Below are 81,133 nucleotides of genomic sequence, written 5' to 3' on the forward strand. Positions count from 1 at the left end.
GCACCAAGTCAAAAAATCCCGGCAAAAAACCCTCCCAGCACCACGGGGGTGGCACCAGAAAAGCCATTCACCAATACAAAAATCGGTGTCAACAAACATGGCACACTATTGAGTTCTCAAACAACAGGCTGCTTACGGTTCCGAGCGATTGAATCCTGAAAGAATTCGTATTCTTTCACTTTTCTTCCGTAGCGATATTCCTAATTTATTCTCCCTTTTCCTCGGTGTCAAATCGGTGTTTACTCGATCTGGCCCGGGAACCGGGATCCTCCCGCTCGTCGTCGCCGGGCGCTTCAAAGCGTCCGGATTCTGTCCGAGTGGAAGGGGTTTGGCCGCCTCGCGATCTTCAGCGTTTCCGCTGTCCTCGTCCCGGCGACTCAGAAAACAATACACGGGACGGAGCGGCCCCACAAATCGACGATGACGCCCGGGCGTGTCGCGCCCGCGATCCCCACCACGACGCTGATCCAGGGGTAACGGCCGGCGCCATAGGGCCGCATCCGGCGCTGCTCCAACGGTCCACGTGAGGCCCCCACGAAGAAGGGCCCGGTCCAGGTGGCTCACACCTGGACCGGGCCCTTGGCCTCGGATCGCGTCCCGACTCAGCCGGCGACCTCGACCATGGCCAGGTTCTTCTTGCCACGACGCAGCAGAAGGTAGCGGCCATGGAGCAGCTCGTCCGCAGTGATCACGGCCTCGGTGTCGTCGATCTTGCGGTTGTTGACGTACGCCCCGCCCTCGCCGACGGTGCGGCGGGCAGCGGACTTGGACTCGGAGAGCCCCGACGCCAAGAGCAGGTCGACGATGCCGAGCCCGCCGGCAGCGACCTCGGCGCTCGGGAGTTCGGACGTGGCAGCCCGCAGGGTCGCCTCGTCGAGTTCGGAGAGCACGCCCTGGCCGAACAGGGCAGCGGATGCGGCGATGACCTTCTCCGTCGCCTCGACACCGTGGACGAGGGAGGTGACGTTGTAGGCCAGCTCCTTCTGGGCCTTGCGGGCGGACGGCCGCTCGGCGACCTCGGCGGCGAGCGCCTCGATCTCCGCCCGGTCCAGGAAGGTGAAGACCTTCAAGCGGTCGACCACGTCGGCGTCGGCCGTGTTGAGCCAGAACTGGTAGAACGCGTAGGGACTGCACATCTCCGGGTCGAGCCAGATGGCGTTGCCCTCGCTCTTGCCGAACTTCGAGCCGTCGGAGTTGGTGATCAGCGGAGTGCCGTAGGCGTGCACCGACGTGGCCTCGACCTTCCGGATCAGGTCCGTGCCGCTGGTCAGGTTTCCCCACTGGTCCGAGCCGCCGGTCTGCAAGACGCAGCCGTAGTCGCGGTGCAGCTGCAGGTAGTCGTAGCCCTGCAGGACCTGGTAGCTGAACTCGGTGTAGCTGATGCCCTCGTCCGAGTTCAGGCGGGCGGCGACCGTCTCCTTCTTGATCATCGTGCCGACGCGGAAGAACTTCCCGATGTCGCGCAGGAAGTCGATGGCGGACAGCCGCGCGGTCCAGTCGAGGTTGTTGACCATCCGCGCCGCGTTGTCCCCCTCGAAGGAGAGGAAGGCCGAGACCTGGTCCTGGAGCTTGGCGACCCACTCGGCGACCGTCTCCTTGGTGTTCAGGACGCGCTCGGCGGTCTGCCGGGGGTCACCGATCAGTCCGGTCGATCCGCCGACCAGCCCGAGCGGCCGGTGCCCGGCCAGCTGCAGCCGGCGCATGTTCAGCAACTGGACCAGGTTCCCGAGGTGCAGCGACGGCGCCGTCGGGTCGAAGCCGCAGTAATAGGTGATGGGATCCCCCGCGAGCAGTTCCTCCAGCGCGGCCTCGTCAGTGGACACGTGGACCAGGCCACGCCACTTCAGCTCCTGCCAGATGTTGGGGAAGGTGGGATCGTTCTTCTGCCCCGCGAGGGCGGGGTTCTGCTCGCTCAATGACACGCCCTTAAACCTAGCAGCAGGGAGGGCCCGGCCGTCAGTCCGCGACGATGCCGTCGGGGACGCGCCCCTCGGCGAGGATCCGCAGCCGCTGCGTGGCGCGGGTCATCGCGACGTAGAGGTCGCCGAACCCTCCGTCGGCCTCGGCGATCAGCTCGTCCGGTTCCAGCAGCAGGACGACGTCGAACTCGAGCCCCTTCGCCTCCTGCGCCGTCGTGACGACGATGTCCTGTTCGAGCCCCCCGGAGCCCGTGCCCACGCGGCGGCCGTAGAGTTCGACGGCGGTCGCACGGGCCCCGCGCAAGCGGGACGCCGGCGCGATGACGGCCGTGAGCCCGCCCTCGGCGAAGCCGACCTCCTCGGGCAGCGCCGCCGCGAGCGCGGCGCGCAGGCCGTCTGCGGGGACCCGGTCGACGACCGGCGCCCAGCGCCCTTCGCGCACCGCCTTGGGCGTCGAGACGACGAGGCCGGCCGCCTGGGCCATCCGTGCCGCGGCCTCGGCGATCTGCGTGGGCGTCCGGTAGTTCACGGTCAGCTCCTCGAGCGTGAACCGCTCCCCCACGAACGGCGCCATGGCCTGCGCCCAGCTCGTGGCGCTCGCGGCGGAGGACGCCTGGGCGATGTCGCCCACGACGGTGAACGACTTGAGCGGGCAACGGCGCATCAGCAGGCGCCACTGCATCGGCGAGAGCTCCTGCGCCTCGTCGACCACGACGTGTCCGTAGGCCCAGTTGCGGTCCTGGGAGGCGCGCTCCGCCGCGGTCAGCACGGTCTCGCCCTCCTGGTTCATCGCGGCGAGGTCCTCGGCGTCGAGGATGCCGTCCACGCCGATCTCGCGCAGGGCTGAGTCGACGTTCTCGAGGGCCTGGGTCGCGTTCGCCACGTCGCGCTGGTGCTCGGCCTCGCGCTGGGCGGCGTCGCGCCCGGCCGAGGCGTCCAGCTCACCGAGCAGCTCGGCGGCCTCGTCGAGCAGGGGCACGTCGGCCTCGGTCCACGGCGCGCCGGGGTCCCGGCGCAGCGCGGCGCGCTCGGTCGCCGAGAGCTCCGGTGCGACGGCGGCGAGCAGCTCCGGCTTGGCGTACAGCTCGGCGATGAGCTTCTCGGGCGTCATGGGGAGCCAGCACAGGTTCAGGGCGATGCGCACGTCGCGGGAGGAGCGGACGTCCTCGGTCAGGTACGCGCGGTCGACGGAGTTGCCCGTCCCCGAGGACTCCTCGAGCTTGTCCCTCAGCTGCTCGGCGAGCTCTCGGACCAGGATCTTCACGAACGTCGTGCGAGCCTCGTTGTGGGGCTTGTGCGTGGCCCGCGCCTTGTCCCGGGCCCGCCGGACCTGCCGCGGCGTGAGGACGAGCGGCGTCCCTTCGACGACGACCCGGCGGTCGCCGTCGGGCAGCCGCTGCCGGTTGGCCACGGCGCGCGCGACGACGTCGGCCATCCCGATCCGCCCCTTGATCCGCGCGGCCTCGCGGCCCGGCTCGGGCACGGCCCGGATGCCGGGCATGAGCCGCCCCAGGCTCGCCATGACGACGCCGGTCTCGCCCAGGGAGGGCAGCACGCGCTCGATGTAGCGCATGAAGGACGACGACGGACCCACGAGGAGCACGCCCGCGGACTTGAGCCGCTCCCGGTGCTGGTACAGCAGGAACGCGGCGCGGTGCAGCGCGACGGCGGTCTTGCCCGTTCCCGGCCCGCCCTGGACCACGAGGACCCCGGCCAGCTCCGAGCGGATGATGCGGTCCTGTTCCGCCTGGATGGTGGAGACGATGTCGGCCATCCGGCCCGTGCGCTTGGAGCGCAGGGCGGCCAGCAGGGCCCCCTCCCCCTGGTGCTCGGCGTGCTCGCTCAGCAGTTCCGGGTCGAGGACGTCGTCCTCGAGGGCGACGACGTTGCGTCCCTTGAGGATCAGGTGGCGCCGGCGGCGCACTCCATGGCGCTCGAACGCCGTCGCCTGGTAGAAGGCGCCGGCCTCGGGCGCGCGCCAGTCGATCATGAGCCGTGACTGCTCGCGGTCGGTCAGGCCGATCCTGCCGATATAGCGCGTCGTGGCCGAGGCGCCGGCGTCGTCGCCGTTGCCATGGCCGGAGGCCCCGTTGGCGCCCTCGAGGTCGAGCCGGCCGAAGACCAGCCGGTCCTCGACGGCGTTGAGCTGGGCGAGGCGGTCCTCGTACATCGTCGCGAAGGCGTCCCGTTCGGACACGTTCTGCAGTGATCCGACCGCCCCGCCGCGGCGGACGCGGGCCAGTTGGCGCGTCTTCTCCTCGCGCAGCTCGTCGAGGCGCTCGTAGAGCCCGGCGACATAGCTGCGCTCGAGTTCCAGCTCCGTCACGGGGGACGGTGACTCTGGCATGGATGCTCCTCCAGCGGTTCGGCGGACAGACAAGTCTACTCCGTGTTCTCAGGCCTGCTGCAGCGCGTGGATGCGGCGGCCGGCCAGGGCCCGCCGCCCGCCGAGCGCGGGCAGCTCGAGGACGACCCCGACGCCCGCGACGGTTCCCCCGGCGCGTTCGACGAGCCGGCAGGCGGAGCCGACGGTTCCGCCCGTGGCCAGGACGTCGTCGAGGACCAGGACGCGGCTGCCGGGGGCCAGGTCGCCGCGGTGGATCTCGAGCGTCGCGCTGCCGTACTCGAGCGTGTAGTCGTCGGAGTAGACGGCCCGCGGGAGCCTGCCCTTCTTGCGGATGGTGATCATGCCGGTCCCCTGCGCATAGGCGGCCGCGGCGGCCAGGATGAAGCCGCGGGCCTCGAGCCCAGCCACGACGTCGTACGAGCCGGCGAAGGGGGCGACGACCTCGTCGACGACCCGGCGCAGGCCGTGGGGGTCTGCGAACACGGGGGTCAGGTCCTTGAAGGAGACCCCGGGAACGGGGTGGTCCGGGACGACGGCGCTCAGGCGGTCCAGGAGCGATTCGATGGGCTCTGGGCTCGGATTCACCCCACTACTCTATCGGCCCCGTGGCCCGTCCCCCGACCGTCCCGGCGGCGCCCCGGGAGGCCTTCGCCGCCCGGTAGCGGGAGACCGTGGGCTCGCCGTCGAGCCAGAAGCGCCACGGGTACGCGTCGGTGCCCCCGGCGCCGGAGACCCCGACCCTCGGTCCCGTGCGCAAACGGTCCGGAGGGGCGTCGGCGACGCCGGAGAGGAGTAACCGGCGTCCGGACTCGGCAGGACCGGGCCGCAGGCTCCGCCGCCCTGCTTCCCGCCCCGGGTCGGCTGCGGGTTCGGGCCGCGCGAGGTCCACGGGCGCGCCGTCCCAGGCCAGGTCGAGCCCCAGGGCCTGCGCGAGCTTCGCGGGCCCGTTCGCGAGTCCCGGGCCCTCCGCAACACCGCCACGGCGCCGTCGGGCGGCTCGGATCCCGTCCAGCACCTCGCCGCCGCGCAGGAGCACGGCCGAGGCGGCGCCGTCGTCCCCGCAGACCAGGTTCGCGCAGAAGTGCATCCCGTAGCTGAGGTAGACGTACAGCGTGCCCGGCGGGCCGAAGAGGGACCGGTTCCGCTCCGTGCGCCCGCGGTAGCCGTGGGATCCGGGATCAGCGGCGCCCTCCTAGGCCTCCACTTCCGTGATCCGCAGGCGCACGGCCCGGGCGCCCCGGCCCGTCTGGAGCTCCGCCCCGAGCAGGAGCGGAGCCAGGACGACGGCGGGGCGCGCCAGCAGTTGCGCGGCGGTTCCGGGAAGCGTGGCTCAGCCCGCGTAGTCCCGGGCGGCCGCCAGCTGGACGCGCAGGGCCCCGAGCTGGCGGGCCACCGCTTCCGGCGCCGTGCCGCCCTGGGCGTTGCGCGAGGCGAGGGAACCGGCCGTGCTCAGGACGCTGCGGACCTCGGGGGTCAGCGCGGGCGAGATGCCAGCGAAGTCCTCGTCGCCCAGGTCCCACAGCTCGACGCCGCGGGACTCCGCGAGCTTCACGGCCGCCCCCGAGAGCTCGTGCGCGTCGCGGAACGGCACGCCCTGGCGGACGAGCCACTCGGCGATGTCCGTGGCCAGGGCGAAGCCGAGCGGTGCGAGCTCCGCCATCCGATCCGTGTTGAACTTCAGCGTCGCGACCATCCCCGCGACCGCGGGCAGCAGCAGCTCGAGGGTGTCGACGGCGTCGAACACCGGTTCCTTGTCCTCCTGCAGGTCGCGGTTGTAGGCGAGCGGGAGCCCCTTGAGCGTGGCCAGGAGCCCGGTCAGGTCGCCGATGAGGCGCCCCGCCTTGCCGCGGGCGAGCTCGGCGACATCGGGGTTCTTCTTCTGCGGCATGATCGAGGAGCCCGTCGAATAGGCGTCATCGAGGGTGACGAAGGAGAACTCCTTCGTGGCCCAGAGGATGACCTCCTCGGAGATCCGGGAGAGGTCGACGCCGATCATCGCCGCGACCCATGCGAACTCGGCGAACACGTCCCGGCTCGCGGTGCCGTCGATCGAGTTCCAGACGGCCGAGTCGAATCCGAGCTCGGCGGCGACGGCCTCCGGATCCAGCCCGAGCGACGAGCCGGCGAGGGCGCCGGACCCGTAGGGGGAGACGGCGGCGCGCCGGTCCCAGTCGGCGAGCCGCTGCACGTCGCGCAGCAGCGCCCAGGCGTGGGCCAGCAGGTGGTGGGAGAGGAGCACGGGCTGGGCGTGCTGCAGGTGCGTGCGGCCCGGCATCGCGGCCTCCGGGTGGGCCTGGGCCTGGGCGACGAGCGCGTCGACGACGGACAGCACGCCGCGGGCGATGAGCCGGGCGTTCTCGCGCAGGAACATCCGGCCCAGGGTCGCGATCTGGTCGTTGCGGGAGCGCCCCGCGCGCAACTTGCCTCCCAGCTCCGGTCCGGCGCGTTCGATCAACCCGCGCTCGAGGGATCCGTGCACGTCCTCATCCGAGGGCGCGGCCGTGTAGGCGCCGGAGACGACGTCCTCCTCGAGCCGCCCGAGCGCCGCGAGCATGTCCCGCAGCTCCGCCTCGTCGAGGAGGCCCGCCGTGTGCAGGACGCGGGCGTGGGCCCTGGAGCCGGCGATGTCGTAGCGGGCCAGCCGCCAGTCGAAGTGCGTCGACTTGCTCAGGGCCGCGAGCGCGTCGGCGGGACCGCCTGCGAAGCGGCCGCCCCAGAGCGAGCCCTCGTTGGTTGCGGAGTCCTTGGCGCTCATCGGGCGACCTCCAGGTTCAGGCGCTCGTCGCGCTCGGTGGCGACCTTGGACGTCAGGCCGAAGATGTCGATGAAGCCGCGGGCGCTCGACTGGTCGAACGCGTCCCCCGTGTCATAGGTGGCCAGGTCGAAGCGGTAGAGCCCCGCGTCGCCGCGGCGCCCCGTGACCGTGGCGCGCCCGGCGTGCAGCTCCATGCGGATGTCGCCGGAGACGTGGCGCTGGGTGTCGTCGATGAAGGCGTCGAGCGAGCGCTTCAGCGGGGAGAACCACTGGCCGTCGTAGACCAGCTCGCTCCAGCGCTGCGAGACCGTGGCCTTGAACCGGGCCTGCTCCCGCTCCACCGTGACGTTCTCGAGGTGCTTGTGCGCCTCCATGAGCGCCATGGCCCCGGGCGCCTCGTAGATCTCGCGGGACTTGATGCCGACGAGCCGGTCCTCGACGACGTCGATGCGGCCGACGCCCTGCGCGCCGGCGCGGCGGTTGAGCTGCTCGATGGCCTGGAGCGGGGTGACGGGGACGCCGTCGAGGGAGACGGGGATGCCCTCCCGGAAGCTGATCAGCACCTCGTCGGGGGCGGGCGGGAACTCCGGGGAGTCGGTGTAGGCGTAGATGTCCTTGGTGGGCGCGTTCCAGAGGTCCTCGAGGTATCCGGTCTCGATGGCCCGGCCCCAGACGTTCTGGTCGATCGAGTACGGGTTCTTCTTGGTGGTCTCGATCGGCAGGCCCTTGGCCTCCGCGTAGGCGATGGCCTTGTCGCGCGTCAGGGCCAGGTCCCGCACGGGCGCGATGCACTTCAGCTCCGGGCCCAGGGTCTGGATGCCGACCTCGAAGCGGACCTGGTCGTTGCCCTTGCCCGTGCAGCCGTGGGCGACGGTGCCCGCGCCGAAGCGCCGTGCCGCCGCCACGAGGTGCCTGGCGATGACGGGGCGGGAGATCGCCGAGATCAGCGGGTAGTGGTTCTGGTACAGCGCCCCGGCCTTGAGCGTGGGCATGCAGTACTCGTCCGCGAACTCGTCGCGCGCGTCCACGACGTGGGCCTCGACGGCGCCGCAGCCGAGCGCCCGCTCGCGGATCGTCTCGAGCGATTCCCCGCCCTGGCCCACGTCGACGGCGACGGCGACGACCTCTGCGCCGGTGGCGTCGGCGATCCAGCCGATCGCGACGGAGGTGTCCAGGCCGCCCGAGTAGGCGAGGACGATGCGTTCGGTCACGGTGTGCTCCTTGGGTGCCGGATACGCCGGCGCGGCGGAATCGGGGAGTGAATGTTATTCACAAGTCTACATACTTATGCATGACGTGCAAGGCGGCCGCCCTACTGCGGGTCCGCGAGCTCCAGGAAGCGCGCGGCGACCTCCTCGCCTCCGGCGGGGTCCCGGGTCACGAGCACGACGGTGTCGTCGCCGGCGATCGTCCCGAGCACGTCGGGCAGGACGGAATGGTCGATCGCCAGGGCCAGGAAGTTCGCCGCTCCGGGCGGCGTGCGCAGGACGACGAGGTTGCCCGAGGCCTCCGCGGTGACGAGCAGCTCGGCGCAGAGCTTGGCCAGCCGCGCATCCAGCACCTCCTGGCTCAGCCCGGTCCTCGGCGTCGGGTCCCCTCCCTCCGCCCGCACGGCGTAGACGAGCCCCCCGTCGACGCCGCGGACCCGGATGGCCCCCAGCTCGACGAGGTCCCGGGACAGCGTCGCCTGGGTCACCTGGACGCCCTCGCCGGCCAGCAGCACGGCGAGCTCCGCCTGCGAGCGCACGGACTCCGTGCCCAGGATCGCCTTGATCCGGGCCTGGCGCGCCGTCTTCGTCGAGGGCTGCGACGCCTGGGTGCTCATCGGACCCGGCCCGCGCCGTCGGCCAGCCCGGAGCGTTCCATGAGCCAGGCCATGAGGGCCTTCTGGGCGTGGAGCCGGTTCTCCGCCTCGTCGAAGACGACGGACTGCGGCCCGTCGATGACCTCGGCGGAGACCTCGTAGCCCCGGTAGGCCGGCAGGCAGTGCAGGAACACGGCGTCGGGCGCCGCCAGGGCCATGGCCGCCGCGTCGACCGCGTAGTCGCGGAACAGGAGCTGGCGCTGCGCCTTCTCCTCTTCCTGCCCCATGGACACCCAGGTGTCGGTGACCACGACGTCCGCGCCGGCGAGCGCGGCCCCGGCGTCGGCCGTGACGAGGACCGAGCCGCCCGTGGCGGCGGCGCGCTCCTCGGCGGCGGCCACCACGGCCGGATCCGGCTGGTAGCCCTCGGGCCCGGCAACGCGCACGTGCATGCCGGCGGTCGCACAGGCGAGCAGGTAGGAGTTCGCCATGTTGTTCGCCGCGTCGCCGAGGTACGCCAGGACGAGCCCCTCGGTGCGCCCCTTGTGCTCGCGGATCGTCAGCAGGTCGGCCAGCAGCTGGCAGGGGTGGTAGTCGTCGGAGAGCGCGTTGACCACGGGAACGCGGGAGTTCGCGGCCATCTCCTCCAGCCCGGACTGCGCGTAGGTCCGCCAGACGATCGTGGAGACCATGCGCTCGAGGACCCGCGCGGAGTCGGCGACCGATTCCTTGTGGCCCAGCTGGGACTCCCCCGGGTTGACGATGAGCGCCGTGCCGCCCAGCTCGGCGATGCCCGCGGCGAAGGAGACGCGCGTGCGGGTCGAGGTCTTGTCGAAGAAGACCGCGACGGTCTGCGGGCCCGCGTAGGGGCGCCAGCCGTAGCGGTCGGCCTTCATCGCGGCGGCCAGGTCGAGGACCTCGGCCTGCTCGGCCGGGCTCAGGTCGGTGTCGGCGAGGAAGTGGCGGACGGTCGGGGTGCTCATGCGTTCTCCTCCTGGAGTGCGGCGGCGTGGATGGCGGGGAGCGCGTCGGCGAAGCGGCCGAGCTGCTCCTCGGTCACGACAAGGGGCGGGGCCAGGCGCAGGGTCCGCTCGCCGGGCGCGTTGACGATGAATCCGGCCTCGAGGGCGTGGCGGACGACGGCGGGAGCGGAGCCCGAGGCCAGGTCGAAGCCGATCAGCAGGCCGTGGGCTCGCACGGACTCGACGCAGTCGAGCGCGCCGAGCATCCGGGCCGTGGCCCGTCCCGTCCGCTCCACGTGCTCGAGGATCCCCTGCGACTCGATGACGTGCAGGGTCGCGAGGGCGGCGGCGGTGGCGGCGGGGTTCCCGCCGAACGTCGTCCCGTGCTGGCCCGGCCCGAGCAGCGAGGAGGCGTGCTCGCCGAAGGTGATCAGGGCGCCGATCGGGAACCCGCCGCCGAGGCCCTTGGCCAGGCTCATCGCGTCCGGGAGCACGCCCTCGGAGGCGAACCAGCGTCCCGTGCGGCCGATCCCCGTCTGGACCTCGTCGAAGACCAGGAGCGCGCCGGCCTCGCGCGTGATGGCGCGCGCCTGCTCAAGGTAACCGGGCGGGAAGCCGTGGACGCCGGCCTCGCCCTGCACGGGCTCGATGAACACGGCGGCCACCGTCTCGTCGACGGCGGCGCGCAGCGCCTCGACGTCGCCGGCCGGAACCCATTCCACGCCGCCGGGCAACGGCTCGAAGGGCTCGCGGTAGGCCTTTTTCCAAGTCAGGGCGAGGGCACCGAGGCTGCGCCCGTGGAAGGCGTTCTCGAGCGCGATGATCCGGGTCCGGCTCCCTCCCGCTCCCCCGCCGTTGCGCCGGGCCAGCTTGAAGGCGGCCTCGTTGGCCTCGGTCCCGGAGTTCGCGAAGAACACGCGCGAGCCCGCCGGCGCCTGGGCGAGTTCGAGGAGCTTCTCGGCGAGCGCGATCTGGGGCGGGCTCGTGAAGAAGTTGGAGACGTGGCCGAGCGTGGCGAGCTGGCTCGAGACGACGCTCGTCAGCAACGGGTGCGCGTGCCCGAGCGCGTTGACGGCGATGCCCCCGAGCAGGTCGAGGTACTCCTTGCCGTCGGCGTCCCAGACGGTACAGCCCGAGCCGCGGACGAGCACGCGCTGCGGCGTGCCGAAGACCCCCAGCAGCGAGCCCTCGTAGCGCCCCAGGAGCTCCGCGTTGCGCAGCCCCTCGAGGGTGCCCGCCAGCCCGTCGGCCGCACCCGCGGTCCCTGCCCGGGCCGGTCCCCCGGCCTCCCCCGGGGCACCCACGGCGCCCTGCGCGCCGGCGTCCCGCCCCGGCGTCGTTCCCTCCGTGCCCGCGCTCATGCCGCGCCTCCCGGAACCACCTGGGTGCCGACGCCGGCGGAGGTGAAGACCTCCAGGAGCATCGAGTGCGGCTGGCGCCCGTCGACGATGTGGGCGCGCTCGACACCCGCGTCGACCGCGGCGAGGCACGCCGCCATCTTGGGGATCATCCCGGACTCGAGGGAGCCGAGCATGGCGCGCAGCTCGTCGGCCGTGAGCGAGGAGATGAGCGAGGACTTGTCCGGCCAGTCGGCGTAGAGCCCCTCGACGTCGGTGAGGATGACGAGCTTGGAGGCGCCCAGCGCGGCCGCGAGGGCGGCGGCCGCGGTGTCGGCGTTGACGTTCAGGACGACGCCGGTCGGCTCGCCTCCGGGGCCGACCTCCGGGGCGACCGTGGAGATCACGGGGATCCGCCCGGCGCCGATGAGGTCCAGGATGGCCCGCGGCTCGACGCCGGTGACCTCGCCGACGAGCCCGAGGTCGACTTCCTCGCCGTCGACCACGGTCCCGGTGCGCTCGGCGCGCAGCAGCCCCGCGTCCTCGCCGGAGAGGCCGACGGCGTAGGGGCCGTGCGAGTTCACGAGGCCGACGAGCTCGCGCCCCACCTGGCCCGTGAGCACCATGCGGACGATGTCCATGGCCTCGGGGGTCGTCACGCGCAGCCCGCCCCGGAACTCCGACTCGATCCCCAGCCGGGCGAGCATCCCGTTGATCTGCGGCCCGCCGCCGTGCACGACGACGGGGTGGATCCCGGCGTGGTGGAGGAAGACGATGTCCTCGGCGAACGCGCGGCGCAGCTCCTCGTTCACCATGGCGTTGCCGCCGTACTTGACCACCATCGTGGTGCCGGCGAAGCGCTGGATCCAGGGCAGGGCCTCGATGAGGGCCTCCGCCTTGCGTTGGGCGTCGGCCCGGGTCGTTTCCGCAGTGTCCATCAGGGCGTCCTAGCTGCTGTAGGCGGAGTTCTCGTGCACGTAGTCGTGCGTGAGGTCGTTGGTCCAGAGGCTCGCCTCGGCGTCCCCGGCGGCGAGGTCGATCTCGACCAGGACCGCGCGGTCCTCGAGGGAGACGAGCGAGCGGTCCTCGCCGATCCCGCCGTTCCGGCAGATCTGCACGCCGTTGATGGCGACGTTGAGCCGGTCCGCCTCGAAGGCCGCCTGAGTGGTGCCGACCGCGGAGAGGACGCGGCCCCAATTGGGGTCCCTGCCGAAGATGGCGGCCTTGAAGAGGTTCGAGCGGGCCACTGCCCGGCCGACCTCCTCGGCGTCCTCCTCGCTCGCGGCGTTGAACGTGCGGATCGTGATGGTGTGCTCGGCCCCCTCGGCGTCGTGGATGAGCTGGAGCGCCAGATCGGTGCACACGGCCGTGAGCCCGGCCGTGAACTCCTCCGGATCCGGCGCCGTCCCGGAGGCCCCGGAGGCCAGGAGGACGACCGTGTCGTTGGTGGACATGCAGCCGTCCGAGTCGGCGCGGTCGAAGCTGACGCGCGTCGCGGCGCGCAGGGCGGCATCGAGCATGGCGGGCTCCATCACGGCGTCGGTCGTGACGACGACGAGCATCGTCGCGAGGCCGGGCGCGAGCATTCCCGCCCCCTTGGCCATCCCGCCGATGACGTAGCCCGATCCGGCGAACCCGGACTCCTTCGGGACCGAGTCGGTCGTCATGATGGCCTCGGCGGCGCCGGCCCCGGCCCCGCGCCCGTCGCCGAGCGCGGCCACGGCCGCGTCGACGCCCGGCAGGAGGCGGTCCATGGGCAGCTGCACCCCGATCAGTCCCGTGGAGCAGACGACGACGTCGCCCGCGGAGACGCCGAGAAGGCCGGCCGTGTGCTCCGCGCTCGCGTGCGTGTTCTGGAAGCCCTCCGGCCCGGTGCAGGCGTTGGCCCCTCCCGAGTTGAGCAGGACGGCGTCGGCCCGGCCGTCGGAGACGATCTGGCGGGACCAGTGCACGGGGGCGGCGGCCACGCGGTTGGACGTGAAGACCGCGGCGGCGTCGTGCCGCGGGCCGTCGTTGACGACGAGCGCGACGTCGGGACGGCCCGTGGACTTCAGGCCGGCGGCGACGCCGGAGGCCCGGAATCCACGGGCGGCGGTGACTCCCGCGGGGCTGGTGCCGGGGCTCCCGGCCGCGGGGTCGTTCTCGTGGGTGCTCATGGTGCCATCCCTTCGATCCGCAGGCCCGTGTGCTCGGGCAGGCCCAGGGCGATGTTCATGGACTGGACGGCACCCCCGGCGGTGCCCTTGGCGAGGTTGTCGATGGCGCAGACCACGATGACGCGTCCGGCGTGCCGGTCGTAGGCCAGCTGGAGGTGGACGTGGTTGGAACCGAGGACGTGCTTGGTGTGCGGCCACTGGCCCTCGGGCAGGAGGTGGACGAACTCCTCGCCCGCGTAGGCCTCCTCCCACGCGCGGCGCAATGCCGCCGGTTCCGTCCCGGGGACGACGCGCGCCGTCGCCGTGGTGAGGATGCCGCGGGCCATGGGGGCCAGCGTGGGCGTGAAGGAGACCGTGACGGGGCGGCCGGCGGCGCGGGAGAAGCCCTGCTCCATCTCCGGGGTGTGGCGGTGTCCGCCGCCGACGCCGTAGGGGCTCATGCCGCCCATGACCTCGGAGCCGATGAGGTGGGTCTTGGCGGACTTGCCCGCGCCGGAGGTCCCCGAGGCGGCGACGATCACGACGTCGTCCGGCTCGAGCAGGCCGGCGGAGAACCCCGGGACCAGGGCGAGCTGCGCGCTCGTCGGGTAGCAACCGGGCACGGCGATGCGGCGGGCTCCGGCGAGCGCCGCGCGGGCTCCGGGCAGCTCCGGCAGGCCGTACGGCCAGGTTCCCGCGTGCGGGGAACCGTAGAAGCGCTCCCATTCCGCGGCCGATTCGAGGCGGTGGTCGGCGCCGGCGTCGATCACGAGCGTCTCCTCGGGCAGGCGCGCGGCGATCGCCGCGCTGGCTCCGTGCGGGAGGGCGAGGAAGACGACGTCGTGCCCGGCCAGGTTCTCGACGCTCGTCTCGACGAGGACCCGGTCCGCGAGGGACCTCAAGTGGGGCTGCAGGGCGCCGAGCGCCTGTCCCGCGTTGCTGTGCGCCGTGATGGCGCCGATCTCCACGCCGGGGTGGTGGGCCAGGAGGCGCAGGACCTCGCCGCCCGCGTAGCCGCTGGCCCCGGATACCGCTACCGAAACTGTCATGGGACCAGCCTAGTCTCCTTTATGCACAATGGCTAATAATTATTCATGGCGCGATGCGTCTCCGCCCAGGACGGCCGACCCCTTCCGTTTACCAGCACGCACTAGGCTGGCATGCGAGCATTTCCGCACCGAAGGAGCACGCCATGCCGATCGCCGTCCACACCACCCGGGCCGGGGGCCCGGAGGTCCTCACTGCCGTCGACGTCCCCCGCCCCGCGCCGGGTCCAGGGGAGCTCCTCGTGGAGGTCGCCGCCGTCGGGGTCAACTTCATCGAGACGTACCAGCGATCCGGCGTCTACCCCGTCGAGCACCCGTTCGTCCCGGGGTCCGAGGCCTCCGGGACGGTCGTCGAGCTCGGTCCCGGCGTCGAGGACTTCGCCGTCGGCGACCGCGTCGCCACGACGGAGGGCACGGGCACCTACGCCGAGTACACGGTGTTGTCCGCGGAGAAGGCCCTCCGGGTCCCCGACGGCGTGCCCCTCGACGTGGCCGGAGCCCTGCCGCTCCAGGGGATGACCGCGCACTACCTGGTCAATTCCAGCTATGCCGTCCAGGCCGGCGACACGGCCCTCTGCTACGCCGGCGCCGGCGGAGTCGGACTGCTGCTCATCCAGCTCCTCAAGCTCAAGGGAGCCACCGTCATCACGACGACGTCGACGCCCGGGAAGGCCGCGCTCGCCCGCGCGGCCGGCGCCGACCACGTGCTGGACTACGACGACGTCCCGCACCGCGTGCGCGAACTCACCGGGGGCCGCGGCGTCGACGTCGTCTACGACGGGATCGGCAAGGACACGTTCGAGCACTCCCTCGACGCGCTGCGGATCCGCGGCACGCTCGTGCTCTTCGGCGGCGCCTCGGGCCAGGTGCCGCCGTTCGACCTGCAGCAGCTCAACGCCCACGGCTCGCTCACGGTCACCCGACCCAAGCTGAACGACTTCCTGCTCGACGCCGAGGAGCGGGCATGGCGCTCCGGCGAGCTGTTCTCACTCGTCGCCGAGGGCCGGCTCGACGTGCGCATCGGCGGGCGCTTCCCGCTCGCGGACGCGGGCCTCGCCCACACGGAGCTCGAATCCCGCCGCACCACGGGAAAGCTCGTCCTCGAACCCTCCGCCGCCGGCCAGGACGGCTAAGGTGACGCACTACCTCCCGCAGTACCCGGCCGGGGAACACGCCCCGGCACCGCGGACCCTCGTCGACATCCTGCGCGCGAGCGCCGAGGCCCACCCCGACGCCCCGGCCCTCGACGACGGCCACGACGTCCTGAGCTACGCCGAACTGCTCGACGCGGTGAAGCAGCAGGCCGTCGTCCTGCACACCGCGGGACTCGGCGCGGGCGACCGCGTCGGGGTGAGGATCCCCTCCGGCACCAACGAGCTCTACATCGCGATCCTCGCCGCGCTCATGATCGGGGCCGCGTACGTCCCCGTCGACGCCGACGACCCCGACGAGCGCGCCCGCGTGGTGTTCTCCGAGGCCCGCGTGGCCGGGATCCTGCGCGGCGACGGAAAGATGGTGCTGGAGAAGGGGCGGCCGGCCCCGTTCCCCTCGCCGCGGGAGGCCGCGGGCGGGGACGATGCCTGGATCATCTTCACGTCCGGGTCCACCGGGACCCCGAAAGGCGTCGCGGTGACCCACCGCTCGGCCGCCGCGTTCGTCGACGCCGAGGCCCGCATCTTCCTCTCCGCCGAACCGCTCGGCCCGCAGGACCGCGTCCTGGCGGGACTCTCCGTGGCCTTCGACGCCTCGTGCGAGGAGATGTGGCTCGCGTGGCGGCACGGCGCCTGCCTCGTGCCGGCCCCGCGCTCCCTCGTCCGCTCCGGCATGGACCTCGGTCCGTGGCTCGTCACGCGCGGAATCACCGCCGTCTCCACGGTCCCGACGCTGGCCGCCCTATGGCCCGCCGAGGCCCTGGAGAACGTCCGCCTGCTGATCTTCGGCGGCGAGGCCTGCCCGCCCGAGCTCGCCGCGCGGCTCGCCGTCCCGGGCCGCGAGGTCTGGAACACCTACGGCCCGACGGAGGCGACCGTGGTCGCCTGCGCCGCGCGGATGGACGGGCGGGGACCGGTGCGGATCGGCCTGCCGCTCGACGGCTGGGACCTCGCCGTCGTGGACGACGCCGGCGTGCCCGTCGGCGACGGAGAGACGGGTCAGCTCATCATCGGCGGCGTCGGCCTGGCCCGCTACCTCGATCCCGCCAAGGACGCCGAGAAGTACGCGCCCATGGACACCCTCGGCTGGGAGCGCGCCTACCGTTCCGGGGACCTCGTCGTCGCCGACCCGGAGGGCCTGCTGTTCGTGGGCCGGGCGGACGAGCAGGTCAAGCTCGGCGGGCGCCGGATCGAGCTCGGCGAGGTCGACGCGGCCCTCCAGGCCCTTCCCGGCGTCTCCGGTGCGGCGGCCGCGGTCAAGACGACGGCGGCGGGCAACCAGGTCCTCGTCGGCTACCTCGCCGCGGCGCCGGAGCACGACCTCGACGCCGCGCGCGCACACCTCGCCCAAGAGCTCCCGGCAGCACTCGTCCCGCTCCTCGCCGTCGTCGCGGACCTCCCGACCAAGACGAGCGGCAAGGTGGACCGCGACGCGCTCCCCTGGCCGCTCCCCGGGGTGGGGGACGCCGAGGGCTCCCTCCCTGAGCTCGACGAGGATGCCCGCTGGATCGTCGAGCAGTGGGGTGCCGTCCTCGGCGCGCCCGCGACGAGCCTCGACGCCGACTTTTTCGCGAGCGGCGGCGGATCGCTCTCCGCGGCCCAGCTCGTCTCCGCGCTGCGGGCCCGCTATCCATCCGTGACGGTCGGCGACGTCTACTCGCATCCCCGCGTGGGGGCCCTCATCGAGTCCCTCGGCGGCCATGTCGCCGCGGCGCCCGTCGACCCGCGCACCGTGCGCCGCACGACGCGCAAGGCCCAGGTCTTCCAGACCCTCATGGGCATCCCCCTGTTCATCCTCGTCGGCATGCGCTGGCTGACCTACGCCATGGCGGCGAACAACCTCCTGTCGGCGTGGGGCGGCTTCACCGCCGCGCCCACCGTGTCCTGGTGGTGGGTCCTCGCCTGCTGGCTGGTCTTCGTCAGCCCGCCGGGCCGGATGGCGCTCACCGTGGTGGCCGCGCGCATCCTGCTCCGCGGGCTCGAGCCGGGCTCCTACCCGCGCTCCGGCAAGGTGCACCTGCGCTTGTGGCTCGCGCAGCAGATCTCCGACCTCGTCGATCCCGTCAGCCTCGCGAGCGCCACGTGGGTCCCCTACTACGCGCGGGCACTCGGCGCCAGGATCGGCCGCGACACCACCCTGCACTCGGTCCCCCCGGTGACGGGCATGCTGACCCTCGGCCGCGGGGCCGCGATCGAGCCGGAGGTCGACCTGTCGGGCTACTGGCTCGACGGCGACCGCATCCACGTCGGGCACGTCAAGGTCGGAGCGGGAGCGACCGTCGGGGCGCGGAGCACGCTGCTTCCCGGCGCGGTCGTCGCCGACGACGCCGAGATCGCCCCCGGCTCCGCGGTGGCCGGCACCACGCGCCCCGGGCTGGCCTACTCGGGCTCCCCCGCCACGCGCACCGGCAAGGCCAAGCCCGGCTGGCCCGACGAGCGGCGGCGTCAGCGCGCGGCGGCCACGGTGGGCTTCGGCATCGCCTCGGCCTCGCTGTCCCTCGTTCCCTATGCCGGCGTTGCCGCCGCCGCGGCCGCCGCCGCGCTCATGATGCGCGGCGCCCCCGGCCTGTCCGCGGCGCTGCCGCAGCTGCTGGCCGCGGTCCCCCTCGCGGCGGCCGTCTGGTTCGCCGTAAACATGGTCCTCATCGCCGGCGCCGTCCGGCTGCTCTCGATCGGCATCACCGAGGGCTGGCATCCCGTCCGCAGCCGGGTCGGCTGGCAGGTGTGGGCCACCGAGCGCCTCCTGGACATGGCCCGGGACCTCCTCTTCCCTTTGTATGCGAGCCTCTTCACCCCGGCCTGGCTCCGGATCCTCGGCGCCAAGGTCGGCCGCGACGTCGAGGCGTCCACCGTCCTGCTGCTGCCCAAGATGACCACGATCGGCTCCGGCGCCTTCCTGGCCGATGACACGATGGTCGCCTCCTACGAGCTCGGGGGCGGATGGATGCGGATCGCGCCGGCGAAGATCGGCAAGCGGGCGTTCCTCGGCAATTCGGGCATGGCCGGCGCGGGGCGGCGCGTCCCGAAGAACGGACTCGTCGCCGTCCTCTCGGCCACCCCGCCCAAGGCCAAGGCCGGATCCTCGTGGCTCGGCAGCCCGCCCGTCAGGCTGCGCCGCACCGCCGTCGCCTCCGACGAGTCCCGGACCTTCAATCCCCCTGCACGGCTCAAGGTGGCCCGCGCCGTCTGGGAGCTCTGCCGGTTCGTGCCCGTCGTCGTGACCGTCGGCGTCGCGGCCTTGGTGCTCGCGGCCCTCGACGCCCTGGCCCTGTGGGCCGGATACGCCACGGCGGCGGCCCTGAGCGGCGCGGTCATGCTCGCCGCGGGCGCCCTCGCGGCCGGCTCCGCCGTCGTCGCCAAGTGGGTCCTGGTCGGCCCCATCCGTGCCGGCGAGCACCCGCTGTGGAGCTCGTTCATCTGGCGCAACGAGGTCGTCGACACCTTCATCGAGATGGTCTGCGCCCCGTGGTTCGCCCGCTCCGCGGCGGGCACGCCCGCCCTGGTCTGGTTCCTCAGGGCGCTGGGGGCCCGGATCGGCCACGGCGTCTGGTGCGAGAGCTACTGGCTGCCGGAGGCCGACCTCGTCTCGCTCGGCGACTCCTCGACCGTGAACCGGGGCTGCGTCGTGCAGACCCACTTGTTCCACGACCGCGTCATGGCGATCGACACGGTGTCCCTCGGTGCCGGTTCGACCATGGGCCCGCACGGCGTCATCCTGCCCGCGGCCTCGCTCTCCGACGGCGCGACGGTCGGCCCGGCGTCGCTCGTCATGCGTGGAGAAAACGTCCCTCCGTCCAGCTACTGGATGGGCAACCCCGTCAAGCCCTGGAGCCGTCCCGCCACATGAGCCCCAAGACCAAGAAGAACGACGACGCGACCGCCCTGCCGGACCCGTACGCGCCCGGCTCGGGCAGCCCGGGCTACCGCGTGCTCCGCTACGTCCTGGACCTCGAGTGCAAGCTCGCCGGCAACCGGCTCGACGGCCGGGCCAGGGTCTCCGCCACGGCGCTGGCGGAGCTGGATCGGATCGAGCTGGACCTCGTGGGCCTGACGGCCTCGAAGATCCTCGTCGATGCCCGCAAGCCCGCCCGGTTCGCGCACCGCAACGGGCGCCTCGTCATCACGCCGGCCGCACCGCTGCCCGAGGGCTCGCGGTTCGAGCTGGACATCCGCTACGGCGGCAATCCCCGGCCCCGCCGCGGCCCGTGGGGCGAGATCGGCTGGGAGGAACTCGAGGACGGCGTCCTCGTCGCCGGCCAGCCGACGGGCGCGGCGACCTGGTTCCCGTGCAACGACCACCCGAGCCAGAAGGCCCCGTTCGAGGTCCGCGTCAGCACCGACGCCGGCTACCGGGCCGTCTGCAACGGCACGCTCGTGGGTCACGGGCGCAAGGCGAGCCGCGAGTCGTGGCACTACGTCCAGGAAGAGCCCATGGCCACCTACCTGGCCACGCTGCAGATCGGGCGCTACGGGCTGGAATCCCTGGCCGAGGCCGGAACGGGGACCGGACACGCCCGGCACGTGGCCGCCGAGCCCCTGCCGCGGCAGGACCTCGCCGCCCCCGCGCCCCTGGTCCCCGCGGCCCGCCGGGCCCTCGCCCGGCAGCCGGAGATGATGGCCGCGTTCAGCGAGGCCTTCGGCCCGTATCCCTTCGGTGCCTACACCGTGGTGGTGACCGAGGACGAGCTGGAGATCCCGCTCGAGGCCCAGGGGATCTCGATCCTGGGGCGCAACCACCTGGCCCCGGGCTGGGAGCAGCAGCGCCTGATCGCCCACGAGCTCTCCCACCAGTGGTTCGGCAATTCGCTCACTGCCGGCGCGTGGCGCGACATCTGGATGCACGAGGGATTCGCCTGCTACGCCGAGTGGATCTGGTCCGAGGCCTCGGGCGGCCCCGACTGCACCGCGCGCGCCCGCGACGCGTGGTCGATGCTGTCCCGGCTGCCCCAGGACCTCCGGGTCGGGGATCCCGGTCCGGAGGACATGTTCGACGACCGCGTCTACAAGCGCGGCGCCCTCGCCGTCCACGCCCTGCGCGCCTCGCTCGGGGACCACGTCTTCTTCGCCATGCTGCGGGCCTGGACGGGCTCGCGGCGCCACGGGACCGTGGACCATGCGTGCTTCGTGCGGCATGTCGACGACCACGCTCCGGAAGGGTTCTCCGCCGAGGCCGTCCTGGCTCCGTGGCTGTTCAGCGAGTCGCTGCCGCCGTTCCCGGCAGCAGCACCAGCGCGGCCGTAAGCCCGGCGGGGGCCTCCCAGGACAGACCGGGGTGGGCCAGCAGGGCGCCGTCGAGCCCGAGGGCCGGATGCCTCCCCGCGCCCTCGACCGCGGGCGGCCCGCCGGGGCCGGTGATGCCCTCCCCGAGGGCCTTGCCCAGGGCCTCCTTGGCGGCCCACCACCGGGCGCGCCGTGCCGGGCGTCCGGCCGCGGGAAGCGCCGCGAGCAGGGCGCGTTCGGCGGCGGAGAGGACGACGGCGTCGAGCGCCGGCTCCGCGAACGCCGGGTCCGCTGGATCGGCGAGGTCCACGCCCAGGCGCGCCCCGGCGTCGTCCTCGAGTCCGGCCAGCAGGAGCCAGCCCGCGCAGCGCGAGTAGCTCAGCGCCCACGGCAGCTCCCGTCCACCCCGCGTCAGCACCGGCCGGCCGTGGCCGCCGCTCCCGCAGCGCGGACACCGCTGCTCCAGGGCCAGCCCGGCCGGCGCGCCGAGTCCCCAGGCGGCGGAGGCGAGCTGCCGGACCAGGAGCCGGCCCGCGGTGAAGCGGTCCCGCGGCGCTCCGGCGAGGTGGGCCGCCGCGCGCGCCGCCTCCATCCCGCCCAGCCACGCGCGCGGCAGGCCGGAACCTGCCGCGAGCGGGGCGGCCGCGAGCAGCACGGATCGGCCCGCGGCGGGCACGGGCACGCTGCCCGCGAGGAAGGACACGTCGGTCACCACCCGGGGACCTCCTCCCGTTCACCGCTCGTTCACGCCCCCAGACTAGCTTGGGCCCATGAACCAGCTCGACCTGAACGGCCTCGGCTACACCGTCCTCGACGAGGACGACGACGACCCCGTGCTCCTGGCCTCCGACGGCTCCCCCGTCGACACCTGGCGGCAGGACTACCCCTACGGCGAGCGCATGGACCGCGACGCCTACGAGCTCGAGAAGCGCCTCCTGCAGATCGAGCTGCTCAAGCTGCAGAACTGGGTGAAGTCGACGGGCCGGCGCCTCCTGCTCGTCTTCGAGGGGCGCGACGCCGCAGGCAAGGGCGGCACGATCAAGCGCTTCACGGAGCACCTGAATCCCCGCGGCGCGCACGTCGTCGCGCTCGAGAAGCCGAGCGAGCGGGAGGAGTCCCAGTGGTACTACCAGCGCTACGTGCAGCACTTCCCCGCCGCCGGCGAGATCGTGATGTTCGACCGCAGCTGGTACAACAGGACCGGCGTCGAGCGCGTCATGGGCTTCTGTTCGCGCCAGGAGTACGAGCGATTCATCGCCCAGACGCCCGCGTTCGAGAAGCTCCTCGTGGACGACGGGATCGACCTCGTGAAGTTCTGGTTCTCCGTCTCCCGGGCGGAGCAGCTCACGCGCTTCACGATCCGCCAGATCGACCCCGTGCGGCAGTGGAAGCTCTCCCCCATGGACCTCGCCTCCCTCGACAAGTGGGAGGCCTATACCGAGGCCAAGGAGGCCATGTTCAAGGAAACGGACACCGCGTGGGCGCCGTGGACCGTGGTGAAGTCCAACGACAAGAAGCGTGCCCGCGTCGCCGCGATGCGCCACGTCCTGAGCCTCTTCGAGTACGAGGGCAAGGACCACGCGCTCGTCGGCGTGCCCGATCCCCTGCTCGTGGGGCCGGCCGCCGCGGTCATCGCCGACGGCGAGGAGTTCTAGCGCTCGCGCCCCGGGACTAGGCTGGTGCACCACGGCAGACGCGAAGGGACGGTGGCCGGCATGGGTTCCCCACAGGAGGGCGCGGAACGCGCCCGCGAGGCCTGGCGGCCGATGCTCGCCGCCCTGGCCAACACCGAACAGCGGATCCTCCTGGCGGAGCTCGTGGCCGAGGAGGCCCGGCGCACGGGCGCCACCGTGTCCGGGTCCCGCCGCCCGCAGGCGCTGCGCCGGCTCGCCGCCTCGGGGCTGCTCGTGGAGGACGCCGGCGGCTGGCGCGTGGACGCCGGGGCCCTCAAGGCCGCGCTCGCCGCGCCGCGGGCAGAGGCGGGATCCGGATCCGCGACGGGCGACGAGGTGATCGACCGCTTCGTCGAGGACGGGAGGATCGGCACCTACCCGGCCCGGCCGTCCCAGCGCCTCCGGCTCCTGGCATGGGCGGCGTCGCGCGCCCTGTCCCCCGGCGAGCGCCTCGACGAGGCGGCCGTGAACCGCCGCCTCGAAGCGATGACGGACGACGTGGTCACCCTCCGCCGCTACCTCGTCGACGCGGGGCTCGTGGAGCGCACGGCCGACGGTTCGGCCTACACCCTGGCCGGAGACCAGCCGGACGCGCCGGACGCACCGCAGGGCCCGGAAGACGGTCCGACGCCGGGCGGAGCCGCCGGGCGTGGGGCGGGGCACCGCGGAGCGGACGCCCCCGCCGGGGCTGAGGCCGCGGACGACGGGGCCGCGCGGGCGCTCGCGGCCGCCCGCGCCGCCGGGCTGGAGGTGGAGCAGACCCGCCACGGGCGGGTCTCGAGCCTCGAGGAGGCAGCGGCCGCGCGCGGGATCGAGCCGCGCGACCTCGCCAAGACGCTCGTCGTCCGCCGCGGCGAAGACGACTACCTGATGGTCCTGGTCCCCGGGGACCGGACGTTCTCGTGGGCCAAGCTCCGCGCCGTGCTCGGCACCAACCGGCTCTCCATGCCGGATGCCGCGACCGCGCGCTCGGTCACGGGCTACGAGCGCGGCACCATCACGCCGTTCGGGGCGCAGCGCCCCCTTCCCGTGGTCGCGGACCTCGAGCTGTCCGGGCGCCGGATCTCGATCGGCGGTGGGGCCCACGGCGTCGGGCTGAGCCTCGACGCCGACGCGGCGCTCTCCGCGCTCGCCGCGACGCTCGCTGACATCTCCGACGCCGGATAGCACCGTTCGTCCGGCCCCGCGCCCCTCGTGCTCCCGGTACGACGCCGGGGCCCCGCCTTCCGGATGGAAGGCGGGGCCCCGGCGTCGTACCGTCCGGTGGTTCCGTCAGCGCTGGACGGCCCCGAACCGCTCGACCGCTGCGGAGACGGCCGCCGCACGGGCCTCGGAGGCCTCGTCGGCGGTCAGGGTGCGGTCGGCGGCGCGGAAGCGCAGGCCGAAGGCGAGCGACTTGGATCCCTCCTCGATCCCGGGCCCCGCGTAGACGTCGAAGAGCGCGATGTCCTCGAGCAGCCCACCGGCGCCCTCGCGCAGCGTCTCGAGCACGTCCGCCGCGACGACTCCGGCATCGACGACGAGCGCGACGTCCTGCGTGCTGACGGGGTAGGTGGAGATCGGCCGGGCCACGATGACGTCGGCCGCGGCGTCGAAGACCGCCTGGGCGTTGAGCTCGAAGGCCACCGTGCGCACCGGAAGGTCGAGCTCCTTGAGCAGCTTCGGGTGCAGCTCGCCCGCGTAGCCGAGGTGCTCGCCCGTGCGCAGCGACAGCGCTGCCGTGCGGCCCGGGTGGAACGCCTGGTGGCTGCCCTGGGCGACGACGATCTCGACGCCGAGCACCTCGCCGACGCTCAAGGCGGCGTCGATCGCGTCGGCGTGGTCCCACGCCCGGGGCGCGTGCCCGGCGGCGGGGGCCGACTCGTGGCCCGTCAGGACCCCGGCCAGGTGCCACGGCTGCTCCGGGATGCCGGCCAGAAGCCCGTCGAGGACCTCCTGGGACGGCAGCTCGCCGAGCGGCGGCAGGACCGGGGAGCCCAGCGTGTCTCCCGGCAGGAAGACGAGGCCGCCCTCGTAGAGCGCCAGGTCGCGGAAACCGCGCCCGTGGTTGCGGCGGGCCGTCTCGAGCAGCCCCGGCAGCAGGGAGGTGCGCAGGTAGCCGAACTCGGAGGAGATCGGGTTGGCGAGCCTGACCGCGGCGACCTCGGCGCCGGCCTCGGCCGCGCCGAACAGGGCGTTCTGCGCGGCGGAGGCGAACGGATAGCTCAGCACCTCGGTCAGCCCGGCGTCGGCGAGCCCCTGCAGGACGCGGCGGCGCTGCTGCTGGGCCCGGGTCAGGCCGCGCCCCGGCGGGGCCACGGGCAGCGTCGCGGGGATCTGGTCGTAGCCGACGAGGCGGGCGACCTCCTCCACGAGGTCCTCCTTGACGGCCAGGTCGGGACGCCAGCTCGGGGCCGTGACCCGCAGGCCGCCGTCATACTCCTCGACTCGGGCGCCGATCCCCTCGAGGGAGGCGCGCAGCTGGTCCGGCGTGTAGTCGATCCCGACCAGTCCCGCGGCGAAGCCGTCCGGGAGCTCGATGACCACGGGGGCGGGACGCGTTCCGACGTCCGTCGCCGTGGTGTCCGCCGCGCCGCCGGCGAGCTCGACGAGCAGGTCCACGGCGCGCTGGGCCGCCTCGTCGGCGACTTCCCAGTCGACGCCGCGCTCGTTGCGCTTGGAGGCCTCGGAGGGCAGCTTGTGGCGCCGGCGCGTGCGGCCCATCGAGATCGCGTCGAAGTGCGCGGACTCGATGAGGACGTCCACCGTTGCGTCGCCGACCTCGGTCTCGGCCCCGCCCATGACGCCGGCCAGGCCGATCGGGCCGCGGTCGTCGGTGATCAGGAGGTCCTCCGTGGACAGCGCGCGGTCCTTGCCGTCGAGCGTCGTCAGCCGCTCGCCCTCGTGGGCGCGGCGCACCACGATCGCCCCGCGCAGCGCGGCGGCGTCGTAGAAGTGCAGCGGCTGTCCGAGCTCGAGCATGACGTAGTTGGAGATGTCCACGGGCAGCGAGATCGAGCGGATCCCGGCGAGCCGCAGGCGCGAGGCCATCCAAGGCGGCGTCGGTCGGGCGGGGTCGATCCCGCGCACGGTGCGGGCGACGAAGCGGTCGCAGCCCGGCGTGCCGTAGATCGGGGCCTGGTCCTCGAGGCGGACCTCGTGCCCGGGCCCGGTGGCGGGGTGAACGGCCACGGCGGCCGCGGGATCGGTGAAGCCGGTCCCCGTGGCCAGCGCGTACTCGCGGGCGACCCCGCGCAGCGAGAAGCAGTAGCCGCGGTCCGGGGTCACGTTGATCTCGGCGGCCTCGTCGGTCAGGCCGAGCAGCTCCAGGGCGTCGGTCCCGGGCTCCGGGTCCAGGCCCAGCCGGGACAGGACGATGATCCCGTCGTGGTCGTCGCCGATCCCGAGCTCGCGCGAGGAGGCGATCATGCCGGCCGAGACGTGGCCGTAGGTCTTGCGGGGGCTGATCCTGAAGTCCCCGGGCAGCACGGCGCCGGGCAGGGTCACGACGACCTTGTCGCCGGCCTCGAAGTTGTGGGCACCGCAGACGATCCCCTGCACGCCGGAGGGGTCGATCCCGTCGCCGGCGAGCGTCTGGGGGGCTCCCTCGGGCACGACGCGGACCTGGCACCAGTTGATCGTCTTGCCGTTGGACTGCGGCTCCTTGACGACCTCGAGCACCTGCCCGACGACGACGGGGCCGCTGATCTGGTCGGCGGGACGGTGGACGTCCTCTTCCTCGAGGCCGACCTTCACGAGCTCGGCCATGACGTCTTCCGCGGTCGCGTCCGCGGGGAGCTGCGTGTACTCGCGCAGCCAGGAAAGGGGAATACGCATGCCTTAGATCTCCATCCCGAAGTGCTGGCTGAAACGGACGTCGCCCTCGATCATGTCGTGCATGTCGGCGACGTCGTTGCGGAACATGAGGGTGCGCTCGACGCCCATGCCGAACGCGAACCCGGTGTAGGCCTCCGGGTCGATCCCGGCGGCGCGCAGCACGTTCGGGTTGACCATGCCGCAGCCGCCCCACTCGATCCAGCGCGGCCCGCCCTTGGCGCCGGGGTGCCAGATGTCGAGCTCGGCGGACGGCTCGGTGAAGGGGAAATAGGCCGGGCGCAGCCGGATCTCGGCCTCCGCGCCGAACATCTGCCGGGCGAAGTGCTCGAGGGTGCCGCGCAGGTCGGCCATGGTCAGGCCCTTGTCCACGGCGAGGCCCTCGAACTGGTGGAAGACGGGGGTGTGCGTGGCGTCGAGCTCGTCGGTGCGGAAGGTGCGCCCCGGGCACAGCACGTAGACCGGCAGCTCCCGCTCGAGCAGCGAGCGGACCTGGACGGGCGAGGTGTGCGTGCGCAGCACGAGGTGGGCCTCGGGCGGCTCGACGAAGAACGTGTCCTGCATTTCGCGGGCGGGATGGTCCGGCTTGAAGTTCAGGGCGTCGAAGTTGAACCACTCGGACTCGACCTCGGGCCCCTCGGCGATCTCCCAGCCCATGCCGACGAAGATGTCGGCGACGCGGTCCTGCAGCACGGACAGCGGGTGGCGGGCACCCGCGCGGCGGCGCCGCGGGGCGGCGGTGACGTCGACGGACTCCTCGACGAGGATGCGGGCGGCGTCCTCCTCCTCGAGGACCGCCGTGCGGGCGGCGAGGGCCTGGTTCAGGCGGCCGCGGGCGGCGCCGACGATCTTGCCCGCGACGGCCTTCTGCGACTTGTCGAGCGTGCCGATCCCGCGGTTGGCCAGGCTCAGCGGGGACTTCTCGCCGGTGTGGGCGAGGCGGGCCTGCTTGAGCTGCTCGAGGTCGGCGGCCTCGGCGAAGGCGGCGAGGGCGCGTTCGACGGCGGCGCCGACGGCGGCCTCGTCGGTCGGGTGGGGGACGCCGGTGTCCGTGGCGGTGGCGCCGACGGAAGGCGACGAGACGTCAGACATGGAGGTGCACGGCCTTTTCGCTGGAGGATCGTGGATTCTGCCCTCCAGTCTAGAACAGGCCGCCGCCGCGCCCCGACCGGGCCTCCGGGCGCGGCCCGTCATCGGCCGCCGGTTGCGACTCGCCGCCGCGCGGCGGAAGGCCCCCGCGGCGTCGGCGGCGCTCGGCGGCGAGCTTGAGCGCAGCGAATCCCGCGAGCCCGGCGAGCACGGCGGCGCCCACGCCGGCGAGGACGCCCCCGGGGATCCCGCGGCCGGTGTCCTCGGCGACGGCGTGGAGGGCGCCTCCCGCCGTGAGGTCGAAGACAACGATGTTGCCCTCGACGGCGGCGCCGTCGCTCGCCTCGAGAACGCGTCCGGGGAAGGTGCTCGAGAGCCTCGCCTCGTTGAACACGGCCCTGGCCTGCTCGAGCTCCGCCCCGCTGGCGGCCGTGGTGGCCGTGAAGCGGAACCGGCCGTCGCGGTGCTCCAGCCGCGCGCCCTCCAGCGCGCCGCCGTCCACCGCGGCCGCCTCGGCGAGGGAAAAGCCCTCCGCCGTGAACCGGTACCCGGTGTAGCCGTCCTCCTCGTGGGCCTCCCGGACGGCGTCGGCCGGCAGGCCCTGGAACGGGTCGCTGCCCCCGGGCAGCTGCCCGAGGAGGTCCTCCACGGATTGCCCGTCGAGCACGTCGCGGTTCACGGCGAACACGAGCGAGGCATCGGCGGAAGCGGGGTCATGGACCACGAGGTCGATCCCGAGCCGGACGCAGCCGCTGAGCACGAACACGGCCGCCAGCAGCGGGATCAGGATGCGGAGCTTCCTGGACATGTGGCTTCCCTCGGTGCGGGCGGCCCGTCCGCCGCCGTGTGCAGAACACTACCGGCGGCGGCGGTGCCGTGCCATCGCTAGGCTTGGCCCATGGTCGATGTCAAGCGCGTCCGCACGATCGCGAACTGGGCCAACCTGAGCACGCCGCTGGGCCTGGGCCTCGCGGCGGCAGCGGGCTGCCCCGTGCGCCCGTACCGCGACGGGATCCTCGTGGCCTCGGGGTACCGCCCGCGCCTGCCCGTCGCGGGGGCGTTCACGATCGGCAGCGTCGTGTTCCTGCGCGCGCACCTGGCCCCCGCGGAGCGGCATCCGGGGCTCATGGCGCACGAGGAGCGCCACGCGTCCCAGTACGCGGCGTGCCTCGGCCTTCCCTTCCTCCCGCTGTACTTCGCCGCCGCTGCCTGGTCCCTCCTGCGCACCGGGGATCCAGCATCCAGGAACGTGTTCGAGCGCCGCGCCGGGCTGTCGGCGGGCGGGTACCGGGAACGTCCCGTGCGCCCGATCGCCGCGGTCCTGCGCAGGACGCCGGGCTAGTGCTCGGCTCCCGCCGCGAGCGCGACGTCGGGGGCACCGCTGAGGGCCTCGAGCGCGGCGATCTCAAGGGCCCGGGCCAGGAGGGGGACCGTGATCCCGGTTCCCCCGTCCGCGGCGTCGACGGCCGGGACGTGGACGAAGCCGCCCGCGGGAGGCCCGTCCCCCGCGGCCGTCCGTGATTCCAGGGCGTGCATCAGGTGATAGAAGACCTGGTTGCAGACGTAGGTCCCCGCGGTCTGCGAGACCTCGGCGGGGATGCCCGCGGCGCGCAGGGCGGCGAGGGTGCGCTTGAGAGGCAACCGGGTGAAGTAGGCCGCGGGACCGCCGTCGACGACGGGGACGTCGACGGGCCGGGCGCCCTCGTTGTCCGGGATGCGGGCGTCGATGACGTTCAGCGCCGCCCGCTCGAGCGAGACGGCGCCTCGCCCGGCGGCGAGCCCCGTGCAGAGGACGACGTCGGGGCGGAACCGCTCGAGCGCCTCCTCCAGCCGTTGCCCGGACCGGGAGAACACGCAGGGAAGCTCGACGGCCTCGGCGTCGTGGCCCGCGGCCCGCAGCACCCCGGCCGCGGCGCGTGCCGCGAGGATGGAGGGGTTCTCGGCGGCGCCGTCGAAGGGCTCGAAGCCGGTCAGCAGGATCATGGGCCCATCGTATCCGGCACGGTCCTGCCGCGTTCGAAGGACTCGACATTGCTTCGAATCTATGTTCTACTCAAGGTGTGAGATGGGAAGCTCAGCTGATCCGGCAGCCAGCCGGATCGCCGGAAGCGGGGACCGCCGGCCAGGTCGGCGCCCCGCTTCCGCTCCGCGGGATCCTCCGCAGCGTCACGACGCCCGCCTTCGACGGAATCACCTTTCACGAGGTCCTCTCCAAGAGCGCGCTGAACCGGGTTCCCGAGGCCTCCGGCATGCCCTTCCGCTGGACCGTGAACCCGTACCGCGGGTGCAGCCACGCGTGCGTCTACTGCTTCGCCCGCAAGACCCACAGCTACCTGGATCTCGACACGGGAGCCGATTTCGACGCCCAGCTCGTCGTGAAGGTCAACATCGCCGAGGTCCTCGCCGCGGAGCTGCGCCGTCCGTCGTGGGCCGGCGAGCACGTGGCCCTGGGCACCAATACCGACCCCTACCAGCGGGCGGAAGGGCGCTACCGGCTGATGCCGGGGATCATCCGCGCCCTCGCCGGATCGGGGACGCCGTTCTCCATCCTGACCAAGGGCACGCTCCTGGCCCGCGACCTCGAGCTGCTCACCTGGGCCGCCCGGCGGGTGCCCGTCGGCGTCGGCCTGTCGATCGCCATGACCGACGATTCCCTCAGCGCCCGGATCGAACCGGGCACCCCCTCGCCCACGGCGCGGTTGCGCCTCCTGCGGCGGCTCGTCGACGCGGGCGTCGACGCGTCCGTGATGGCCATGCCCGTGCTCCCGTGGCTCAGCGACTCTGACGAGTGCCTCGACGCGCTCTGCGGCTCGCTCGCCGCGGCCGGAGCCTCGAGCGTCACCGCGGGCCCGCTCCACCTGCGCCCCGGGGCCCGGGAGTGGTACTTCGCGTGGCTGCGCACCCACCGCCCGGACCTGCTTCCGGGCTACTCCCGCCTCTTCGCGCGCGGGTCGACGGCGGATCCGCAGTACCGTTCCTGGCTCGCGGGCCGCATCCGGCACTTCCGCACCCGCCACGGGCTCGCGGCCGGCGGCGGCGCCTTTCGCGAGGCGCAGGAGAGGGCGCGGGAGCTGCGTGCCTCCCACGGCCACGCGGACGCAGCGGCCGGACGGGGCCACGCAGCGGCGGGGCCGGGAAGCCGTTCCCGGTCCAGGGCGGCCGCGTCGGGCCGGGCGCCGGCGGGGCAGGACGCGCTGTTCACGCTGCCGTGAGTCCCCGGCGGCCGGGCCGGGTCAGGACGCGTGCCCCACGGCAGGGCGCCGCCGTCCGTGCCGCGAACCCGCCAGCGGCCGGGGCGTTGTCCCGCGCCACGGGCTTGGATAGGCTCGCGGTATGGCCACCCTGGAAGCAGCAGCGACCGTGTTCCCCGTCATCGACATCGAGCGGGCCATGTCCCACTACGCGAGCCTCGGCTTCGACGTCACCGGCTACGACGGCGACGAGGCCTACGCCTACGCCCGGCGCGACAACGTCCGTATCCACTTGTGGGAGGCACCCACCCTGGATCCGGCCGAGAACTTCGCCTCGGCCTTCGTCTACGTGGACGACGCCGACGAACTGGCCACCGAATGGCGCCGGGCCACGGACGGGCGGGGCTACGACTCCCCCACGAGCGATCCCGTGGACACGGAGTACGGGCTGCGGGAAGGCGCGCACGTGGATCCCGACGGCAACCTGATCCGCTTCGCCCATCCGCTGGGCGGCCGGCGCGACGCGGCGGCCTCCGGAGGCGCCGCGGCCGGGGCGTTCACTCCGGCCGAGTCGAACTAGGGCCGCGCCGAATCAGGTCCGGCCACGGCCTCCTCCAGGAGCGCCCGCACGATCGGCAGGTCGGCCGGGATCCAGTCCAGGGCCAGGGCCTCGTCCCCGAGCCGCACCCAGCGCAGCTCGTCGTGGTCCTCGAGGGGCGCGGCCACGCCGTCGGACACCTCGGTGAACCAGACGCGCATCGCGGCCGTGCCCGCGAGCGGCCAGCCACGGGGCGTCGGTCCGACGAGCTCCGCGCCGAGGACCGCGCCGATCCCGAGCTCCTCACGGAGCTCGCGCAACAGCGCTTCGCGGCAGTCCTCCCCCGGCTCCACCTTCCCGCCGGGGAACTCCCACAACCCGGCCAGGTGCTCGGGGCTGGAGCGGCGCGCCGCCAGCAGCCGCGACGGCTCCGCGAGGGAGTCGACGATCGCGGCCCCGACGATCTGCCGTCCCGCGGTCACGGGGTCCCGTCCAGCCCGGCGCCGGACGGGGCCGGCCGGGACGCGGCGTCCCGATCGAGGTCCGGCTCGAGGTAGATGACGGTCCGCAGGGGAACGGCCGCGCGGATGCGCGACTCCGCGGCGTCGATGCCGGCGGCGATCTCGGCCCCGCTCGCGCCGGCTCCCACGGAGATCTTGGCGGCGACGAGGATCTCCTCGGGCCCCAGGTGCAGCGTCTTGAGGTGGATGATGCCCGTGCCGTCGGAGGTGATGGCCTGCTCGATCGCGGCGACGTGCTCGCGCGTCGCGGACTCGCCGAGCAGGAGGGACCGGGTCTCGACCGCCAGGATCGCGGCGATGACCACGAGCAGCAGGCCGATCATCGCCGTTCCGAGGGCGTCGTAGACCCCGTTGCCGGTGATGAGCGTCAGCGAGACGCCCAGCAGCGCGAACACGAGGCCGCACAGGGCGCCGAGGTCCTCGAGGAGGATGACGGGCAGCTCGGGCGACTTGGCGCGGCGGACGAACTGCACCCAGCCGCTGCGTCCGCGCACGTGGTTCGACTCGATGACCGCGGTGCGGAAGGACAACGACTCGGCGATGATCGCGCCGACCAGGACCACGAGGGGGACCCACCACCAGCGTCCCTCGATGCCGTGGGGGTGCAGGAACTTCTGGTAGGCCTCGTACAGCGCGAACAGCCCGCCGACGCTGAAGAGCACGATCGAGACGATGAAGGAGTAGATGTAGCGTTCCCGGCCGTAGCCGAAGGGGTGCTCGGGGCTCGCCTGACGCGTCGCCTTCTTGCCTCCGATGAGGAGCAGGACCTGGTTCCCGGAGTCGGCGACGGAGTGGATGGCCTCGGCGAGCATCGACGAGGACTGCGTCACGAGCCACGCCACGAACTTGAAGACCGCGATGGTCAGGTTGGCCGCGAGTGCGGCGACGACGGCCTTGGTGCCACCGGATGCTGCCATGGAGTCAACCTCTTTTCCCCCGGACGCGGGGAGCCTGGGCCTCCCCCGGCGCGACGGGGCCGCGGCCGGGCGGACCGGACGGCGGCCTGCCTAGCCGCGCGTGCCTCCGCGCCGCTGGGCCCGTGCCGAGGCGTACAGGCATACGGTAGCGGCAGTTCCGACGTTGAGCGATTCAGCCACACCGTAGAGCGGCACCGCCACGCGGCGCGAGGCCAGCCTCAGCTCCTCCTGGGCGAGGCCGGCGCCCTCGTTGCCGAAGAGCCAGGCGGTGGGACCGGCGAGCACGCCGGGTTCCTCCCCGCCCAGGTGGCGGCGGACGGCGTCGTCCTGCAGTCCATCGAGGTCGTCGCTGCCGTAGCCGTCGGCGGCCAGCACGGAGAGCCCGGCCTCCCGCAGCGCCCCGGCGGCCGCCTCGAGGGGCACGCCCGTGACGACGGGCAGGTGGAAGAGGGAACCGACCGTGGAGCGGACGGCCTTGGGGTTGTAGATGTCGACGCTGCCCTCGGTCAGCAGCACGGCATCGGCGCCCGCGGCGTCGGCCGCGCGCAGGATCGTCCCCGCATTGCCGGGGTCCTGGACGCGGCACAGCACGGCGACGAGCCGCGGGCGCGCCTCGAGGACGTCCTCGAGGCGGGTGCGGGGCAGGCGGCACACCGCCACGACGCCCTGCGGCGTGACCGTGTCCGCCATCGCCGCGACGACCTCCGGCTCCGCCAGGCGCAGTTCGACGCCGGCCGACTCCGCGGCGAGCTCCGGGTGGCGCCGCAGGCACTCCCCGGTCGCGTAGACCTGTTCGACGACGGCATCGCCGCCATCGCGCGCACGTTGGCCCTGCAGGCGCAGGGCCTCGCGCACGGCCTGCGGCCCCTCGGCCAGGAACAGCCCGGTCTTCTGCCGTCCCTGGCGCGTGGCCAGACGGGCGACCTCGCGGACCCGGTCGGCCCGCGGATTGGACAGGACGGGAGGAGGCGACGCGGGGCGGATCATGGGAAGACTCTATCGGGGAACGCCGCAGGGGGCGGAACCACGATGGGTTCCGCCCCCTGCGGGGTGCTGCCGTCGGTGCGGGGACCTAGGCGTCCTTGATCTGCTGACGGGCCTCGCCGCCGGCCGGCTCGAAGCCGGCGGCCTTGGCGGACTCGATCGAGTCGAACCAGTACTCGGCGACGGTCTGCTCGTACCAGGTCGAGCCGGGCACGTGGTACTTGTTGGACTGCGCGTTGCCCTTGATGACGAAGCCCTCCGGGGCGGCCTCGCCCTCGACGGCCTTGCGGGCGCCGGCGGCCTCGGCCTTGGCGGCCGGGGTGGCGGCGTCGGCGTCGGTGGCGGCGGGAGCCTCGACCTTGGCCGCCTTCGGCGCGGCCTTGGCGGCCTTCGGTGCGGCCGGAGCGGCAGCGGCCGGCTTCGGTGCGTTGACGTCGGCCGGCAGGGCCTCCTTGGCGACCTTGACCAGCGCGGCGAAGGCGTTGGCATCGGAGACGGCCAGCTCGGCGAGCATGCGGCGGTCGACCTCGACCTCGGCGGCCTTCAGGCCCTGGATGAGGCGGTTGTAGGTCAGGCCGTTGGCGCGGGCAGCGGCGTTGATGCGCTGGATCCACAGGCGGCGGAAGTCGCCCTTGCGCTTGCGGCGGTCGCCGTAGCTGTACACGAACGAGTGCAGCAGCTGCTCCTTGGCCTTGCGGTAGAGGCGCGAACGCTGACCACGGTAGCCCTTGGCCCGATCGAGGACGACCCGGCGCTTCTTGTGGGCGTTGACTGCCCGCTTCACACGTGCCACGTGTGTACTCCTTAATATCTGGCCCCCGGTGCGCCGATCATGCGGCGGCGAGCCCGGAGGGAACTGCGTGAATGGATGGGAGCGGGGGCTCCCGGTGCGTCTGCTTAGAGGCCCAGCATCCGCTTGATGGTCTTGGTGTCGGCCTTGGAGACGATCAGGTCGCCCTTGAGCCGGCGGGTCAGCGTGGAGGGCTTGTGCTCCAGGTAGTGGCGGCGGTTGGCCTGCTGGCGCTTGAGCTTGCCGCTGCCGGTGAGCTTGAAGCGCTTCTTGGCACCGCTGTGGGTCTTGAACTTCGGCATGTCCGCCGTTCTCCTTACGTGCTCCCGTGTCCGCTGGCGGACCGGGGATCTTGCGGGCTTCCGGATCCGGAAGCCCGTGGGTGGGTGTGCATCCCGGTGGGGATGTGCCAGCCCGGTCCGCCTACTTGGCGGGACCCGGCTTGGCAGAGCTGCGGGGCGCCGGCTTCGGGGCCGGCCTGGGTGCCGCTGCGGCCGGCTTCGGGGCCGGCTTGGCCGCTGGCTTCGGCGCCGCCACGGCGGGCTTCGCCGCAGCAGGCTTGGCCTCAGCGGCCGGCTTGGCCACCGGCTTGACCTCCGCGGCCGGCTTGGCCGCCGCCCGGGGCTGGACCGGCGCGGTCTCCACCGGCTGGGCCGGCTTCTCCTCGGCGGGCTCGGCCGCCACCGGGACGTCCTCGGCGGCCGGGGCCTCAGCAGCTGCCGGCTCGGCCACTGCCTCGTCGACCACTGCCTCGTCGGCCGCCGCCTCGTTGGCGGCCAACTGCGCCTTCAGGCCTTCCGGCAGGGCGTCGCCCAGCGACTGCGACATCGCCGGCCGGTCCGCGTCGGTGTCGACCCGTTCCTTGCCCGCGGCCGCCTTCGCCTTGTCCTGCTCGCGCTGCGCCTGGCGGCGCGCCTCGGCCTTGGCCTCCGCCTTGTTCTTCAGGGGGCCGACGACCATGACCATGTTGCGCCCGTCGATCCGCGGCGTGGACTCGACGATGCCGACCGAGGCGACGTCCTCGGCGAACTTGTTCAGCAGGCGGATGCCCATTTCCGGACGCTGCTGTTCGCGGCCGCGGAACTGGATCATCGCCTTGACCTTGTCGCCGGCGGAGAGGAAGCGCAGGGCGTGGCCCGTCTTCGTCTCGTAGTCGTGCTTGTCGATCTTCAGGCGGAAGCGGATTTCCTTGAGAACCGTGTTGGTCTGGTTCTTCCGGGCCTCGCGCGCCTTCACGGCGGCTTCGTACTTGTACTTGCCGAAGTCCATCAGCTTGCACACGGGAGGCTTGGCCGTAGGCGCCACCTCGACGAGATCAAGATCGGACTCGGCGGCCAGACGCAAGGCGTCCTCGATGCGGACTACGCCCACCTGTTCGCCGTTGGGTCCAACCAACCGCACCTCCGGGACGCGGATTCGATCGTTAATGCGTGGATCGCTGATGTGTCACTCCTGCTGTTCGTGGTCCGAAGCCGCCCGCAACAGGAAAAGGCCTCCGGCTGCGGGGCAGGCGGAGGCCTTGGAATTCGTTGACGGACGGGCCGCCGGGTGGAGGTTGGACCTCCACCGCCGAATTGACCCGGCAGCCTCTGCGGCTATCGCGGGTGGGAGTCAGGCCTCCACTTGCATGCCTGCTTCGAACGGAAGGGGGCCACGTCACGGCGCCCCCCGAATGCACGAATCAGGTCGGTCTGTGGAAAGCTTAGCAGTATGAGCACCCCCGAATCGAATCCGGAGTCCGTCGCGCCCGAGGCCGGAGCCGTCCGAGACATCGCCGAAGTACCCGCCGTCGAGATCATCACGACGGCCGCCGTCCACTTGATGAGCGCCGCCGCGGTGAAGTGCGGCCTCGCCGCCGGCGACGACGCCGAGGACCTCAAGGACCTCGACGAGGCCCGCAAGCTGATCACCGCCCTCGCGGGCCTCATCACCGCCGCCGCCCCGGAGATCGGCAGCCAGCACGCCGCCCCGCTCCGCGACGGGCTGCGCTCGCTCCAGCTCGCCTTCCGCGAGGCGTCGACGATCCAGGACGCGCCGGGCCAGGGCCCGGGAGAGAAGTTCACCGGACCGGTGAACTGACCCCACGCCGGGAACCCACGGGGCCCCGTCGACCCGCCGTGACGACGGCGGGACGGCGGGGCCCCGCCGCGTCCGTCGACAAGAAGGGGCCGGGCGGCCCCGACGGGCCTCCCGCCCTCTGATGGTTCGGCGCCGGTGGGGCGGGCATCCCCGGCAGGCCTCCTGCCTGCTGGCGGTGGGGCGCGGTGGCGCCGGCCGGGATCAGGCGAGGATCCGCTGACCCCGGCCGCGACGGCGGCGCCGCAGGAGCTGGGCGGTCAACGCCGCCAGGCTCAGCAGGGATCCCGCAACACCGATCAGCACGAAGGCTGCGGCCGTCGAGCCGTTGTCGATCGCGAGGCCGACGAGCGGCGAGCCCAGCGCCGTGCCTCCCGTGAGCGCCGAGCCGTACCAGCCCATGGCCTCTCCGCGCCGCTCCTCGCGGACGAGCTCGGTCAGCCGCTCCGAGGCGGAGGCCAGGACCGGGGCGCACAGCAGGCCCGGGCCGACGGTGAGCAGCGCGAGCGTCAAGGTGTCCTGCGCGAACAACAGCGGGACGCTGAGCACGGACATCGCCAGGAGCAGGACGAGCGGCGGCAGCCTGAATGGCAGGGCGCCGTAGACGAGTCCGCCCACGAGCGACGCGCCGCACCAGAAGACGAACACGATCCCGAGCTCCGCCACGCGGTCCATGCCCTGCAGGACGGCGACCACGGCGACCTCGGATCCTGCGAGGACGAGCCCCGCCCCGGACGCTGCCAGGAAGACGCCCACCACGCCCGCCGTCACCCACGCGAAGCGGTGTCGGAAGCCCCGGCCGCGCTGCTGGATCCGACGCCGCGTCTCCTTGAGGCCGGCCGGGATCAGCTCGGCCTCCGCCTCGGCGAGGTGGAGGGGCGCCGCGGCGACGACGGACGCCTCGCCCCCCTTGCGTTCCTCGGCCGGTTCGCTCGGGACGACGGCGCCCGGTTGCCCCGAGCGCGTCGGCGGATTGAGCCACATGAGCACGAGTCCGCTCAGGGCCGCCGCGATCCCTACGCCGGTCAGCCCGAGCCGGGTCGACGCGCTCGTGGCGATGACGGCGGCGAGCGCGGGACCGCACATGAACACGAGCTCCGTGGCGATCGAGTCGAGGGCGAAGGCCGAGCGCCGCGTATCGCCCGCGGTCATCACCCCGAGCGCCTGGCGCACGACGCTGAAGACCGGAACCGCGAACACGCCCCCGACGAAGGCGAGCAGGAGGAGCCATTCGTAGGACACGTGTGGCGCGGCCGTCCATACCGCCCCCTCCACGAGGACCGAGGGCAGCAGGGCCCGGCGGAGCCCGTGGGTATCGACCTGACGGCCCCGCCACGGGGCACCGAGCGCGATGCCGACGGTCATCAGCGCCGCGACCGTCCCGGCGGCGGTCCACTCGCGGCCGAGCGTCTGCACGACGTGCAGCGTCAGCAGGATCCCGGCCGCGGAGTGCGGGAAACGGGCCACCATCCCGGCGGCGAGAAGCCAGGCGACGCCCGGTTGCCGCAGCAAGTGGGCGTATCGGACGAAGTTCACCTCTGGCCGGCTCCCGGCGCCCGGGTCGTGAGCGCCAGTTCGAGCGAGTCCACGCCCTCGCTGAAGGCGGTGTCGCCGCGCAACCGCTCCTGGATCCGGGCGACGGCCGCCCGGGCGCGCTCCGGCGTCGTACCCTGGGCGAACGCGATCTCCAGCCGCACTTCCGGACCGGATCCCCCGCCGGCGACGACGGCGCCGGAGGCCGTGCGCGAGGCGACCCCGCGCCCCGGCGCGGCGGTCAACCCGATGACGTCGGGCTCCTGGTCGACGAGGCCCTCGAAGAGCGCGGCGTGGCGCCCGTCGGCGTAGCCCGGGACCCAGGGCCGCTGCTTCGCGAGGGACCAGACGGCCGGACGCCGGACCACGAACGTGACGTCCGATCCCGGGTCCACCACCAGCAGCTGGGCCCCCTCGGACACCGCGGACAGGGCGGCGCGGGGTGCGAACACGGCCACGGGGCGGGCCTGGGGGTGCCAGGCCCGCAGCCGGTCCACGCCGGAGAACACGGGCAGGGCGGCGCGTCCGTCCGGGGCCGTGATGGTCACGAGCGCCATGTCCGCCTCCTTGTCCTCGGCGAAGCCGTGCTCGCCGAGCCCGCCCTCGGCCAGCGATGCGAGGACCGGGACGAAGACGCGGGCGGTCGCGAGGGAGGAGACGACGCCGGCCTCGTCGCCGGTGCCGGCCACGAGCGCGGCGACCGCCGCCTCGTAGCCGGCGTCCGGGAGTCCGTCGTCGGCGTCGAAGGCGTGCAGCGGATTGCCCTCCCCGGCCAGGTCGCGCCCGGACCACGGCTGTCCGGCGGAGTCGGCGGCCCCGCCCGCGCGGCGCAGCGCGGCCTCGATGTGCCCGGGCAGGTGCCGCCCCGGCGTCGTCCCCTCGGCGTCCATCGGCGCGGCCGCGCCCCTAGCGGCGGCCGGCGACGTCGAGCGCCTCCGGCAGGGTGAAGCGGCCGGCGTACAGGGCCTTGCCGACGATCGCGCCCTCGACGCCGGCGGGCACCAGGGTGCGCAGCACGCGCAGGTCCTCGAGGCTCGAGATGCCGCCCGAGGCGACGACGGGCTTGTCCGTGCGCTCGCACAACTGCGCCAGGAGCTCGACGTTGGGTCCGCGCAGCGTTCCGTCCTTGGTCACGTCCGTCACGACGTACCGCGCGCAGCCGGCGTCCTCGAGCCGGGCCAGGACCTCCCAGAGGTCCCCGCCCTCCTGCGTCCAGCCCCGGGCGGCCAGCGTGGTGCCGCGGACGTCGAGCCCGACGGCGATCTTGTCGCCGTGGCGGGCGATTGCGCGCGCCGTCCACTCGGGGTCCTCGAGCGCCGCGGTGCCCAGGTTCACGCGGGCGGCGCCGAACTCGAGCGCGCGCTCGAGGGAGGCGTCGTCGCGGATGCCGCCGGAGAGCTCGACCTTGATGGACAGCTGGTCGGAGACGCGGCGCAGCACCTCCGTGTTCTGTCCGCGCCCGAACGCGGCGTCGAGGTCGACGAGGTGGACCCACTCGGCGCCGTCGTTCTGCCACGCGAGTGCGGCCTCGAGGGGGTCGCCGTAGCCGGTCTCGCTGCCGGCCTCGCCCTGCACGAGGCGTACGGCCTGGCCGTCGGCGACGTCGACGGCGGGGAGGAGTTCAAGGATGGGCTCGTGGGGGGTGCTCATGGTCGGTGGCTTTCGTTCGGTGGCGGTTCGGTCGGAGGCGGCCGCGGGTGCGGCCGCAGCTCACAGGGTCAGGGCGTAGGCGGCGCCGAGCGCGAGGGCGGCGAGAAGCCAGCAGGCGGCGATCCAGGACACGTGCGCCTTCTGGCTCCGCAGCGACAAGGCGCCGCCGATCAGGAGGCCGCCGAGCGCCATCAGCAGGATGCTCCACATCAGAGCGTGCCCAGCCAGTTGCGCAGCAGCCGGGCGCCGGCGTCGCCGGACTTCTCCGGGTGGAACTGCACGGCCGAGAGCGGTCCGTTCTCGACGGCCGCGATGAACGGCACGCCGTGCTCGGCCCAGGTCACGGCCGGCGGCGTCATGCGCGGCTGCAGCACCTCGAACTCCCACCGCTGCACGCCGTAGGAGTGGACGAAGTAGAAGCGCTCGTCCTCGATGCCCTCGAACAACCGCGACCCCGCCGGCGGGGCCACCGTGTTCCACCCCATGTGCGGGACGACGGGCGCCTTCAGGAGCTCGACCGTTCCCGGCCACTCCCCCATGCCCTGGGTGCGGACGCCGTGCTCGACGCCCTCCTCGAAGAACACCTGGTGGCCGACGCAGATCCCCAGCACCGGGCGGCCGCCCGCGATGCGGCGGCCGATCTGCTGCACGGCGCCGACGTCCTTGAGCGCCTTCATGACGGCCGCGAACGCGCCGACGCCGGGCACCACGAGACCGGCCGCCGTCGAGACGTCGCGGGGATCGCGGCTGAGCACGACCTCGGCGCCGGCCCGCTCGAGCGCCCGGACCGCGGAGCGGACGTTGCCCGAGCCGTAGTCGAGGACGGTGACGGAGGGGCGGGCCATCCTAAAGCGCGCCCTTGGTCGAGGGGATGGCCCCGCCAAGGCGGGCGTCCGGCTCGACGGCCGCGCGCAGCGCCCGGGCGAAGGCCTTGAACTGGGCCTCGACGATGTGGTGCGGATCCCGGCCGGCGACGACGTTCAGGTGGAGGCAGATCTGCGCGTGAAGCGTCAGGGCCTCGAAGACATGGCGCGTGAGCGAGCCGGTGAAGTGCCCGCCGATGAGGTGGTATTCCTGCCCGGCCGGCTCGCCACCGTGGACCAGGTAGGGGCGTCCGGAGATGTCGACGACGGCGTGGGCCAGCGCCTCGTCGAGGGGGACCGTGGCCTCCCCGAAGCGGCGGATGCCGGCCTTGTCGCCGAGTGCGGTCCGCAGGACCTCGCCGATCGTGATCGCGACGTCCTCGACGGTGTGGTGCACGTCGATGTGGGTGTCGCCCGTGGCCTCGACCGTGAGGTCGATCAGGGAGTGCTTCGCGAGGGCCGTGAGCATGTGGTCGTAGAACGGCACGGTCGTGCTGATGGTCGATTGCCCGGTCCCGTCGAGGTCCAGCTCGACGGAGACGGTCGACTCGCTGGTCTTCCGGCTCATCCGGGCGCGGCGGCCGCTCAGCAGTTCTGCAGTCATGGTGTTCCTCGTTCGGGCGTGGGTGGTGGCGGTGTGGTGCCGGTGGGCCGGCGTACAGTCTATCCGCGCTACGGGGCGTCGGGGGCGTGGCCGTCCGCGGTGGCCAGGGCCCCGGGCTCGGCCACCAGCAGGCGGAGGCGGTCCAGGAAGACCGTGGTCTCCTCGGGGGTTCCCGCGGTGACCCGGAGGTGGCCGGGGATGCCGACGTCGCGGATGATCACCCCGGCGTCGAGCAGGCCCTGCCAGACGCGCGAGGGGTGCGCGAGCCCTCCGAAGAAGACGAAGTTGGAGTCGCTCGGGGCGGGCGAGAGGCCCATCTGGGTCAAGGCCGCCACGATCCGGTCCCGCTGCTCCTTGATCGCCTCGACGTTGGCCAGCAGGGCGGCGACGTGCTTGAGCGCGGCGTTCGCGGTGGCCTGGGTGACGGCGGAGAGGTGGTAGGGCAGGCGCACGAGCCGGAGGGCGTCGGCGACCTCCGGAGCGGCGGCGAGGTAGCCGAGCCGGGCACCGGCGAGGGCGAAGGCCTTGCTCATGGTGCGGGAGACGATCAGGCGCTCGCGCCCCGGAAGGAGCGTGAGGGCGGAACGCGTTCCGGTCTGGGCGAACTCGGCGTAGGCCTCGTCGACGACGACGACGGTGCGGCTCGGCGTCCCCGCCTCGTAGACGGCTTCGACGACGTCGAGCCCCAGCGCCGTGCCGGTGGGGTTGTTCGGGGAACAGAGGATGACGACGTCGGGAGCGGCCTCGGCGACCTGCGCGGCGGCCGAGGCCGCGGTGAGCGCGAAGTCGTCCTCCCGGCGGCCGGCCACGTAGCCCGTGTCCGTGCCGCTCGCGAGCAGCGGGTACATCGAATAGGTGGGAGGGAATCCCATGACGGTGCGCCCCGGCCCTCCGAAGGCCTGGAGGATCTGCTGCAGCACCTCGTTGGAACCGTTGCCGGCCCAGATGTTCTCCGCGTCGAGTCCGTGGCCCAGGTAGGCGGCAAGACGAGTCCGGAGCTCGGTGAATTCCCGGTCGGGGTAGCGGTTGAGCCCGGCGGCGGCCGCTGCGACGTCGGCCGCGATGGCGGCCTGGACCTCGGCGGGGACCGGATGGGTGTTCTCGTTGACGTTGAGCTGGATGGGAACGTGCAGCTGCGGGGCCCCGTAGGGCTGCAGGCCGCGAAGGTTCTCCCGCAGCGGCAGGTTGGCGAGTCGCTCCAGCTGTTCAGTCACCGATTCAGTCTATTCTCCGCGGCCACGGCCCCGGGAATCGGCGGCGCCGGCCGGTAACAATGCCGCCGCGGATCGTCCCGTGACGCGCCCTGGCGGACCGGGCCCTATCCGCCGGTGGGGACGTAGAGCTGCTGCCCCGGGAGGATGGTCTGGCTCGTGAGGCCGTTGAGCTCCGTGATCTCGCGGATGACGGAGCGCGGGTCTCGCTCCGGGGCGAACTCGGAGGCGAGCCCCCACAGGGTGTCGCCCGCCATCGTCGTGACCAGTTCGGCCCGGAGCGGCTCTCCCGTGGAGCCGTCGGCGGCCATGGCGGGCGCCGTGAAGACGCCGGCGACGACGAGCAGCACGGCCGCCACGAGCAGGACGGGCAGGCCGATGAGCACGAAGCGTCCGCGCCGGGTCAGGCGCAATCCACCGGAGGGCGCCGTACGGGCGCCGGGCGTGCCCGTCGAGGCGACGTGGATCATGGGGGTTCCTGCAGCGGCGGCGAGGGCGGGCTGTGCCATGGTCGTGCCTTTCTCGAGGAGGTCTTCGAATCTTCGCCCTGGGATCAGCGATCTAGAACATAGCTTCGAAAGTGATTGATACCTGTTTAGCACCCTTGACCGACGCTTGTCGAGACACGTTCGAACAAATCTTTGAAATGGGCCTCGGGCTCCACTAGCGTTGGGATAGGTGGTTCACGGGAACCACTGCACCAGCCGCTACCGACGCTTTGGGTCCGACGCCGACGAGTGGCACCGCCGTGAACGAGGTCAACAGGATGGGGCACACCATGAACGCAGCAGAGTCGCCGGCACCCAGGAGCGCGCGGAAGAGCCTCACGATCCGGCAGAAGAAGATCCTCGAGACCATCCAGCGCGCCGTCGGCGCGCACGGCTATCCGCCCTCGATGCGCGAGATCGGCGACACGGTGGGCCTCGCGAGCCTCTCGAGCGTCACCCACCAGCTCGCCCAGCTCGAGAAGATGGGCTACATCCGCCGGGACCCCCGCCGGCCGCGCGCCATGGAGATCCTGGTCCCCCTCACCCTCACCGATGCGGACGCCGAGGGCCCGGCGCCGGAGCAGCCGGACCTGCGGGCGGCCAACGGGATGCCCGTCTCGGAGCTCGCCTCGGCCGCCGACACGGCGTTCGTTCCGCTCGTCGGGCGCATCGCCGCGGGCGGTCCGATCCTCGCCGACCAGACGGTGGAGGACGTCATGGCACTGCCCCGGCAGCTCGTGGGCCACGGCGAGCTCTTTATGCTCAAGGTCAGCGGCGATTCGATGGTCGAGGCCGCGATCTGCGACGGCGACTGGGTGGTCGTGCGGAGGCAGAACACCGCGGACAACGGCGACATCGTCGCGGCGCTGCTCGACGACGAGGCGACGGTGAAGACCTTCAGGCAGCGCGACGGCCACACGTGGCTGCTGCCGCAGAACCGGCAGTACGAGCCCATCCTGGGTGACCACGCGACCATCATGGGCAAGGTCGTCTCGGTGATGCGCTCCCTCTAACCAGGGCCGGGCGGCACCGGACGCCGGGCTGCCTTCTCAACGCGGACCACGCCACGCCGGGCCGGCACGACCGGACCGGTGTGTCGCGTTGGCCCCGCTCCGGCGCGCCGCCGGCCACGGCTGTTCCGGACGGTGCGTCCGCTACGACGCGTCCGGCGCGAGGCGGCGGAGCGCGCCGAGGACGGTGTCCTTCTCCGTGGTCGCCCACATCGGCGGGAGCGAGGCGCGCAGGAACGCCCCGTAGCGCTCGGTGGCCAGGCGCGGATCGAGCATGGCGACGACGCCCCGGTCGCCGGTCGAGCGGATGAGGCGACCGGCACCCTGCGCCAGCCGCACGGCCGCATGGCTCGCGGACACGGCCATGAAGCCGTTGCCTCCCCGCCGGGCGACGTCGCGGCTCCGCGCCGTCGAGAGCGGATCGTCCGGTCGCGGAAACGGGATCCGGTCGATGACGACGAGCCGGCAGGACGGCCCGGGCACGTCGACCCCCTGCCACAACGTCATCGTGCCGAAGAGGCACGTGTCCTCTTCCTCGGCGAACCGGCGGACGAGGGAGGCCATGCCGGACTCCCCCTGGCACAGGATCTCCTGGTCGAGCCGCGGGCGCAAGGCCTCGGCGGCCTCCTCGGCGGCGCGCCGCGAGGAGAAGAGGGCGAGCGCCCCTCCCCCCGAGGCGCGGATGAGGTCCTCGAGCTCGTCCAGGAGTTCCGGGGCGAGGGAGCGTGAGGGCCGGGGCAGGTGCCGGGCCACATAGAGCACGCCCTGCTTGGGGTAGTCGAAGGGGCTTCCGACGTCGATTCCGGTCCAGGACGGGGCCCCCTCGCCGAGCAGGCCGAGCGATCCGGCCACGGGCTCGAACGCGGAACCCACCGCCAGCGTGGCCGAGGTCAGCACGACGGTGCGCCCGTCGAAGAGGCCCTCCCGCAGGCGGCCGCCGACGCCCAGCGGGGCGATGTTCAGCGTCGCGGGGCTCGATTCGTCGGGCTGGACGTAGCCCTGGCCGGGGACGAAGCCGCCCTGGCGCGAGGCCCAGAGGACCTCCCTGGCGTCCTGGGCGGACGCCATCCGCTCGCAGATCTCCAGGAGGTAGAGCAGCTGCGAGCGGGCCTGCTGCTTGCCTCCGTCGACGGCCTCCCCCTGCTGCGGCTTGGAGTCGGACAGCGCGACCCGCGCCGCCTCGCGGACCAGGTCCACGGCGGCGGCCTGCTCGTCGTTCAGTCCGAGCGGCATGAGCCCGCTGGGAATGCCCTCGAGGCTGCGCTGCAGCGCCTCCGAGGCCCGGTTGAGTGGCTCCACGACGACGTGGCAGCGCTTGCGCGCGGCGGAGGCCGCCGCGCCGACCAGCCCGGCCGAGAGCTGGCGGGTGACCGAGCTCGTGACCCTGTCCTGGAGCTCGTGGGCCTCATCGATGATGACGGTCTCGAACTCCGGCAGCACCGCGAGCCCCTCGAACGCGGACACGGCCAGCATGGCGTGGTTGGTGATGACGATGTCGGCCTCGGCCGCGCGCTTCCGGGCCAGCTCGCTGAAGCATTCCTCCGCCATGGGGCACTTCTGCGCCCCGATGCAGTCCATCGCGGTGACGGAGACCTGGCGCCACGCACGGTCGCTGACTCCGGGCACCAGGTCGTCGCGGTCCCCCGTCTCCGTGTCCTCGGCCCATTCGCGCAGGCGCACGACCTCCTGGCCGAGGGCGCTCGTGGGACCCTGTCCGGTGGCGGGGCGTGCGCTGCCGTCCTCGCCGAGCGAGAAGAGGGCCCCCTCGTCCTCGTCCGGGTAGCCGCCGCCGAGCTTGTAGCGGCAGACGTAGTTGCCGCGCCCCTTGGCGAGGGCCACGTCCACGGGACGCGGCAGCTGCCCGGCGAGGTTCTCGAGCAGCCGCGGCACGTCACGTCCGACGATCTGGGACTGGAGCGCGAGCGTGGCCGTCGAGACGACGACGGGATGCTCGGACTCGAGGGCGTGGGCGATCGCGGGCACAAGGTAGGCCAGCGACTTGCCGGTGCCGGTGCCGGCCTGGACCAGGAGGTGGCGCCCCTCGTCGAGGGACTCGACGACGTGCCTTACCATCTCGTGCTGGCCGGGCCTGCTCTGGCCGCCCATCTTCGCGACGGCCGTGTCCAGGAGGGCGACGACCTCCTCCAGCTCAGCCATGGAGGACGAACTGCTCCAGGTCCTGCGCCAGCCCCTCGCGCACCTTGACCGTCATCAGGGTGCCGTCGCCGCGGTGCTCGGTGGAGAGGATCTCGGCGTCGGTTCCGTGGAGCCGGCTGACGACGTCGCCGCGGTCGTAGGGGATGAGCACGTCGAGCTGGACGCTGGGCCGCGGGATGCCCGCGCTGATCAGCTCGAGCAGCTCGGGGATCCCGGCGCCGGTCCGCGCCGAGACGACGATGTGCCGCGGCTCGCGCTGGCGCACGCGCTCGACGACGAAGGGATCGGCGGCATCTGCCTTGTTCAGCACGATGATCTCCGGGACCTCCTGGGCGTCGACCTCGCGGAAGACCTCGCGGACCGCCCGGATCTGCCCCTCGGGGTCCGGGTGGGACGCGTCGACGACGTGCAGGATCAGATCCGCGTCGGCGACCTCCTCGAGCGTCGAGCGGAACGCCTCGACGAGCTGCGTCGGGAGGGAACGGACGAACCCGACGGTGTCGGCGAGCGTGTATCCGACGCCGTCCGGCGTCTGTGCCCGGCGGACGGTCGGGTCGAGCGTCGCGAAGAGCGCGTTCTCCACGAGCACGCCGGCGTCGGTGAGCCGGTTGAGCAGGGAGGACTTGCCGGCGTTGGTGTACCCGGCGATGGCCACGGACGGGACGGTGTTGCGCTTGCGGTTGGCGCGCTTGGCCTCGCGCGCGGGCTTCATGGCGGCGATGTCCCGACGCAGCTTGGCCATGCGGTTGCGGATGCGTCGCCGGTCGAGCTCGATCTTCGTCTCACCGGGACCGCGGGAGCCGATGCCGCCGCCGGCCGCGCCGACGCGGCCACCGGCCTGGCGCGACATGGACTCGCCCCAGCCGCGCAGGCGCGGCAGGAGGTATTCGAGCTGCGCGAGCTCGACCTGGGCCTTGCCTTCGCGGCTCTTGGCGTGCTGGGCGAAGATGTCCAGGATCAGGGCGGTCCGGTCGATCACCTTCACCTTGACGATGTCCTCCAGCCCGCGCCGTTGCGACGGGGCGAGCTCGGAGTCGACGACGACGGTGTCGGCACCCGTGGCCGCGACGATGTCCTTGAGCTCGACCGCCTTGCCGGAACCGAGGAACGTGCCGGGGTCCGGCTTCAGCCGGCGCTGGATGACGCCGTCGAGGACCTCGGAGCCCGCGGTCTCGGCCAGCGCCGCGAGCTCGCGCAGGGAGTTCTCGGCGTCCTGGACGGTCCCCTCGCTCCAGATGCCGGCGAGGACGACCCGCTCGAGGCGCAGCTGCCGGTATTCGACCTCGGTGACGTCTTCGAGCTCGGTGGAGAGCCCGGCGACGCGGCGCAGGGCGCGCCGCTCGGCGAGGTCCTGCTGCTCGCCGTCGTACTCGGAGTGCCCGTCCCCGCCGCTGGCGAGCTCCTGGGCCCGGCCCACGCGGCCGAACCCCGAGAAGGACGGCTGCGCCCCGGAGCGGACGGTCGAGGCCTCCCCGGCGGCCTTGTCGGCCGCCAGGATGCGCTCGATGACGGAGTGGATCTCCTCTTCGCTGAGGTCGTGGTCCTGAGGGTTGGGCTGGCTGTCGTTGGTCATGTTCCCCTTTGACGGATAGTGCTTCCAGAATAGTCCCCGCGGGCGCGGAACGCCCCCTGCCTGTGGATCGGGGCCGGGCTCAGCGGCCGGTGTGGCGAAGCTGCGCGGAGAAGACCAGCACGGAGGACTCCCGGGGTCGGCGCCCGCCGGGGGGCGGACGGCTCGTGGGGCCGGTGCGGAGAAGCCGCGCCGGCGAAGTGATAGGGAAAACTCTATCACTTCGCCGGCGCGCTGTCCCGGCTCCGCCGGCGCCACGCACGGCCGCGCCGATTCGCCACCCGCCGCGGGGCCGGTTAACCTGCCTGCATGGGTTCGGACCACTACTTCAGCGCGCAGCCCTCCGCTCCGGAGCGCCGCAGGGCCATCACCGTCCACCTCGGCGGCTCGGACCGGACGGTCCAGACCTCGGGCGGGATCTTCAGCCCGGACGGCATCGACAAGGGGACGGCCGTCCTGCTCGACGGGGTGCCCGCACCGTCCGCGGTCGGCGAGCTGCTGGACATCGGCTGCGGATGGGGGCCCATCGCCCTGTCCCTGGCCCTCGCCTCGCCCGGTGCGCGCGTCCACGCCGTGGACGTCAACGAGCGCTCGATCGCCTTGACCCGGGACAACGCCGCCGCGCTGGGCCTGTCCAACGTCGTGGCGGGCACGCCGGAGTCCGTGCCCGGCGAGCTGCTCTTCGACACGATCTGGTCCAATCCACCCATCCGCATCGGCAAGGAGCCCCTGCACGCGCTGCTGCTGACGTGGCTTCCCCGTCTGGCCCCCGGCGGCGAGGCGTGGCTCGTGGTGCAGAAGAACCTCGGCGCGGACTCGCTGCGGGCCTGGCTCGCGCGCGAGCTGCCGGCGGGCTGGACGGTCGACCGTGCGTCGACGGAGAAGTCCTTCAGGATCCTGCGCGTCGCCAGGCCGGCCGCGGGGGCCTGACCCCCGGGCGCGCCGCCGCTACGCGAGGACCGCGCGGGCGACGAGGCGCGCGGGGCCGCTGAGTTCGACGTGCTCCCGGCCGTCGGCCCCGGGGACGAAGCGGACGGAGACCGTCCCTCCGGGCACCTCGACGTCCCAGCGCGCCGCCAGGGCGCCGCCGGCCCAGTGCCGCGTGGCGACGACCGCGGCGCACGCGCCCGTGCCGCAGGAACGGGTCTCCCCCACCCCGCGCTCGTGCACGCGCATGCGGATCCTGCCCACGCCGTCGACGACGAGCGGATCCGCGGGCACGACGTATTCGACGTTGGTTCCATGCGGCGGGACGGGGTCGACTCGCGGCGCGGTGAACAGCACGGCCTGCTCGAGTTCGCTCTCCTCGGAGAGGGCGACGACGGTGTGGGGGTTGCCCATCGAGACGCTCAGGGCCGGCCGGTCGACGTCAAGGCCGTCGGTCTCCACCATGGAGTCCAGGGCGCGTTCCTCGGCCTGCGCGGGGAAGGCGAACTCCCAGGGGCCCATGTCGACGGCGTAGCCGTCGCCCGCGCGGGTGACCGTCTTCACGCCGGCCCGGGTGCCGATCGGCAGGGCGGCGCCCTCCTCGAGACGTGCGAGGCCCTCCTCGAGGAGGAAGTGGACGAACACCCGCACGCCGTTGCCGCACATCTCGGACACGGAGCCGTCGGCGTTGCGGTAGTCCATGAACCACTCGGCTCCGGGAGTCCCGCGCAGGAGCGCCTCCCCCTCGGGCAGGAACCGCGAGGGAACGGCGCGGATGAGCCCGTCGCCGCCGAGCCCGTGGTGCCGGTCGCACAAGGCGGCCACGTCCTCGGGCGCGAGGTGGCGGGTGCCGTCCGGGTCCGCCACGAGGACGAAGTCGTTGCCCGTGCCGTGGCCCTTGGCCACGGCGAGTCCGGAGAGGGCGTCGAGTGGGTCGTTCAGCTGCGCGGGGCTCATGGGTCCAGACTAGGCGGGCGGGGCTCCGGTGGGCGAATGAGGGAAGGGTACGACGGCGGACGCGGCCCGGGCGGGCAGCTCCGGGTCGGTGGCGTCGAGCCAGTGCACGCGCGGATCGGCGGTGAACCACGTGATCTGGCGGCGGGCGAAGCGGCGGGTGGCCGTGGCGGTCTCCTCGACCGCGGCGCGCACGTCGAGGGTCCCGTCCAGCACGGCGAGGAACTGGGCGTAGCCGATGGCCCGTGAGGCGGTACGGCCCCCGCGGAGGCCGGCGGCGTCGAGCCGGCGGACCTCCTCGAGGAGGCCGGCGTCGACCATGTGCTCCACGCGCGCTCCGAGCCGTTCGTGGAGGGCGGCGCGCTCCATCCTCAGGCCCAGCTGGACGGCGGGACGGGCATAGTTGCGCGTCGGCATAAAGGCGCTGAACGGGCGGCCGGTGAGCTCGTGGACCTCGAGCGCGCGGACGAGCCGGCGTGCGTCGCCGATCCGCGCGGCGGAGTCCGGGTCCACGGCCGCGAGCCGGGCGCGCAGCACGGCCTCGCCCCGGGCATCGAGCTCCCCCTCGATCCGCCGGCGCACGGCGGGATCCGTGGGCGGGAACTCGATGACGTCGAGCGCGGCGCGGACGTAGAGCCCGGAGCCGCCGACGAGGACGGGGTGCAGGCCGCGGGACTGGATGTCGTCGAAGGCGGCGCGCGCATGGTCCTGGAAGGCCGCCACGCTGGCCTCCTCGTGGATGTCGAGGACGTCGAGCAGGTGGTGCGGGACGCCGCGGCGCTCGGAGGGGGCGAGCTTGGCGGTACCGATGTCGAGCCCCCGGTAGAACTGGAGCGCGTCGGCGTTGACGACCTCGCCGCCGAGCCGGAGCGCCAGCTCGATGGCGAGGTCGGACTTCCCGGTGCCCGTGGGCCCTACGACGGCGATCACGACGGGTCGTTCATCCGGTTCCGCGGGCCGGGACGGCCCGCCGGGGGCGGCCGAGGGACCCGCGGCCCCTTCCGCGGACCGGGACGGCCGGTTTCCGCTCAACGACGCGGCGGGAGGGCAGGCATGCCCAGTGACACGCCGCCGCTTCCGGACCCGGCGGGCGCGGGGACGCCGCAGGACTCGGCCTGGGCGCGGTCCCAGGCGTCGCCGGCGCGGGAGCGGCGCAGTCGGTAGTCGGCGGGGCCGGCGGGATCGGCAAGGAGCTGGAAGGACCCGGCGTCCGTGACGGGGACGGTGACCAGGTCGCCCGGCCGCGGTACCCCGGCCCCCTCGGGCACGCTGAAGTGGACGAGCCGCGCATCGCGGGCGCGGCCGCTGAGCCGGTGGGTCTGCTCGGCCTTGCGGCCGGACTGGGCGGCGACGAGGACCTCGACCTCGCGGCCGACCTGCTGCTGGTTCTCCTCGGCGCTGATCCGGTCCTGCAGGGCGACGAGGCGCTCGTAGCGTTCCTGCACCACGGCCTTCGGCAGCTGCCCGGGCAGGCTCGCCGCCGGGGTTCCGGGGCGCTGCGAGTACTGGAAGGTGAAGGCGCTCGCGAAGCGGGAACGCTCGACGACGTCGAGCGTGGCCTGGAAGTCCTCCTCCGTCTCGCCGGGGAAGCCCACGATGATGTCGGTGGAGATCGCGGCGCCCGGGATGCGCTCGCGGACGCGGTCCAGGATGCCGAGGAACCGGGAGGAGCGGTAAGAGCGGCGCATGGCCTTGAGCAGGCGGTCCGAACCCGACTGGAGGGGCATGTGCAGTTGCGGCATGACGTTGTCCGTCTCGGCCATGGCGTCGATGACGTCGTCGGTGAAGGCCGCGGGGTGCGGGCTCGTGAACCGGACGCGCTCGAGGCCGTCGATGCCGCCGCAGGCCCGCAGCAGCTTGCCGAACGCGAGCCGGTCGCCGAACTCGACGCCGTAGGAGTTGACGTTCTGTCCGAGCAGGGTGACCTCGATCGCCCCGTCGTCGACGAGGGCCTCGATCTCGGCCAGGACGTCGCCGGGACGGCGGTCCCGCTCCTTGCCGCGCAGGGAGGGCACGATGCAGAAGGTGCAGGTGTTGTTGCAGCCCACGGAGATCGAGACCCAGCCCGAGTGCACTGACTCGCGGCGCGTCGGCAGGGTCGAGGGGAAGACCTCGAGGGACTCCAGGATCTCCAGCTGGGCCTCGTTGTTGTGCCGGGCGCGCTCGAGCAGGGCGGGGAGGGAGCCGACGTTGTGGGTGCCGAAGACGACGTCGACCCAGGGCGCCTTGCGCAGGATCGTCTCACGGTCCTTCTGGGCGAGGCATCCGCCGACGGCGATCTGCAGGTCCGGCCGGCGCTCCTTGACGGGGGCCAGCCGGCCGAGGTTGCCGTAGAGCTTGTTGTCGGCGTTCTCGCGGACCGCGCAGGTGTTGAAGACCACGACGTCGGCCGGTTCGTCCGCGTCCTCGCTGCGCACGAGCCCTGCACCCTCGAGGAGGCCGGCGAGCCGTTCGGAGTCGTGCACGTTCATCTGGCAGCCGAACGTGCGCACTTCGTAGGTGCGCGCGTCGCTGCCGGTGCGGCCGGGGTCGGTATCGGGAATCGTCAAACTCACCCCTCAAGGGTACCCAACCGGGCCCCCGCTCAGGATTCGTCGAGGACCTCGCTCGCGACCCGGTAGGCGCGGCCCGGCGCGTGGCCCTTGCGGGCCAGCATGCCGACCAGCCGCCGGAGCTGCGTGTCCCGGTCGCCGCCGGCGCTGCCGGTGCGCAGCCGCTTTCGCACGAGTTCGCGTGCCTGCTCGTCCTCGTCCTCGTCGTCGAGCTGCTCCAGGGCGGCCTCGGCGAGTTCCGGGTCGATGCCCTTCTCGGCGAGCTCGCGCCGCAGCGCCGTCCGCGCCAGGCCGCGGCTGCGGGAGCGCCCGGCGACCCAGGACGCGGCGAACGTCGCATCGTCGACCAGTCCGAGCTCCTCGAAGCGGTCCAGGACGCCGCCGGCGACCGCCGGGGAGATCCCGCGCGCGGCGAGCTTGTCCTCCAGTTGGCGTCTACTCTTCGCCGAACCGGTCAGCTGGCGCAGGACGATGGCCCTGGCCTGCGCCTCGGGATCGGCCGCGGCACCGGAGCGGTCGTGGGCGTCTGGCCCGCGCCGGTCGCCGCTACGGTCATGGACGCCGGGCCCGCGCCGGTCGCCGGGGAGGTCGCGGTCCCGGGGCGTCCCGGACGGATCCGTTCCGTCGCCTTCCGTTCCGAGCCCGCCCCAGTCGAGTCCGCGGCCCACTGCCGCTAGTCGTCGCCGCCGACGGCGCGCAGCTGCAGATCACCCGAACCGGACTCCGGCGCCTTGCCGATGCCGAGCTTCTCCTTGATCCGGCGCTCGAGCTCGTCCGCGAGGTCCGGGTTGTCGCGCAGGAACCGGCGCGCGTTCTCCTTGCCCTGGCCGAGCTGGTCTCCGTCGTAGGTGAACCAGGCACCGGACTTCTTCACGAAGCCCTCCTCCACGCCCATGTCGATCAGGCCGCCCTCGCGGGAGATGCCGTGCCCGTAGACGATGTCGAACTCCGCCTGCTTGAACGGCGGCGCCATCTTGTTCTTGACGATCTTGGCCCGGGTCCGGTTGGCCACCGCGTTGGTGCCCTCCTTGAGCGTCTCGATGCGGCGGACGTCGATGCGCACGGAAGCGTAGAACTTGAGCGCCTTGCCGCCCGTCGTCGTCTCCGGGCTACCGAAGAACACGCCGATCTTCTCGCGGAGCTGGTTGATGAAGATCGCGGTCGTCTTGGTCTGGTTGAGCCGGCCGGTGATCTTGCGCAGCGCCTGGCTCATGAGCCGCGCCTGCAGGCCGACGTGGCTGTCGCCCATGTCGCCCTCGATCTCCGCGCGGGGAACGAGCGCCGCGACGGAGTCGATGACGATGATGTCGAGCGAGCCCGAGCCCACGAGCATGTCCATGATCTCGAGGGCCTGCTCGCCGGTATCCGGCTGGGAGACCAGGAGGGCGTCGGTGTCGACGCCGAGCTTCTTGGCGTAGTCCGGGTCCAGCGCGTGCTCCGCGTCGATGAACGCGGCGATGCCGCCGTTCTTCTGCGCGTTCGCCACGGCGTGCAGCGCGACGGTCGTCTTGCCGGACGACTCCGGCCCGTAGATCTCCACGACCCTGCCCCGCGGCAGGCCGCCGATCCCGAGGGCCACGTCCAGGGCGATCGAGCTCGTGGAGATCGTCTCGATCGGCGCGCGCGTGTCGTCGCCCAGGCGCATCACCGACCCCTTGCCGAACTGCTTGTCGATCTGGGCGAGAGCTGCCTCCAGGGCCTTCTCGCGATCCGTTCCTGCGGCCATTGTTCACCTCGGTTGTCTCGTGGCCTGCCGGCCTGCTTGATGTCACGACCCACGCTACGGTCCGCCCCGGACGATTTGGGTCCACGGGATCCACTTGTGGATGGGGCGGGCAGTCTGCGTGGCCTTCGCTTCCCTGTGAGGAGCCTATCGTTGATCCGAACACATCTTCGATCAAGGGCTCCGGCGTGTCGCCGCCGGCCCGTTACGGCTTGGGCGCGACGTCCCGCCCAAGGCGCCGTTCCTCGGGCACGTCCTGCTTCTCGCACACGGCGCGCCAGACGTTCTTCGGTGCCGTCCCCGCGGCCAGCGCCTCCATCGGGGTCCTCCCGCCCAGGGACGACAACACGAGCGACTCCGCCAGGAGGCGGGAGTACCCGGCCCCGAACTCGTCGTCCATCAACCGCCAGAAGTCACTATTGCGCACGCCTCCATTCTCCCACGGAGCCGCTGTGACATCCCCGGCACCGGCCCTAAGATGGTCGCTATGACCGATACAGCGTTGCCGTCACCCACGGCCCCCGCGCCGGGGCCGGAACGCCTCCAGGCCGTGCACGACATGGAAGAGCAGCTGAGCATGCTGTGGCGGAGGGCCCGCGCCAACGGAAACAAGGTCGCCCGGCAGGTCCACCCCGACATGGAACCCGGCGCCTACGGCCTGCTCCGGACCCTCCAGCGCCGTGGGAGCCTGAGGCTCACGGACCTCGCCGCGGAGATCGGTGTCGGCAAGCCGTCGGTGAGCCGGCAGGTCGCGATGCTCGAGCAGCTCGGCGTGGTGCGCAAGGACGCCGATCCCGCCGACGGCCGGGCCCAGGCGATCACGCTCACCGAGGCCGGGGCCCGTCAGCTGGAGGCGGCGCAGGCCGCTCGGCGGCTCGTCTTCCTGCAGCAGCTCGCCGAGTGGGACGTCGACGACCTCAGCCGCCTCGCTGCCCTCCTGACGCGCCTGAACGAGTCCTACCTCAAGGACCCCCAGTAGGCGCTTCCCCGGGGCGCCGGCCGCGGGGCGGCATGCGAAAGGGCCCGCCGATGGCGGGCCCTTTGCGGTTGCGGCCGTCCTCCGCGGAGGCGGCCGGCCGGTCAGCGGCTGGAGGCGAGGCCGTTGGCCACCCCGTCGGCCCACTCGCGCGGCAGCGTGCCGAACTCGGAGGACAGCTCGGAGGGCACGGTGTCCGGGACCTCGACGCCTTCCGCGAGGGCGACACGGTCACTGACCTCGCGGAGCATCAGGGACAGCGGGACGTCGAGCGCCCCGCAGATCGAGGAGAGCAGCTCGGACGAGGCCTCCTTCTGGCCGCGCTCGACCTCGGAGAGGTAGCCGAGGGACACGCGGGCGTCGTGCGAGACTTCGCGCAGGGTGCGGCCCTGGCGCTGGCGGACATCACGGAGGACGTCGCCGATTTCGTGGCGTAGGACAACCATCTTGCGCTCCTTCTGGTCGCGACGGGCATCTTCTGTCAATCCCACATCCTGCCAGCGGACGACGCCGTTGACTGTGACGGGCTGCTTGACCATGTGTTAAGCCTTACTCCTTCGGTCCTCACGCCTACTTGACGATCAGTTCGGGGGCCGCATCCGGTTGCGGCCCTCGATCCATTCAACTGACGAAGGACGGGTTTTGTTCCCGCGCCTTCCACCCTATCCATAGCCGCGCGCCCCGTGCCAGCGTCCAGGACATCATGTGGACGGCGGAGCCTGCGGCAGCAGCGAGCCCAGGAGCGCGAGCGCCGCGTCGCGGGCTGCCGCGCGGATCTCCTGCCTCCCGCCGTCGAGACGAAGCTCCCGGCTCCCCGAGCCGCCCGGCCCGGCATGGCCCAGGTACACCGTGCCGACCTCGCGCCCATCGTGCGCCGCCGGGCCGGCGACTCCCGTCGTCGCGACCGCGTAGTCGGCACCGCAGGCGCGCCGGGCCCCGCTGGCCATCTGCTCCGCGACCACGGGGTCCACGGATCCGCGCTCGGCCAGGAGCCGCTCGTCGACGCCGAGCAGCCCGTGCTTGACGTCGTTGTGGTAGGAGACGACTCCCCCGCGCAGCACCGCCGAGGAACCGGGGACGTCGGCGATCGCGGCGGCCACCATGCCCGCCGTCAGGGACTCGGCGGTGGCCACGGTCAGCCCGAGGGCGGCCGCCCGCTCCACGAGCCCCTGGGCCGCCGGCCGCGTGGTCACGGCGCCGCCTTCCGCGCCGCGGCGCGCAGCCTGAGCGCCTGGACGACGTACTCGACGCCTGTGTAGAGCGTGATGGCGGCCGCCGCGAGCATGGCCGCGAGCGCGATGACACCGAGCCACTCCAGCGTGTGCGTGAAGGGCAGCAGGTAGAGGAAGATCGCCACCGTCTGCGCGACCGTCTTGATCTTGCCGCCCTTCGACGCGGGGATGACCCCGTAGCGGATCACGACGATCCTCAGCGCGGTGATGCCCCATTCCCGGACGAGGACGAGGATGGTCACCCACCACGAGAGCTCTCCCAGCAGCGAGAACACCACGAGCGCCGAGCCCGTCAGGAGCTTGTCGGCGATGGGGTCGGCGATCTTGCCGAAGTCGGTGATGAGGCCGCGGCTGCGCGCGAGGTCGCCGTCGAGCTTGTCCGTGTACATCGCGAGGGCGAACACGGCCACGGCGAGCCAGCGCCACAGGCCGTACTCCTGGCCGTCGAGGACGAGGAACCAGACGAAGAGCGGGACCATGAGGATCCGCAGCGTCGTCAGGACGTTGGCGATGTTCAGGGTCGGGACGGGTGCCGGCGCCTCGTCCGGGGTCGATGGGCTCACGGAATCAGGCTACCTGCCGGTGAGGTCCCAGGCGTCCTCGGAATCGCCGTCGTCGCCGTCGTAGTAGTCCACGGCCTGGGTGCGCTGCTCGAGGTCCTCGGCCACGAGGTCGGTCCCGTAGTGGTTGGCATTGGCGTTTTCCGCCAGCGCGGCCTCGCGGGCCGGGGCGTCGTCGGACGACGCCGGGGCCTCCTCCCCGCGCATCGTCGCCAGGACCCCGGGCAGGTCGTCGGGCTTGACGAGCACGTCGCGGGCCTTGGACCCCTCCGAGGGCCCGACGACGCCGCGGGACTCGAGCAGGTCCATGAGGCGCCCGGCCTTGGCGAAGCCGACGCGGAGCTTGCGCTGGAGCATCGAGGTCGAGCCGAACTGGGTCGTGACGACGAGCTCCGTGGCCTGCAGCAGCAGCTCGAGGTCGTCGCCGATGTCCTCGTCGATCTCCTTCTTGGGTGCCTCGACGGCGACGTCCTCGCGGTAGACGGCCTGCAGCTGGCCCTTGACGTGCTCGACGACCCGGTGGATCTCCGATTCCGTGACCCAGGCGCCCTGGACGCGCATGGGCTTCGAGGCCCCCATGGGCAGGAAGAGGGCGTCGCCCTGGCCGAGCAGCTTCTCGGCGCCGGGCTGGTCCAGGACCACGCGCGAGTCGGTGACGGAGGAGGTCGCGAACGCCATGCGCGAGGGCACGTTGGCCTTGATCAGGCCCGTCACGACGTCGACCGAGGGGCGCTGGGTGGCCAGGACCAGGTGGATGCCCGCGGCGCGGGCGAGCTGGGTGATGCGCACGATCGAGTCCTCGACGTCGCGCGGCGCGACCATCATCAGGTCGGCGAGCTCGTCGACGATGACCAGGAGGTAGGGGTAGGGCTTCACGATGCGCTTGGAGCCCTCGGGCGGGACGATCTTGCCGTTGCGGACGGCCTTGTTGAAGTCGTCGATGTGCTTGTAGCCGTAGTTGGCGAGGTCGTCGTAGCGCGTGTCCATCTCCCGCACCACCCACTGCAGGGCCTCGGCGGCCTTCTTGGGGTTGGTGATGATCGGGGTGATGAGGTGCGGGACGCCCTCGTAGGCCGTGAGCTCGACGCGCTTGGGATCCACCATGACCATGCGGACCTCGTCCGGGGTCGCGCGCATGAGGATCGAGGTGATCATCGAGTTCACGAACGAGGACTTGCCGGCACCGGTCGCGCCGGCGACGAGCATGTGCGGCATCTTCGCGAGGTTGGCGACGACGAAGCCGCCCTCGACGTCCTTGCCGACGCCCATCACCATCGGGTGGTCCGTCTTGCGGGCGGCGTTGGAGCGCAGGACGTCGCCGAGGGCCACGACCTCCTTGTCGGCGTTGGGGATCTCGATGCCGATCGCGCTCTTGCCCGGAATGGGAGAGAGGATGCGCACGTCGGATGAGGCCACGGCGTAGGAGATGTTCTTGCTCAAGGCCGTCACGCGCTCGACCTTGGTTCCCGGCGAGAGCTCGATCTCGTAGCGGGTCACCGTGGGGCCGCGGCTGAATCCGGTCACCTGGGCGTCGACCTTGAACTGGTCGAGCGTCTCCGTGAGCGCCGCCACCACGGCGTCGTTGGCCTCCGAGCGCTCCTTGGCGGGCGGCCCCGAGGGCAGGAACCCGGACTCGGGCAGGGTGTAGGCGACGTCGCCCGAGAGCTGGAGCTGCTCCGTGCGCTGCGGGATGGGCGCCAGGGGCGCCGGCTGGGCGACCGGGGTCGACGGGACCGCCGGCACGGCGTCGCCGGCGCGGTTCAGTGCGGAGAGCGCGACGGTGTCGATGGCCTCGGTGACGGGCTCGCCGCCCGTTTCCCGGGGCGCGATGCCGACGTCCTGCTTGACCTTCTCCATGGCCTTCTCTGCGGCCGTGGGCCGCTTGACGCCGGGCCGCACGGCGGGCGCGGCCGCCTCGGCGGCGACGGGGTCGAGGCGCGTCGTCGCCGCGGCCTCCGCCCGCTCGTCCTCCTCGCGGATCACGGCGTGGTCGTAGGCCTCGTCGCCCGCGTAGCCGTCGTCGTCCGCGGCCTCGTCCGCGCCGCGGCCGAAGATCCCGCGCTTGCGCCGCGTCTTCTTCGGCTTCTTCGAGCCGTCGCGCTCGTAGAGGTAGCTCTGGTCGTGCCCGTCGGCGGATCCGTCGCCGGCATCGTGGCCGCCGCCCGCGGGCTGGCCCATGAGCCACTCGTAGCCCTGGCGCAGCCGCGAGGGGATGTGGCGGAACGGCGTGGCGGTGACGATCATCAGGCTCAGGAACGCCAACGCGATCATCACCGCGAGGGCGCCCCAGCGCGTCGCGACCGCGGCGATGGGAGAGGTCATGAGGAATCCGACGATGCCGCCGCCGGCCCACAACTGGTCGAGGGCGTCGCTCAGCGAGGGCACGCCGGCCACGACGTGGGCGATCCCGGAGCCGGAGGCCATCGCGAGGGACAGGCCGATGCCCACGCGTCCGTTCGTGCGGTCGTCCTCCGGGTAGCGGAAGAGCCGGAAGGCGCCGATGAGCAGGACGAAGGGCAGCACGACGGCGAAGTAGCCGAAGGTCCCGCCGAAGACGTTGTGCACGGTGGTCCCGTACCAGCCGACGCCGCGCAGCCCCCACCATTCGACGCTCGCGACGACGACCGCCACGATCACGAGGAACAGTCCCGTCCCGTCGCGCCGGACGTCGCGCTCTGGCCGCACGTCGCGGCCGATCTTGCGGAAGGCGCCGCCGACGATCCGGGCGAGGCTCATCCACGAGGCGCGCACGGCGCGCAAGGGCAGCGGGAGGTCGTGTTCTACGGGGTCCGGGGCGGCCGGGGTGCGCTGCCGGCCGGAGCGCGCGGACGTGCCCTTCGACGTGCTGCGCGCCCCGGTCTTGCCGGTTCCGGAGCGGCTCGAGGCCGCCGACCGGCTGGGGGAAGTACGGGTCGCCATAGGGCCACCGTACCGAATCGGCGCGGAAATCCGGGGATCCACACGCCGCCGGCGCCCGTTTTCAGGCCTCCAGGACCACGGGGACGATCATCGGCTTGCGGCGCAGCCTGCGGCTGACCCAGGACCCGATCACCCGGCGCACCACTTGCTGCAGCTGGTGGGTCGTGTGGTCCGGATTGGAGCGCACGGCCTCCTCGAGCGCCGCCGCGATCCGCGGCTTGATCTCCTCGAAGACGGACTCGTCCTCCGCGACGCCGCGGGCGTGGATGTCCGGACCGGAGACGATCGATCCGGTCTGGCGGTTGACGACCGAGACGACGGAGATGAAGCCCTCCTCCCCGAGGATGCGGCGGTCCTTGAGGTCGTCGTCGGTCACGTCGCCGACGCTGGAGCCGTCGACGTAGACGAATCCGCAGTCGACGCGGCCGACGATCCGCGCCCGCCCGTCCCGGAGGTCGACGACGGAGCCGTCCTCGGTCAGGAGGACGTTCTCCGCGGCGACCCCGGACTGCTCGGCGAGGCGGCCGTTGGCGATGAGGTGCCGCGTCTCGCCGTGCACCGGCATGACGTTGCGCGGCCGCAGGATGTTGTAGCAGTAGAGCAGCTCGCCCGCCGAGGCGTGGCCGGAGACGTGGACGCGGGCGTTGCCCTTGTGGACCACGTCGGCCCCGAGCCGCATGAGCCCGTTGATGATGCGGAAGACGGCGTTCTCGTTGCCCGGGATGAGCGACGACGCCAGGATCACGGTGTCCCCCGGGCCCACGGCGATGCGGTGGTCGCCGTTCGCCATCCGCGACAGGGCGGCCATCGGCTCGCCCTGGGAGCCCGTGGACATCAGGACGACGCGGTCGTCGGGGAGCTTCTCGACCTCCTTGACGTCGACGAGGATGCCCTCGGGAACCTCGAGGTAGCCGAGCCGGGCGGCGATCGCCATGTTGCGCACCATCGAGCGCCCCACGAAGGCGACCTTGCGCCCGTGCCGGGCCGCGGCGTCGAGCACCTGCTGGACGCGGTGGACGTGGGAGGAGAAGGAGGCGACGACGATGCGCCGCGAGGCGCGGCCGAAGAGCGACTGCAGGACGGGGCCGATCTCCCGTTCGGCCGTCGTGAAGCCGGGGACGTCGGCGTTGGTGGAATCGGGCATGAACAGGTCCACGCCCTCCTCGCCGAGGCGCGCGAACGCGCGCAGGTCGGTGATGCGGCCGTCGAGCGGCAACTGGTCCATCTTGAAGTCGCCCGTGTGCAGCACGGTGCCGGCGGCCGTGCGGATGAACACGGCCAGGGCATCGGGGATCGAGTGGTTCACGGCCACGAACTCGCACTCGAACGGCCCCAGCCGCTCGCGGTCGCCTTCGGCGACGGCGAGCGCGAGCGGGGTGATGCGGTGCTCGGCGAGCTTCGCCTCGACGAGCGCCAGGGTCAGCTGCGAGCCGATGAGCGGGATGTCCGGCTTGAGCCGGAGCAGGTACGGGACGGCGCCGATGTGGTCTTCGTGGCCGTGCGTCAGGACGAGCCCGACGACGTCGTCGAGCCGGTCCCGGAGGTAGCCGAAGTCGGGCAGGATCAGGTCCACGCCCGGCTGGAACTCCTCGGGGAAGAGCACGCCGCAGTCGACGATGAGCAGCTTCGAGTCGATCTCGAAGACGGCCATGTTGCGGCCGATCTCGCCGAGCCCGCCGAGCGGGACGATCCGCAGCGTGCCGTCCTCGAGCGGCGGCGGCGCCCCCTCGCTGGCGTCCTGGAACCGGGCCGCGGAATCCATGCTCATCGTCCGCCTCCTCCTAGAAGTCCCACCCGGCCTCGGCGAGGTCGGCGCGGACGGGCGCGAGCTCGGCCTCGTCCGGCTCCACGAGCGGCAGGCGGACCACGGAGTTGGGCAGGACGGACTGCCACTTGAGGATCGTCTTCGCGGCGACGGCACCCTGGACGTGGGTCATCACGGCGCGCTGGACCGGGTCCAGCTCGAAGTGCAGGCGGCGCGCGGTCTCGAGGTCGCCGGCGAGCATCGCGTCGACGAGGCGGCGGTAGGCGCGCGTCGCGACGTGCGCCGTGACGGAAATGACGCCCTTCGCCCCGGCCGCCATGAGCGGCAGGGTCAGTCCGTCGTCGCCCGAGTAGACGTGGAGGTCGGTCTTCGCGAGGACGCGCGTCGTCGACTGGTAGTCGGCCTTGGCGTCCTTGAGCGCGACGATGCGAGGGTGTTCCGCGAGCCGGATGAGGGTCTCGGCGGTGATCTCGATCCCGGCGCGGCCGGGGATGTCGTAGACCATGACGGGCAGCTCGGTCGCGTCGGCGACGGCGAGCACGTGGGCCCGGACGCCGGCCTGGCTGGGCTTGTTGTAGTACGGCGCCGTGACGAGCAGTCCGTCGACGCCGAGCGCGGCCGCTTCGCGGGAGAGGCGGACCGAGTGGGCGGTGTCGTTGGTGGTGGACCCGGCGATGACCTTCGCGCGCCCGCCGACGGCCTCGACGACCGTGCGGAACATGCCGAGGTTCTCCTCGTCCGTCAGCGTCGAGGTCTCCCCCGTGGTGCCCGTGACGACGAGGCTGTCGCAGCCGTCGTCGACGAGGCGTCCGGCCAGCCGGGCGGCCTCGGCGTAGTCGACGGCTCCGTCGACGGTGAACGGCGTGACCATGGCGGTGCCGAGGGTGCCGAAGGGGTAGTCGTGGCGCGGGGTCCCGGATGCGGAATCAGACATGATTCCCACGTTACACTTCCGGGCCCGCCCGGCGCCCTCCGCGGCCGCGCTTAGGCTGTGAACATGACGAAGAGCACGACGCCGGACGCGGCTGGATCGCGCAGCGGTGCCCGGGCGCGCATCCCCGGGGTCGACGCGGCCCGCGGCCTGGCCCTGCTGGGCATGATGGCCACGCACATCGTCCCGCTGTCCGCCCCGGACTTCGCGGGGACGGGCGCGGGCGGCATCCCGGGGGCGTCGACGGACGGCTCGCTCGAGCCGACGTGGGCCGCGGTCCTCTTCGCCGGCCGGGCGTCGGCCCTCTTCGCCGTGCTCGCGGGCGTCGGCCTCGCGCTCCTGACCGGTGGGGCGGCGGGACGGCGCGGGCCGCGGCTCGCGGCGACGCGCCGGGGCGTGGCCGTGCGCGCGCTCCTCATCGCCGTGCTCGGCTTCGGAACGGGGATGCTGGACACCCACATCGCCGTGATCCTGGTCCACTACGGGCTCCTGTTCCTCCTGGCGATCCCGTTCCTGGGGCTTTCCGCGAGGGCCCTGTCCGCCTGGGCGGCCGGGTGGCTCGTCCTCTCCCCCGTCCTCCTGTTCGTGCTGCTGCCGCTCGTCCGGGCCGCCGTCTCGCCGCCGGATGTCGGCGGCTCGCCCGTGTTCGCCGACCTGCTGCGCCCCGCGACGCTTGCCGCGGACCTGCTCGTGACGGGCTACTACCCCGTGGTGGTGTGGACCGGATTCGTGCTCCTCGGGCTCGCGGTGGGACGCCTGGAGCTCAACCGTCCTCCCGTGGCGCTCGGCCTGCTCGTTGCGGGCGCGGCGGCCGCGCTGGGTGCGCGGGCGGCGTCGGCTGTCCTGACCGCGTCGGCGGCGGCGCAGGAGTCGCTGCGTGGCGCGGCCGGGATCGACGCGGCAGGGCTGCGCCTGGGGCTGGCGACGGGCCAGGGCCTCGGCGGCATCGAGGACAGCCCCTGGTGGTTCGCCGTCGCCGCACCCCACACGGGTTCGCCCCTCGACGTCCTCCACGTCGCGGGAACCGCCGTGGCCGTGCTCGGGGCGTGCCAGCTGGCCTGCCTGGCGCTCTCGGCGCTGCTGGGCGGCGTCGGCGAGGCCCTCCTGTGGCCGCTGACGGGGGCCGGTGCGGCGACGCTGACCCTGTACTCGGCCCACCTCGTGGCCCTGGACGTCTTCAGCGGCGCGACGGCGGCCATGCCCCGCGTCGAGCTGTACGCGTGGTACGCCGTCGTGGCCCTTCTAGCCGGCATCGCGGTCAAGTGGGCCGGGACCCGCGGTCCCCTCGAGGCGGCCGTGCACGCGGCCGCGCGGGCGGCGGCGGGGTCCGGACGGAGCTGAGCGCCCGGCCGTCCGCCCACCGGACAACGTCCGGGCGGCATCGGGCGGCGCGTGGCCAACGGCCGGCATCGGGCGGCGCGTGGCCTCCGGCCGGCTCCGGTTCGCGGGCTACTTCCGGGCGGCGTCGGGCGAGGCGAGGAAGCGCCCGACCGCGCCCTTCATGGTCTGCCGGGCCCGGCCGCGGTCTCCCGCCGCGTCGTAGGCCAGGGCCAGCCGGTGCAGGGAGCGCCAGCTCGTCGGATTCGCCTCGGCCTCCTGCCGGTACTGGACGAAGTCGGCGTCGGCCGCCTCCTGGACGATCCGGCCGGACGGACGGCGGGGCAGGTCGTCGACGGGCAGGAGCCCCTCGGCCTCCAGGATCCGGGCCATGCGCTGCGTCCGGGCACCGAAGAGCACCTCCCGGATGAGGATCCAGACGCCGATGACCGGCAGCACGAGGGCGCCGGCGCCGATGGCCTTGGCGACGGGTTCCTCGGCCTGCAGGAAGCGCACGGCGGACGTGAAGCTGGCCACGAGGTACAGGACGAACAGGGCCAGGATGGCCGCGACCCAGAGGCGGACCCTCATGCCCCGGGTCCGCCGAGGTCCAGGTAGCCGTCGAGGCCGTAGGTGAGCCCCGGGCGGGAGGCCACGGTGCGCAGCCCGAGCAGCACTCCGGGCATGAACGAGGCGCGGTCGAACGAGTCGTGGCGCAGGACCAGCTGCTCCCCGGGCCCGCCGAGGAGGACCTCCTGGTGGGCCACGAGCCCGCTGAGCCGCACGGAGTGCACGTGGACGCCGTCGATGTCGGCCCCGCGGGCGCCGTCGCGTTCCGTCTCGGTCGCGTCGGGGCTCGCGGGCACCCCGGCCTCGGCCCGGGAGCGGGCGATCAGCTCGGCGGTCCTCACGGCGGTGCCGGAGGGGGCGTCGACCTTGTGGGGGTGGTGCAGTTCGATGATCTCGACGGACTCGAAGTAGCGGGCCGCCTGGGCCGCGAAGGCGCTCGCGAGGACGGAGCCGAGCGCGAAGTTCGGGGCGATCAGCACGCCGGTCTCCGGATGGGCGGCCAGCGCCTCCGCGAGCGCGGCGCGGCGGGCCTGCGTCCAGCCGGTCGTGCCGACGACGGCGTGGAGCCCGTGTTCGATGGCGAAGCGGACGTTGGCCTCGGTGCTGTCCGGGACGGTGAGGTCCACGACGTGGCTCGCGCCGGCGTCGAGCACGGCCTGGAGCGGGTCCTTGCGCCCGAGGGCCGCGACGAGCTCGAGGTCGGGGGCGGCCTCGACGGCGCGGACGGCCTCGGCGCCCATCCGGCCGGAGGCACCGAGGACGGCGACGGCGATGCGGGGGGAAGTCATGCCCCCTAGGCTATCGCCGATCCTCGAGCCCCACCCACTCCGTGGCGCCGTCGTCGAAGAACTGCTCCTTCCAGATCGGCGCGCCGTGCTTGACGGCCTCGACGAGGTCGCGGCACGCCTCGAAGGCCTCGGCGCGGTGCGCGGAGGCGGCCGCGGCGACGAGCGCGGCGTCCCCGACGGCCAGTTCGCCGACGCGGTGGGCGGCCCAGAGCCGGGTGCCGGGATGGCGTGCCGCGACGTCGCGGGCGAGGTCCCGCAGGCGCTCGTCGACGTCGGGGTGGGCCGTGTAGCTCAGCTTCAGGACGCCGCGCCCGTGGTCGTGGTTGCGCACCACTCCCCCGAAGACGACGACGGCGCCGCTCGCCTCGGTCTCGACCGCGGCCCAGGCCGTTTCCGTGTCGATCGGCTCCGCGCTGCTTCCGGCGAAGACGACGGTTCCGGGCGCTGGCCCGGTGCCGGTTTCAGTGTCCATGGATGCCCTCCAGTTGATCGCATAGGTGCCCGATGAGCGGGTCGAGGACGGCCAGCGCGTCGGTGACGCCGCGCGGCGATCCGGGGAGGTTGACGATGAACGTCGACCCCGCGGTTCCGGCGAGGCCCCGGCCGAGGGCGGCGTGCGGGGTCTTCTCCCGGCCGGCGGCCCGCACGGCCTCCATGATTCCCGGCACCTCCCGCTCGAGCAGCGGACGGGTCATCTCCGGCGTGGCGTCGTCGGGGCCGACACCCGTGCCGCCGCTCGTGAGGACGACGCGGGGTCCATCGGCCAGGAGCCGGCGCAGGGCCGTCCGGACGGGTTCGCCGTCGGCCACGACGACGGGGTCGGCGACCTCGAAGCCGTGCCCGCGCAGCCACGCGGTGACGATGGGGGCCGTCCGGTCCTCGTAGATCCCGGCGGCGGCGCGTGTGGAGGCGATGAGCACCGCGGCCCGCCGCGGTACCCGGCCCGTCGTGTCCGGCGTCCGCCCGGCCCCGCCGGGCGAGGGCGCGGTTCCCCCGGAGGACGGTGCGGGTCGGGGGGCGCTCATTCCGGGCCCTCCCCCGGCAGTTCCCAGTCGCCGCTCTTGCCGCCGGACTTGGCCAGGACCCTGATCCCGTCGATGACGGCGTGCTTGTCGACGGCCTTGATCATGTCGTAGAGCGTCAGCGCGGCGACGGACGCGGCGGTCAGGGCCTCCATCTCGACCCCCGTGACCCCGCGGGTCTTCACCTCCGCGGTGATGAGGACGGTTCCGTCCGGGCGCGGATCGAGCTCGACCGACGCCTTGGAAAGGGGCAGCGGATGGCACAGCGGCACGAGCTCCGGGGTCTTCTTGGCGGCCATGATCCCGGCGATCCGCGCCGTGGCCAGCGCGTCTCCCTTGGGCAGGGCGCCGTCGGCGATGAGCGCGACGACGTCGGGCCGGGTGCGCAGCACGGCGCGGGCCCGCGCGGTGCGCGAGGAGGACGCCTTGTCCGAGACATCGACCATGTGGGCGCTGCCGTCCGCGCGGACGTGGCTCAGCGCCGGGTCCGGGAGGGGTTCGTTCACGGGTTCTCTCCGATCAGGAGGGTCTGGACGGTCCGGCCGGCGTCGACGCCGCCTGCGTCCGCGGGGACCAGGACGAGGGCGTTCGCCTGGGAGAGCGGGTGGAGCAGATGGGACCCGGGCCCGCCGACCGGTGCCACGCATCCGGCGTCGTAGCGGGCGCGGCGGGCCTGCAGCTTGCCGGACGGCGAACCCGTCAGGGCCTGGGTCAGGACGGCGTCGACGAGGGGCCGGCCGGGGAGGCCGAGGTGGTGCACGAGCGCGGGCCGCAGGAAGAGCTCGAAGCTGAGGTAGGTGCTCACGGGATTGCCGGGGAAGGCCAGGAGCGGGACGGGTTCCCGGCCCGGGAGCCGCAGAAGGCCCGCGCCCTGGGGTCCTCCGGGTTGCAGGGCGACGGAGCCGAAGGCGATCCCGTGGCCGGCCAGGGCCTGCTTGACCACCTCGTAGGCGCCCTGGCTGATGCCGCCGCTCGTGATCACCAGATCGGCCCCGTCCACGGCCCGGGCGAGGTGCCCGGCGAAGGACTCCGGGTCGTCGGCGTGCAGGCCGGCCCCGGCCACGTCCCACCCGGCGGCCTGCAGGGAGGCCGCCAACAGCGTCGTGTTGGCGTCGTGGATCTGCCCCGCGGCCAGGGGGGCCCCGGGGCGGACGACCTCGTCCCCCGTCGACAGCAGCACCGCGCGGGGCCGGCGCAGCACGCGCACCCCGTCCACGCCGAGCGCTGCCAGCAGCCCCAGTCGGGCCGCGCTGAGGTAGGAGCCCGCGGGCAGGGCCTCGGCGCCCTCGCCGATGTCGGATCCGGCGCGGCGGATGAACTGCCCCGCCGGGACATCGGCCGGGAGCAGGACCCTGGCCCCGCCGTCGTCCTCGCGGACCACCGGCGCGGAGGCGGCGGCTCCGGCCCCTCCCGTGCCGGAAGCCGCGGACGGGGCGCGGCGGATCGAGTCGGGAAAGCGGGGCGGGTCGGCGGCCTCGACGGGGACGACGGCGTCCGCGCCACGGGGGACCATGGCGCCGGTCATGATCGGTGCCGTCGTGCCCGGCGCAAGCGGTGGGGCAGCGGCACCGGCGGGGATCGGCGCCGCGACCGGCAGGGCGCGGCCGGAGGCGAGGTCGGCGGTCCGGACGGCGTATCCGTCCATCTGGGAGTTGTCGAAGCCCGGCAGGGCGCGCGGTGCCGCGACCGCGGCGGCCAGGGTGCGTCCCAACGCGTGCCCGAGGGGCACGGTCTCGCTTCCCAGGGACGCCGGCAGCCCGTCCAGCAGCCGTTCGACGGCGGCGCGGTGTTCGGCGGCCGAGCGCCGGAAGGTGGCTTCCATGGCCACCATCCTACGGTCGGGCCCGGCGCCCCGGGACCCGGCGGCGCTCAGCGCCTGAAGACGCGGTTGACCCCGGCCCCCGCGAGGACGAGGACGATGAGGTAGAAGCCGATCAGCAGCAGGGCGATGCCGAGCGCGGCCTCGGGATCGTTGGAGTTCAGGGCGAGTTCGATCTGCAGCGGCAGGGTCCGGGTGCGTCCGGCGACGGACCCGGCGAAGGTGATGGTCGCCCCGTACTCCCCCAGCGAGCGCGCGAACGCGAGCAGCGTGCCCACGATGATGCCGGGGGCGGCAAGCGGCAGGGTGATGTGCGACAGGACCTGGCCGGCCGAGGCCCCCGCGTTCGCCGCCGAGAGCTCCAGGTCGCTGTCCACCGACTCGATGCTGCCGAGCGCGGCGACCACGAAGAACGGGAGCGAGACGAAGACCTGCACCACCACGACGGCCGCCGGGGTGAAGCCCACCGCGAGTCCGGCGGCGTCGAGCCAGGAACCCAGCAGGCCCTGGCGGCCCCAGAAGTAGAGCAGGGCGAGCCCGGAGACCACGGGCGAGAGCACGAGGGGGACCACGAGGATCCCGCGGAACAGCTGCAGCAGCGCGCCGGACAACCGCGAGAGCAGCACGGCGAGCGGGAGCCCGAGCAGGACGCAGAGCACCGTGGAGAGCCCCGCCGTCGTCAGCGAGAGCCGCAGCGCAGTACGGGACGCTGGCCGGGCGAGCAGCTCGGGCAGGCCCGGCCAGTCGGCGGCGAGAAAGAGCGCCACGAGCGGCCCCGAGAGCAGCAGCAGCGAGGCGGCCGCGGGCAGCCAGATCCAGCCGGGCGTCGTGGCCCGGCGCAAGCGTGGCGAGAAGGTGCGGCGTGCGCTCACGGGCGCTCGAAGCCCGCTACCTCGAAGAGCGCGCCCGCGGAGTCGCCGAGCAGCCAGTCGGCGAACGCGGAAGCCTGCTCCGGCGCGTCGTGGGAGACCAGGAGCGGGTAGACGTTGGGCTCGAACTCGAGGTCCAACGCGAGGGCGGTGATGTCTCCCCCGGCCGCCGCGGCGTCCGTGGCGTAGACGAATCCGGCGTCGACCTGGCCTCCCGTCACCTTGGCCAGGACGGCCCGGACGTTGTCCTCCTCCGAGACGGTCCCGAGCTCGAGGCCCTTCTGCTCGAGGTAGGCGTTGGCGGCGCGTCCGCACGGGACGCTCGGGGCGCACAGCGCCACCGCGTCCGCGTCGGCGAGCCCGGCGGCGGAGGTGATGCCCGAGCCGGACGGGACGGCGATGACGAGCCGGTTCAGGGCCGCGTCGTCGAGCCGCCGGTAGTCCTCGGGGCGCTCGAGCGCGTCGATGGCGGGGGTGTCCGCGGTGACGAGGACGTCCGGCACCTCACCGGCATTGGCCTGCTGGACCAGCTGAGCGGAGGACGCGAGGTTGATGACGACCTCGCTGGGGTCGCCGGTCTCCTCGGCGTAGGCCGCGGCCAGCTCGGGCGCGAGGTCCGTCATGGACGCCGGGGCGAAGAAGTCGATGGACGCGGCGGGCGCGGCCGTGCCGCTCCCGTCCGCGCCACCCGTGCCCGCGCCGGGGCCCGAGCAGGCGGAGAGGACAAGTACCGCGGCGGCGAGCACGGCGGCGGCGGAGGTGCGGAGCGATTTCATGGCCTGGCCTCGGTTTCGATGATGACGTTGGTGGACTTGACGACGGCCGTGGCGACGGACCCGGGCACGAGGCCCAGGTCCCGCACGGCCTCGGTGCTCATGAGGGACACGATCCGGAAGGGCCCGCATTGCAGCTCCACCTGGGACATGACGGTGTCGCTGACGACGGAGGTGACGAGGCCGGCGAGCCGGTTCCGGGCCGAGCTCGCGACGCGTGTGCGGTCCTGGGGCGCCGTGGAGCTCGCCCTGATGTGGGCCGCGAGCTCGGCGCCGTCGACCACGGCGCGGCCCGCGGCGTCCAGCGATGAGGACAAGCGGCCCGCGTCGATGAGCCGACGCACAGTATCGTCGCTGACGCCCATAAAGCCCGCGGCCTCGGAGATCCGCAATTGAGTCATGAATCGACCCTATAACACGCAGTTGCGGATCAAAGCGGTTGTTTTCACCGCAATCGCGACGTGACATGGGGAGGGTCGGGGCCGCGTGGCGTGCGACGGGGCCCCGGGCCGCTGCCCGCTGCCCTGCCGATCCCCGGCCCGGTGGACTAGGCTCGATGCATGACGTCGACCCGGCAGGACACCCCGCGGCGCGCCGTGGAAACGGTGGCGCTGGGCCTGCCGACGGTCCGCCCCGGAGCGGGATCGGCCCGGCCCGGCCAGGCCGCCGCGGACGGACCGGGCACCGCGCCACGGGTCGCGCCGGGGCTCGTGGACCGCTTCGGGCGCGTGGCGACCGACCTGCGGATCTCCCTCATCGACAAGTGCAACCTGCGCTGCACGTACTGCATGCCGGCCGACGGCCTGGCCTGGCTGCCCAGGTCCCGCCTCCTGACCGGAGCGGAGGTGCGCCGGCTGGTCCGCATCGGCGTCGAGGACCTCGGCGTCCGCGAGCTGCGGCTGACGGGCGGCGAGCCGCTCGTGCGCGTGGACCTGCCCGACATCATCGCCGCGGTCCGCGGCGACCACCCGGAACTGCCGGTCTCCCTGACCACGAACGGCGTCGGCCTGGCCAAGCGCGCCCGCGAGCTCGCCGCGGCGGGACTGAGCCGCATCAACGTCTCCCTCGACACCCTCCATGCCGGCACGTTCGAGCGCCTGGCCCGCCGCGACCACCTCGACGAGGTGCTGGCGGGCATCGACGCCGCCGCGGACGCCGGCCTGCGCCCGCTGAAGATCAACGCCGTGCTCATGCGCGGCGTCAACGACCACGAGGCCCCGGAGCTGCTCGAGTGGGCCCTCGGGCGCGGCTTCGAGCTGCGCTTCATCGAGCAGATGCCGCTCGACGCCGACCACGGCTGGCGCAAGGACGACATGGTCACGGCCCGTGAGGTGCGCGAGCGGCTGCGGACGCGCTTCCGGATCGAGGCCGACCGCGCCGCACGCGATGGGGCGCCCGCCGAACGCCATCGGGTCTTCCCCCTGGGCGGCGGGGAGCAGCTCGGGACGGTCGGGATCATCGCCTCCGTCACGGAGCCCTTCTGCGCCGATTGCCGCAGGACGCGGATCACCGCCGAGGGGCGGGTCATGAGCTGCCTGTTCTCCCGCGAGGAGACCGACCTCTCGGCGCTGCTGCGCTCGGGAGCCGACGACGCGGAGGTCGCCGACACCTGGCGGGCGGCGATGTGGGGCAAGCCCCGCGCCCACGGCATGGACCACACGGGGCTCGGCGACGAGGACTTCGTCCAGCCGGACCGCTCGATGAGCGCGATCGGGGGCTGAATGCTGATCCGCTACTTCGCCGCGGCGGCGGCCGCCGCTTCGGTGCCCGAGGAGACGGTGCCCCGGGCCGCGATCGAGGACGACGGCGCCACGCTCGGCGCGCTCCTGGCCCACCTCGGGGGCGCCCATCCGGGACCGGCGCCGGGCCCCGGCGAGCCTGCTCGCGACCGCGCGGGGCACGGAAGCGGGCCGGCGGCCCGGAGCGCCGTGGACGCGGCCGGCGCGGGGCAGGGCGCATTGCGCACCGCCTCCGCGCCGCCGTCGTTGTCCCGCGTGCTGTCCCGCTCGAGCTTCCTCGTCAACGGGACGAGCGAGCGCTCCCTGGACCGGGTGCTGGCCGAATCCGACGTCGTGGACGTCCTGCCGCCGTTCGCCGGCGGTTGAGCACTGGGCCGGTTGAGCCCTAGGGCCGGGTGAAGCCGAAGTCCTCCGGTGCGTCGAACGGACCGACGACGGTCACCGTGCGCCGGCGCCCGGCCAGCTCGCGGGCCAGGTCCTGGACGTCCTGCCGCGTCACGGCGCGGATCCGCGCGAGCGACTCGTCGATGTCCTGGAAGACGCCCGTGACGAGCTCGGCGCGGCCGAGCCGCGACATGCGCGAACCCGGGTCCTCGAGCGCGAGGACCATCCCACCGGAGAGCTGGCCGACCGCCTTGCGCAGCTCCTCCTCCGTGATGCCGTCCGCGGCGAGCTGGTCCAGCTCCTGGGCGAGCAGCGCGATGACCTGTCCCGTCTTGGCCGGGGAACAGCCCGCGTACATCCCGAAGTACCCGGCGTCGGAGTACGCCGCCGAGAAGGAGTAGGTCGAGTAGACGAGTCCGCGCTTCTCCCGGATCTCCTGGAACAGGCGCGAGGACATGCCGCCGCCGAGGACGGCGTTGAGCACGCTCATCGTGTGACGGCGGTCGTCGGTCGCGACGATGCCCGGGCAGCCCATGATGATGTTGGCCTGCTCCACGGGGCGGCGGATCACGTCCATCGTGTGCTGTCCCTGGATCTCGGCCGGCTCGGTGGAGCGGCGCGGCGCGGGAATGGCCGCCCCGTCCAGGTCCCAGCCGGCCTCGCGCAGGGCCTCGAGGACGCGTGCGCAGACGGCGTCGTGGTCGAGGGAGCCGGCGGCGGTGATGACGAGCTCGTCCGGCGTGTAGTAGCGCCGGTAGTGGTCGACGACGGCGTCGCGGCCGATCGCGAGGATCACCTCGGGCGTGCCGCCGATGGGCCGGCCGAGCGCGTGCTCGCCGAGCACGGCGGCGACGAACTTCTCGTGCGCGACGTCGGCCGGGTCGTCGCCGTCCATGGCGATCTCCTCGAGGATGACCGAGCGCTCCTGTTCGAGCTCGTCCTCATCGAGGACGGCCGAGGTGACCATGTCGGCGATCACGTCGATCGCCAGGTCGAGGTCCGAGTCGAGGACCCGGGCGAAGTAGCAGGTGTTCTCCTTCGCCGTGGCGGCGTTGGACTCGCCGCCGACCTCGTCGAAGGCGGAGGCGATCTCCAGTGCGGTGCGGCGCCGGGTGCCCTTGAAGAGCAGGTGCTCCAGGAAGTGGGTGGAGCCGTGCTGGCCGGCGGCCTCGTCGCGCGAGCCGACGCCGATCCAGAATCCGATCGTGGCCGAGCGCTGACCGGGCATCGCCTCGGTCAGCACACGGACCCCGCCGGGGAGGACGGAGCGGCGCACGAGCGCGCCTCCGACCTCCCCGTGCAGGATGGTGGGGTCCCCGTCCTCGATGGGGGCGTGGGCGTCCTGTGCGGACGCGCCACGCCACCCGTCGGGGCGGTGGTCCGAGCCGTGCAACGGCAGGGGAACCAGTGCCATGTGGTGGACTGCGCTACTCGGCGGAGTCCTGCGAGCCGGCCTGCTCCTCGGCGACGACCGGGGCGAGCGACAGCTTTCCGCGGTCGTCGACCTTGGTGATCTCCACCTGGAGCTTCTGGCCCACGGAGACGACGTCCTCGACGTCGTCGACGCGCTTGCCGCCCGCGAGCTTGCGCAGCTCGGAGATGTGCAGCAGGCCGTCCTTGCCGGGGGTCAGGGACACGAACGCGCCGAAGGTGGTCAGCTTCACCACGGTGCCGAGGTAGCGCTCACCGACCTCGGGGACCATCGGGTTGGCGATGGCGTTGATCGCGGAGCGGGCGGCCTCGGCGGACTCGCCGTTGGTCGCGCCGATCAGCACGGTGCCGTCGTCCTCGATGGAGATGTCCGCGCCGGTGTCCTCCTGGATCTGGTTGATCATCTTGCCCTTGGGGCCGATGACCTCGCCGATCTTGTCCACGGGGATCTTCACCGAGATGATCCGCGGGGCGAACTCGCTCATCTCGTCCGGGGCGTCGATCGCGGCGTTGATGACGGAGAGGATGTGCAGGCGGGCCTCGCGGGCCTGGGTCAGCGCGGCGGCGAGCACGGAGGCGGGAATGCCGTCGAGCTTGGTGTCGAGCTGGATGGCCGTGACGAACTCGGAGGTTCCGGCGACCTTGAAGTCCATGTCGCCGAACGCGTCCTCGGCGCCCAGGATGTCGGTCAGCGCCGCGTAGCGGGTCTGGCCGTCGACCTGGTCGGAGACGAGGCCCATGGCGATGCCGGCCACCGGTGCGCGCAGCGGCACGCCGGCGTTCAGCAGCGACAGGGTGGAGGCGCAGACGGAGCCCATCGACGTCGAGCCGTTGGACCCGAGTGCCTCGGAGACCTGGCGGATCGCGTACGGGAACTCCTCGCGGCTCGGCAACACGGGCACGATCGCGCGCTCGGCGAGGGCGCCGTGGCCGATCTCACGGCGCTTCGGCGAACCGACGCGGCCGGTCTCGCCGGTGGAGTACGGCGGGAAGTTGTAGTTGTGCATGTAGCGCTTGCGCGTCACGGGCGAGAGCGAGTCGATCTGCTGCTCCATCTTGAGCATGTTGAGCGTGGTGACGCCCATGATCTGGGTCTCGCCGCGCTCGAAGATCGCGGAACCGTGCACGCGGGGCAGGACCTCGACCTCGGCGGTGAGCTGGCGGATGTCCGTCAGCCCGCGGCCGTCGATGCGGACCTGGTCCTTGAGGATGCGCTGGCGCACGACCTGCTTGGTGAGCGAGCCGAAGGCCTTGGCGACCTCGCCGGCGCGCTCGGCGAAGGGCTTGCCCTCGCCCGCGAGCAGCTCGACGACCTCGTCGCGGTACGCGGAGGAGGCGTTGTCGCGCTCCTGCTTGTCGGCGATCGTGAAGATGCCGGTCAGCTTCTCGGTGGCCTCGGCCTCGACGGCGGCGAAGACGTCGTCCTCGTAGTCGCGGAAGACCGGGAACTCGACGCTCGGCTTCGCGGCGCGCGAGGCGAGGTCGGACTGCGCGTCGCACAGGGCCTTGATGAACGGCTTCGCGGCCTCGAGGCCCTCGGCGACGACCTCTTCGGTCGGGGCGGTCGCCCCGCGCTCCTTGATGAGCGTCCAGGCGTTGTCGGTGGCCTCGGCCTCGACCATCATGATCGCGACGTCGTCGCCGGCGATGCGGCCGGCCACGACCATCGAGAAGACGGCGTCCTGGAGCTGCGAGTGCTTCGGGAAGGCGACCCACTGGGCGCCGCTGCCGTCGTCGACGAGCGCCACGCGGACGCCGCCGATCGGGCCCGAGAAGGGCAGGCCGGAGAGCTGCGTGGACATCGAGGAGGCGTTGATCGCCACGACGTCGTAGAGGTCGTCCGGGTTGATGGACAGGATCGTGACGACGACCTGGACCTCGTTGCGCAGGCCCTTGACGAAGGCCGGGCGCAGCGGGCGGTCCATGAGCCGGCACGCGAGGATGGCCTCGGTGGACGGGCGGCCCTCGCGGCGGAAGAAGCTGCCGGGGATGCGCCCGGCGGCGTACATGCGCTCTTCGACGTCGACCGTCAGCGGGAAGAAGTCGAAGCCCTCGCGGGGGTGCTTGCCCGCGGTGGTCGCGGACAGCATCGACGTGTCGTCGTCGATGTAGACCATCGCCGAGCCGGCGGCCTGCTGGGCCAGCCGGCCGGTCTCGAAGCGGATGGTGCGCTTGCCGTGGCGGCCGTTGTCGATGACGGCTTCGGCGAACTTGATTTCGGGACCCTCCATGGAGAGCCACCTCCGTTCTACGTGGCGGAGGCAACCGGCACCCGTTCCGGCCTGGCCGGGATCGGCACCCGGTCTTCGATCGAGGCCCACGGGCCCGGCTGCTGCCGGCTGTCCCGTAGACCACTACCGAGGACCGCGAATGCCCGTGGCGTGGTTGGCTCCTGAGTGTGTTCTTCGTGGGTGGGGCGCGGTCGCCCCGTACCAGACTAGAGGCGGCCCGGCGCGCCGGGGTTCATTCCGGCGCGGGGCCGCCTCCGTGTCCGGTTATCGACGCAGGCCGAGGCGCTCGATGAGCGAGCGGTAGCGTTCGATGTCGGTGTCCTTCAGGTACCCGAGCATGCGGCGGCGGCGACCGACCAGGGCCATGAGGCCGCGGCGCGTGTGGTGGTCGTGCTTGTGCATCTTCAGGTGCTCGGTCAGGTCGAGGATCCGACGCGACATCACGGCGATCTGCACCTCGGGCGAACCGGTGTCGCCCTCGTGGGTTGCGTATTCCTTGATGATCTGCGTCTTCACAGCGGCGTCGAGGGCCACATTAACTCCTAGAGTTGTACCGCGAACAAGTACCGTGCCTTCCGGCACGCGGCGCCGCGCAACCGCGGACTGCAGCGGGCACCATCGACCAGTCTAGCATCCGGGCCGCGGCGGCGGCCGCCCGGGGCCCTCGGCGGACCGATGGGCGGCTACGCGGCCCGGCCCCGCCAGGCGTGCGTGTAGTACGGCAGCAGCAGGGGCTGCCCCGGCGCGTGGCCGAGGTGCTCGTGCAGGTACCACTCGAGGTTCGCCTCGACCTTGGCGCGGACCGCTTCCGAGGCGCGCAGGTAGTAGCTGCGGCTCCGGGCCAGGTCGATGAGCCCCTCCGGGGTGGCCGGGGCCTCCCACCGCGTCTGCAGGGACTCGAGCCCGGCCAGCCCGGGACCCGTCACGGGGACGAAGTCCGGGCGGTGGACGTCGCCCGCGTGCATGATCCGGCTGAGCCGGTGCACCCACGGGACCGTGACGTCGAGCTGGTTCCACACGAGCGCGAGCGTCCCTCCGGGACGCAGCAGCCGCAGGGCCTCGCGCGTGGCGGCGTCCGGTTCCAGCCAGTGCCAGGCCTGGGCGCAGAGCACGACGTCGGTGCTGGCGGAGGGCAGTCCCGTCGCCTCGGCGCGGGCCTCGACGATGCGGACGCCGGGGAGCTTCTCCGCGAGCCGGGCGAGCATGTCGGCCGACGTGTCCACGGCGGTCAACGTCAGTCCGCGGGCCGCGGCCTGGGCCGTGAGGATCCCGGTCCCCGCCCCGAGGTCGACCCCGTCGCGGGCCCCCGGCGGGATCATGAAGTTCACGGCCTGTTCCGGGTAGGCGGGGCGGACGGCGTCGTAACGGGCCCCTCCGGAGGCGAACGCGCCGCCCAGGGTGCGCCGTGCGTCGTCGTCCAGCGCGGGGGCGCGCCGGGGCAGCGGCGGGACGGACGCCCGGCCGCCGCTCGCGGGAAGGCGCCGCTCAGGCTCCGGCCCGGTCACCGGCGAGGATCCCGCGCGCGTGCGCGACGTCGTCGTTCATCTGCTGCACGAGCGCCTCGATCCCCCGGTAGGCCACCATGGGGCGCAGTCGGGCGGTGAACTCGACGACGACCTGCTGGCCGTAGAGGTCGAACTCCTCGACGGGCTCCTCCGGCCGGTCGATGACGTGGGCCTCCACCTGGCGGCTCACGCCCTCGAAGGTCGGGTTCGAGCCGACCGAGATCGCGGCGGGCCAGCGCACGCCGGCCTCGTCCACGAGCCACCCGGCGTAGACCCCGTCGGACGGGATGATGCCCTGGGCGTCGGTGGCGAGGTTGGCGGTCGGGAAGCCGAGCTCGCGGCCGCGCGCGGCGCCGTGGACGACCTCGCCGCGCATCCGGTGCGGGCGGCCCAGGATGGCATTGGCCGTCGACACGTCGCCGTTGAGCAGCGCCTCGCGGATCCACGTCGAGGACCAGCGGCGCTCGCCGCCGACGTCGTCGACGCCGACGACCTCGAAGCCGTGGCGCTCCCCGAGCCGGACCATGGTCTCGAAGTCCCCCTTGTTGTCCCGGCCGAAGCGCACGTCGTGGCCGACAACGACGCCCTTGGCGCCGAGGCGGTCCACGATGACGTCCTTGACGAACTCCTCGGCCGTGGCGCGCGCGAACTCCAGGGTGTAGTGGACCATGAGCAGGGCGTCGATCCCCGTCGCCTCGAGCGCGTCGATCCGGTCCGGCAGGCCCATGATGAGCTCGGGGGCCGCCTCTGGGCGGTGCACATGGGCCGGGTGCGGGTCGAAGCTGATGGCGACGGCCTCCGCACCGAGCGAGGCGCCCATCGCGACGAGCGTGTCCAGGACCTTGCGGTGGCCGCGGTGGACGCCGTCGAAGTTGCCGATCGTGGCGACGGTGGGGCCGGTGCCAGGTGGCACGGCCTCGAGGCCTCTCCAGTAGTGCACTGTGCTCCTTCGTGTCTCCGCGCCCGTTCGGCGGGCGGCTCGGCGCCGACGCCCGTTCCATTATGTCCGAAGTGGCGCCGGCGCCCCATTCGGCGCGAGCGCGACGTCATCCCGGGCGCCCGTGGCCGTCCCTGCAGCGGGGCCGGCGGGGACCCCGGTCCGGGCGCCGCGTGCGGCCGGTCTCGGTCCCGTCACGGTTCGGCCCCGCCCTGCCGCGCCCGCGGCGGCGTCGTTACCATGGGAGAACGGCCACGAGCCTCCCGCATCCGGCGGGTCGATGCCCGCCCCGTCCCGTCAGGGGGGACCATGAGCGCAGCCCCACCGCAGGCGCAGCGCCGCCTGGCATGGCATGCGCTCGACGCGCAGGCCGTCGCCCGCGCCGTGGACGGCCCGGCCGACGGGCTCACGGAGGTCCGGGCCCGCGAGCGGCTCGCCCTCTACGGCCCCAACGAGTTGGCCGCCGCCGGCCCGCGGCCGCCGTGGCAGGTCCTGGCCCGCCAGTTCGCCTCGCCCCTGATCCTGCTGCTCGTCGTGGCCGCCGCCGTCACCGCGGTGCAGCGTCACTGGATCGACGTCGCGGCGATCAGCCTCGTCGTCGCCCTGAACGCGGCGATCGGCTATTGGCAGGAGCGCAAGGCGGAGAAGGACGTGCGCGCCCTGGCCTCGCTCGCCGTGCCGACCGCCCGCGTCCTGCGCTCCGGGACGGCCTCGCTCCTGCCCTCGGCGCGGCTCGTGCCCGGGGACCTCGTGCTGCTCGAGTCCGGCGACAAGGTGCCGGCCGACCTGCGCCTCGTCGAGGGCAACGGGCTGCGCGTCGACGAATCGATGCTCACGGGGGAATCCGAGGCCGTGGACAAGGACGCCGCAGCGGTCGGAGCGGACGCGTCCCTGGGCGAGCGGCGCTGCATGGCCTACACGGGGACGCTCGTGGTCTCCGGCCGGGCCCGCGGCGTCGTCGTCGCCACGGGGACCGCGACCGAGCTCGGGGCCATCAGCGGGCTCGTGTCCTCGGTCGTGGACAAGACGCCACTGCAGATCCTGACCGCCACGCTCGAGCGCCGGATCGGCTGGGTCGTCTCCCTCGCCGCCGCCCTCGTCTTCGCGGCGGGCCTGCTGCAGGGCAAGGGCGCCGCCGAGATGTTCCGTACCGCCGTGGCCCTGGCGGTCTCCGCGATCCCGGAGTCCCTGCCCGTGGGCCTGACGATCGCGCTCAGCATCGGCGTCTCCCGCATGGCCCGGCACCGGGCGATCGTCCGCTCGCTGCCGGCCGTGGAGACCCTCGGCTCGACCGACGTCATCGGCTCGGACAAGACGGGCACGCTGACGGTGAACCGGATGACGGTCGAGCGCCTCTGGACCCCGGAGGGCGTGTGGGACGCCACGCGGCCCGAGGACCCCGGAGGGCCTCCCCGGGTGGCCCGCCTCGCGCTGCGCGCCGGCGCGCTGAGCAACGAGGCGCTCCCGGATCCCACGGACCCGGGCGGATTCCTCGGGGATCCCGTGGACGCCGCGATGGCGCGCATCGCCGTCGTCTCCGGGGCCGCCTCCCCCGCCGAGCGCGCCGCCGCTCCCCTGCACCACGTGCCCTACGAGCCCCGGCTGCGCCTGTGCCGCACCGTGCGGGACGACGGCGCCGGGGGCCGCATCGCCTACGCCAAGGGCGCCCCGGATGCGATCGCCGCGCTGTGCGGCGCCATGGAGGGCCCGGACGGCCCGCTGCCGCTGGACCCGGAGCTCATCGACGCGGCCAACGAGCAGTTCGCCCGCGACGGGCTGCGCGTCATCGCCACGGCGCACGGGGTGCTGCGGGACGGCGAACCCGTCGACGGGCCTCCGGCCGGCGGCATGGTCTTCCTGGGCCTCGAGGCCATGGCCGACCCGCCGCGCGAGGGCGTGGCCGAGGCCGTGGCGGCCTGCCGGGACGCCGGAATCCGCGTCGCCATGATCACGGGCGACCAGCCGGCCACCGCGGCAGCGATCGGTCGCCGCCTCGGGATCGAGCCCGGGGACTCCCCCGTCACGGGCGCGGAGATGGCGGCGCTCGACGACGAGGCCCTGGCCCTGCGGCTGCGGCACACCTCGATCGCCGCCCGCGTGTCCCCGGAGGACAAGCTGCGCATCGTCCAGGTCCTCCAGGCCGAGGGCCACACGGTGGCCGTGACCGGGGACGGCGTCAACGACGCCCCGGCGCTGCGGGCCGCGTCGATCGGCGTGGCGATGGGCCGCGGCGGCACCGACGTCGCGCGGGAGGCCGCCGACGTCGTCCTCACCGACGACGACTTCGTGACGATCGTGGAGGCCGTGCGGCAGGGGCGCGTGACGTTCTCGGCGATCCGGAAGGTGACGTTCTTCCTGCTCGCCTCCGCCGTCGCCTCGCTCCTGGCCGTCTCCGTCAACGTCTTCACTGACCACCCGCTGATCTTCCTGCCGGTGCAGATCCTCTGGATCAACCTCGTCACGAACGGCATCCAGGACATCGCGCTCGCGTTCGAACCCGAGGAGGGCAACCAGCTCGAGCGCGCGCCCCGGCCGCCGACGGAGGGCCTGCTGACCGGCGTCCTGTGGTGGCGGACCATCCTCACGGGGGCGTTCATGGCGACGGCCGTCCTGCTGATGTTCGGCTGGGCCGTCGAGCACCACGAGCTGCCGCACGCGCGCACGCTCGCCCTGACCCTGTTCGCGGTGCTGCACTTCTTCGTCGCGATGACGGCGCGCAGCGAGCGGTTGGGGTTCCACCAGGTGCCCTTCTTCGGCAACCCGTGGCTCCTCGCGGCGGCAGCGGCCTCCCTCGGCCTGCATGCGGGCGTCATGAACTGGACCCCCATCGCCACGGCGATGGGCATGACGGCCCTCTCGCCCGGCGAGTGGCTCGTGTGCCTGGGGCTCGGCTCGACGGTGTTCGTCGTCGTGGAGATCGAGAAGGCCCTCCGGCGGAGGGTCCCCGGGGCTCAGGGACGGTGGCGGAACAGCCACCACAGGCCCACGAGCGGCAGGACGAGCGGCACGTAGCCGTAGCCCTGTCCGAAGTGGGACCACACGGCCGGGTGGGAGAAGTGCTCGGGCAGCGCGTAGCTGAGCGCGCCGACGACGAGGACGCCGACGAGCTCGACGAGCACGGCGACGAGAGACAGGCGCCAGCTGCCCGGGCGCCGCGAGGCGAGGGCCAGGGTCGCGACAACGTAGACGACGGCGGCGAGGGCGCTGAGCGAGTAGGCGAGCGGCGCCTCCTCGAACTTCGTGGCGATCTGGTAGCCGGCGCGCGCGGTGGAGGAGAGCGCGAAGACCCCGTAGACGGCGATGATGATGCGGCCCAGGCCGCTCTGGCGCCGGCCCTGGGTGGCCGGGCTGCCGGCGGCGGCCGGCGGCGTGTTGCTCATGCGGGGAGTACTCCGTCCCATATCTGTTCCATTCTGAAGAGCATGACGAAGACCGTGGCTCCGGCCGCGGCGAGGACCACGTTGGACCACCGCGTCTTGTCGCTCACGGCCCACCAGAAGGCGATCACGGGGATGAGCAGCGCCGTGGCGATGTAGCCCCAGAACTCCCACGCCTCCCCGGCGATGGCCTCTCCCCCCGCCTGGCGGACGGCGGCGGCGACCGCGTAGACCACGAGGAACAGCTCGACGAGGCCGAGGGAGACGATCGCGTAGTCGTCCGGGTGGTCCCGGATGACGGCGGCGACGATTCCGAGGACCACGGTGAGCGCGCACACGATGGTGCCGGCGATGAAGAATCCGTCGACGATCACGGCGGGCCGTGCCCCTTTCCTGTGCCCGCGGGTTTCCTCCCGCGGCCTGTTGTGGTGGCCGCCGCGCAGCGGACGGCCCCAGAGCGGCGTGTACCGTTCCCGGG

76 protein-coding genes and 1 pseudogene are annotated in these 81,133 nt (G+C 73.1%); 16 read left to right on the forward strand and 61 right to left on the reverse strand.

The features are described 5' to 3' along the window. Positions 1-602: 602 nt before the first annotated feature. From tyrS to argC, 12 genes and pseudogenes are all read right to left on the reverse strand, one after another. Positions 603-1,922 (reverse strand): tyrosine--tRNA ligase, encoded by a 1,320-nt coding sequence (gene tyrS, locus ACQ3I4_RS11925; protein ID WP_430633602.1) that lies wholly within the window; start codon positions 1,920-1,922, stop codon positions 603-605. Between the two features lie 34 nt (positions 1,923-1,956). Further along, positions 1,957-4,266, reverse strand: a complete 2,310-nt coding sequence (locus tag ACQ3I4_RS11930; protein ID WP_430633603.1) for a UvrD-helicase domain-containing protein — start codon at positions 4,264-4,266, stop codon at positions 1,957-1,959. Positions 4,267-4,314: 48 nt separating this feature from the next. Beyond that, positions 4,315-4,851 (reverse strand): adenine phosphoribosyltransferase, encoded by a 537-nt coding sequence (locus tag ACQ3I4_RS11935; protein ID WP_329862742.1) that lies wholly within the window; start codon positions 4,849-4,851, stop codon positions 4,315-4,317. 4 nt (positions 4,852-4,855) lie between these two features. Beyond that, positions 4,856-5,443: pseudogene (locus ACQ3I4_RS11940) on the reverse strand (DNA-3-methyladenine glycosylase); the annotation flags it as partial. 153 nt (positions 5,444-5,596) lie between these two features. Continuing rightward, complete coding sequence (gene argH, locus ACQ3I4_RS11945) at positions 5,597-7,021, reverse strand: argininosuccinate lyase (protein WP_329862740.1); 1,425 nt, start codon at positions 7,019-7,021, stop codon at positions 5,597-5,599. After that, the gene (locus tag ACQ3I4_RS11950; protein WP_329862738.1) at positions 7,018-8,232 is read right to left on the reverse strand and encodes an argininosuccinate synthase; all 1,215 of its coding nucleotides are present in this window, start codon (positions 8,230-8,232) and stop codon (positions 7,018-7,020) included. Before ACQ3I4_RS11950 ends, argH begins: the two co-directional genes overlap by 4 nt. Positions 8,233-8,333: 101 nt before the next feature. After that, on the reverse strand, positions 8,334-8,846 hold the full coding sequence (locus tag ACQ3I4_RS11955) for an arginine repressor (RefSeq protein WP_329862736.1): 513 nt from the start codon (positions 8,844-8,846) through the stop codon (positions 8,334-8,336). Beyond that, positions 8,843-9,808, reverse strand: coding sequence for an ornithine carbamoyltransferase (gene argF, locus ACQ3I4_RS11960; protein WP_329862735.1), 966 nt, complete (start codon positions 9,806-9,808; stop codon positions 8,843-8,845). Before argF ends, ACQ3I4_RS11955 begins: the two co-directional genes overlap by 4 nt. Then, a complete protein-coding gene (locus tag ACQ3I4_RS11965; RefSeq protein ID WP_329862734.1) occupies positions 9,805-11,148 on the reverse strand; it encodes an acetylornithine transaminase in 1,344 nt (447 codons plus the stop codon). The genes argF and ACQ3I4_RS11965 overlap by 4 nt, the downstream gene beginning before the upstream one ends. Continuing rightward, positions 11,145-12,062 carry an acetylglutamate kinase gene (argB, locus tag ACQ3I4_RS11970; protein ID WP_329862732.1) on the reverse strand — a complete coding sequence of 306 codons (918 nt, stop codon included), beginning with the start codon at positions 12,060-12,062 and terminating at the stop codon, positions 11,145-11,147. Before argB ends, ACQ3I4_RS11965 begins: the two co-directional genes overlap by 4 nt. 9 nt (positions 12,063-12,071) lie before the next feature. Next, entirely contained in the window at positions 12,072-13,280 is a 1,209-nt protein-coding gene (gene argJ, locus ACQ3I4_RS11975) for a bifunctional glutamate N-acetyltransferase/amino-acid acetyltransferase ArgJ (RefSeq protein ID WP_329862730.1), read from the reverse strand. Continuing rightward, a complete protein-coding gene (argC, locus tag ACQ3I4_RS11980; protein WP_329862728.1) occupies positions 13,277-14,308 on the reverse strand; it encodes an N-acetyl-gamma-glutamyl-phosphate reductase in 1,032 nt (343 codons plus the stop codon). Before argC ends, argJ begins: the two co-directional genes overlap by 4 nt. Positions 14,309-14,451: 143 nt before the next feature. On the opposite strand from argC, the gene ACQ3I4_RS11985 reads away from it, so the two are divergent. The 3 genes from ACQ3I4_RS11985 to ACQ3I4_RS11995 are packed head-to-tail and all read left to right on the forward strand — an operon-like array spanning position 14,452 to position 20,697. After that, positions 14,452-15,438 carry a quinone oxidoreductase family protein gene (locus ACQ3I4_RS11985; protein WP_430633604.1) on the forward strand — a complete coding sequence of 329 codons (987 nt, stop codon included), beginning with the start codon at positions 14,452-14,454 and terminating at the stop codon, positions 15,436-15,438. Position 15,439: 1 nt separating this feature from the next. Continuing rightward, positions 15,440-19,303 (forward strand): Pls/PosA family non-ribosomal peptide synthetase, encoded by a 3,864-nt coding sequence (locus tag ACQ3I4_RS11990; protein WP_329862724.1) that lies wholly within the window; start codon positions 15,440-15,442, stop codon positions 19,301-19,303. Next, positions 19,300-20,697, forward strand: a complete 1,398-nt coding sequence (locus ACQ3I4_RS11995; RefSeq protein WP_329862722.1) for a M1 family metallopeptidase — start codon at positions 19,300-19,302, stop codon at positions 20,695-20,697. The genes ACQ3I4_RS11990 and ACQ3I4_RS11995 overlap by 4 nt, the downstream gene beginning before the upstream one ends. On the opposite strand, the gene ACQ3I4_RS12000 is transcribed toward ACQ3I4_RS11995, so the two are convergent. Then, positions 20,648-21,388, reverse strand: a complete 741-nt coding sequence (locus tag ACQ3I4_RS12000) for a 4'-phosphopantetheinyl transferase superfamily protein (RefSeq protein ID WP_329862720.1) — start codon at positions 21,386-21,388, stop codon at positions 20,648-20,650. The two genes, ACQ3I4_RS11995 and ACQ3I4_RS12000, sit on opposite strands and share 50 nt — an antisense overlap. Positions 21,389-21,446: 58 nt before the next feature. Between ACQ3I4_RS12000 and ppk2 the strand changes: the two genes are divergently transcribed. Next, a complete protein-coding gene (gene ppk2, locus ACQ3I4_RS12005; protein ID WP_329862718.1) occupies positions 21,447-22,331 on the forward strand; it encodes a polyphosphate kinase 2 in 885 nt (294 codons plus the stop codon). A gap of 60 nt (positions 22,332-22,391) precedes the next feature. Next, on the forward strand, positions 22,392-23,516 hold the full coding sequence (locus tag ACQ3I4_RS12010) for a YbaK/EbsC family protein (RefSeq protein WP_430633605.1): 1,125 nt from the start codon (positions 22,392-22,394) through the stop codon (positions 23,514-23,516). Positions 23,517-23,621: 105 nt separating this feature from the next. Here ACQ3I4_RS12010 and pheT read toward each other — a convergent pair whose 3' ends face one another. From pheT to ACQ3I4_RS12025, 3 genes are read right to left on the reverse strand one after another with little or no spacing between them, the layout of a single operon-like run. Further along, positions 23,622-26,165, reverse strand: a complete 2,544-nt coding sequence (gene pheT / locus ACQ3I4_RS12015) for a phenylalanine--tRNA ligase subunit beta (protein ID WP_329862716.1) — start codon at positions 26,163-26,165, stop codon at positions 23,622-23,624. A gap of 3 nt (positions 26,166-26,168) precedes the next feature. Next, positions 26,169-27,254, reverse strand: coding sequence for a phenylalanine--tRNA ligase subunit alpha (gene pheS, locus ACQ3I4_RS12020; RefSeq protein WP_329862714.1), 1,086 nt, complete (start codon positions 27,252-27,254; stop codon positions 26,169-26,171). Positions 27,255-27,303: 49 nt separating this feature from the next. Beyond that, the gene (locus ACQ3I4_RS12025) at positions 27,304-28,059 is read right to left on the reverse strand and encodes an LppM family (lipo)protein (protein WP_329862712.1); all 756 of its coding nucleotides are present in this window, start codon (positions 28,057-28,059) and stop codon (positions 27,304-27,306) included. Between the two features lie 90 nt (positions 28,060-28,149). On the opposite strand from ACQ3I4_RS12025, the gene ACQ3I4_RS12030 reads away from it, so the two are divergent. Beyond that, positions 28,150-28,593, forward strand: coding sequence for a hypothetical protein (locus ACQ3I4_RS12030; RefSeq protein WP_329862710.1), 444 nt, complete (start codon positions 28,150-28,152; stop codon positions 28,591-28,593). Here the strand turns inward: ACQ3I4_RS12030 and ACQ3I4_RS12035 are convergent. Further along, positions 28,590-29,234 (reverse strand): pyroglutamyl-peptidase I, encoded by a 645-nt coding sequence (locus ACQ3I4_RS12035; RefSeq protein ID WP_329862708.1) that lies wholly within the window; start codon positions 29,232-29,234, stop codon positions 28,590-28,592. The genes ACQ3I4_RS12030 and ACQ3I4_RS12035 overlap by 4 nt on opposite strands. A gap of 77 nt (positions 29,235-29,311) precedes the next feature. Between ACQ3I4_RS12035 and ACQ3I4_RS12040 the strand changes: the two genes are divergently transcribed. Further along, complete coding sequence (locus tag ACQ3I4_RS12040) at positions 29,312-30,463, forward strand: Rv2578c family radical SAM protein (protein ID WP_329862706.1); 1,152 nt, start codon at positions 29,312-29,314, stop codon at positions 30,461-30,463. A 121-nt stretch (positions 30,464-30,584) separates the two neighbouring features. Beyond that, positions 30,585-31,022, forward strand: coding sequence for a bleomycin resistance protein (locus ACQ3I4_RS12045; protein ID WP_329862704.1), 438 nt, complete (start codon positions 30,585-30,587; stop codon positions 31,020-31,022). Here the strand turns inward: ACQ3I4_RS12045 and ACQ3I4_RS12050 are convergent. The 6 genes from ACQ3I4_RS12050 to infC all read right to left on the reverse strand — a co-directional run bounded on the left by ACQ3I4_RS12050 (position 31,019) and on the right by infC (position 35,635). Beyond that, positions 31,019-31,462: a (deoxy)nucleoside triphosphate pyrophosphohydrolase gene (locus ACQ3I4_RS12050; protein ID WP_329862702.1), complete on the reverse strand. Its 444-nt coding sequence runs from the start codon at positions 31,460-31,462 to the stop codon at positions 31,019-31,021. The genes ACQ3I4_RS12045 and ACQ3I4_RS12050 overlap by 4 nt on opposite strands. Further along, the gene (locus ACQ3I4_RS12055) at positions 31,459-32,418 is read right to left on the reverse strand and encodes a cation diffusion facilitator family transporter (RefSeq protein WP_329862700.1); all 960 of its coding nucleotides are present in this window, start codon (positions 32,416-32,418) and stop codon (positions 31,459-31,461) included. The genes ACQ3I4_RS12050 and ACQ3I4_RS12055 overlap by 4 nt, the downstream gene beginning before the upstream one ends. A gap of 90 nt (positions 32,419-32,508) precedes the next feature. Further along, positions 32,509-33,405: a TrmH family RNA methyltransferase gene (locus ACQ3I4_RS12060; RefSeq protein ID WP_329862698.1), complete on the reverse strand. Its 897-nt coding sequence runs from the start codon at positions 33,403-33,405 to the stop codon at positions 32,509-32,511. An 85-nt stretch (positions 33,406-33,490) separates the two neighbouring features. Then, entirely contained in the window at positions 33,491-34,195 is a 705-nt protein-coding gene (gene rplT / locus ACQ3I4_RS12065) for a 50S ribosomal protein L20 (protein ID WP_329862696.1), read from the reverse strand. Between the two features lie 104 nt (positions 34,196-34,299). Further along, the gene (gene rpmI / locus ACQ3I4_RS12070) at positions 34,300-34,494 is read right to left on the reverse strand and encodes a 50S ribosomal protein L35 (RefSeq protein ID WP_329862694.1); all 195 of its coding nucleotides are present in this window, start codon (positions 34,492-34,494) and stop codon (positions 34,300-34,302) included. Positions 34,495-34,615: 121 nt separating this feature from the next. Beyond that, on the reverse strand, positions 34,616-35,635 hold the full coding sequence (gene infC, locus ACQ3I4_RS12075; RefSeq protein ID WP_430633616.1) for a translation initiation factor IF-3: 1,020 nt from the start codon (positions 35,633-35,635) through the stop codon (positions 34,616-34,618). Positions 35,636-35,902: 267 nt separating this feature from the next. Here infC and ACQ3I4_RS12080 point away from each other — a divergent pair, with 267 nt between their 5' ends. After that, entirely contained in the window at positions 35,903-36,271 is a 369-nt protein-coding gene (locus ACQ3I4_RS12080) for a DUF1844 domain-containing protein (RefSeq protein ID WP_329862692.1), read from the forward strand. Positions 36,272-36,472: 201 nt separating this feature from the next. Here the strand turns inward: ACQ3I4_RS12080 and ACQ3I4_RS12085 are convergent, their stop codons facing one another. The 8 genes from ACQ3I4_RS12085 to ACQ3I4_RS12120 all read right to left on the reverse strand — a co-directional run bounded on the left by ACQ3I4_RS12085 (position 36,473) and on the right by ACQ3I4_RS12120 (position 42,638). Beyond that, complete coding sequence (locus ACQ3I4_RS12085) at positions 36,473-37,804, reverse strand: MFS transporter (RefSeq protein WP_430633606.1); 1,332 nt, start codon at positions 37,802-37,804, stop codon at positions 36,473-36,475. Next, positions 37,801-38,691 (reverse strand): SseB family protein, encoded by an 891-nt coding sequence (locus tag ACQ3I4_RS12090; protein WP_329862688.1) that lies wholly within the window; start codon positions 38,689-38,691, stop codon positions 37,801-37,803. Before ACQ3I4_RS12090 ends, ACQ3I4_RS12085 begins: the two co-directional genes overlap by 4 nt. 16 nt (positions 38,692-38,707) lie before the next feature. After that, positions 38,708-39,451: a bifunctional 1-(5-phosphoribosyl)-5-((5-phosphoribosylamino)methylideneamino)imidazole-4-carboxamide isomerase/phosphoribosylanthranilate isomerase PriA gene (priA, locus tag ACQ3I4_RS12095; protein ID WP_329862686.1), complete on the reverse strand. Its 744-nt coding sequence runs from the start codon at positions 39,449-39,451 to the stop codon at positions 38,708-38,710. 60 nt (positions 39,452-39,511) lie between these two features. Next, positions 39,512-39,661: a hypothetical protein gene (locus ACQ3I4_RS12100; RefSeq protein WP_329862684.1), complete on the reverse strand. Its 150-nt coding sequence runs from the start codon at positions 39,659-39,661 to the stop codon at positions 39,512-39,514. Beyond that, complete coding sequence (gene hisH, locus ACQ3I4_RS12105) at positions 39,661-40,296, reverse strand: imidazole glycerol phosphate synthase subunit HisH (protein ID WP_430633607.1); 636 nt, start codon at positions 40,294-40,296, stop codon at positions 39,661-39,663. The genes ACQ3I4_RS12100 and hisH overlap by 1 nt, the downstream gene beginning before the upstream one ends. A gap of 1 nt (position 40,297) precedes the next feature. Next, positions 40,298-40,918 (reverse strand): imidazoleglycerol-phosphate dehydratase HisB, encoded by a 621-nt coding sequence (gene hisB / locus ACQ3I4_RS12110; protein ID WP_329862680.1) that lies wholly within the window; start codon positions 40,916-40,918, stop codon positions 40,298-40,300. A 68-nt stretch (positions 40,919-40,986) separates the two neighbouring features. Beyond that, positions 40,987-42,132: a histidinol-phosphate transaminase gene (locus ACQ3I4_RS12115; protein ID WP_329862678.1), complete on the reverse strand. Its 1,146-nt coding sequence runs from the start codon at positions 42,130-42,132 to the stop codon at positions 40,987-40,989. 104 nt (positions 42,133-42,236) lie between these two features. Continuing rightward, the gene (locus ACQ3I4_RS12120; RefSeq protein WP_329862676.1) at positions 42,237-42,638 is read right to left on the reverse strand and encodes a LysM peptidoglycan-binding domain-containing protein; all 402 of its coding nucleotides are present in this window, start codon (positions 42,636-42,638) and stop codon (positions 42,237-42,239) included. Positions 42,639-42,907: 269 nt separating this feature from the next. On the opposite strand from ACQ3I4_RS12120, the gene lexA reads away from it, so the two are divergent. Continuing rightward, entirely contained in the window at positions 42,908-43,630 is a 723-nt protein-coding gene (lexA, locus tag ACQ3I4_RS12125) for a transcriptional repressor LexA (protein ID WP_329862674.1), read from the forward strand. A gap of 141 nt (positions 43,631-43,771) precedes the next feature. Here the strand turns inward: lexA and ACQ3I4_RS12130 are convergent, their stop codons facing one another. Beyond that, positions 43,772-45,784, reverse strand: a complete 2,013-nt coding sequence (locus tag ACQ3I4_RS12130) for an ATP-dependent DNA helicase (RefSeq protein ID WP_430633608.1) — start codon at positions 45,782-45,784, stop codon at positions 43,772-43,774. Continuing rightward, positions 45,777-47,357, reverse strand: a complete 1,581-nt coding sequence (gene hflX, locus ACQ3I4_RS12135; protein ID WP_329862670.1) for a GTPase HflX — start codon at positions 47,355-47,357, stop codon at positions 45,777-45,779. The genes ACQ3I4_RS12130 and hflX overlap by 8 nt, the downstream gene beginning before the upstream one ends. Before the next feature lie 306 nt (positions 47,358-47,663). Here hflX and ACQ3I4_RS12140 point away from each other — a divergent pair, with 306 nt between their 5' ends. Continuing rightward, positions 47,664-48,284, forward strand: a complete 621-nt coding sequence (locus ACQ3I4_RS12140) for a class I SAM-dependent methyltransferase (protein WP_329862668.1) — start codon at positions 47,664-47,666, stop codon at positions 48,282-48,284. Positions 48,285-48,302: 18 nt separating this feature from the next. On the opposite strand, the gene dapF is transcribed toward ACQ3I4_RS12140, so the two are convergent. From dapF to ACQ3I4_RS12170, 6 genes are all read right to left on the reverse strand, one after another. After that, positions 48,303-49,238, reverse strand: a complete 936-nt coding sequence (gene dapF / locus ACQ3I4_RS12145; protein WP_329862666.1) for a diaminopimelate epimerase — start codon at positions 49,236-49,238, stop codon at positions 48,303-48,305. Positions 49,239-49,247: 9 nt separating this feature from the next. Beyond that, the gene (miaA, locus tag ACQ3I4_RS12150) at positions 49,248-50,165 is read right to left on the reverse strand and encodes a tRNA (adenosine(37)-N6)-dimethylallyltransferase MiaA (protein ID WP_329862664.1); all 918 of its coding nucleotides are present in this window, start codon (positions 50,163-50,165) and stop codon (positions 49,248-49,250) included. Positions 50,166-50,263: 98 nt separating this feature from the next. Beyond that, positions 50,264-51,790 (reverse strand): tRNA (N6-isopentenyl adenosine(37)-C2)-methylthiotransferase MiaB, encoded by a 1,527-nt coding sequence (gene miaB, locus ACQ3I4_RS12155; RefSeq protein ID WP_329862662.1) that lies wholly within the window; start codon positions 51,788-51,790, stop codon positions 50,264-50,266. Positions 51,791-51,819: 29 nt separating this feature from the next. Then, entirely contained in the window at positions 51,820-52,455 is a 636-nt protein-coding gene (locus tag ACQ3I4_RS12160) for a regulatory protein RecX (RefSeq protein ID WP_329862660.1), read from the reverse strand. Positions 52,456-52,460: 5 nt separating this feature from the next. Next, positions 52,461-53,513, reverse strand: a complete 1,053-nt coding sequence (gene recA, locus ACQ3I4_RS12165; RefSeq protein WP_329862658.1) for a recombinase RecA — start codon at positions 53,511-53,513, stop codon at positions 52,461-52,463. A gap of 202 nt (positions 53,514-53,715) precedes the next feature. Further along, positions 53,716-53,937, reverse strand: a complete 222-nt coding sequence (locus tag ACQ3I4_RS12170) for a DUF3046 domain-containing protein (protein ID WP_329862656.1) — start codon at positions 53,935-53,937, stop codon at positions 53,716-53,718. 60 nt (positions 53,938-53,997) lie between these two features. On the opposite strand from ACQ3I4_RS12170, the gene ACQ3I4_RS12175 reads away from it, so the two are divergent. After that, positions 53,998-54,489 carry a MarR family winged helix-turn-helix transcriptional regulator gene (locus ACQ3I4_RS12175; RefSeq protein ID WP_329862654.1) on the forward strand — a complete coding sequence of 164 codons (492 nt, stop codon included), beginning with the start codon at positions 53,998-54,000 and terminating at the stop codon, positions 54,487-54,489. Between the two features lie 101 nt (positions 54,490-54,590). On the opposite strand, the gene ACQ3I4_RS12180 is transcribed toward ACQ3I4_RS12175, so the two are convergent. The 6 genes from ACQ3I4_RS12180 to dapA all read right to left on the reverse strand — a co-directional run bounded on the left by ACQ3I4_RS12180 (position 54,591) and on the right by dapA (position 61,896). Next, entirely contained in the window at positions 54,591-55,025 is a 435-nt protein-coding gene (locus tag ACQ3I4_RS12180) for a helix-turn-helix domain-containing protein (RefSeq protein ID WP_329862652.1), read from the reverse strand. 162 nt (positions 55,026-55,187) lie between these two features. After that, positions 55,188-55,679, reverse strand: a complete 492-nt coding sequence (locus tag ACQ3I4_RS12185; RefSeq protein WP_329862650.1) for a CinA family protein — start codon at positions 55,677-55,679, stop codon at positions 55,188-55,190. Continuing rightward, entirely contained in the window at positions 55,676-56,281 is a 606-nt protein-coding gene (gene pgsA, locus ACQ3I4_RS12190) for a CDP-diacylglycerol--glycerol-3-phosphate 3-phosphatidyltransferase (RefSeq protein ID WP_329862648.1), read from the reverse strand. Before pgsA ends, ACQ3I4_RS12185 begins: the two co-directional genes overlap by 4 nt. A gap of 9 nt (positions 56,282-56,290) precedes the next feature. Then, positions 56,291-59,197, reverse strand: a complete 2,907-nt coding sequence (locus ACQ3I4_RS12195; protein ID WP_329862646.1) for an FtsK/SpoIIIE family DNA translocase — start codon at positions 59,195-59,197, stop codon at positions 56,291-56,293. A gap of 61 nt (positions 59,198-59,258) precedes the next feature. Then, positions 59,259-60,959: a ribonuclease J gene (locus tag ACQ3I4_RS12200; protein ID WP_430633617.1), complete on the reverse strand. Its 1,701-nt coding sequence runs from the start codon at positions 60,957-60,959 to the stop codon at positions 59,259-59,261. A 19-nt stretch (positions 60,960-60,978) separates the two neighbouring features. Further along, positions 60,979-61,896: a 4-hydroxy-tetrahydrodipicolinate synthase gene (dapA, locus tag ACQ3I4_RS12205; protein WP_329862644.1), complete on the reverse strand. Its 918-nt coding sequence runs from the start codon at positions 61,894-61,896 to the stop codon at positions 60,979-60,981. Between the two features lie 63 nt (positions 61,897-61,959). On the opposite strand from dapA, the gene ACQ3I4_RS12210 reads away from it, so the two are divergent. Then, the gene (locus ACQ3I4_RS12210; RefSeq protein WP_329862642.1) at positions 61,960-63,234 is read left to right on the forward strand and encodes a heparan-alpha-glucosaminide N-acetyltransferase domain-containing protein; all 1,275 of its coding nucleotides are present in this window, start codon (positions 61,960-61,962) and stop codon (positions 63,232-63,234) included. A 108-nt stretch (positions 63,235-63,342) separates the two neighbouring features. Here ACQ3I4_RS12210 and ACQ3I4_RS12215 read toward each other — a convergent pair whose 3' ends face one another. From ACQ3I4_RS12215 to ACQ3I4_RS12255, 9 genes are read right to left on the reverse strand one after another with little or no spacing between them, the layout of a single operon-like run. Further along, complete coding sequence (locus tag ACQ3I4_RS12215) at positions 63,343-63,801, reverse strand: hypothetical protein (RefSeq protein WP_329862640.1); 459 nt, start codon at positions 63,799-63,801, stop codon at positions 63,343-63,345. After that, complete coding sequence (gene dapB / locus ACQ3I4_RS12220; protein ID WP_329862638.1) at positions 63,798-64,568, reverse strand: 4-hydroxy-tetrahydrodipicolinate reductase; 771 nt, start codon at positions 64,566-64,568, stop codon at positions 63,798-63,800. Before dapB ends, ACQ3I4_RS12215 begins: the two co-directional genes overlap by 4 nt. A 10-nt stretch (positions 64,569-64,578) precedes the next feature. Continuing rightward, positions 64,579-65,040, reverse strand: a complete 462-nt coding sequence (locus ACQ3I4_RS12225) for a molybdenum cofactor biosynthesis protein MoaE (protein WP_329862636.1) — start codon at positions 65,038-65,040, stop codon at positions 64,579-64,581. Beyond that, a complete protein-coding gene (locus tag ACQ3I4_RS12230; protein ID WP_329862634.1) occupies positions 65,030-65,593 on the reverse strand; it encodes a MogA/MoaB family molybdenum cofactor biosynthesis protein in 564 nt (187 codons plus the stop codon). Before ACQ3I4_RS12230 ends, ACQ3I4_RS12225 begins: the two co-directional genes overlap by 11 nt. Further along, positions 65,590-66,096, reverse strand: coding sequence for a cyclic pyranopterin monophosphate synthase MoaC (gene moaC, locus ACQ3I4_RS12235; protein ID WP_329862632.1), 507 nt, complete (start codon positions 66,094-66,096; stop codon positions 65,590-65,592). The genes ACQ3I4_RS12230 and moaC overlap by 4 nt, the downstream gene beginning before the upstream one ends. Continuing rightward, positions 66,093-67,412 (reverse strand): molybdopterin molybdotransferase MoeA, encoded by a 1,320-nt coding sequence (locus tag ACQ3I4_RS12240; protein ID WP_430633609.1) that lies wholly within the window; start codon positions 67,410-67,412, stop codon positions 66,093-66,095. The genes moaC and ACQ3I4_RS12240 overlap by 4 nt, the downstream gene beginning before the upstream one ends. Positions 67,413-67,459: 47 nt before the next feature. Continuing rightward, the gene (locus ACQ3I4_RS12245; protein WP_329862628.1) at positions 67,460-68,281 is read right to left on the reverse strand and encodes an ABC transporter permease; all 822 of its coding nucleotides are present in this window, start codon (positions 68,279-68,281) and stop codon (positions 67,460-67,462) included. Continuing rightward, positions 68,278-69,054, reverse strand: a complete 777-nt coding sequence (modA, locus tag ACQ3I4_RS12250; protein ID WP_430633610.1) for a molybdate ABC transporter substrate-binding protein — start codon at positions 69,052-69,054, stop codon at positions 68,278-68,280. The genes ACQ3I4_RS12245 and modA overlap by 4 nt, the downstream gene beginning before the upstream one ends. Further along, positions 69,051-69,452 carry a TOBE domain-containing protein gene (locus ACQ3I4_RS12255; protein ID WP_329862624.1) on the reverse strand — a complete coding sequence of 134 codons (402 nt, stop codon included), beginning with the start codon at positions 69,450-69,452 and terminating at the stop codon, positions 69,051-69,053. The genes modA and ACQ3I4_RS12255 overlap by 4 nt, the downstream gene beginning before the upstream one ends. A gap of 159 nt (positions 69,453-69,611) precedes the next feature. Between ACQ3I4_RS12255 and moaA the strand changes: the two genes are divergently transcribed. Both moaA and ACQ3I4_RS12265 read left to right on the forward strand, forming a co-directional pair. After that, entirely contained in the window at positions 69,612-70,772 is a 1,161-nt protein-coding gene (gene moaA, locus ACQ3I4_RS12260) for a GTP 3',8-cyclase MoaA (protein ID WP_430633611.1), read from the forward strand. Then, the gene (locus ACQ3I4_RS12265) at positions 70,773-71,156 is read left to right on the forward strand and encodes a MoaD/ThiS family protein (RefSeq protein ID WP_329862620.1); all 384 of its coding nucleotides are present in this window, start codon (positions 70,773-70,775) and stop codon (positions 71,154-71,156) included. It abuts the gene before it with no gap. Between the two features lie 19 nt (positions 71,157-71,175). Here the strand turns inward: ACQ3I4_RS12265 and ACQ3I4_RS12270 are convergent, their stop codons facing one another. The 5 genes from ACQ3I4_RS12270 to ACQ3I4_RS12290 all read right to left on the reverse strand — a co-directional run bounded on the left by ACQ3I4_RS12270 (position 71,176) and on the right by ACQ3I4_RS12290 (position 77,281). Then, positions 71,176-72,588 carry a M16 family metallopeptidase gene (locus ACQ3I4_RS12270; protein ID WP_430633612.1) on the reverse strand — a complete coding sequence of 471 codons (1,413 nt, stop codon included), beginning with the start codon at positions 72,586-72,588 and terminating at the stop codon, positions 71,176-71,178. A 13-nt stretch (positions 72,589-72,601) separates the two neighbouring features. Then, complete coding sequence (locus ACQ3I4_RS12275; protein WP_329862616.1) at positions 72,602-74,836, reverse strand: polyribonucleotide nucleotidyltransferase; 2,235 nt, start codon at positions 74,834-74,836, stop codon at positions 72,602-72,604. 264 nt (positions 74,837-75,100) lie between these two features. Continuing rightward, positions 75,101-75,370 (reverse strand): 30S ribosomal protein S15, encoded by a 270-nt coding sequence (rpsO, locus tag ACQ3I4_RS12280; RefSeq protein ID WP_329862614.1) that lies wholly within the window; start codon positions 75,368-75,370, stop codon positions 75,101-75,103. A 149-nt stretch (positions 75,371-75,519) separates the two neighbouring features. Next, the gene (locus ACQ3I4_RS12285) at positions 75,520-76,278 is read right to left on the reverse strand and encodes a class I SAM-dependent methyltransferase (RefSeq protein ID WP_430633618.1); all 759 of its coding nucleotides are present in this window, start codon (positions 76,276-76,278) and stop codon (positions 75,520-75,522) included. 43 nt (positions 76,279-76,321) lie between these two features. After that, the gene (locus ACQ3I4_RS12290) at positions 76,322-77,281 is read right to left on the reverse strand and encodes a bifunctional riboflavin kinase/FAD synthetase (RefSeq protein WP_329862610.1); all 960 of its coding nucleotides are present in this window, start codon (positions 77,279-77,281) and stop codon (positions 76,322-76,324) included. A gap of 306 nt (positions 77,282-77,587) precedes the next feature. Between ACQ3I4_RS12290 and ACQ3I4_RS12295 the strand changes: the two genes are divergently transcribed. Further along, the gene (locus tag ACQ3I4_RS12295) at positions 77,588-80,290 is read left to right on the forward strand and encodes a cation-translocating P-type ATPase (protein WP_329862608.1); all 2,703 of its coding nucleotides are present in this window, start codon (positions 77,588-77,590) and stop codon (positions 80,288-80,290) included. Here the strand turns inward: ACQ3I4_RS12295 and ACQ3I4_RS12300 are convergent. Continuing rightward, positions 80,230-80,658, reverse strand: a complete 429-nt coding sequence (locus ACQ3I4_RS12300) for a hypothetical protein (protein WP_329862607.1) — start codon at positions 80,656-80,658, stop codon at positions 80,230-80,232. The two genes, ACQ3I4_RS12295 and ACQ3I4_RS12300, sit on opposite strands and share 61 nt — an antisense overlap. Then, positions 80,655-81,133 (reverse strand): hypothetical protein (locus tag ACQ3I4_RS12305; protein ID WP_430633613.1); only part of this gene is annotated, 479 nt, incomplete at its 5' end. The genes ACQ3I4_RS12305 and ACQ3I4_RS12300, both read right to left, overlap by 4 nt.

This window comes from Zafaria sp. Z1313, from assembly GCF_050563205.1.
Taxonomy (GTDB): Bacteria; Actinomycetota; Actinomycetes; order Actinomycetales; family Micrococcaceae; genus JAZDCJ01.

Coding starts and splice junctions, on each gene's coding strand:
- ACQ3I4_RS11930 (WP_430633603.1), bottom strand. CDS start 4,266: ATGCCAGAGTCACCGTCCCCCGTGACGGAGCTGGAACTCGAGCGCAGC.
- argH (WP_329862740.1), bottom strand. CDS start 7,021: ATGAGCGCCAAGGACTCCGCAACCAACGAGGGCTCGCTCTGGGGCGGC.
- ACQ3I4_RS11955 (WP_329862736.1), bottom strand. CDS start 8,846: ATGAGCACCCAGGCGTCGCAGCCCTCGACGAAGACGGCGCGCCAGGCC.
- argF (WP_329862735.1), bottom strand. CDS start 9,808: ATGAGCACCCCGACCGTCCGCCACTTCCTCGCCGACACCGACCTGAGC.
- ACQ3I4_RS11965 (WP_329862734.1), bottom strand. CDS start 11,148: ATGAGCGCGGGCACGGAGGGAACGACGCCGGGGCGGGACGCCGGCGCG.
- argB (WP_329862732.1), bottom strand. CDS start 12,062: ATGGACACTGCGGAAACGACCCGGGCCGACGCCCAACGCAAGGCGGAG.
- argJ (WP_329862730.1), bottom strand. CDS start 13,280: ATGAGCACCCACGAGAACGACCCCGCGGCCGGGAGCCCCGGCACCAGC.
- argC (WP_329862728.1), bottom strand. CDS start 14,308: ATGACAGTTTCGGTAGCGGTATCCGGGGCCAGCGGCTACGCGGGCGGC.
- ACQ3I4_RS11985 (WP_430633604.1), top strand. CDS start 14,452: ATGCCGATCGCCGTCCACACCACCCGGGCCGGGGGCCCGGAGGTCCTC.
- ACQ3I4_RS11995 (WP_329862722.1), top strand. CDS start 19,300: ATGAGCCCCAAGACCAAGAAGAACGACGACGCGACCGCCCTGCCGGAC.
- ppk2 (WP_329862718.1), top strand. CDS start 21,447: ATGAACCAGCTCGACCTGAACGGCCTCGGCTACACCGTCCTCGACGAG.
- ACQ3I4_RS12010 (WP_430633605.1), top strand. CDS start 22,392: ATGGGTTCCCCACAGGAGGGCGCGGAACGCGCCCGCGAGGCCTGGCGG.
- pheT (WP_329862716.1), bottom strand. CDS start 26,165: ATGCGTATTCCCCTTTCCTGGCTGCGCGAGTACACGCAGCTCCCCGCG.
- pheS (WP_329862714.1), bottom strand. CDS start 27,254: ATGTCTGACGTCTCGTCGCCTTCCGTCGGCGCCACCGCCACGGACACC.
- ACQ3I4_RS12025 (WP_329862712.1), bottom strand. CDS start 28,059: ATGTCCAGGAAGCTCCGCATCCTGATCCCGCTGCTGGCGGCCGTGTTC.
- ACQ3I4_RS12030 (WP_329862710.1), top strand. CDS start 28,150: ATGGTCGATGTCAAGCGCGTCCGCACGATCGCGAACTGGGCCAACCTG.
- ACQ3I4_RS12035 (WP_329862708.1), bottom strand. CDS start 29,234: ATGATCCTGCTGACCGGCTTCGAGCCCTTCGACGGCGCCGCCGAGAAC.
- ACQ3I4_RS12045 (WP_329862704.1), top strand. CDS start 30,585: ATGGCCACCCTGGAAGCAGCAGCGACCGTGTTCCCCGTCATCGACATC.
- ACQ3I4_RS12055 (WP_329862700.1), bottom strand. CDS start 32,418: ATGGCAGCATCCGGTGGCACCAAGGCCGTCGTCGCCGCACTCGCGGCC.
- ACQ3I4_RS12060 (WP_329862698.1), bottom strand. CDS start 33,405: ATGATCCGCCCCGCGTCGCCTCCTCCCGTCCTGTCCAATCCGCGGGCC.
- rpmI (WP_329862694.1), bottom strand. CDS start 34,494: ATGCCGAAGTTCAAGACCCACAGCGGTGCCAAGAAGCGCTTCAAGCTC.
- ACQ3I4_RS12080 (WP_329862692.1), top strand. CDS start 35,903: ATGAGCACCCCCGAATCGAATCCGGAGTCCGTCGCGCCCGAGGCCGGA.
- ACQ3I4_RS12090 (WP_329862688.1), bottom strand. CDS start 38,691: ATGGACGCCGAGGGGACGACGCCGGGGCGGCACCTGCCCGGGCACATC.
- priA (WP_329862686.1), bottom strand. CDS start 39,451: ATGAGCACCCCCCACGAGCCCATCCTTGAACTCCTCCCCGCCGTCGAC.
- ACQ3I4_RS12100 (WP_329862684.1), bottom strand. CDS start 39,661: ATGTGGAGCATCCTGCTGATGGCGCTCGGCGGCCTCCTGATCGGCGGC.
- hisH (WP_430633607.1), bottom strand. CDS start 40,296: ATGGCCCGCCCCTCCGTCACCGTCCTCGACTACGGCTCGGGCAACGTC.
- hisB (WP_329862680.1), bottom strand. CDS start 40,918: ATGACTGCAGAACTGCTGAGCGGCCGCCGCGCCCGGATGAGCCGGAAG.
- ACQ3I4_RS12120 (WP_329862676.1), bottom strand. CDS start 42,638: ATGGCACAGCCCGCCCTCGCCGCCGCTGCAGGAACCCCCATGATCCAC.
- lexA (WP_329862674.1), top strand. CDS start 42,908: ATGAACGCAGCAGAGTCGCCGGCACCCAGGAGCGCGCGGAAGAGCCTC.
- ACQ3I4_RS12130 (WP_430633608.1), bottom strand. CDS start 45,784: ATGGCTGAGCTGGAGGAGGTCGTCGCCCTCCTGGACACGGCCGTCGCG.
- hflX (WP_329862670.1), bottom strand. CDS start 47,357: ATGACCAACGACAGCCAGCCCAACCCTCAGGACCACGACCTCAGCGAA.
- ACQ3I4_RS12140 (WP_329862668.1), top strand. CDS start 47,664: ATGGGTTCGGACCACTACTTCAGCGCGCAGCCCTCCGCTCCGGAGCGC.
- dapF (WP_329862666.1), bottom strand. CDS start 49,238: ATGAGCCCCGCGCAGCTGAACGACCCACTCGACGCCCTCTCCGGACTC.
- recA (WP_329862658.1), bottom strand. CDS start 53,513: ATGGCCGCAGGAACGGATCGCGAGAAGGCCCTGGAGGCAGCTCTCGCC.
- ACQ3I4_RS12175 (WP_329862654.1), top strand. CDS start 53,998: ATGACCGATACAGCGTTGCCGTCACCCACGGCCCCCGCGCCGGGGCCG.
- ACQ3I4_RS12180 (WP_329862652.1), bottom strand. CDS start 55,025: ATGGTCAAGCAGCCCGTCACAGTCAACGGCGTCGTCCGCTGGCAGGAT.
- ACQ3I4_RS12195 (WP_329862646.1), bottom strand. CDS start 59,197: ATGGCGACCCGTACTTCCCCCAGCCGGTCGGCGGCCTCGAGCCGCTCC.
- ACQ3I4_RS12200 (WP_430633617.1), bottom strand. CDS start 60,959: ATGGATTCCGCGGCCCGGTTCCAGGACGCCAGCGAGGGGGCGCCGCCG.
- dapA (WP_329862644.1), bottom strand. CDS start 61,896: ATGTCTGATTCCGCATCCGGGACCCCGCGCCACGACTACCCCTTCGGC.
- ACQ3I4_RS12210 (WP_329862642.1), top strand. CDS start 61,960: ATGACGAAGAGCACGACGCCGGACGCGGCTGGATCGCGCAGCGGTGCC.
- ACQ3I4_RS12215 (WP_329862640.1), bottom strand. CDS start 63,801: ATGAGGGTCCGCCTCTGGGTCGCGGCCATCCTGGCCCTGTTCGTCCTG.
- dapB (WP_329862638.1), bottom strand. CDS start 64,568: ATGACTTCCCCCCGCATCGCCGTCGCCGTCCTCGGTGCCTCCGGCCGG.
- ACQ3I4_RS12225 (WP_329862636.1), bottom strand. CDS start 65,040: ATGGACACTGAAACCGGCACCGGGCCAGCGCCCGGAACCGTCGTCTTC.
- ACQ3I4_RS12230 (WP_329862634.1), bottom strand. CDS start 65,593: ATGAGCGCCCCCCGACCCGCACCGTCCTCCGGGGGAACCGCGCCCTCG.
- ACQ3I4_RS12240 (WP_430633609.1), bottom strand. CDS start 67,412: ATGGAAGCCACCTTCCGGCGCTCGGCCGCCGAACACCGCGCCGCCGTC.
- modA (WP_430633610.1), bottom strand. CDS start 69,054: ATGAAATCGCTCCGCACCTCCGCCGCCGCCGTGCTCGCCGCCGCGGTA.
- ACQ3I4_RS12255 (WP_329862624.1), bottom strand. CDS start 69,452: ATGACTCAATTGCGGATCTCCGAGGCCGCGGGCTTTATGGGCGTCAGC.
- moaA (WP_430633611.1), top strand. CDS start 69,612: ATGACGTCGACCCGGCAGGACACCCCGCGGCGCGCCGTGGAAACGGTG.
- ACQ3I4_RS12265 (WP_329862620.1), top strand. CDS start 70,773: ATGCTGATCCGCTACTTCGCCGCGGCGGCGGCCGCCGCTTCGGTGCCC.
- ACQ3I4_RS12270 (WP_430633612.1), bottom strand. CDS start 72,588: ATGGCACTGGTTCCCCTGCCGTTGCACGGCTCGGACCACCGCCCCGAC.
- ACQ3I4_RS12275 (WP_329862616.1), bottom strand. CDS start 74,836: ATGGAGGGTCCCGAAATCAAGTTCGCCGAAGCCGTCATCGACAACGGC.
- ACQ3I4_RS12295 (WP_329862608.1), top strand. CDS start 77,588: ATGAGCGCAGCCCCACCGCAGGCGCAGCGCCGCCTGGCATGGCATGCG.
- ACQ3I4_RS12300 (WP_329862607.1), bottom strand. CDS start 80,658: ATGAGCAACACGCCGCCGGCCGCCGCCGGCAGCCCGGCCACCCAGGGC.